This window comes from Micromonospora sp. NPDC005194, assembly GCF_040608335.1.
Classification (GTDB): Bacteria; Actinomycetota; Actinomycetes; order Mycobacteriales; family Micromonosporaceae; genus Micromonospora.
This window is the reverse complement of sequence record NZ_JBEXIA010000010.1, coordinates 1-115,343: the sequence shown is the minus strand read 5'-3', so window position 1 is coordinate 115,343 and position 115,343 is coordinate 1. Positions and strand designations below refer to the sequence as shown.

The window sequence follows — 115,343 nt, the reverse complement described above, 5'->3', positions numbered from 1 at the left end:
TCCGCCGCCAGATCAGCTCGTAGAGCTTGAACTCCTCGGCGGACAGCTCCTTGGCCACCTCGCCCGGGGTGCGGAAATTGTCCCCCGCCGGGCGGATCGCCTCGTGCGCCTCCTGCGCGTTCTTCACCTTGCCGGTGTAGCGGCGCGGCTCCGGCGGAACGCTGCGCTCGCCGTACAGCTCGACGATCTGCCGGCGGGCCGCCGAGATGGCGGTCTCCGACAGGTTCACCGAGTCGGTACGCATATAGGTGATGTAGCCGTTCTCGTAGAGCCGCTGCGCGGTACGCATCGTCTGCTGCGAGGACAGGCGCAGCTTGCGGGCCGCCTCCTGCTGGAGCGTGGAGGTGATGAACGGCGCGTACGGGCGGCGGCGGTAGGGCTTCTCCTCGACGCGGGTGACGGTGAACGGCCGGCCCTCCAGGCGGGCCGCGAGCCCTCGGGCACCGCCCTCGTCCAGGTGGACGACGCCAGCGCCGGCCCGGACCCGACCCGTGGTCGGCTCGAAGTCCTTGCCGGTGGCGATCCGGTCGCCGTTCAACGCGATCAGGGTGGCGTTGAAGGCGCGCGGCCCCTCACCGGCGTTCGCCACGGCGAGGGTGGCCAGGATGTCCCAGTACTCGGCGGTGCGGAAGGCCATCCGCTGCCGCTCCCGCTCGACCACGATGCGGGTCGCCACGGACTGCACCCGGCCGGCCGAGAGCTTCGGCATGACCTTCTTCCACAGCACCGGGGAGACCTCGTAGCCGTAGAGCCGGTCGAGGATCCGCCGGGCCTCCTGGGCATCGACCAGGTCGCGGTCGATCTCCCGGGGGTTGGCCACCGCCGCCTGGATCGCCGGCTTGGTGATCTCGTGGAAGACCATCCGCTTGACCGGAACCTTGGGCTTGAGCGTCTCCACCAGGTGCCAGGCGATCGCCTCGCCCTCGCGGTCCTCATCCGTGGCCAGGAAGATCTCGTCGACCTCCTTGGCGAGCTTCACCAGCTTGCTGATCTGCTGCCGGCGGTCGGCGGAGACGACGTAGAGGGCGTGGAAGCCGTTGTCCACGTCCACCCCGAGGCGGGCCCAGGCCTCGCCCTTGTACTTCGCCGGCACGTCGGCGGCGTTGCGCGGCAGGTCGCGGACGTGACCGAAGCTGGCCTCCACGACGTACCCCGGGCCGAGGTAGCCCGAGATCGTCTTAGCCTTCGCCGGTGACTCGACGATGACCAGACGGGTGGTTCCAGCTTTGCTCGGCACGTCTCTGTCGACCTCACTCCTGCTCGTGGCCTGCCGGCGCCTACGACAGCGACCGCTCTCGACCCCGCCGCGGCACCGGCGGTCCGGATGTCCAACGTAACGCGCCGTCCGCGTTTCGGGTTTCGCGGGCGGCAATCCGCTGCGGCGCGGCGGTCAACTCCCGCCCCGCCGTGCTCGGCACTGCCGGACGGCGCCACCGTACACCGTGAGTAGGGCTCGAAGCGGGTCACTGTGACGATGGCGGACCCCAACCGGCCCATTCAAGCCCAGCTGTCCAACACCAGACACCTCACCCGCCCTCACCCCGCGCCACCCCCGCTCACATCGATCATGGGGTTGTGGTGGGCGTTTAGGCCCCGAAAGAGAAGTACGTCCACCACCACAACTCCAAGATCGACGCCGACGAGCGGCGGAACCACGGTCAGGGCCAGGCGTCCGTTGGCGCCGCCGGTGGCGGTGGGCCGACCAGCTCGGCGAGCCGCGCCAACCGGCGCCGGCCGGTGATCCGGTACGCCGGGCCGCCCTCGCCGGGGCCGAGCAACGTGCCGGCCAGGCCTGCGGCGGCGAGGGCGGCGCCGATCGCGTCCCACGACTCCTGGTCGCCCTCGCCGAGCCGCAGCAGGAAGCCGCTGGGCGGTTCCGGCGTCCCGGCGGCGGCGAGCCAGAGCCGCAGCCGCCGGCCGGTCAGGTGGAAGACGGCCGGCGGGCGCTTCGCCGGGCCGTGCAGCCAGGCGACCGCGAGCGGCTTCAACAGCCGGGTGTACGACGTCCGGACGGTGTGTCGCTCGTCCTCGGTCGGCTCCCAGCTCGCGGCCAGTCCGCGCTGCGCCAGTTCGGCGACGAGCACGTGCACCCGCCAGGCGGCGTCCACCCGCACCGCGAGCCGGACGGTGCCGCCCATCCGGACCACCTCGCCCGGACCGGCCAGCAGCCCGGCCAGATCGGCGACCGCCGGTTCGGCGGCATCCGCGCCGAAGAAGACCAGTTGCCGCCCCGCGTCGTCGGCGTGCGGCGGCCCGGGACGACTCGACTCCGATCGGGCCGGGCCGCCGCGTCGCCGGCTGGCACCCGACGTCGCCGGGCCGGTGTCCGGCGGATCGGGCTCGGGTGCGGGGAACAGCGCCGGCAGCGGCTGCGCCGCCGGAGAGTCACCGAGCCCGTTCAGCGACACTCCGGCACCTCGTCGAAGGCCTGTTTCAACTCCTCGGAGTTGAGCTGGCTGGTGTCCAGAGCGCTGGCGTCGTACTCCTTGTTCAGCGTCTCGACGGCGGCCCGCACGCCGTCGTAGAAGGCGTCCGGCTCGCCGGTGCCCAACCCCTCGATGGTGTCCCGGGCCCGGCCGTAGGCGTCCCGCATCTTGCTCAGCGAGCTGCGGAACCCGGCGGAGACGGCCTCGCCGTTGTCGGTCTCCGGGACGCCGGCCTGCTCGACCTTGCGGCGCGCGGTCTCACTGGCCTGCTCCGCGCCACCGAAGAGCCGCACCAGGTTCTCCTTGGCCTGCGCCGGAGTGGTCTGCGCCGTCATCTGCTGATCGGTGCTGCTGGTCAACTTGCTGATCTCGGAGCGCCACGGCGTGAGCGCGCCGCAGACCGACGCCGCCCAGGCCCGCGGGCTGGGCCCACCACCGCAGCCGGAGAGGACGACGACGAGCGTGGCCAGGACCACCGTGAGCTTTCCGGCGGCAGACGCCCGGCACGTACGCATGCGTTGCAGCGTACGGCCTCCGGCCAGGCGTGGCACCGGTCCGGATGGCCGGGGTCCCCGCCCGACAGGTACGTCGAGCGGGGACTCCGGTGCCGGTGTCGCTCAGGCGTTGACCGTCTCCGGCCGGTGGTCGGCGCTGCCCGCGCCGGTGTTGCCACCGGCGTCGGAGTCGTCCATCGCGATGCCCTTGCGCTTGCTGAAGACCACCGACGCCACGATGATCAGCGTCGCGACCAGCGCGATGCCCACCCGCAGTGCGACGTTGCGGTCGTCACCGACGCTGTACGCCACCACGGCGGGCGCGATCAGCAGCGAGACCAGGTTCATCACCTTGATCAGCGGGTTGATCGCCGGGCCGGCGGTGTCCTTGAACGGGTCCCCGACGGTGTCGCCGATGACCGTGGCGGCGTGCGCCTCGGAACCCTTGCCGCCGTACGCGCCGTCCTCGACCAGCTTCTTGGCGTTGTCCCACGCGCCACCGGAGTTGGCCAGGAAGACCGCCATCAGGGTGCCGGCCCCGATCGCGCCGGCGAGGTACGCCGCCAGCGCGCCGGGCCCGAGGCCGAAGCCGACCGCGATCGGCGCCAGGATGGCGAGCAGACCGGGGGTCATCAGCTCGCGCTGCGCGTCCCGGGTGCAGATGTCGACGACCTTGCCGTACTCCGGGCGCTGGGTGCGGTCCATGATGCCGGGCAGCTCACGGAACTGCCGGCGCACCTCCATCACCACGGCGCCGGCCGAGCGGGACACCGCGTTGATGGCCAGCCCGGAGAAGAGGAAGACGACCGCCGCACCGATGATCAGGCCGACCAGGTTGCGCGGGTTGGCCAGGTTAAGCGCGTTGAGGATCTCTGCCTCGACGTTGCTCACCTTCGCGTCCCCGTACGCGGCTTTCAGGGTGTCCGTGTACGAGCCGAACAGCGCGGTCGCCGCCAGCACCGCCGTGGCGATCGCGATGCCCTTGGTGATCGCCTTGGTGGTGTTGCCGACCGCGTCCAGCTCGGTGAGCGTCCGCGCGCCGTGCTCGTCGATGTCGCCGGACATCTCGGCGATGCCCTGGGCGTTGTCGGAGATCGGCCCGAAGGTGTCCATGGCGACGATGACGCCGACCGTGGTGAGCAGGCCGGTGCCGGCCAGCGCCACCGCGAACAGCGACAGCGTGATGGAGCTGCCGCCGAGCAGGAACGCCCCGAAGACGCCGGCGCCGATCAGCAGCGCCGAGTAGACCGCCGACTCCAGCCCGATGCTGATGCCGGCGAGGATCACCGTGGCGGCGCCGGTCTGCGAGCTCTTGCCGATGTCCTGCACCGGCCGGCGGTTGGTCTCGGTGAAGTACCCGGTCAGCGCCTGGATCGCCGCGGCCAGCACGATGCCGATCACGACCGCGCCGATGGCCACCAGTCGCGGGTTGCGGTCGACGTCGGTGAGGCCACCCTCCAGCTCGGCGAAGGTCGCCGGCAGGTACGCGTACGCGGCGATCGCCACCAGCACCGCGGAGATCACGGCGGAGATGTAGAAGGCCCGGTTGATCGCGGTGAGGCCGCTGCGGTCGGAGGCGCGCAGCCGGGTGATGAAGACGCCGACGATGGCGACCAGCACGCCGATGGTGGAGATGATCAGCGGGAAGACCAGACCGTCCTCGCCGAAGGCGGCGCGGCCGAGGATCAGCGCGGCGACCAGCGTCACCGCGTACGACTCGAAGAGGTCGGCGGCCATGCCGGCGCAGTCACCGACGTTGTCGCCCACGTTGTCGGCGATGGTGGCGGCGTTGCGCGGATCGTCCTCGGGGATGCCCTGCTCGACCTTGCCGACCAGGTCGGCGCCGACGTCGGCGGCCTTGGTGAAGATGCCGCCGCCGACCCGCATGAACATCGCCAGCAGCGCGGCGCCGAAGCCGAAGCCCTCCAGCACCGTGGGCGCGTCACCCCGGTAGACCAGGACGACGAGCGCGGCGCCGAAGAGGCCGAGGCCGACGGTGAGGAAGCCGACCACGCCGCCGGTCCGGAAGGCGATCTTCATGGCCGCCTCGCGGCCACCCTGTCGCTCCCGGGCGGCGGCGGCCACGCGCAGGTTGGCGCGGGTCGCCAGCCACATGCCGGCACCGCCGATGGACGCGCTGAACACGGCGCCCACGACGAAGAAGAGCGAGCGGCCGAGCTTCACGGCCATCTCGCTGCCGTCGGTGTCGTGCACCGGCAGCAGGAAGAGCAGCACCACGGCGACGACGACGAAGATCGCCAAGGTGCGGAACTGGCGGAGCAGGTAGGCCGAGGCGCCCTCCTGGACCGCCCCCGAGATCTCCTGCATATTCGTGGTGCCCTTGCCGGCTGCCAGCACCGTCTTCGTCAGCGCGGCGGCGAAGACGAGCGCCACCAGCGCGATGACCGCGGCGATGACGACGTATGTGACATTGCTTCCGGTAAGGGAAAGCCCGCCGCCATCGGCGGCCAAGGTCTCGGACATCTGTGTCCTCCTGTTACCGAACACTCGCGTCGACGGGTGGAGACGCACCGGTCGACGCCTGGATGCGGACTCGCAAGCGCGCGCCAACCCACCCCAGCGGACCAGCGATGACCACCCATACCCGCTGGCTGCGGGTTGGATCACTTGCTGACAACCCGGGTACTGTAGCCCTCCACAGTGTTCGAGGTCACACCGAGGTGGCACCGTGTCTCGATGATCTTCGTCGCTGTGTTATGAAACGAAATCTGATATAGGACCCGATCCATGACGAGAAGGCCGCACCCCCGCCGGGGATGCGGCCTTCTTCAGCAGTTCTCGGCCTTCTTCAGCAGTTCTGGGCCTTCTTCAGCAGTTCTGGGCCTTCTTCAGCAGTGCTCGGCCTTCTTCCGCGCTTCCTCGGGTCAGCGGCCGACCGGCCACACCATCCGCACCTCGGTGCCGATGCCCTCGTCGACCGGGCGCACCTGCAGGTCCTCGACGAAGCCCGCGAGCAGGGCGAACCCGACGCCCGTGGTCAACGCCTCGTCGGTCAGTGACTCGTTGGCCAACTCGTCCGGCGGCAACGCCGCCAGCCCGATGCCGGCCTCGATCGGCGCACGGTCCACCACCCGCACCGCGTACGTGCCGCCGTCGGACATCTCCACCAGCACCGGATCGGCCAGGCCGTACTGCCGGTGCAGGGCGACCGCCCGGGTGCACGCCTCACCGATGGCCAGGCGCACCTCGTCCAGCAGATCCTCGCGGACACCGGCACGCCGGGCGACGGCGACGCCGACCAGTCGGGCGGTACGCACGTGCACCGGCGCCGGGGAGAAGGAGAGCCGGACCGTCGCCATCACGCGTTGGCGCCGGTCGGGCCCGCACCGACCGCTGCCTCGACCGTGGGGTGCAACGGGAACACCTGGTCCAGCGCCGTGATCCGGAAGATCTTGAGCAGCGGCTCCTTGTCACAGACCAGGGCGAACGAGCCGCCGGCCGCCCGCAGCCGCTTGTGCGCGCCCACCAGCACGCCCAGCCCGGTGGAGTCGAGGAAGTCCACCCGCCCGAGATCCACGACCACGTGCCGGGCGCCACCGTCGATCAGCTCGAGGAGTCGTTCGCGGAGCCGGGGCGCGGTGTAGACGTCCACCTCACCGCCGACCTCGAGCACCGTGTGCTCGCCCACGGTGCGCGTCGCCAACGACAGCTCCATCGGTCCTCCTCGCCAGAGCCGTAAACTCTCCTGGGCATCTAACCACTACCGCCGGGGCACCCTGCGGTCACCGGCGGAGGCTTCCCCTTACCCCCGGCCCCGGCTTTTCATCTCCGAACACCAGTGCGAGAGTGCAGGACGTGACCTCCAACGACTTCATCTCGGCGCGTCCTACGCCGCGCCGTGACCTGGAGTCGTCCGCCGCGCCCACCGTATCCGCAGGTCACGACCCCGGACCAGCGCCGGTCGACCTGCTGCGCCGGCTGCGCGCCCGGGGTGCCGGCGACCCGGTCACCCACGTCGAGCGGGTGCCGGCCCGGGTCGGGGTGCCCGCCCCCTGGCCGGCGTGGGCGCCGCCGGAGCTGCGGGCGGCGTTCGCCCGCCGCGGCGTGGTCGCGCCCTGGCAGCACCAGGCCGAGGCGGCCACCCTGGCGTACGACGGCGGCCACGTGATCGTCGCCACCGGCACCGCGTCCGGCAAGTCGCTGGCGTACCAGCTCCCGGCGCTGGCCACGCTGCTCGCCGACCCTCGGGCCACCGTGCTCTACCTGGCGCCGACCAAGGCCCTCGCCGCCGACCAGCTGCGGGCCGTCGCCGGCCTGGAACTGGAGGGGGTACGCCCCGCCTGCTACGACGGGGACACGCCGCGTGCCGAACGGGAGTGGATCCGCCGGCACTCCCGCTTCGTGCTGACCAACCCCGACATGCTGCACCACGGCATCCTGCCCGGCCACGCCCAGTGGTCCGGTTTCCTGCGCCGGCTGGCGTACGTGGTGATCGACGAGTGCCACACCTACCGGGGTGTGTTCGGCTCGCACGTCGCGCACGTACTGCGCCGACTACGCCGGCAGTGCGCCCGCTTCGGTGCCACCCCGGTGTTCGTGCTCGCCTCGGCGACCTCCGGCGACCCCGCGACCGCCGCCGGCCGACTGACCGGCCTGCCGGTGACGGCGGTCACCGAGGACGCCTCACCGCGCGGCGGGGTGACCTTCGCGCTCTGGGAGCCGCCGCTGCTCCCACCCGACTCGACCGCCCCTGCGGTGCCCGCGCAGGCGGCCGGCGACCACGACGCCACCACGGACCTCGTCCAGGTCCGCCGCTCGGCGCTGCGGGAGACCGCGGACCTGCTCGCCGACACGGTCGCCGAGGGGGTACGCACGCTCGCGTTCGTCCGGTCCCGCAAGGGCGCCGAGGTGGTGGCGGCCAACGCGCGCCGGGCACTGGACGACGCGGTCCCGGGGCTCGGTGGCCGGGTCGCCGCCTACCGGGGCGGCTACCTGCGCGAGGAGCGGCGCGAGCTGGAACGTGCCCTGCTGCACGGTGACCTGCTCGGTCTGGCCTCCACCAACGCGCTGGAGTTGGGCGTGGACCTGGTCGGTCTGGACGCGGTGCTGATCTGCGGCTATCCGGGCACCCGGGCGTCACTGTGGCAGCAGGCGGGCCGCGCCGGGCGGTCCGGGCAGGAGGCCCTCGCCGTGCTGGTGGCGCGGGACGATCCGCTGGACACCTACCTGGTGCACCACCCGGAGGCGATCTTCGGTGCGCCGGTCGAGGCGACGGTGCTCGACCCGGCCAACCCGTACGTGCTGGCGCCGCAGTTGGCCTGCGCGGCCGTCGAGGCGCCACTCACCCCGGCCGATCTGGCGCTCTTCGGCGACGGGGCGAAGGAGGCCATCGACCAGTTGGTCGAGGCGGGCGCGCTGCGGCAGCGGCCCACCGGCTGGTACTGGCGGCACCGCGAGCGCCCCGAGGTGGACCTGCGCGGCGAGGGCGGCGCCCCGGTCTGCGTGGTGGAGTCGGCCACCGGTCGGCTGCTCGGCACCGTCGACGGCGGCTCGTCGCACTTCCTGCTCCACCCCGGCGCGGTCTACCTGCACCAGGGCATTTCGTACGTGGTCGACGACCTCGACCTGGCCGACGGCTGCGCGCTGGTGCACGTCGAGGAGCCGGACTGGTCCACCCACGCCCGGGACGTCACGGACCTGTCCGTGGTGTCGGTGCGCTCCTACGTGGACGCCGGGCCGGTCGGGATGTTCCTCGGCGAGGTGGACGTGACCAGCCAGGTCGTGTCGTACCAGCGGCGCCGGATCGCCACCGGCGAGGTGATCGACACCCGGCCGCTCGACCTGCCCACCCGGGAGCTGCGCACGGTGGCGGTCTGGTTCACGCTGTCACCGCGGTCGCTGGCCTCCGCAGGGGTCCAGCAGGCCGACGTGCCGGGTGCGCTGCACGCCGCCGAACACGCCGCGATCGGCCTGCTTCCGCTGATGGCGACGTGCGACCGGTGGGACATCGGCGGGCTCTCCACCGCCCTGCACCCGGACACCGAGGCGCCGACGGTCTTCGTCTACGACGGGCACCCGGGCGGCGCCGGCTTCGCCGAGCGGGCCTACGGGACGGCGTCAGCGTGGCTGCGCGCCACGCGGGACGCCATCGCGGAGTGCGGCTGCGAGACCGGCTGCCCGTCCTGCGTGCAGTCGCCGAAATGCGGCAACGGCAACAATCCGCTATCCAAGCCGGACGCGATCCGGGTGCTCGACGTGGTGCTGGAGAATCTGCCCGCCTGAGGCACCTTGCATGAATCCCGATGGCACTGGGCACAATGACATGGGAGCGCTTCCATCGATGCTTGTGTTCCAGTTAGCCCCCGCGCCCGAGGAGAAGCCGTGGCCGACACGATCGCTGAGACCGTCGACCTGCTCTACACCATCGACCAGGACCACCTCACCCTCGACCAGCAGATCGCACTCGGGGCGGCGCTGGCCGCCCTGGCTCAGGCGGAACGACTGGAGCAGATCAACGAACGGCTGCGCAGCATCCACCAGGTGCTCAACACCTGGTCGTTGCGCGCGACCGTGGACGGCCGCTGACCTTCGCGGGGCCGGTCCCGCGGGGCGGACCGGTCGGGGTGGGACCACCACGGCCACGGGCCGGCGGTGGTTGCCCGGCTGTGCGAGACTCCGGCGCACCATCCCCCTGAGGAGAACACATGCAGCTCGACAACTTGCAGACCCTGCAGCAGTTCCACATCCGCCAGCGGCTGCGGATGATGGTCAACCAGTACGAGGTCCGGGCGGTCGCGCCGGACGGCACCGAGGGCGAGCTGCTGGCGTTCGCGCAGCAGAAGCGGCTCGCCTTCAAGGAGCAGGTGACGATCTACACCGACGACTCCAAGCAGCAGCCCCTGCTCGGCTTCAAGGCCCGCCAGCGCATCGACCTCGGCGCGACGTACGACGTCACCGACGCGGCCGGCAACGCGATCGGCCTGTTCCGCAAGGACTTCGCCCAGTCGCTGCTCCGCTCCACCTGGCACGTCGAGCAGGCCGGCCTGCCGCAGGTGACGGGTCAGGAGCGCAGCCTGCCGGTGGCACTGCTGCGCCGGTTCGTCGACTCGCTGTCCTGGCTGCCGTACCACTTCGACTTCACCGCCGGTGGTCAGCCGATCTTCTCCGTGGTGAAGAAGTGGGGCCTGCGCGACAAGTACATCGTCGAGGTGCAGAACCCGCAGATCGACCGTCGTCTCGTCATCGCGATGGCCGTCGCCCTCGACGCGCTCCAGTCCCGCTGACGCACCCCGGCTCGCACCCAGCGACCCACCCCCTCGGCCGCTGGCCGGGACAGGGCCCGCAACCCTGTCCCGGCCAGCCGGCCGCGGTCGAATAGCCCGGCGGTCGGATAGCCCGGCGGTCGGATCAGCCGGGCGCAACCCGTCGGCGCAACCCGCGGCCCGAAGACACCGGCCAGCCCGGTGGTATCCAGCAGGGCCTTGTTCAGCCGCGCACCGGGCCGGCGCGGGCCGTCGACGCGGCGACCCGGGTCAGGCCCGGAAGGGGTGTGAACGCCACTTCGACGGTCACCAGCACGTCCAGCCCGTCGAGGAGACAGTCGATCAGGCGGCCAGCGTTGCGGTGGGCGATGTCCGCGGCGGACGCGCACGCCACCGCGTCGCCGTCGAGCGCCCGGGCAGCGCCGGCCAGCGCACCGAGATCAGCGGCCACCGCCGCCCGCTGAGCCGCCATCCCCGCTGCGGCGACGGCCGCGCCGAACGTCCCGACCAGCACGAAGACCAGTCCCAACGCGAGCAGTAGCAGGGTGGCGCCACCTCGCTCCGCGTCCGGTCGACCGCCATCGTGTCGCTCGGCCTTCGGGCCGTGCCCACGGGCCCGAGCGTCGGGGTGCCGCATCACCAACTCCCCTCGCTGGCGCCTGGTTCCACGGCTGCGACCGCTGTCGCGACAACGGTGATCCGTGGTAGCCGGCCGCCCAGCGCGCGGACGGGCGCGCGGACCGTCGCCTGCACCCGGTCGCCGTTGATCGACACCGACACCTCTGCTCCCGGTGGCGCCGCGCGCTCCCCATCTGCGCTGTCGGCCCCCCGGGCGGCGGCCAACGCCACCTCCCGGGCCGTGTGCAGGCAACTCGCCTGGGTGCTGACGGCGTTGACCGCGGTCAGGCCGGCGAGCAGCAGCAGGAGGAGCGCCGGCAGGCCGGCCGCCAGCTCGGCGGTGAAGGAGCCCCGGTCGCCGCCGGCGAGGTGGGCCCACCGGCTACCGTCGCACGCCCGCCCGGGGGTACCCGGTTCCCGACCATGGCCGACCTGCCGGCGCCCGATCACTTGAGCGCCCGGTCGATGACCGCGGTCAACGCCGACTGGACATTGCCGGAGGTCAGCACCTTCAACAGAATCCCGGCGAAGGCCACCGCGGCGAGCGTGCCCACGGCGTACTCGGCGGTGTTCATCCCGTCGTCGCCGCGGAGTCGGGCGATGAGTTTGCGCATGCGTCTTTCCTTTCTCGAAGGGTCAGAGCACGTCGCCGAGGACGGCGACGATCACCGGCACCAGGCCGGCGAGAATGAACGCGGGCAGGAAGCACAGCCCCAGCGGCAGCACGATGAGTACGCCAGCCCGGCGGGCCGACGCCTCGGCGGCGGTGGCCCGGTCGGCCCGCAGGTCGTCAGCGAGACGGGTCAGCGCACCGGCCAGCGCGGCGCCGCTGTTGGCCGAGCGGAATGCCGCCGCTGCCATCCGCTCGGCTCCCGGCACCCCGTCCAACGCCGACCACGCCTCGACCGGGCCACCGCCGAGGAGCAGGGTGCGGCCGACCCGGGCCAGTCGGCTGGCGAGCGGGCCGTCCAGCGCCTCGGCCACGGCCAGCACCGAGCGGTCCACCGGCACACCCGCCCGCATCGCCGCCGCCAGCAGGTCAGCGGCGAGCGGCAGGTCGGCGGCCTCCCGGAGTCGCCGGTCGCGCGCCGCCGGGGACTCGATCCGCCGCAGTAGCACGTCCAGCAGGACTGCCGTCGGAACCGCACCGAGCAGCCCGAACCAGCCCCCGACTACCACCGCCACGGCGAGCCCGGCCATCCCTGCCGCGAGCCGGATCGCGTCCGGTCGCCGCCGCCTCTCCACACCGCCCCTACCCGAGCCGCCCTGAGCCAGCGAGCCGCCCTGAGCCAGCGAGCCGCGCCGACCCGCCGAGCCGGCTGGGCGCTCCGAACCGCCCGGGGCGGCCTGGCGCTCCAGGCCGTCGGGGCGCACGGAACCGTTCCGACCCGGCCATCCGTCCCGCCCCGGCCAGCCGCCCTGGGTCACCCGCCGGGGTGGGCGAGCCGGGCCGCGCTGGCGCAGCCGCAGCGGCACCACGAGAAGGGCTGCGACCACCAGGCCGGCGACCACGAGCAGCACCGGGGACATCAGGCGGCCCGCCCCGACGCCGCGCCCAACCGCTCGGCCCAGAACAGGCCGACAATCTGTAGGGCGACCGCGATGACCGCGCAGACCCCACCGACCGTGCTGTGCAGGAGCACTGCCAAGGGATCGACCCCGATCCCGTAGCCGAGCGCGATCCCGCCGAGCGGCAGGGCCGCCAGCAACCAGGCCGTGGCACGGGCACCCGCCGCCTGTGCCGCCGCCGCGGCCAGGCCCCGGTCGGTCGCCCGGGCGTCCGCCTCGATCCGCTCGACCAGTTCGGCCAGTGGTGCGCCGGTCCGGTCCGCCAACCGCACGGCGGCCGAGGTCAGCTCGCTAAGCCGGTCGACTCGGCCCGACCCCTGGACGGCGGCGATCTCCAGAGTTGGCGGGACGGGCAGGCCCGCCCGGAGGTCGGCGGCCAGACCGCAGAGCAGGTCCAGGCCGCGCCGCCGATCCAGCTCGGCGTGCCGGCTCGCCCTCCAGCGGAGCAGGGCGCGCACGGCCAGCGTGCCGTAGCCGGCCACCGCGACCGCGGCCACCGGCCCGGCGGATACTGCACCGACACCCGCCCCCACCAGGCCAACCAGCAGCAGCACACGCCTCGGCGACCGACGCACGCGTACCGGATGGGCCGCGTACGAACCGCCGGCCTTTTCGTCCGCCGGGTCAATGAGGCGGTGGTCCGCCGGGTCGACCCGGCTGTGGCCCGGATGCTCGACGGCCACCAGGGTCTCGGTCTCCGGCCGGGCAGTGGCAGCCGGGCGGCGAGGATCCCGACGGATCGGCGGACGTGCCGGGCCTGCCGGTCGCGTGGATCCCCCCGGGCCGCCGGTCGCCCTCGGGCGGCTCGGGCTGTCGTCAAGGTCCCGAGTGAGCCACGCGACAACCGTCCGCCCGCTGCTGGACGCCGACGCTCCCGGTGGGTACGAGAGGGCACCCGGGTGGACCGAGGCGGGCAGGCCGCCGAACTCATCGGTCGGCTCGCCCCGCCCGCGAGCGAGGCCCCTGATCCATTCCACCAGGGCGTCGTCCGGGTCAGCGCCGGTGGCGCCACGGCCCGGTGCCAGCACTCGGCGGCGGCGTGCCCGGACGCTCTGCACAGGCCAGGCCACCAGGGCCGCGGCGGCCAGCAGCAGCGCCACCACCAGCGCCGTCCCGCCGGTCATGCCGGGCCCGCCGATCCAGGCCACGGCTCGCTGAGGATCGGGGGCACCGCCACGCCCCGGTCTCGCAGCAGCGTGCCGAAGGTACGCGCGGCCAGCCCCAACCCACGTCCACGTACCCAGGCGGGCACCACGGTGGCCAGTCGCTCGGGCCCCTCGGGAAGCAGCAGACAGATCGACTCGAGGACACGCCCCTGGTCTCCTCGGCGTACCTGGAGCAGCACCTGGAGCGCGGCGACCACCTGGGCATGCAGCGCGGCGCGGGGCAGCCCGCCCAGCATGCCGAGCGCCTCCAGCCGGGCCGGCACGTCAGAGGGGGTGTTCGCGTGCAGCGTGCCGGCGCCGCCGTCGTGCCCGGTGTTCAGGGCGGCCAGCAGGTCGACCACCTCCGCGCCCCGGCACTCCCCGACCACCAACCGGTCGGGGCGCATCCGCAGCGCCTGCCGGACCAGGTCGCCGAGGCTGACGACGCCCGTCCCCTCGACGTTGGCGGTACGGGCCTGGAGCCCGACCACATGCGGGTGCCCCGGTTGCAGCTCGGAGGCGTCCTCCACGAGGACGATCCGCTCGGTGGCCGGCACCAACCCGAGCAGCGTGTTGAGCAGTGTCGTCTTACCCGAGCCCGTGCCACCGGTGACCAGGTACGCCAGTCGGGCCGCGACGACGGCGGCGAGCAGTGGCGCCACCGGCCGCGGCACGGTCCCCTGGCGCACCAGCTCGTCGAGCGTGAACGGGCGGTGCCGGAATGTCCGCAGGGAAAGGTAGGGCCCCTCGGTCGCCACCGGCGGCAGCACGGCGTGCAGTCGGGTGCCGTCGGGAAGCCGGGCGTCCGCGTACGGGGAGCCGTCGTCGCAACAGACACGCCAATGTCTGTTCGCCGACCTCGACAAACCTTAAGCAGGAACAACCCAAATGAAGCATGCCAACCAGAGGAGTGAGAACACAGCCGAAGCTTTCCCAGCCCAACTCTCTGACCTGTTCGGCGAGTTGGCCCGCGCGACCGCCGGTCAGCTCCGCCCGAGATACGTGCTCGTACCCCGCCGCGTCGGGGAGCTAGCTTGCGGTGAACTGGTCATTGAACCCGCTCTCGGCCCGGCCAGGGTCGCGGCGACACGACCGAGCCCAAAGACGCTGAAGGTTTTGAGGCAGATCGACTGGCAGGACGACCAAGGATCAAGCCATGCATCTGGCACCTACCACGCGGATCTACGTTTCCCGACAAGGCAGCCAGCAATGATCGACTGTCAACTGATCCAACGCAGCATCGACCAAGCTGCCCGCCGCAACCGCGACATCAGCGCCGATGCTGCTCGCCTCATCGCCGCACACTTGCACAGAGGACGCCAGAGTGCGTTGCATGAGTTCGCCGTGACAGGGGCCATAAGAGACGAAGTATTTAACGAACTCGATGCCACCTGGCGCAGTCCTTCGGCCTACGTCCGCGGCTGGTCAGAAGCACTGGCGAGCTACTGCGTCGGCCAAGACGACCTCGGTCCGCGGCCTCGATGGGCCGAGGCCGCGCTTAAGACGAACTCGGAACAGCACCGAGCAGAGGTCGAGCCCACTTTGCCTAGTTCAACGCCCCTCGATGAAGCAACCCTTAAACTACTTGACGCTGCGTTCTCCCTTGGCTTTGCCTTACGAACAGGGCATCCCGATCCACTTGCATCGGGACACCTAGTGAGGCTGCTTCGACGGAGCATAGCGTGCAGCGAATATTTAAGTCCGTCGGAACGCAAGCACGTACTCGCGATCAATCGAAGCATTATTTCGGCGGGCGTATGACATGTAGCGGTTCTTGACCGGGTAACTCAGGATTTCGTCCAACTCGAAGTCGTCGGCTAATTCCTGGAAAAGTGTCGCAGTAGGAATTTCTTGACCGTTCCAGCTCGAGTGACCGACTACGAAAAGCGCTTTTACGCCGGGGCGCGTCACCTGAGCGAGTTGACTGAAGCACTGATGCATTGCCTGCGTGTAGTGACGGAAGTCCCTTGCCCGCCGAGGGGCGGAAGCGCGCATCCGTTCCTCCCACTGGCCTGCCAAAGCAGGAGGGTTCCACGGGAGCTGAAGGAGTGGGTCCTTCATCGCTACATTGGGCCGCCCGATATAGGATGGAATGAGCTTCTCACGGACTTCCTGCGAAGGCGCTAACCCCAACCAGAAGAGTTCAAGCTGATGCCGGCGGTAGTAGTCGACGGCATTGTGATAAGGGGGCGAGGTTAATACTAGATCGACGGATCCTTCAAATCGCCGCGCGAAATCCGTAGCGCTTCCCTGGTAGACAGATGGCTCGGCGACCAGGTCACTCCAGTGTTCAGCGAGGTCAGCAACCGAAACGAGGGCCTTCTGGAGAGCAACGCGAAACAGGGCGAATGGGTTAATCAGCCGCCCATCCTTGTCTCGCCGTTTCATATGTGAGGTGTATTCGAGACCTGAGACTGGTACAGGATCAGCGTTCGAGGCGTTTCGAATAATCGATGCGAAGACCACTCTCAGAAGCAAGCGGGTCCTCGCGTCGCAACGCGTCATCGTTATTGCTTGGTGAATGCGAGCGAGATCAACAACTACATAGCGCCTAAACCAATGCCCCAAGCGCGGGATCGCCGGAACCCACAGCGCCTCCAGGGCTAGCGTCTCTTCGAGTTCAACCTCACTAATGTCTGCAAACATCAGCCGGCCATACTCGGCCTCTTCACGCTCACGCACTTTAAGTCGACGACTAAGACGTTCGGCCGCGCTCTCAAGCCGAGCGAGATCGTACCGTCGAGTCTTCGCTCTTGAGACCTCGACAGCTACCGGGTCGATATCCATGCCGAGAGAACGACGGCCGCTCATTATCGCCTCGACCAAAGCAGTCCCGGATCCAACGAAAGGATCGAACACCAGGTCGCCTGGCTTGCTGTAGCGCTCGATAAGAGCCGAGATGACCGGCGGATGGAACTTCGCCGGGTAGCGGAACAGGTAATGCGTCAGCTTCGGAGGCCGCGACGACTGCCCGACGTCAAGAGGCTCAATGTCAGCGGCCGGGTTGCCAGACACAACAGCAGACGGTTCCCCCACACCCTCGGTTTCGCCAGCTCGTCCGGTCGCGGCCGGCGGGCCTACCAGGCTCATGCCTACGTCACCAGCTGCCATCTTTCCGCCTTCAGCCCGACGTCGCGAGCGCCGCCGTCCGAACCGGACAGCGGCGCACCTAAGTAGTAATCAGCGCAAGGCTACCAAAGATCACCGCGACCGTCACCAAGCGAAATTAGCGGTCCTCCCGCGGGCCTACGCTGACCTACTCACCACCCGGCACCAGCGGTTGCGCCCTAAAGGTGCTGGCTCGGCGAGCACTCGCAGGATTCCCGAGCCAGGGCGCGACCCGTCGCTCAAGCTCCTCGACTGATGTGTTCAGCTGGACTCGGTCGCCGCTCATCGCCGTGAGCGCGCCCTGACTCGCCGCCACGAGGACGCGCAGGGCGTCGCGCACATCCTGGTCCTTAACTTCGAGACCGGCACCGGCCACGACGACGTGAAGCATGTCCACACTTCGCAATTTATCTGTAAGCCCCATTCCGTCAAGTTTCCTCAGAGCTTGAAGGAGCGCAAGGGCAAGTTCCCGAGGCGCGATCTGCGGCTCACTCAGTAGCCGATTGACCGCAACTGTGACCTCCTCAGGAGTGAAAGCGCTCAAAACAATGTCAAGGACCTGCCTGGTCGTAATGTCACGATTATCGATAGACTCAACGACACGAGCAAGCTGATGCACGGTCCAGCAGCTGATCTTCAAAGTCTGAGCAGTGCGAGCCGCCGCAGATTGATCCGCGCGACTAGAGCCCGGATAGTCGGGAGCAATAAGCAGCACTCCCTGCGCTTCATGGTCTTCGGCATGTCTCGCCAAGCCGGCGAAGTCGATAGCTGCCAAGGACGGGACTTTACCCGACGACTTTGCTTCGAGCGTGATCTTACGTTCGCCCAAGGGATAGTCACGAAGACGTGCTAGCCCATCAGGCTGGTCGGGTCCGCTTACATGTGTGGCCACGAAGCCAAGCGCGCGCGCCGCGACCACAAGGGCAATCTCCAGGTCGTGGGAGGAAGCTATCGAGCCCCGTAGGTTCGCTGCAATCGCCGCGAACGAGTTTAGTTGTTCCTGAGCTAAGCTTTTGAGCAGAACATCGCGTCGTTCTAACACCTCGCCGATTGCATGCGGAGCAAGACCCACCTCGCGTAGGTAAACCTCCAGCAACGCCTCGGCTGTCGCGACGTCAAGTAGCAGGTCATGCGCGTGGGTGTCCCCCTTGTAGTTCAGCACTAATGGATGATCATCGTTCAAGATGAACTTTCGCTCAATGGGAAGGAACCTAACCAACCGCTCGTCACGGCCGAGACCCTCAAAGGTGTACGTGTATGGCTCGCGCTGGGTTTCATAGAGACTGGCCGCAACACTTGCGGTGTCGGCGTCTTCTGGAATATTAAGGAAGAACCAACTTTCGTCAGCCTCATGCCCGGCTTCGTTGCCACCTCCATCCGAAGACGCAAGGATCGCATCCGCAACGGGGCGTTCCACATCTCGCTTATTGACGTAATTTCGATCTTTTTCGTTCCGCTTCTCGTCCGGTTTCTGCTGTTGGCGTTGCCACTCCTCGTAGCGCGAACGCGCCTCGTTGAACAGTTCCGTGAGGACGTGCGAGAGGGCCACCCGCGACTCGCCGACGCCAACCCCTTCCCGAGGCGCAGTTAGTTGACCATCGAGGTCATCGGCATCGACTTCAGCCCGGAATCTATTAAAGGTTTCGTAAGATCGGGGATCGGCACCAGAGAGAGGGTCCTCCTCATCAATAAGGCGCCCCCGAACCCTCACAAAAAACCCATGCGACCTCGTGAGATCCGCACTCTTACCGGAGTAGAGGGTTTTTTTGGTGACAATAACAGTACCGAATATCCCTTCGGGAAAAAGGTCGCTAACCAGGGCAGGGACTTTCGGCAGTTGGGACAGCAGACGCCAGGGCGACGGTCGCTCCTCCAAGGCCCATCTGACGCCTGTCTTCTTCGTCATGTTGGAGAGCCGCTCAGGAGGCAGATCCGAAACATCGAATCGCACAACGATCTCATAGTCCTCCTTCGACGAAATTACTTGCTCGCCATTGAGAAAGAGTTCAAAATCTGACGCGAGCGGCATCGCCGTACGCAACACCCAACGCAAGCGATTCGGCGAAACTTTTTGAACTTTCTCTTTCAGCTCTTCAAGAAGGACTAGCGTCCAACTCTCAGCCGGATTTAAAGCGTTCGCCGCATCGAGCCCAGCAGCACGCAGAGTCTCGCTTAACCAAGGCAGCATTAAGAGGTTTTCAGCCTTTACGGCGTACACATCCATCAAGACAGGTCTATCGTCCTGCCCCGTCGGGTCCGACTTGAAGTCCGTGAATTGGAGAGACAGGGCCAAAATCTCTCCGGCACCGACAGAGCTGACGTATGTGATGCGGTTGGCCAGGGCGTACGTTGCAAGTTTGCCGATACCGAACTTGCCGATCTGCCGTCGACCGCGGACGCGCTCAATGGTTTCGGTACGCTTACTAGATCTGCCAATCAACCACAAATCGGCCAAGCCGTCGTAGTCCATTCCAACACCGTCGTCGTATACAGCGATAACTGGGATGCGGCCCAGCTCGGTTCCCGGCGCAACGGCAGGCACGACGACACGACATGAAGGCGCATCCGCATCGAAGGAGTTAACCACCAATTCCTCTATTGCCTTCAACGGGGATTGGTATAGCTGGTCCGATAGTAGGGTGATGATTTCGCGCGATAGCTTAACTGCCAGAGGGTCCAAGGGCTTGCCGGCCGTCGATAGTTGACCTCCAACTGTTGGCTCGTGCGTAGTCATAGCGCCCTCTCGGTTGTTCTGATGACACACCAACCATCATGCTAGGCAGTCAGATAGGTCTGCGTCATCACGAGCTCGGACAGAAGAGCATGTCGAACGGTCCCACCGGAAGGGACTGACGAAACTTGTCGGGACGTAGACATCAGCCGGGGTATTCGTGCCGAGTTGCCACTGCAGGCACCCACGTAGATCGTCTCGTGCAGCGGACCCCGAACAGCCAAACCCGCGCAGGCATCGCCGAGATGACAAGGCGCCCCCGAGTGGGCAAGTCAGTAGGGGCGGCGCTTCGGCTCGAGTAACTCGCGCTGGACTACCGCCGCCTACCACCGCCACTTGGCTTCCGCCGGCTGAGCCGCTGGCCCTGATCGCCTCCCCCCGCCCTGGGGCGGGGCGGAGACTGAGCGGCTGGGGCTGGCAGCGCTGGCGCGTCCAACAGGGTGCCAGCATAGGTCTTGTCAAGAACCGTCCGATCAAGCTCAGTAGTCTGCTTGCTGATCTCCTGCAGAATCTTGTCGGGGCTAGAATCCAGGCTGATGTGCTCGCCGGCAAGGCTGAGAAAACCCGGAACCAAACGTGCTACGCCCTTCAAATGCTCCTCAAGGTCGTCCCTCTTCAGACGTATGCCGTAACTTGATTTCAAGTAAAAGCTAACGGTTGCAAGGGTTGGCGTATCTTCAGCTTCCCGCGCAACATGTTCCACTGATAGAAGGATTTCGCGTAACGGCGCCTGCTCGACTGGTGCCTCCAGTTGCGCGCGTATCCACTCGCGGGCTTCGTCGGGTGTACGGCACTCCTCGATGAACTCACGAAGCTTACTGAAGCCGATCTGCCGTCTTGCGGCAACCGCAACAAGTACCGCGAAGTCCTTGACGCGGACCGGTGTGATAAATCCCTCCTGGACCTCAGCGAAGTGGCGGATGTCCCGCAACAAGCTCGAATTCGGGTCGGAAGCACCCTCAAAGTCCGGGGCTACCACTACGATGAGTTTCGTGTTGTACTGCCTCGCGTGTCTTAGAAGCGTTTGCACCCCTACGTGACTAGCGCTTACCGCGTTGCTCCCGGTGCTCTTCGCGTCATAGCTGATGGTGTAATCAGCTCGCTGACCATCTCGCACCCCGAGCAATGCTGCCGCAAGACCGTCGGGCTCGCCCTTACCACCTATTGGTGAGACCGCGTAGCCAAGCGATGTGAAGGCCTCAGCCAAGGCACGTTCGAGCTCTTTTTCGTTGTCGCCGCGATCAATCAAGTTCTGAGCGATGGCTGCAGGACCTCGCCGACTTGATGCAACCAATTCTCGGAGGAATGAGTCTCTCCGCCGAATTAACGACCTTGCAGCCTCCGGTTCCAAACCCTCTTCCAACATATACGCTTCAGTAAGAATCTCCGTCACGGCTATAACATTGAACGGCTCAGGGGAGCCGGTCCCATCGACAAAGTTGGCATAGAACGGGTGGAGTGTATTAACCTCCACCCGTTGCATGACAGGGTCATACCGCGAGATCAGGTATTCAGCCCCAAGAGGCACGGGCTCTACCGAGTCGATGAGTCCTCGCTCGGATTCGAGCGAGTCCCGCAGCTTTTCGAGGAGGTCCGCCATAGCCGACGGAGTGAGACCAGATGGCACCGCGACCATGACCAAATGATCGACATCTCCATGGAGAGCCTTTTCGATAGCCGCAAACAGCGGCCTCCTTGTAAGGCTCCGCGCAGATCGCCCGATTCGGTCTGCTAACTGTGCCGACTTCTCCCTGTCTTGAACATGAGCGTCAAGGATTCGTCGCGCAAGGTTGAACTGGCTGCGGAGGAATTGCTGGATTAGCTTGACCTCTTCACCTTGCTGGACGGACTCGCGCGCCGACGTCAAGAGCGGGTCCAGACCGTCTGCGTGGATCTCGATCCTGAACCTGTTGAAGTATTTGTGGGATAGCGCCGGCATGCCGAAAAGCGGGTCATCCAAATTGATTAACCGTTGACGAACCATCACAAAAAATCCGTGACTACGGCCCCACTCGGCAGCTTTGTTTTCGGTAAGCTCGTCGGCGTAGATCGCAGCCTGACCACGAATAGGGAGCGGTAGACCGTAGATCTCAACAAAAGGGCCGTCCGCATCTGCGCCTGCTGCAACACCCTCGACTGGCGTCGCTGACAACCCACTCGGCAACGGCGCGCCTGTGAATCCCTCGGGCCGAGCCGGTTCCTCCCCTATGCGCCAAACCGCGATAGGCTCACGCTCTTCAACCTTGGAAGCTACGCGATTGCCATTCATGTATACCTGAAATTGGGGATTATTCGGCAGCGCGGTAGACAACAGCCAAAGGAGCCGTCCGTGCTTAATCTGCGATGCAAGCGGCTTCGCGTCATCCATGACAGCCGCGGTCCATGACTCGCCCGCTGCACGACTCTTGAGCAGCCTCGCCGCCACCTCGTCACCGCCCAGGTTCCGACGGAGAGAACTCATGAGGTCGGAGAGCGCCTCATCGCCCAGCTTCACTACGTCAAGCGTCACACTCTGGGACGTTGCCGACTGGTCAGGATTGATCTTACCGAAATCCATCTCGACGCATAGGACCTCGCCGGACCGACACGCGACATACGTTAGCTTCCGAGCGAGTACGTAGGTTGCAAGTTTTCCGATTCCGAATTTTCCGATAGGCAGACGTCCGCCGCGCTGTTCACGACGGTTGGCCTTCGGAGATCGGGCGATCTGCCACAGATCCCTTAAGCCACCAAAGTCCATGCTCTCGCCATCGTCAACCACCCAAATACTGGCACCGAGCGTGGCCGCATTGGCGGGCAGCGAAACATCGACCCTCGACGCCAAGGCATCAAAGGAGTTGCTTACCAGCTCCTCGATAGCCTTGTTGGGGCTGGAGTAGAGTCCGGCCGAGAATAGCTCGATGATTCGGTAGGTGATTTCGACAGGAATCTGACCGGCGAGGGAACCAACGCCAGTGTCCGTCGGTGCCTGTAGAGGCTTGGCGGGGTCTTCGGGCATGCGAAGCAGCATATCGAGACCAATGCTCTTCCGGAGCCCTGCACAAGGTTGGTTCAGGCGGCCCTGGCCCATCGGTCAGGATCGAGCCTTTGGTGTGTCATCTATCCGACCAAAGCTTGTCCTTCTATCTGAAGGTGATCCTTCGCGCAGGCGCCTACTGGCTCAGCCGAAGTTCACGAAGACTGGGCGGGTTACCGCCCCGCTCCTCGATCTGCGGTCAGTGGGTGTTCCCGGAGTGGTGGTATAGGCATCGACCCCCGCACCGGCGAGCGCCTTCGGCGCTCCTAACCAACCTGCGTGTGCCGCTGCTCGCAGGCCATGGAGCCGACTCCTCGGGCTCCAGCTGCATGCTGCCAAAACCGGTGGGCATGCGCCTTTGCATTGAGGGAAGCGGTTGTGCTCTCTACGCTGTGTGGCGTTGCCGGCCGACGATCGACGGGGGATCATGAGCGGCTTTTATGCGGATCTTGCGGGTCTTAGCGGTTTGCACGGCTTGTTCCATCGGGCATCGGACGACGCCGCAGACACGCTGCACTATACGAAGCGCCATTGCGATCTGACCTTCGATCAGGAGGGCTTGCTGTTCATGCTGGCCGGGCCGCATCACGCGGCATACGGACGCATGACAGAAGGGGTGGAGCGGCTCAAGATGCTGACCGCGGTCGCTGCTACCCAGATCAACCGTGCACAGCACACGTACGCGAGAACGGATGCCGCTGCAGCCGCTCGCCTCGATGCCAGCTACCCCGGCGCTCGCGATACGTCAGACCTGCGCAGCACCCTCTCTAGCGGTCGACCCGATCTGTGGCCAACTGCTGTGCGTGCACCGTTCGCCGACGTCGACGAGCCCGTCGGCAAGCTGGTGCCGCCGAACTACGCCAGCAGCATCGAGATGTTCGAGATCAACCCGCTAGCCGATCTGGTCAGCCCAGCAGCCTGGTTACGTCAGGTGAGTGTGTGGCTGTTCGGTGAGGATCCGTTCGAGGGGTGGGGCAAGGCCTTCAGTGGTGACTGGGAGTCCTACGTCCACTGCGCCAACGCGTGGCGAATCATCGGCGATGCCCTGGATGCCCTCGGCAGCAACTTGATCGCGAACGCCGCTGACGTCCCGACGGTCTGGCAGGGAAACGCTGCCGAAGCAGAGCAGGAGTACCAGCTGACGCTTGGCAGGGCGGCTTGCGCTCTCCGCCCGATCTGCGACCAGTATGGGCGCCTGTACACCGAAGCGGCCGAGGCGGCGAAGCAGCTCTACTCAGTCGTCACTGGGCTGATCACCAAGCTGATCGACGTGCTCATCGTCATCAACGCTGCGGCAGCGGTCGGCACCGCCACCCTTGAAACTGGCATCGGTCCGATCGCCGGCTACGGCGTTGCTGCCTACTACGCTTGGCAGGCCTACGACCTGTACAACGAGATATCGGCGTTCTTCAGTAACGCCGAGGCCACCTTCAAGGGCATCGCTGGCTCGATCACCATGATCAAAGCTGGCCTCGCCGTGGCGTCACTGCCCGACCTCCAGCCCTATCACCACCCCGGCCTGTAGGACACGCGATGACTGATGACGTAGGTCGCGACCCCCTCGCCCGCGCAGTGTTCGCCGAGTTGGCACGTAGCCGCGGCCCCAACGACCCGCTCGGGTCACTCGCCCGCACCGTGCTTGATGGAGCGGCCGACCTTCAGACCGCCGCCGCCGTGTCCTGGCACGGTGCGGCCCTCGATGCGGCCTTCGCGGAGGCACTCACCCACCGCGACGGCCTGTCCGTCGACCAACTGGCAGAGTTTGAACAGCAAGCTCTGCAACTGCGCAATGCCGCCGACCAGGGGGCGCTGCACGTCGAGGTTGAGACCAACGACTGCCATGGCACCGAGGGGGACCAGCAGAGATGAGCGCTTGGACGCGCTGGAAGATCGCCGTGCCGCTGACAGGTTTGAGCCTGCTGCTGTTGGTCCCCTCAGTGTTCGGAGCGCTGGCCTGGTGGTCGGAGAACGGCTTTGCGTATCAGGTGCTCACCATCGTCATTTGCCTGGTGGTGACAGCCTGCGTAGCCCTGTCGCTGTCCATCGGGATCAAGCCGGCCAGGGATATCCCCTGGCTACGCATTGGGCTCGTCGCCCTAGGAATCCTGGCGACCTGTGGTCTAGCCGTGGCTCGCAACTCCGTGTGAGAGGCCCGTTGGCCACTCCACAAGTTGATCTACGCCATGGCTCCACGCTCGCGCGAGAGCTGAAACACCTGCTCACCGGCGAGATCGGGACCGAGGAACAGCACGAATTTCGATCTTGAACAAGAATCGATCCTAGGCTCCGGATCGTCCCCCGGGCAGGCCGCGGCCAGCCAGGGCAGAAGAAGTCGCTTTGAACCCGCCCCGCTGACAACGTCCACGGCCCTCGGGGTGATTGGCTGTGAAGTTCATCGCGGCCAGGACGACTGAAGGAGTTGAGGCATGGCGCTACATGGCCAAGATGGAGCGGATCCGTTTGAAGCCGATGGCAAGCAGCACGTCCTCAATCTTCTGGACTGGGCAATCGCCCTCGAAGGGCCACGGGTCCGCAACAACCTCGCCCGGGCCCGGCACCGAAACCCCAAGGCAACGCCGGAACAGGTGATCCGCAGCCTGGAACGGATGTACATCAGCACCTTGGCTGGAACCGGTCTCGTCACCGGTGCCGCTGCAGCCGCGCCACGAGTCGGCACGGGACTCGCGATGATGTTGTCGGGTGGTCAGCTCCTCGCCAGATTTGAGCGCAGCGCTGTGTTTACGCTGTCGCTCGCCGAAGTCCACGGAGTCCCGATCAAGGAGGTGGAACGTCGGCAGACGATCGTGATGGGCATCCTGCTCGGCGAAGGCGGTGCCGCAACCATCGCTAGGGTGGCCGGACGTACAGGCAAGCACTGGGCACGTCAGGTGGTCGGCAACACATCCGTCGAGACATTGCAGAAGATCAATCGGATCTTGGGCGACGACTTCGTCACGAAGTACGGGAACACGAACGGCATCTTCGCCCTCAACGATCTAGTTCCGGCGGTGTTCGGTGCGGTGATCGGGGGTGGCATCAGCTTTGCCACCGCCACTGGGGCTGTGGTCGCCAGTCGTCACGCATTCGGTGCACCCCCAACGTCTTGGCCGCGACAACGTGCACCACACAGCCGGTGTCCGTGATCTCGCGTGAGAGCGGGTCGAGCAACGGGCGAAACCTTACGAGTCGGCCTCCTAGGCCGGGCCGTTCGTCTCAGGGGCCTGGTTGCAGCACGAGCCTCAGCAACTGAGCCCCGGTTCTGCTCACTACAGTGGCCACGAGGCGGCGCCAAGAGTTCTGGAGAGTCACGATGGGGACGGTCTTTGTACTAGGGGCAGGATTTTCTCGGGCAATCTCATCCGAGATGCCGCTCACCGACGAGCTGGGTGAGCTGGTACGCGCCCGGCTGCCGGAAGTCCAGGCGCGCTCTCCGCGGGGCTTCACGGGTGGGTACTTCGAGGCCTGGTTATCACGCCTCGCTGAACCTCAGCCAGATCTGACTGCTGCCGCCAACGCGACGAACCATGGTCTGTTCTTGCTGGTCGCTCAGGAGCTGCACCGAGTCATGCTGGAGCGAGAATCGAGCGTCCTTCAAGGGCAACCGGCCCAGTGGCTTAGGCGTCTCATTGGCCTGATGCACGCCACCCGCGCAACGGTGATTACCTTCAACTACGACACCCTCATCGAGCGCACGGTCGAGCACCTCGTGCTCAGTGACTGGGTGCCCGACTCAACCATCGTCAAGAGCTTCAACCTGGTACGAAACATCCCTCCAGGGCCGAGCCGAGGTGGTTTCCTACACGACCCAGGTGCCCGCTCGTTCCGCCTTCTCAAACTGCATGGCTCGCTTGACAACTACTGGGTGCCGGGCGACATCTCCGGTGCCACCGTGCAGCGGCTGCCGCTCGCAGGGTCATGGGGCAATCCCTCACCGTTCGACGAGCAGGAACGCCGGGAGCAGCTTCCTGGCCGCGAGCCGTTCATCGTTCCACCGGCGGCAGCGAAGTCCTCCTTCTACAACAACCCCATCTCGCGGGAGCTCTGGCTGTCTGCTGCCGAGGCACTGGCCAACGCCGACCGCGTAGCGCTCATCGGCTACTCGCTGCCGCCCACGGATCTTGTCGCCTCCGGGATGCTCTCCGACACCCTCGCCCGAGACGGGGTCACGGTGGACATCGTTAACCCGTACCCGGCTGACATCGCAGACCGAGTAAAGGCCCTGGGGGCCCCTAAGACCAGCATTCGCTGCATCGGGGGCTCAGATGCGGTCACCAGCTACACCGACCAGATGGAGCGTAGGGCAGGGCAGGAGGTGCCTGACCTACTTGCCAAGGAGGACGGTTCGCGGAGCCTTCTGGTCGGAACGTCACCCAGCCGGGTCGCACGGGTAGTGGGCATCTCACGGTCGGGGGGTCAGACCCGGCTCGTCACCGAGGAAGTGACGCATGCGTCCGAAGCAACGCGGGTTTATCACGGCCAGACGCAGCGGGTCTTTACCGTAGCGGACCTGCGTGAGATGACCGAGTCACGAGATGCGATAGCAGTGAACTATCCGGACGGCACCTCATCAACCATTCTTGCCCTTGCAGAGTGGAACAGTGACATCGGGCTAGGTGATGGCCGGTGGACGGTACTGGTACCTGCGGCCATCACCCGATCCGGATACTAATTTAACAAAGAGTAGACGCGAACATTTACCCATCATTCGAGCTAACGATGCGAGTGGCAGTATTTCTTAATCGCTCGAACTGTAGGCTGTTGGCTGACCACGGAAGCCTTCGCCTTTCGCTGCGCGATCCACCACCCGCTCCACGATCCGATTGATTACTCGGCCTGAGTCACGCCATTTCATGGCCAACCGATCGGAGTCCATGCCATGCTCAGCAACAATGTTGCGCAGCTGTTCCAGCTCTAGGCTTGCCAGCCGTTCCCGCAAACCCTGTTCGCCTTGCTCGGCATAGACGGTAAAAGGATCCCACGGGCCAGGTTCACGCCGCGCTCGCCGGTCAGAAGCACCTTTGGCTGCAGGCTTTCGATTCGCCGCCCCAAACAGTGCCCCTGTCAGCTTCTTCGCGAACCGTGGATTTCTCGTTGCTTCTGCGGCTACAACCACTAGGACATCGGCGAGAACGGCAGCCAGGTCAGGTTGACTCGTTGCGAGCATCTCGAGCGCACGCTGAGTCTGCGCGAGATCTCCGACGTAGGCTTGCTCTTCTTCTGAAATCTGGCTCACAGCTGCGCCTGTGCACGCTCGTCAAACTCGATGGCGAGCGCCTTGAGCTGATCGAAATGACCTTGATATCCCCAGCGCTGCCGCAACGTCGAGGCTGCGGCAAACTCCGCCGCTCCGGCAACCGCGTCACCCTGCGGGATCTTGGAAGCAAACAGAGGCGGCACCTTCCCAGACTTGACATCCGAGCGCAGGGCACGAAGGGTCGTGTCATGCACTGTAGTGTTCGTTCGATACATATTAATCACCGTACCCAGGGGAACGATTTCCTCATCGGCCAGACCTTCCGCGAATCCCTTCACTCTGGTCATGATTTGGGGAATGCCATAGGTGCTTAGAACGTCAGGCTTGGTTGGAATCACATAACCCTGCGACATCCTCAGCCCGTTCAGGGTGATGATTCCGAGGTTTGGCGGGCAATCGATCAGCACGTAATCGTAGTCGGGAACGATCTTTCGGGTAGCCTTATGCAGCAGATCGACAGGGCGATCGGTGTAGTAGTTGCCGGCGGGAACAGCAGCCAACCGATCTTGAACATCGATCAAATCCAAGCTACTGGGAAGCAGGTCCAGCTTCTTCACTGCCTTAACCGGGGAAACTCCTTGGTGGAGCGTACTCTTTAGATTGAACTTTGGCGGATCGCCATCGGGTCGTAGCGAGTCCTTGAACAGGGTGGCCAAGGTGAAGCCCTGGGCGTTAGCCGTCGCCCACGCCTTCTCGCCAAGAAGCATAGTCGTAGCGTTCGTCTGCGGATCCAGATCGATAACTAGGACACGTTTTCCGAGATCACCAGCGAGGATCTCTGCCAGTGCGACAGTGGTGGTTGTCTTTCCAACCCCACCCTTGAGGTTGATCATGCTGATTACATAGGTCAACGAACTCCTCCTTCTTGCCAGATAGCGCATGATCTGTTCCGACCTGAAGACAGGGCCGGATGCCAAGTCCACAGTGGGACGCGGAAACCTTGGGTCACGCGTCCTCCAGTTGGACACCACGTTCCGAGCGACCCCCGCGAGCTGAGCAACCTCGGTTAGACCCAGCAGTTCGTCAGCTGGCATGGCCACTCCCTGTGTACAACGTTCACGAATTCAATGTGTACACGATTCACGCGATCTGCGCAAGGCACACAGCCACAGCGTCGATCGACCGCGGACAAACTCCAACAACAGGCTCAAGGCACCACAGGGAGGCTTCCTTCGACGCCGAGCGACGGGTTACCGACGCCCGCTACCTAAGCCTGCCCAACGCCTCGCTCACCATGTCGTGTGCCTGCTTCCCGTGCAGAGCAGCATCCGCGAGGCCCTGGAACGCCTTGGCGTACAAGGCAATCTCGCGAGGCTGGGTCACGGCCAGCTCGGCGGTGATGGCCTCGACGTGCACCAGGCGGTCATCGAACAGGATGAACTGGTTGCTGGGCACCCGATACTGGTGCGTGGCGGGCAAGATGCCGAGCCGCACCCGAGGCAGGGACAGCACTGTTAGCAGCCGATCGAGCTGCCCGATCATCACGCTGGTGTCGCCAACCATCGTCCGTAGCGCCTGCTCAGCCAGGACGAAGTGGAAACGATGAATGCCGTGATACAGGATCTGTTGCCGCTGCATCCGCACCGCGACGCCTGCCTCCAGGTCGTCGGGGATCTGGTAGAACTCGATCACCCGAGCCATCACCGCGGCGGCGTACTCAGCCGTATGCAGGATGCCAGGCACCAACACCGGCTCGTACCACCGGAAGAGCCGGGTTTCGCTTTCGATGGTGCGCGAGGTTTCCTGTCGCCGCTTGGTGCCGGTGCGGAGCATCCGGCGCCACTCCACGTACATCGCCTCGATGTTCCGCACGGTGGCGATGAGGTCGGGTACCTGGTCGGGGACACGGCAATGTTGGCCCCATGCGCGGAGATCGTCCTCGGTCGGCGTCTGCTTGCCGTATTCAATCTTGGAAACCTTGGAGCTGGGCCAACCGGCGAGCAGTGCGAGCTGTCTGCCGCTTAGCCCAGCGTCCTGCCGCAAGTCACGGAGCCGATGTCCGAGTGACTCACGGGCTTGGTGAACCGATGCTGACAAAGGGAGCTGCTCAGGTGGCGACGTAGGCCGCGTGTGGCACCGCCCGCTGCCAAACCTGTTGGTGGACGCTGCGGCAGCGCTCGACTATGTGCCGGTCAGTCGTCTCCGCTCCCCCAACGAACTGTCCGCTGGGCTCGAAGACCGTAAACACCACCCGCTCATCGTCGAACAGCCAGAAGTCATCTGGCGGCAGGTCGATGCCCTCGGCGTGGTGGCGCGGCAGCCAGCGGATGTCTTCGCCGGCGGCGATGTTCAGCTCTGCGACCGTCAAGCCCCAGCGCGTGTAGTCAACGTGGGGAACAGTCACCACCCGGGCGCGGGTAACACTGCGGCCAACGCTGGTGGCCTCCTCTACCAGTTGCAGCCACGACTGGTGCCAGCCGAAGTCATCCGGCTTGCCCTCTAGAAACAGCTTGAGGGGTTCGCTCTCCTCAGGCGTCTCGTAGGTGTCCTGGACTTCCAGGTGGAAGGCAGTCCGAGAGAACGTCCGGAACAGATCATCGAAGGCGTCACCCGTGAACAGCCTCATGTGCGTCCCCTTCCGGTGACCTGCCGACCTCTACGCACGTCTCGTGACCAGGGATGTCCATCTGGGCCAGCGCTTCGGCGTCGACCACGACAGCCCCGGACAGTATGTAGCTGCCCCGGCCGGTGTCACGAAGGGGCACGGCCAGTCGTGTCTCCGGCTCCAGGTACTGGAGCAGCCGCTGTGGAATCTCCACGCTGGCCTCCTCGTCCGGAACCCTCCAGCCCTGCACCACGTAGGTGTCGCGGTCTGTTGCGAACAGGGTCGGTGAACCACCGCCCTGTGTCTCCTTGCCAAGAAATCGTAGTTCCATCCGTCCTCCTCCTGTTGGTTGTTTGCTTAGGTTTGCCCGGCCGGCGATCACAAGCCCTACTAGGGACTCTGGCCATATCGAGCGAGCGCGATAGGCGCTGTTCTAAGCAAACCCGAGCAACTTCGTAGAGTCAACCGCCCGATTACACCTAGCTTCGGAAGAAGCACCCGGGGCGGGAGTCCCCGCCGGACGCAGACTCAGGCCCACCAGCCGGGATGCGCCCACTTCACCCGCCGCGGTGCCCTCCTGGAGCCGCTTTCGGGAGGGCTGGTGGGAGGCGGTGCACCCGGCAAGGCATCGCCTCCTACCAGTTCAGGCGCAGATCTTCGCTCGGAGGCAGCACGCCATGAATCGGACGCCACAGGACCCGAAGCCCGGCGATGTCCTTGTCATCGACGGGCAGGCGAGCGTCCAGTTCTCCATCAATGAGCTGGTCTTCCGGGTGATCCGGGTTGACCCGCGGCCGACCTACGACGGCTGGCTCTGGCTGCACGGCTACTCGCTCAAGCCGACTGGCGAGGCGATCGAGAAACGGGAGATTTTTGTCCAGCGGGCAGGGCTGCGGACTGCTGCGCTACGACCAGGGAGAAGGTAAACGATGTCTGCCTATGTGGCGCTGCCCGGCCTGCTCGCGATCGCCTTCGTCGGATGGCTGGCAGGGATGCTTACGTTCAAGCGGTCGCTGATGTGGTGCCGGGAGTGCGGGCAGCGCTTGACCTGCCCCGACGCCAGCTCCCATCGGATTTCCACCAGCGGGGCGGCAAAGCCCCGTGTCTGATCCGTCTGTTGACGAGCCCCAGGAGCTGTCACTTGAGCTGGTGACGTACTACTGGAAGATGCTGGAACAGCACACCAACAGCCCCATCAGCGGAATCTGCCTTATCTGCAAGGTGTCGCGGTGCGCGGATTACCGTCACGCTTGGGTGCAGCTGGTACGGGCGGGGGCGTTGGGCATGTGATAACCCGGGCCAGCTGGCGTGCAGGTCTGAGGTCAGTCCGGCAATCCCGAGGCTTCCGCCCAAAAGTCGGCGACTGATTCGTAACGTTTCACGACCGAGGCATATCGCAAATAGGCCAGAGCATCCCACTGCAGCAAGGCCTTTAAGGATTCAGCCGCTATCTGACCGGTCGAGACAAGAACTTGCCCGCGAAGGCTATCTCGAACGCTCGAAGCAATCTGCTCGGCAATGTGCCGCACTTGCTCGTCGGTGCCGCGCCCCTTTGAGGCAATCCCAATACTTCTGGCAAGTTTCTCCGGCTGGAATGCTTCGCGTTTGCCATCACGCTTCAGAACCACCGATGCGCTGCCGGTTACTGAGACTTGCTGGTCACCATACTCTTCCGCGAGCCATGCAAGGAATTCCTTAGTAGATCGAATGGCACCACTAGCACCAGCTCGGCCCCGCAAGACCATGGCGTAGCGGACACGCAAAACTTCCGTATGTGCATCCTTCTGCAGGTACTGCAGTACAAGATCCCCAATGTCACTGCTTAGTACCGGCACGTTAGGAGCATCGGGCTTGAGAACCTGAACAACCCGATCGACGTAGGTCTTGAGGTCGGCCGGCGAAACCTTGCGACCTCCCGCAGCCTTCATGATTCCTCGCGACAACTTCGCGCGGGAAAAGGCCTCCACGCTGCCATCGCGCTTCCTCACCTGCATGTACTCGGCAGTGATCCGCTCGGCCGTCGTGAAGCGGTGACCGCAGGCCTGACAGGCTCGCCTCCGGACGATCTCTCCCTGACACCGCCGGCTGTCCAGCACCTTGCTGTCGTCCCTAGCGCAACGAGGACACGTCATGTGACGGAGGCTACACGTTCCGTTCTCGTGCGTTGAATCGACCATCCGGCTTGCCATACATGAGGATTTGAACCCGGGCGCCTGCCCGATCGGCCACATCTAGCCGCCTGGCGAGGCCGCCGGGCCAGCTTTCAAAGTGGGCCATATAAAGGTCATAGCTACGTGAGAACTTCGGGAATCATGGCAGCAAGACGAACGAGGCTTTCTCACCGGGTGCGAAGGTTTCGACGGGCTCCGAACCGGTGCGACCCGTTCGCGATAGTGCGGGTTGGGTCGCCGTAACGGACAGTGGGGCGACGCGGGCCGCGCCCCTGCACGCGCCACTTCTTACCGTCACGGGCTCGGAAGACCTCGGCGATACAACGACGGTCGGTCGGCTCCCCTGCTGTCTCCTCCCACGACGATGACTCACGGCGAGTCCATCAGGGACCGTCAACGAACCGCTCCCACTAGATGTAGGCCTGGTCAGAAGTCACCGACTTCAGAGTCCCATAGATGCGGGCCAGTAGGTAGTTCACCAAGCCGTCTCGAGAAAGTGCCCCATATGCAGGCTTCGGAAGTTGTGGGATTCCGGCAGGATGAACCGAGCAAGACCAAATGACGATCGCCTAATACCTGAAGGAGGTGAAGAGATGAACGACCAGCAGCTGCCTCTGGCAGAGGGAGACAACAGCACTGCGGGTGGCGAGACCAGGCGGATCAGCGTTTTGGAGGCCCTCGCCGACGCTGCTCGCGGGGTTGGGCCTTCCCGCTCCAACCAGTCGACCGTTTCTGCGGGCGACGCCGACGACCAGTGACCTCAGGCACGCCTATGTGCTGCAGCCATGTGCAGCACATAGGCGTGCTCTCGTTTGCCCACCACCCTATTTACAATACCTATGACTTTGCCTACAATTAAATACGCATAACCCAACAGAATATGACAACTGAATATAGGCACCCTCACCATAGAAAAGAACTGCTCGAACTGCTGAAGGAAGATCAGCGCGAGGTTAGGGCTTGCTCGAGAGCGTACCGCCATTCGCGGAACGATACTGACGCGCAGCATATCCGGCAGCAGTTCGTTCGACACAGTCACGACCGCGTCGAAAGGGGCCTAGCCATACTGAATGAGATCGGAGTGCCAACAGTAGCGAATATCGGCGCGGATGGGGCTCAAGCCCTATCGGTTCTCGCTCTTCACGCCAAGATGGATGCCATGCGGAGGATCTTACAGGCATTTGAGGAGTGCTACAGAGCCGACCCGAAGAGTGTTTACAACGAAGCAATTCCATCTCTGACCGATAGGTTTCGGATACTTGACGGAAAGAGGCAGATCTTCGGCACACAGTGGATGCTTGGCGAGGACGGCAAGTTCTTCTTGCCGCCCGTTGAGGACTTCAAGCGCATGAACGACCACCGAGCGGTATATGGGCTTGGCAGGTCACAGCATCCAATTGACCTCACGGACGGCGTACCAGACAGGCCCCCATTGCGGCCCTATACCGAAGAGAGTGATCAACGGTATCCCACGGAGCAGGAATACCGTGAATTTGCCCACGGATCACTCGAATAGCCTGCCCCCATTGAGAGGATTCCCGGCGCAATGAAAAAGCCCATCTTGATAGCTTCTGCCAGCTTCGACGAGCACGCTTACAGCCCTGTGAGCAAGTTGCTCGAGCGCCAAGGTTATCCGGTAGTGGTATACAAGACCGATCGCCTGCTTTCGGGCGAGGACAAGCTACAGGTCGACCTGAGTGGAGAGACGCCTTCGATTACTTACAATGGCGTCTCAATCGCATCAGAAGATGTGAGCGCCGCGTGGTACAGGAAGGTCGGCAGCTTCAGCCTTGCCGACGCGGACTCTCAGCTAGCCAAACAACTTTACATGAACAACGAGGTCAGAGCCCTACATGACACCATCTGGCCTTCCTTGTACCCGGGAGATATTTGGCTTAGCGCACCAGGGAATATAGCCCATGCAGACAGGAAGCTACAGCAATTGCTCGTAGCACGTCAGGTCGGTTTCTCAGTTCCCCAAACGATGGTAGGTAGCGACTGGGAGTCGCTGATATCCACTCTGCTCCCCAGTCAGCAGTCCCTGATGATTGTAAAGATGATGCGGGGCGTAATCAGCGATGAAAATCAAATCAAGGCAATGCCGACGACTATCCTTAATCAGCAAAAGGCGACCGAGCTGTCGGCGTACACTTCGCCATTTCCTGGCCTATACCAGCCATACATCCCGAAGGCCCGCGAATGGAGAGTCACGGTAGTGGGCCAGCAGGTCTTTCCCGCTGCGATCTATACGGAAAGCTCTGCGAAAGACGACTGGAGAATCCACCAGGAATCTCTCGCTGTCCAGTTCAAGGCAGAAGAGCTTCCCGAGGGAGTCGGAGAGCTATGCATCCAATACCTGCAAGAGATGGGCATAGGCTTTGGGGCCTTCGATCTGATTGAGCAGCCCGGCGGCGAAGTTGTATTCCTGGAATGCAACCCGAACGGGCAGTATGGCTGGCTAGAGGAAGATCTGGCGCTTCCCATATCAGAGGCCATCGCCGGGGAGCTCGCAAAAATTGCTGAGGCAGCCTAGCTATCCATTAGCTCCGCCGACTGATGAGCACTAATACACCCTAGTAGAATGCCTCGCCCGCCTGAGGGCGGGGCATCATTTGTTGTACTGAGGGTAAGGTTACGGACTTTCAGCCGCACCAACGCCATGCGACTCCGGATGCTAGGCCACCGTAACACTGGAAGAACTCAGCCGACACTTTGCCGTCCTCGACAGGTATCAGAATCCCGCCGTCCGGCTCCCCGGGCCGAGCAATCCGGCTCAGCTTGTCGTATCCCCAGACAATCTCCGGCTGCTCGCCGATGAACTGTACCCCGACCCGGTATGCAAGCGTCGGGCTCTCGAACGTCTGCCCGCTGAAGTCGATGCCAGGGGCCGTCTGGTGATCCTCCTCCCCCTCGGGCACTCGCTCCCGGAAGCTGAACTGGTGCAGCTCACCGATAGCCGCCGGGTCCTGAAGCTTCAAGCGGTGGATCGTGCCGCCCGGCAGCCGGCGTGAAAACTCTAGTTCGGCGCCGACGACATCGGAAAGTTCGGTCGAACTGTACGTTCCGTAGTCGAAGGTGGCCTCTCCCTCGACCAACGATATGACGGCTCGCCGCTGGCGCGACTCCACAAACCGGCGATCCTTGATGATGCAGACAACCTCAAGGTCACGTATCAGGAAGCCGCCGTGCGGCACGGGGAAGTCGGCTGGGGTGGGCGCTCCCGCGTAGAACCGCGAGGTGAGTCGCAGCGCCAAGACATCGATCGCCCGGCTCTCCCAATCCCGCACGGCGTCCAACTTCCGGCCGATCGACTTGCCGTAGACCACGCGCCGGTCGCCCAGGTCGCCGCTGGCCTCGCCAGTCAGGTTGTAGGCCGCCCAGAGCGCCGGTCCCTGCGGGATGTCCTTCAGCGAGTACACGGCCGAGCGGAAGCGCTCGAAGGCCGTCTCTAAGGGCAACCCCCGACCGCCGACCACGTCTATGACGGCGCCTGCGTTTGCGAATCGCTCCCGGGTGCATCCCGCGTCCTTGCGCAGGTACATCAGATCGGCGACGAGGTCCGGCTGACGGTCGTTCATGCGACTCCCATGATCGACTTTCCCAATCCGTTCCCAAACCACGCTACAGGGGTGGACCGATGGTCGTCTCTACGTAGCCCGCTGTCAGCAAGGCAGCGGTGAAGACAGGGAGCGTGAGACAACATGTCCGGTCACGAACTCGTTCGGCGTGCCAGCAGTCAGGCCGTCAGCTGGCGCGACGTGCGGGCGCTGCGGCAGGTCACTTCTGAGACCCGGCTGGAGCAGGCCACGATGCGAGCCATCTCTGCCGTCTCCGAATACGCCATCTCGGAGGTCGAGTACCTCAAGCGTCTGCAGAACCAGGTCGAACACAGCAACCCTGATGCCGCCGATGCCGTCGCCGCCATCGTCAACATGACGGTCGTCGGCCTCGCTCGCCGTGTCGGCCGCTTCACTAGCGAGATCGGCTGATGGACGTCCTCATCCCGCTGTTCACGCTGTGCTGCGGCTTCGTCCTCGGTCGGCTGTACCAGTGGCTGAAGGACGAACTCCGAGCCGACCTGCTGCCCAGCCATGACTGCGCCGAACAGCTGCACGCCGCCAGCGCCGACATCCGCGGCCAGGTCCGGCAGGCGGAGTGGCAAATCAGGCGGGCTACCAGTAGCGGCTCAGCGCGGTGAGCCACTCACCCTCGCCTGGATCGTGGGGCCAGAAGCTCCTTCAAGCGCTGGTACTCGTGCTGGTGGTCGCCTTGGCCTCACGAGTCGCCGCCGAGTTGCTTGAGCCACTGGTGCCGACGCTCGTTGTCCTGGTCCTGCTCGCTGCCATCTTTTGGTTCGTCTTCCGACGGCGCTCGTAACGCTCCTGATCACCTGAACGCAGCCCGGAGCGCCTCCCTCGGAACATTCGCGGCCCCGAATCGCCGCACCAATCACGCAAGGAGATGTGGATACCCCATGCCCAGAAAGGGACGTCGCCGCCTGGTCGGCAAGTGGGCCGCAGTCGCCCAGCGTCTCCGCGAAGCAGCGCTTGAGGCCTTGCGCCGCGAGCTGCACGCCGAGCAACGCCGCCGGAAGCGCACCGGCAACTGATCCGTGCCGGTGCGCCTGGGGAGGCTTCGCACCGATCGCCATACCTGACTGAGGAGTCAAGATGTCTTGTACGAAGCTCAGCAAAAGCCCAGCATCGTCTGCGGCGCCTACTGCGTCCACCAGCCGGATGGCATTCCGAGCCCGTCGTTGCGTCCGGCAGCTGTCGCCCACGCTGGCGCCAACCTCTACATGGCCAGCTACGGCTTCCTGCCTACGCCGACGGTGGACTACCACCGGATCGTGGCCTGTCCAGAGCGAGGCCAACGTATCGCTGCGCTGTGGGCTGCCGCGCCTCGCGCTGACGACTCGGCGTTGGCGGCCTACCGCGCGTTCCGTCAGGAGACCGCCGAGCAGTTCGCCTTCTTAACGCGCCCGGTGGCTGACGGCGGGGCGGGTATCCGCGTCGAGCGCTCCAGCAGCGACCCCTATGCAGACGCTCCCGCCATGATCGAGGACCTAGAGACCCACCGCCGCCTGCGCATCCTTGCCACCGCTGGCAGCGGGGTGAGTCACCCCTTCCTGAGTGACGAGGAGAACGACCAGTTCCGCGCGGTGCACGACTTCTTCGGGCACGCCAGCATCGGGCGGGGCTTTGACCGTCACGGCGAGGAAGCGGCCTGGGTGAAACACAGCCGCATGTACACGCCGCTAGCCCGCCTGGCACTGACCAGCGAGACCCGCGGGCAGAACGCGGCCTTCATCTGGCTGCACGGCGGACAGCGCTTCCCCGATCAGAAGGCCGTGCTGCTGCCCTTGGCGTTCACCGATCCGTGGCGCTTCAGCCTACGCCCGCATCGAGCCGACGAGCGCTGACGCCGCGAGCGTCGGACCTTTGAGCCCGCCTGGACCCGGGGCGGACAGAAGCAGTGATCCCCACCGCCGTTAGCGCTGCCGTTGTTTTTTCTACGGCTTGACGACGCCGCTCAACCTCGGCATAAGGACAAATAGGGGCCTATGTGACGGGAGTCGGCCTGGCGAGGCGATCGGAGTCTCGCCAGGCCACCCCTTGGCCGATGCAACCTAACGAAGGAAAGGGAGGTCTATGAACCTTCACCACCAACACCTGATTCCAGGCCAACCTGCGCAACGCGCCGGTGCCGCCGTATGACGCTTCTGCTGCTAACACTCGCCGGACTGGCCATACCGGGGATCATCGTGGCTGCCCGGTACACGGATGGACGCGGCTGGCGTCGGTCGCTCGTCGCCACGGAACTGCATCTTCCCGTCGGCCTCCAGGTCGATGACATTGCAGCCTGGCTCGACTCAGTCGCAGCTGCCACGCACCGCCCGCGACTGTCGCTCGTACCGTTGCCGCCGATCGCGCTTGAAGTGATAGGTAGTCCCCGAGGCATCGCGCACTTCCTGCTACTGCCGAAGCGCACAAAGGACAAGTTTCTCGGTGGCCTCCAAGCTGCCCTGCCAGGTGTGCGGATGACACCGCGGTCCGACTACTTCGACCGCCGGCCGCACTGCAGGGTTGCAGCCGAGGCCATGCTCACAACCCATCGCCGGCCACTGGCCCACGAGCGCGCTGCGGCAGCCACCCGTGCGCTGCTCGCGGCACTGCAGCCAGTTGGGGTCGGACAGGCCATCATCATCCAGTGGATCTTCACCAGCGCTGGCACGTTGGCGCCTATCGCGTCCGCTACGGGGCGCAACCGGAGTGATCTGCCAGCTTGGCTCGCACCCGACGACCTAACCGACGGGGAAGCGATCCGGGCTGCCCGTCTGAAGCAGACAGACGGCCTGTTGCTCCACGCCACCCTGCGGGTGGGTGTCGAAGCATCATCGAAGGCGGCGGCCTTTCCCCTGTTCAGCCGGGCCTGGGGTCCCCACCACACGCTCAACGCCAGCGGCGTCCAACTCACCCGGAGATGGTGGCTATGGTCGGCCTGGGCCGGGGCTCGCCTTCGCCAGCTGACCGTCCCGGCATTGAACTGGCCCTTACTGATCAACAGCCGCGAAGCCGCAGCGCTTCTACCGCTGCCGGTCGGCGACGTCGCACTGCCCGGTCTGTCGCTTGGTGTTGCTCGTCAACTGCCACCACCACCCGGCATGCCCAAGCATGGAGTGCAGATCGGGCATACCAACTACCCGAGCATGCACCAACCGCTACGCCTCGCACCGATCGATCGATTGCAGCACCTTCATGCCGTGGGCCCGACCGGGGTCGGTAAGTCGACCTTGCTCGCCAACATGGTGGTCCAGGACATCGCCGCCGGCCACGGGGTGATCGTGCTGGATCCCAAGGGCGATCTATGCACTGACATCCTGGACCGGGTGCCCGAGCATCGGGCTCAGGACGTGATCGTGCTCGATCCGGCTGCCGAACCGTCAGTCGGGCTTAACGTCCTGCAAGCTGCTCACGACGAACACAGCCGCGAACTCGTCGTTGACCACGTCATCCACATCTGGCACGAGCTGTACAAGGATTTTTGGGGCCCCCGGACGGAGGACATCCTTCGCGGCGCGCTTCTCACGCTGATCAACACTCGCGCTGCTAACGGGTCAGCCTTCACACTCGTCGAGACGATCAACCTGTTGACCGATAACGCCCTACGGCGGTCTGTCATCGCGCAGCCCGGGGTGCCGGCCGGGCTCGAATCCTTCTGGCAGTGGTACCAGGCGATGAAGCCGGCCGATCGCCTGAAGACCATCGGCCCGATCCTCAACAAGCTCCGAGCGGCGGTACTGCGCACGCCAATCCGCCTGATGCTCGGCCAAAGTAACGGCCTGGACCTCTCGCAGGTGCTGGCCGACCGAAAGGTGCTACTCGTGCCACTCAGCAAAGGCACACTCGGCGCCGAGACCTCTGGCCTACTCGGCACGTTGCTGCTTGCGACGGTCTGGCAGGCGGCGCTGGCTCGCGTCCGGCTGCCCGCCGCCGCGCGACACCCCGTCTTCGTCTACATCGATGAGGCGCAGGACGTACTCAAGCTGCCCGTCGACCTGGCCGACATGCTGGCCCAGGCCCGCGGCCTTGGAGTCGGCTTCACGCTCGCACATCAGCACCTGGGGCAGATCGATAACAAGCAGGTCAAAGCTGCGCTGCTTGGCACCGTGCGCAGCCAGATCGTCTTTCAGTGCCTGCGAGACGATGCGGCCACGCTCGCCAAATCCTTCGAGCCTCGACTTCATGCCGACGATCTCATGAATCTGCCGGCCTTCGAGATGGCGGTTCGGCCATGCGTCAACGGCGAGCGGCTTGCTCCCTTGACCGGACGCACCGTGCCCTTGCCGCCAGCGACACGGGACGGTCAGAGCCTTGCTCGAACCAGTCGGCACCGTTACGGCTCCGCTCGGGCCGCCGTCGAGGATGCCCTACGATCTCGCGCCCGCCCGCCAGCTACGAGCGATACCTCAAGTCGAGCCGTCGAGCGTGGCACCACCACGCCCTTCGGCCGTACTCGACGGGACTCGGCAGCGCCAGGAGAGGGCTCATGACCGCCCGATCGGTCGTCCGCTCGCTCGACCGATCGCGTCGAGCAGCAATGACCTCCACCGCAGGCCAAGAGGCTCCTTCGGGTGCGCAGTGCCATCGAAATATGACCGCAGACGGAGGAGGCGGTCATGCGTGAGCACCGAATGACCTGGGCGGCGGTGGAGCGGCTGGCCGAGAGCCTGAGCGAGCGGGACAGGGCCATCCTGCGAGACGTGGCACGGGTACGAGTTCTGACTGGGGCACAGCTCACGCGCCTGCACTTCACCAACCTTGACCCCACACACCGCGACCGCAGCCGACGTCGCGTGCTTGCCCGACTGGTCAACCTACAGGTGCTGACGACCCTCGAACGACGAATTGGGGGTGTGCGCGCAGGTTCTGCCGGATTGATCTTCGCGCTGACGGCGGCCGGACAGCGACTGGGCTACCTCTTCGCCGAAGATCGAGTCCACGCCCCACGAGTCCGGCAACCGCAGACACCGACCGAGCGCTTCCTCAGTCACAGTCTGGCGATCAGCGAATTGTTCGTCGCGCTGACCGAGCTGACGGAGGCAGGGCGTCTTGCCCTCGCCGACTACCGCGCCGAACCGGCGTCCTGGTGGTCGGATGGCCTGGGTGGGTGGATCAAGCCGGACGCGTACGTAGTCGTTCGGTTCGGCGACGTGCAAGACGCCTACGCGGTGGAGGTCGACCGAGCAACGGAGAGCCTGCCGACGCTACGCCGGAAGCTCGCGACCTACCTTGACCTGGTGGACCGCGGTGGCCGGGGTCCTGACGACTCTGACGTGCCGCGCGTCCTGCTGACCGTGCCGGATGACCGACGGCGGGCTGACGTCGCCGCACTGTTGCGCGCTCTCCCACCGCCGGCCAATCAGCTGTTCATGGTCGTACGCCATGAGCGGGCGCCCGAGGAACTCGCGCTGATCCTTCAGGAGTGAAAGTCGAACGTTGCAGATTCCACTACACCCAATCGATCACCATTCTACTTCTTTTCCTTAGAATATAACTATGGAGGTAACAACTCGGTCCGCCGTGAACGCAGGGCGCAAGTTCGCAACCCCAGAGGTCGTCACGGTGCACGCTCTCGCGGGGAAAGGGCATATGCAAAGAAGTTAAAAGGAGACACGAAGTATGACAACACGACTCACCGTTCCCAGCAAGCTTTTATTGCAACTGCGTGCCTGCATGCCCAAAGGGCCATTGACCTATGGGCAAGCTCTGACCGTCGCCGAGCAGCAGGCCATCCGCCTGCGCGAATTGCTCGGCGTACGGACTGCCAAGATGCCCTTTGACTGGGTGGAGCACGTACCCAACTTGACGCTCCAGGTACTACCTGCACACGAGATCGAGCGGCTCGCAGGGCGCCCGGCCAGCGGCCTCACCCGCTGGAACCAGCAGTTGACCTACCTGGTAGCCGTGAACAAGAACACCAGCTTCACGCACCGCCGCTACACGCTGGCCCACGAGATCAAGCACGTCATCGATTGCCCCGCAGTCGATACCGCGTACGCCCAAATAGGTTATGGAAACGACGAGTTGCGTAGCCGTCGCATCGAAGGCATCTGCGATCACTTCTCGGCCCACTTGCTGATGCCCAACCGGCTCGTCAGCAAAGCCTGGCACCTCGGTATCCAGGGACTCAGCGAGCTTGCCAGCCAGTTCGGCGTCTCCGAAGACGCCATGCAGATACGACTGTCCAGCCTCGGCCTGGTCGACCCTGACAAGGACAAACCCACGAGCTACTTCTTCCGAGAGGCAGGCGCGTCACGATTTACCCGTGTTTAAGAGAGGAGGAAAGTATGCAATACCAAATCGAAATCCCAGCACCCCGGCCGTCCCGACGCCCGCGGGGAGGTCGTCCCCAGACCTGGGACGCAAAGCGACGCCCCCAGACAGGCCGCTGCGGCAGCGTCCTGTACTTCCGCTCGCTCGGATTCGTTGGAAGTGATCCGGCCAGCGGCAGAGACCACCTCCACGCCGCCAGTCCGGCCCAGCAACTCCTGCTGACGGTCCCCGAAGCCTGTGCTGCACTCCGTGTCAGCAGATGGGCGCTCTACCAGCTGATCCGGACCCAGCAGCTCGCGACCATCCGCATCGGTCGCAGCCGGCGCGTGCCAGTCGACGCCGTGACAGGCCTCATCGAGAAGCTCCGCGTGCAGGGGGGCGCCTAACGTGGGCCGCAACGCCAACGGCGAAGGCTCGATCTACCGCCGGAAGGACGGCCGGTACGAGGCAGCGGCCTACTTCGTGACCACCAAGGGCCTCCGGAAGCGTGCACGGATCTACGGCCGGACTCGAGAAGAAGTCCACGCCAAACTCAATGAAGCGAAGCTCCGCGCCCACCAGGGCATCCCGATGCCGGATCGGAACTGGCAGCTCGGCGACTGGCTGGACTACTGGCTGGCTGAGGTAGTTCAGAGCAGCCGGCGGCCGACTACCTACGAGCGCTACGAGCTGGTCGTCCGGCTGTACCTCAAGCCCGGACTCGGTACGCAGCCGCTGAGCCGCCTCTCGGTACCGATGGTGCAGACCTTCCTCAACCAACAACTGGCGGCCGGTCGCTCACTTCGGAACGTGCAGATCATCCGCGAGGTGCTCAGCGCTGCCCTAACTCGCGCTTGCCGTGAGGAGCTACTCGTCCGCAACGTCGCGCGACTGGTTGAGCTGGCGAAGTGGGAGCGTCCGGATATTCGGCCGTGGACCAACGATGAGGCACGGCGCTTCATGGAAGCCGCTCGGGACGATCCTTTGTGCCTGGCCTTCAACCTGCTGCTGCTGTACGGCTTGCGGCGCGGCGAGGTGCTTGGTTTGCGCTGGTGCGACGTCGACCAGGCCGACAAGGTGTTACGCATCCGCCAGCAGCTACAACGCGTCGCTGGCGAGCTGCGTCGTGGGCCGCTGAAGACCAAGGCAGGGCGACGGGATTTGCCCCTGCTGGATATGACCCACAGCTTGCTGGTTGCCCAGCGGCTGCATCAACAGGCCTGCAAAGATGCGGCCGGGGACGGTTGGTTGGGTGGTGACCCGGAGCAGCAGTTGGTCAGCAGCACGCGAAGCGGCCTGCCGATCGAGCCCAGGAACCTACGGCGGTCCTTCCGGAGGATTTGCGAACAGCACGGTATCCGGGTAATTCGGTTACATGATCTGCGACATACTACGGCGACACTCCTGAAGGATTTAGGAGTACCAGCGCGGGATGCGCAACTCATTCTTGGTCATTCCAGCATCGCAGTGACACAGGAAATCTACCAACATGACAGCCTGGAAAGTAGGCGTGAGGCATTGGAGGGAGTCGAGCGAATCTTCTTACGCGAACCCAAATCTGCCGTTGCCGTCAATTACTGCCGTCAAACCTACTTTCCGATACCTTTATTTTTCATTGCTTCTCTGGCAGGAGAGACAGGACTCGAACCTGCGACACCCGGTTTTGGAGCTCCAAAGTTGCCCTTCGAGGCTGGGCGTTTGACTTCTGTTAGGAGCTACGTTGAAGGTCGCTTGAAGCAGTGGCTGCTAGGCCTCGTTGCCGTCAGCGTTGCCGTCAAAATCGAGCCGCCAGTAGGGGAGAATCGATGAGTTGGCCAAAGAGCCTTTCCAATCAGCCTCCGCCTGGGGCAAGCACCAAGCCGCAAACGCGCCACTATGGAGTGAAGCTCTCTGGCTTCAGGTATGCGCTATTCTGCGGACGAGGACCACCACAAGGGGCGACGAGCCGGGCACTCACGACAGTGATCAAAGGATCACCGAACCGTCAGCAAGGCCTGAGCCTCACCCCGATAGCGATGCAACGTAAAATTTTAGGCACGCTATGACTGTTCGTCGCGCTTTAAAATCCATTCAGTGGAGATACCGTTTAGCAAGTGGGCTGCCTCGTCGAGCGCCTGCTCCGAAGACTGCGGGAACGCCTCCCGAAGCACATCGTCCGCATCGTAAGGCCCATCGCCTTGATACTGATAGCCACCCTCTGCCCCGTCGTACGGTAGTTGGTTCACCGGATCTTCGTATCGATCAAGGAACCAATCAACCATGTCATCCACGGAGACGTACTGCCCAGCCAACATTCGTCGCGCGACATCAAGCACAAACAAGATGTCTTCGGCCGAAGGGCTAACTGGACTACCCCGATGAGCAATGTCGTTCCGTACACGCCTTAGCTCGCTAAGTCTCTTGAAGTCGGTCTCATCAAAATGGCCGAGGCTGTACAAGTTGGTCAAAGCATGCCATGGCGATGCACCAGTCTGTAGTTCTTGCAGCTTCAGACCTGATGAAAGGTGCGAGACTGCTGCCTCAAAACCGGCCCAAGCCATTAATAGACTCGCCGACGCAGAAATAGCCAAGACGCGCTGCGCCTCAACAATTATCCTCTCGACATTGGCAGGCGGAGGCAGATCTTCTATAGCGTCACCGAGCCAGTAGACCTGCAGTCGAGCATTCGGAATGCTTTCAGCAAGTCGTGCCAACTGTTCAAGCGAATCACGTTCTGCGGTGTCACGTGATGCAAGTTCACCGATAAGTGTCTCGTCGCCGCGCCGCGCAACGAAATCGGCAGTCAATGCGCCTAGCAAGCCTCGACCATCTATCGTCACGACCCAGCCGTCTGCCTGCAACTCGGCGACAATTCGCTGCAGATGACTGTGGAAGAGGTTCATTCTGCGCTCAGGATTCATGGCAGCCTCCCTGGGACGGGGGGCGATTCGATCCTAATGTGCACGAAGGGGCCGTTGGAGACAAACCCGTGCGCCTGCGCGGGTGTCATACCCCTCACTCCGTACTGAGCATTGACGTCGCGGAGATGCCCATGGCAGTCCACAAGTTGCCCGTCGTCGACGTACACGATGCCGATGAGGGCGTCCTGGATCGGCTTGAGCATGTTGTCCACGTCTAGCGGCGGGGCGCTGTCGTGGTAGCACGTCACGTGGATCTGGAGCTTGCCTTGAAGAGGCTGGCCCCCGGCTGGCCAGGATGCAAGGGCTGCGGCGCTCACATCCGCCTTCCACCGGGCACGACTCCTTGGCCTGGCCTGGCCTGTACCGATACCGGTACGCCAAGCACCACGAAGTCCCACGGCAGGGGGGGCACGAGACGATCCTATGTGGGCAGGGCGAGGGCTCCAGCACTGCGCCACGCCCTATTCCGCACGCCAAACCGGCTGCAGACGGTTCGGGTTCCACCTTCCGCGGACCCCACCGCCCGCAGGGAGCACAACGACGCAGGTCAGGACCCGCTTGATGTACGACCGTTGCTCGGCCAAGGTCAAATTTGCCCAGTCAGACCGGAGCGACAGTGGTTGGCCAACGTCCGGGTACTGCCGGGCCAGCCAGTCCTCCCGCTCGCGACTCAGCGTCTGCTCCTCGGTTTCGAGCTCCGGGAGCAGCGCGAAGTACCGAGCGGCAGAGATCTTGCGGCCACGCCACGCCGCAGTCAACTCTTGAATGTCCTGCCGCAATTGGCCGAACTCCTGCTCCCGCGGCCAGGGAACGGGTGCCGATACCGCCTCACGTCGCTGGGCCTCCAGCTCGTACTTGGCGATGACTGCCGCAACGACGTGCTCGTCCGTCTGCTGGCCGAGGATGGCCGTGCCACCGCAACCACCAACCGCCTTAGCCGGGCAGGTGTAGCTGAAGTGGCCGGGCGGCGCCGTCCGGCGCCTGGTCGTCTTGGTGGCACGCATCCAGGAACCGCAGGTAGGACGACCACAACGCAGGATGCCGCTGAGCAGGTACTTCCGGCTGTTGAGGTCAAGACCGTGGCGCTCGCTCTTTCCGATGACTGCAGTGACCGCCTCCCACTCAGCAACTGTCAGGATCGACTCCCACTGTCCAATGACCGGCTCACCAGCCGCATTGCGGACGATCTCGACGTTGAAATAGGTCTTACCGAACTCTTCGTTGTAGCCATGCACCTTCCGGGAGCGGTAGCCACAGAGGCGAGGGTTACGGAAGACAACCTTCAAGGTGCTGCGGATCCAGGGTCGGCCACTGGCTGTCCGGACCCCCGCCGCGTTCCACTCGGCCACCACCGCATTGATCGGTGCTCCCTCAAGCAACCGGCGGGCTCCGGCCCGGATGACGTCCGCCTCGTCAGGTACCAGGGTCCGCTTGTCGTCCTGCCAGCCAAACGGACGTCGGCCACCCACCGGGATGCCTGCCTGCTGAAGCGCGTGGTGCTTGCGCTTCACACGCCGCGCAGTGTCCGCCGACTGCTTGTTATACGTGGCCACCACGATCCGGGCAACGGTTCGGCCGTTGTCGGTCAGCAAGTCGAGTGTGCCCGTGATGTCGATGATCGGGCGCCCAAAGTGCTGGACGACCTCGATGCAGTCCTCCAGATGCCTGTTATCCCTGGTCAGCCGGTCAATGTCGTAGACGATGAGCCCATCCAGTCGCTGGCCATCCGGGGATAGACCCCGCTTGAGATCTTCGAGCGCCCCCTCGAACACCGGTCGGACCACCCGGTACACCGTGCGCCCATCCGGAAGCGTCATCCGCTTGCGCTTGTAGGCACTGGTATCTGGCTCCTCGTAGGTATAGACGTACAGGCCGCTGCGCTGTTCCACGTACGACCGGCAGTCCTTCATCTGCTCGCCGCGTCCCCTGATGTCACGCCCCGTCATGAAGCCGTTCGTGGAGCCCTGCCCTTGGTCAAGCCGAGGGCTGACCTCAAACGACAGCCGGACCAGGCCGGCGAAGTGCATGCCCGCCAGGTCACCCCAGTGAGCTCGCTCGATCAGCTGCACGTCCATGCATCGAACATACATCCATGCATCTTGTGATCGAGCCGCCGCCCGGCGCTGGCGATCAGTCGCTGCGCCAGGCGGCGGACGTCCTCGACCGAGCCCACCGGGACCGCCACCTGGTGCAGCCCCGCGCCCCGGTCGACCCAGACGCGAACACCGTTCACCAGGACGTCGGTCACCTCCGGATCGGCCAGCAGCGGGGCCAATGGCCCGGCGCCGACGAGGTCGTCGTGCACCCGGTCGGCGATCCGCAGTACGGCGGTGTCGCCCAACACCGCCGCGGTGGGCTCGGCGCGTACGGCAGACACGATCGTCGCCGGAGTGACCGGGTCGGTGGCGGCGGCGATCCGCTGCCGCACCCTGGCCGCGAAGGTGGCGTCCTCCGGCCGGCCGCTCATGCCGCACCCGTCGCGGGGACGCCGGTGAGGTCCGCGACGATCCGCCGGCAGAGAGTGGCGAGCGGGCCCTTGCCGGCCGCCGCCGGCGCCTCGCCGCGTTCGAGACCCCGGCAGAGCCCGGGTTCGGGGCGCAGCGTGCCCGCGAGCGGAAGCCCGAGTGCCCGTGCCACCTCGGTGGCGCGCAGGCGGCCCGGGGCGGGCCCGCGCACCACCACCGAGAGCGCGGCGCAGTGTGGGGCGGCCGCGGCCACCACCCGGGCGGCTGCCGCGGTGGCACGCAGCTCCGCCGGCACGACGACGAACGCCTGGTCGGCTGCCTGCAACGCGACCACGGCGGCGTCGTCCAACTGTCGGGGCAGGTCGATCACCACGAAGTCCCGGCCACGGTGCGCGGCGTCGACGGTCGCCGCCATCGCGGCGGCGGGCAGTGCCAGCATCTCGCCGCGATCCCAGGAGAGCACCACCAGGTCGCCCCGGCTGGGCAGCGCGTGGACCAGCGCGGGCGCGTCCACCCGCCCGTCCGCGTCCGTGAGCGACGGCCAGCGCAGCCCTTCCAGCTGCTCCCAGCCCAGCACGAGGTCGAGGCCACCACCGAGCGGGTCGGCGTCGATGAGCAGGGTGCGCAGCCGGGCCCGCGCCGCGGTCACGGCGAGCCCGCCCGCGAGCACGCTCGCCCCGGCACCGCCCCGGCCGCCGAACAACGCGACGACCCGGGCACCCGGGCCGTCCGGCTGGTCGGGGCCCTGCTCGGCCAGGCGATCCACCAGCCAGGGCTCGGCGGCGGGCAGTGCGGCGACGTGCTCGGCGCCGATCAGCTCGGCGATCTGCCAGCCGGGGTCGAGTTGGCTGGCCCAGCCGACCAGCACCAGCCGCGGCCGCTTCGGCAGTCGGGCGCGCAGGCACGCCTGCGCCTGGTCGGCGCCGAGCAGCACCAGCGGCGCGGGACCCCAGCGGGTGCGGGCCGCGGCCGGGTCGGCGGCGAGCTCCACCTCGGTGCCGCCGGCGGCGGCGAGCCGGAGCAGGTCGTCGAGCAGGTCGCCGTCGCCTGTGACGACCAGCGGGAGCCGTCGGATCGGCGGAACGGAGGTACGGGGTGCCATCGCGGCCTCCAGCGCTCGGGATCAGATGCACCGCTGACCCTGCTCGCGATCGGCCCCGGGCACCGGCCCGAGCACGCCACCTGTGGACAACTTTGGGTGCTGTGGACAACGCCCGGGGAGAGAGTTGATCTGCTAGGCGCGCGGGCCGAGGTCACTGTTGCGCCAGCAGGATCGGCCCATCGCGCGCGCGAACTGACGCGCACCGGTAAACCAGCGGACGTGTCGCGGTGTCCTGCTTGATGACGAGACCGGAGGTCAGATGCGAGATTCGCGGGGCGCGGAGTTCGACGAGTTCGTCCGTACACGCTCGGGTGCGCTGTTGCGTGTCGCCTACCTGCTGACGGGCGATCGGCATGCCGCAGAGGATCTGCTGCAGGAGGTTCTGGAGCAGATGTACGTGCGCTGGCGTCGCGTGCAGGCCAGTCCGGAGGCCTACGCACGACGTGCACTGATCAACCGATCGATCAACCGGTGGCGAAGACGTAGGCGGCGACCCGAGCAGACCTTGGACGACCACGACGTTGTCACGCGGGACCACGCGGACGACATCGCGCTTCGCCGGGCGGTCGTCGCGGCACTGCGCGACCTACCGGCTCGGCAACGCGCGGCCGTCGTGCTCCGATACCTGGAAGATCTCCCAACCGCCGACGTTGCCGCAGCTCTGGGCTGTTCCGAGGGAACAGTGAAGAGCCATACCTCGCGCGGATTGGCTCGCCTGCGGACGGCGCTTGCCGGGCCAGGTCTCGTCATGTCCACCATCGAAAGGGAGAGTTCGCGGTGAACATGAGTGACAACGACGTGCGGGAGGTCCTGCACCGGGCAACCAGCCACCTCAGTGGTCGACCCGACCTGTTGGAAAATGTGCGCCGTGGCGGCCGGCGGCGAGTCCGGCGCTTCCGGGTCGCGCTGACTGCCGTCTGCGCCGCCGTCGTGGCTGTCCCCCTGGGGGGTGCGCTCACGGTCCCGGTCTGGCGCGACACGCCCGAGGTGACCTCGCCGATGTTCAACGAACCGACCAAGGGCGACCTGGCTGGTGACGACGCGTACCTGCGTCAGGTCCGTGCGGCATGGCGGCGGCAACTGGAACGCTCGGGCGATACGCAGATGCCGGGTGACCCACACGTCGTGTGGGCGGGAAGGACGCCGGCCGGCCCTGCTGCCTACGTCGCTTACGCCAGCACGACCGATCGGAACGAGGGCGCGGGGGACAACCACATCGGATGGGCGGCGTTCGTCGAGCCAACCGGGGGTGGTCCACAGGTCAGGGCGATCGAAGCCCTCACCGACGACCCACGGCAGCGTAGTACGCAGGCCGCATTGCTCGGGGCGGAGCGCGACGTGCTCCTCGTCCTCGACAGCGGGCAGCCGATGGAGTTCTCGCCCGAACTGCGGTACACGCCGGACGGCAGGATCAGCCGCACCTACCAGCCGGTGAAATTCGAGGACGGCGCGGCGATCCTGCGGATACCCCCGCAGAAGACGAAAGTCACCGTCGCTCTCTCCTTCACGCCCGTGAGCGAACGGAACACCGTGCAGATCCTCGGTGCCGCAGACGTCCTCTTTTCCAATGAAAGCGGTCGCCGGGACGTACAGCGAATCAAACGAACCCTGCCGGGTGCCGAACAGGTGTGGGGCGGCGACCCCAGTGATCCCCGATACGAAGGCGACCGGTCCGTTTACGAGGTCAGCGCCGGGCCCGAAGCTCTCGCCGCATGGGACGATGTTGCCGGCCTCCATGCCCCGGGAGACGCCCCTGAGCTGTACGTCTACGGGGCGACGGCCGACGGTCGACGGTTACTCCTGCAGAGCATCCAGTACGACAGCGACCCCGCTCGCGTCATTGCGCTGCTCGCACGCGGTGATGCTCCTCTCGAAGCCGTGGCCAGCGCGTTCGCCGACTGGACGGCGCCGTTGCCGGTCCGGCTGCGCCTGCCGGACGACCAGGGCATCCTCGTTGCCGCCGAGGGCTCAGCGCTGAGTTATCGGAGCGACGCCGGCCAGTGGCACGACGCCGGCCGTGACGCGGCGCTGCTGCCGCCCACCGCCACCGAGGTACGCGTAACCGCCACCGGCGGCACCGTAAGCACGGTGTCTCTCACGTCCTGACTTGCGAGATGCGGACACACGTCGGGGCCGCTCCCTCGGGAGCGGCCCCGACGTCGGTGGTCAGCCGATCCGGTCGGTCCAGGTCGTGTCCAGGATCAGCTGGTACGCGCTGATCCGCACCGGGGCCAGCGTCAGCAGCTCGTGGGCGAGCAACTCACCCGTCCTTGGGTCGAAGATCAGCAGAGACTGCTGGTCGTGTTCGCGGTCGTCGAAGGTGACCGCCACGCCAGCCCGGCCCGCGCGATCGGTCACCCGCCCCCGCCAGCGGAAACCGGGCACGTCGGCGAGTACCCGCAGCACTTCCGCCCGGGTCGCACGCGGCACGACGTACCGCGCGTAGAGCGTACTGACCTCCTTGCTCGCCGCACCCGGGCCGTACTCGACCTGGAGCAGTTCGCGCAACTGCGACGGGTCGGCCGGCGGTGGTGTGAGCTCCATGGGCGGCAGGGGGATCATCGCCCCCGGATTGCCGCCGACTGCTGGACCCGCTCCGAGTTTGCGCTGCCAGTAGGCACGAGACTCCTGGTCCGGGTACTGCGGCTCCAGCTGCGTGTTGATCTGGCTGCCGGTCCCGTCGGCGGCCTGCCAGACCTTCGACTCACCGGCGAACGCGACGTGGTGACGGCCATCGGCTGAGGTCATCACCGGATCGCCCCACTCCTTCGTGTGGTGGTACATGTAGCGACCGCCGTGCAGGTCGTACTCCGCGTCCTTGATCTTGCTGGCCAGCGCGCGCAGCTGCGGGCCGGCCGCCGGTGGGTCGGCGTCGAACTGGTACGCGACCGGCACGAGCACCGTTCCCACCGCGCCACCGGGCCCTCCCGGACTGTCCGGCTTGTGCTCATCGAACGGCTGGAGGACGGCCACCGCGCCGGCCGCCACCGCCAGCGTCCCGGCCGTCAGGACCAGCCGGCGAGTCGGGCGTACGCGACGACGCCCGTCGTCCGGCTCGGTGGCGTCGGCCCGGTCGATCAGATCGCGCGCCGAGGCCGGCGGCGGTGCGACGGCGACGCTGCGCGCGGGGTCGGCCGGACCGAGGAGGGTACGGGTTCGCTCTGCTCCGAACATCACAGATCCTCTCGGGTGGTCGCCAGCACCGGACGCCGGGATGGAACCGGCCGGTCGGACATCGCTTCGCTGAGACGGCGGCGGGCGCGATGCAGGCGGACCGCCGCGGTCGCGCGGGTGCAGCCGAGAACCTGGGCCGCTTCGGACACCGTCAACTCCTCCCAGCCGATCAGCCGGAGGATCTCCTGATCGAGATCGCCGAGGGTGGCCAGCGCGGCCCGAACGTCGGCGATCCCCACGCTCGTGTCGGCGCCGGACGAGTCGGCCACCCTCGTCAGCTCGGCGGCGGTGATCGGCACGACGTCGGGGGCGGTACGCCGGGAGCGCCACTGGTTCGCCAGCAGGCGGCGGGCCACCCCGTACAGCCAGGGCAGGCTGCGGTCCGGAACCTCGCCGCGACGACGCCACGCGACGACGAAGACCTCCTGAGCGAGCTCGGCCGACGCCTCGGAGTCGGCGAGCCGACGCAGGCCGTACCTGACGATGTGCGCGTAATCGGCGGCGTAGAGGCTGGTGAACCAGCCCTCGTCGCGTTTCTCCGGTGGACCCACCCGAACCCCCATTGCCTCGGCGACCCTCACCCTGGCTTGTGTCGCGGGAGGCCCGACGATTACCGCCCGGATCGCTTTCGTGGTCCCAGCGCCCTCTCCTGTCAGACCCATCGTGGACACTCCTGGCCGTGCATGTAGGCGAGTTCTGGAGTGTCGTGGAGCGGGCACGAGCCGCGGCAGGCACAGCGGCGGACCAACCCCAACGCGACGGTCAGCCGAGCGCGGTCGCCGAGGCCCTGGTGGCGGAGCTGATGCGGCTCCCGCTGCCGCACATCGTCGCGTTCGACCAGGTGCTCGACGAGGTGGTGGACCAGGCCGACACCTGGGATGTCTGCGCGGCATGCTGGATCATCGAGTACGGGTTCCTTTCCGACGACGGGTTCTCCGACTTCCAGGCCGGGCTTGTCGGTCTGGGCAGAAGAGCGTTCGAGTCGGTTGTGCGCGACCCCGACTCGCTCGCCGACCATCCCGCCGTGCGGCAGATAAGCGCTTCGGAAGGCCGCGACCTGTGGATCGGCGACGAGGCTCTCCAGTTCGCCGCGGAGACGGCGTACGAGCAGCTGACGGGTAACTCCGAGGCCTTCTGGGACGCCGTCGAGGCAACGCGATCTGCGACCCCGCCAGAGCCCAGCCCGGAGCCTGACGACGATCGCTGGGACCTTCGCGACGAGGACGAGTGGCGAAGGCGGCTGCCTCGGCTCCTCGAGCTGTTCCGCGCCCGCCGACTCGCGATGGAGTAGCCGGTCAGCTGCTGTGGCGCGCTCCCATGGAAAGAGACGACCCCCGTCGGGGGGAGACGGGGGTCGTCGACGGTTCGGCTCCGGGGGGGTCGAGCCGAACCACTCAGCGGTCACGGGGGGTGCAACCGCCGAGGGTCTGTCTGTTTCGGGGATGTGAGAACTCGTCGTGCGAACAAGTCTGCCTGAGCGGACCCGTCACGTCGAGTGGTGTTCACTCCACTCAGCGCGAAAATCTCCTCGCGGAGTGTGAGCGCGGTCACGCCGACCGGAGTTGGAGGCGCCCGCCCGCAGGTCCGAGGGGTGGCCTGACCCCGGGCACCCGCCGACGATAGACCATCCGGCTAGACTTTCGCGCCGTGGGCCGAAGTGCCGCTTTCTTCGATCTGGACAAGACCGTCATCGCCAAGTCGAGCGCCCTGGCGTTTGGTCGGCCGTTCTACCGGGACGGGCTGATCACCCGGCGTGACGTGGTCAAGTCGGCGTACGCGCAGCTGATGTTCCGGCTGGGCGGCACCGACGAGCAGACCATGGCCCGAACACGGGACTACCTGGCCGCGCTCTGCAAAGGCTGGCAGGTGGAACAGGTCCGCCAGATCGTCGCGGAGACGCTCCACGAGCTGATCAACCCCTATGTGTACGCCGAGGCTGCCGCTCTGATCGAGGAGCACCAGGCGGCCGGGCGGGACGTGGTGCTGGTCTCCGCGTCCGGCGAGGAGATGGTCCGGCCGATCGGCGAGCTGCTCGGGGTGACCGACGTGATCGCCACCCGGATGGCGGTGCGGGACGGCCGGTACAGCGGCGAGGTCGAGTTCTACGCGGCCGGTCCGAGCAAGGTCGAGGCGGTCGGTGAGCTGGCCACCGCGCGCGGCTACGACCTGGCCGACTCGTACGCCTACTCCGACTCGTACAGCGATCGTCCGCTTCTGGAGTGCGTGGGTCACCCGAGCGTGGTCAACCCGGACCGGCAGCTGCGCAAGCTGGCCTCGGAGAACGCCTGGCCGGTGCTGGAGTTCCGGCATCCGATCCCGCTGGGTCGCCGGCTGCGGGAGCGGCCGGGGGTTCCGGTGGCCGCGGCAGCTCTGGGGGTCGGCGTGGGCGTCGCCATCGGCATCGCCTGGTACGGGCGGCACCGTCGCACCCGCTCCACCGCCACCGCCTAACACCCCGCCGCACCCCGCTCTCCGGCCGATCATGGACTTGTGGTGGGCGCCTTCGACGCTTTCGCGACTCTTGCAAGGCACCACAACTCCATGATCGACGCCCTGAGGGCGGGCGGTGCTCAAGCGGCGGCGAGGATCTCGTCGCCGATGGTGGTGAGCTGGTCGGCACCGACCTCGACGGCCGCCATGTAGTGCCGTAGCCAGGAGCGCAGCCCGTCCGGGGTGCCGGTGGCGAACGCGCCGGCCGAGCCGACGTACTCGGGCTCCCGCTCCCGGTGACCGACGTCGACGCCGAGCAGGCCGCGCGGGTCGAGGCCGCTGGCGAGCAGCACCAGTCGGGCGGCACCGCGCGCCACGACGCCGGACGGCCCGGCGAACGGACGCAGGTTCAACAACTCTCCGTGTACGACGGCGGCGAGCACCAGCGGGGAGACCTTCGTGCCGCCGGCCACCAGAGCGGCGAGCCCGTCGAGGCGGGCGGCGACCACCGGGTCGGGCACCGGTCGGCCCAGCTCGGCCTCCCCCACGATGTCGCGGGCGGCGAGGACGTGCAGCCGGGCGAGTGCCTGCCGGGGTGCCTTCGGCCAGAGTTCGCTCAGGCCGGGCAGCGCCCCGGCGACCCGCAGCGCCCCCTGGAGCACCGGGTCGGTGACGGTGCCGGCCCGGACCTCCTCACGCTCGTGGACGGCGCCTTCGAGCGCGGCGCTGGCCACCGCCGACCGAAGGCTGACCTCGGCCGCGACCTGGCCACCGTTGCGGCGCAGCGCGCGGTGCCCGAGCGCCTGGTCGAAGCGCTCACGGGCCCGGTCGACGGCAGCGGCGACGTCGGCGAGCGCGAGCAGCGGGGCGAGCGGGTCGGTGGTCATCTCGCCACGCTAGCGACCCGACCCGGCCCGGCGGGCCGCACCCACCCGCAACGCGACCCGGGCCACCCGGCCGGCCCCGCCCCGGCCCGCCGGGGGGATGGTCAACACGAGATCGGCGATATCGGGGTGTCCCACCGGTCCGGACACCCCGATATCGCCGAACCCGTGTCGATCAACGCCGGACGGGCCGGGCACAGCGCGGACGGGCAAGGCCCGCCGGCCCGCCCGGGCGGGGGTCGGGCGCGGCGGGACGGGCAGGGCCGGCCGTCGGGCGCGCGACGGGGGCCGCTCGGCGCGACGGGGTGGGCAGCGGTCGCCGGCCGGGGACCCCGCGACTACCCTCGTGCCCAGCGAGACGCAGGTCACCCCGAGGACGAGGAGTCACGGCATGAGCGAGGCATTGGCCAATCTGCTGAACGAGACGCGCCAGTTCCCCCCGCCGGCCGAACTCGCCGCGCACGCCAACGTCACCGTCGACGCGTACGCCGAGGCGCAGGCCGACCGGCTCGCCTTCTGGGCGAAGCAGGCCGACCGGCTGGCCTGGTCGAAGAAGTGGGACGAGGTGCTCGACTGGTCGAACCCGCCGTTCGCGAAGTGGTTCGTCGGTGGGCAGCTCAATGTGGCGTACAACTGTCTGGACCGGCACGTGGAGGCGGGCCGGGGTGACAAGGTGGCGATCCACTGGGAGGGCGAGCCGGGCGACACCCGCACTCTCACGTACGCCGACCTGCACGAGCTGACCTGCCGGGCGGCGAACGCGCTCACCGACCTGGGGGTCACGGCGGGCGACCGGGTGGCGATCTACCTGCCGATGATCCCGGAGGCGGCGGTCGCGATGCTGGCCTGCGCCCGGATCGGCGCGGCGCACAGCGTGGTCTTCGGCGGGTTCTCCGCCGACTCGTTGAGCAACCGCATCCAGGACGCCAGCGCCAAGGTGGTGATCACCGCGGACGGTGGTTACCGGCGGGGCAAGCCGTCGGCGTTGAAGCCGACCGTGGACGAGGCGGTGGCGAGCTGCCCGTCGGTGGAGCACGTGCTGGTGGTCCGCCGCACCGGTGAGGACGTGGCCTGGTCGGAGAAGGACCACTGGTGGCACGAGAAGGTCCAGACGGCGTCGGCCGAGCACACGGCGCAGCCGTTCGATGCCGAGCACCCGCTGTTTATTCTCTACACGAGCGGCACCACGGCCCGACCGAAGGGCATCCTGCACACCACCGGCGGCTACCTGACGCAGGCGTCGTACACCACGCACGCGGTCTTCGACCTGAAGCCGGAGACGGACGTCTACTGGTGCACCGCCGACATCGGCTGGGTCACCGGGCACTCCTACATCGTGTACGGCCCGCTCTCCAACGGCGCCACGCAGGTCATGTACGAGGGCACCCCGGACACCCCGCACAAGGGCCGGTTCTGGGAGATCGTCGACCGGTACAAGGTCAGCATCCTCTACACCGCGCCCACCCTGATCCGGACGATGATGAAGTGGGGCGAGGACATCCCCGCCGGCTTCGACCTGTCGTCGCTGCGGCTCCTGGGCAGCGTCGGCGAGCCGATCAACCCCGAGGCGTGGATGTGGTACAGGCAGCACGTCGGCGGGGGTGAGCTGCCCATCGTGGACACCTGGTGGCAGACCGAGACGGGCGCCATCATGATCTCCCCGCTGCCGGGGGTGACGGCGGCGAAGCCGGGTTCGGCGATGACTCCGTTGCCGGGCATCGTCGCCGACGTGGTGGACGACCAGGGCCAGTCGGTGCCGAACGGCGGGGGCGGCTACCTGGTGCTGCGCGAGCCGTGGCCGTCGATGCTGCGCACCATCTGGGGTGACGACAACCGGTTCATCGAGACGTACTGGTCGCGGTTCGAGGGCATGTACTTCGCCGGCGACGGGGCGAAGAAGGACGACGACGGGCACATCTGGCTGCTCGGTCGGGTCGACGACGTGATGCTGGTGTCCGGGCACAACATCTCGACGACCGAGGTCGAGTCGGCGCTGGTGTCGCACCCGTCGGTGGCCGAGGCGGCGGTGGTGGGCGCGACCGACCCGACCACCGGCCAGGCGATCGTGGCGTTCGCCATCCCGCGGGGCAGCACGGACATCGTCGGCGAGGCGGGTGAGCAGCTCATCGCGGACCTGCGCAACCACGTGGCAAAGACGCTCGGCCCGATCGCCAAGCCGCGGCAGATCATGCTGGTGCCGGAGCTGCCGAAGACCCGTTCGGGCAAGATCATGCGTCGGTTGCTGCGGGACGTGGCCGAGAACCGGTCGCTCGGCGACGTGACCACGCTGCAGGACTCCTCGGTGATGGAGCTGATCTCCTCCGGGATGAGCGGCGCGAAGTCCGACGAGGACTGACGACAGGCGTACCCCATCGGTGGGTGACGGTCCGCACGGACCGTCACCCACCGTCATCTTTTGTGGAGGTACGACCACCGCGCGCCGCCGGCTGCGGTGGTTGGACGAATAACGCCTCCATCACGTTCCCGCCGTTCGGCGTGTTTCTCATTTAGTTTCACGGAGGTCGGCGGGCCTCGATGCGTCCCTGCGCGTCCGGAGTCGGCCGGCTTCCTCCGCCCATGCCCGAGAAACGGAGCGGCATGAACAGAAACTCCCATCCGGGGTCGCGTCGACGACTACTCGTCGCGCTGCCCGTCATCGCCCTCGCGGCCACCTCACTGACCGTGAGTGGAAGTGCGGCGGCGCAGCCGTCCACCACCCCCCGGGCGGTGATCGGGGCTGACGAGTACTACATCAACTACGCCGAGCCCGAGGTGCAGACGGACACCACCGGCCGTGAGGTCAAGGGCAAGGGTGGCGTCTACACCCCGGCCGTCGACGCCGCGCGTGCGTTCGACCAGAAGCACGCACGGGGCAACCCGGTGACCGCGCGCCAGCTCGCGCAGATCGAAGCCAAGTCGATCAAGACGGGTAAGAGCCCGCGGCAGATCAAGCAGTCGCCGACCACGCAGACGGCGAAGCTGCTGACGCTGCTTGTCGAGTTCAACGACAAGGCGAACGACGACTTCACGAACGTGATGGTCCCGAAGACGGTGTTCGAGGATCGGACCTGTGTCCCCGGCACCGTGCAGAACGGGCCGAAGCACAACACCATCCCGAACCCGGCGACGCTGCCGCACGAGGACAACAACTCGATGTGGGTGCCGGACTTCTCGCCGTCGCACTACGACAAGATGCTGTACAGCAAGAACGGCATCACCGAGCGGGTCCGCAAGGACCTGAAGGGCCCGGACGGCAAGAAGGGCATCGACCTCACCGGTCGCACGATGCACAACATGTACCTGGAGATGTCCAAGAACGCGTACACGGTCGCCGGGCAGGCCAGCCCGTGGATCACCGTGCCGCACTCCGAGGGCTGGTACGCGGCCAACCGCTGCACCCAGGACGAGAACGGCAACTGGGTCCCCGGCCGGGAGCAGTCGATGAACGGCCACCCGGACAACCCGGCTGGCGCGGGCAGGCTGGCGACCGACGCGATCGACGCGCTCGCCGCCAAGGACCCCAGCTTCCCGTGGGCCGAGTACGACAAGGAAGACCAGGCCGACCGCGACGGTGACGGCAACCTCTTCGAGCCCGACGGCGTGATCGACCACCTCGTGCTGGTGCACGCCGGCCAGGGCAAGTCGCGCGGCGGCGGCGACCAGGGCGTGTACGCCGTCTGGGCGCACTCCTCCTCGGTCCCGGGTGGCTACACCATCCCGGGCACCAGCCTGAAGGTGTCGAACTACATCGTGCAGCCGGAGGACGCCGGCGTGGGTGTCTTCGCCCACGAGTTCGGCCACGACCTCGGTCTGCCGGACCTCTACGACACCTCCGGCAACGCCGACTCCGACGTGGACTTCTGGGATCTGATGGCCTCGGGTTCGCACTCGGGTGAGATCTTCCAGGCGCTGCCCACGCACATGGGCATCTGGGACAAGTGGGTGCTCGGCTGGGCCGACCCGCTGACCATCCGCCCCGGCTCCAACCCGCGTGAGGTGAAGCTCGGGCAGACCTCGCGTACGCCGATCGACTCCGAGGACGGCATCAAGGTCGACCTGCCGGACAAGGTGACGGTCCTGGCCACGCCGCACAGCGGCACGAAGATGTGGCACAGCAACAACGACCAGAGCTGGGCCGACGTCAAGCTGAGCCGCTCGGTCGACGTGCCCAACGCCGCGGACGCCAAGTTCTGGATGTGGAACAACTACATCATCGAGGAGGACTGGGACTTCGGCTTCGTCGAGCTGTCGACCGACGGCGGTACGACCTGGTCCGAGCAGAAGGTGTACGCCGAGGGTGGCACGGTGGTCACCACGCCGGACAACTACGGCGACCCGAACGGCCGGATGAACGACTTCGGCGGCAAGAAGTACGGCCTGACCGGCAGCACCGACGGCTGGCGGCACGACTACGTCGACCTGTCGGCGTACGCGGGCAAGACCGTCCAGGTGCGACTACGTCTCGCCACCGATGAGGCGTTCGAGGAGCGCAACTGGTTCGTCGACGACTTCTCGGTCACCGGCGGCGGCGCCACCACCTGGAGCGACGACGTCGAGGGCGGCGCCAACGGCTGGACGGCCACCGGCGGCACGTTCGTGGACACCACCGGCGCGGGCTGGAAGGTCTCCGGCGGCACGGAGGTGCACGCGCAGTACTACCTGGCCGAGTGGCGCAACTTCGACGGCTTCGACAAGGGCCTGAAGTACGCCTACGACACCATCTACTCCCACGAGGCGTGGAAGGTCGACCGGATCTCCTACAACGCGCCGGGCATGCTGGTGTGGTACCGGGACAGCGCGCTCGGCGACGTCAACCACGTCACCGGGCAGATGACCGCGCTGCCCAGCTACGGCGCGAAGGGCGGGCTGCTCATCGTGGACTCGCACTTCGACCCGTACCGGCGCACCGGTACGGCGGCCGAGAAGGACCCGTCGGTGACGGACAACCTGCCCAGCCGGCCGCAGTCGTCCAACGCGGCCTTCACGCTCCAGAAGACGTACCCCTTCACGGAGTGCCTGGAGGCGGCGGGCGAGCCGTACAGCGCGTACTGCACGAAGTTCAAGGCCCAGCCGCCGGTGAAGAGCTTCACCGACGCCAAGGGCTGGTACCCGGGCATCGAGATGCGCAACGGGGCTCCGTACGCGCGGGACAACGACGCCTCCGTGGTGGTGCCGTCGCGCGGTGGAGCGCCGTACACCACCCGGGTGACCAACCCGGACGGCAGCCCGGCGCCGGAGTTCTACGGCGTGACGCTGGGCGGCGGCGTGATCGTGCTCGGCACCGGTAACCCGGGCGACGCGGGCGTGCAGAACGGCGTCTCGTTGACCATCCGTAAGACCGCGCGGGACAACTCGTCCGCGACCATCTTCGTCACCCCGGCGAAGAAGTAACGGTTTCGCGCAGCAACAACTGATGGTGGGGCCGGTGGCGGGAACGCTGCCGGCCCCACTGTCGTAACGGCTGATCTTATTGATCGAAATGCATCGCTGCGGACGTTGCCGACCAGTCCACCCTGATTCGCGTGCTGATGAACCGCAGGGGTGTGACGGTGAAAAGCGTTCCCAACAAAATCTTGCAACAAATCGACGCGCACATCTTCCCACCCGTCCCGGCAGTGTCTATGTTCACCATTGGTCCCACTAGTGGGATCGATCTATCACCGGCCCGTACCCCCGTTGGGCCGGTTCCCTCACACCGGAGGTACCACGTGCGCAAAGTCGCAGTGGGTCTGCTCGGGCTCTCACTGACGGCGACGGGGCTGGCGTTCGGACCGTCCGCCAGTGCCGCGCCGCAGCCGAAGTTGCCGACGGCCGCTCCGTCGGTCGCCGAGCCCGCCCTTGCCGACCACGACCTGCCGAACCCGCTGGAGGACAAGCGGCGAGCGCTGCGCCAGGAGGGCCTCAGCGAGGTCCTGTCCGGCAAGGCCAAGGCAGAGAAGATCAACGGCAGCACCGTCGTCAAGGTCGGTAAGACCCAGGCCGACGGGGCCGCCGCCCGCACCACCGGGGCGGGCACGGCCCAGACGGAAGACCAGTACGTCGAGCTCTCCCGTCAGCGGACCGACAAGATCTTCGTGATCCTCGCCGAGTTCGGCAACGAGCGGCACCCGGACTTCCCGGACAAGAACATCGACCCCAACACCGCGGGGCCGACCAAGTTCACCGGTCCGCTGCACAACGAGATCCCGGCGCCCAACCGGGCGGTGGACAACTCCACCGTCTGGCAGCCGGACTACAACGCCGACCACTACCGGCAGCTCTACTTCGGCACCAACCCCGGTGACGAGTCGCTGAAGCAGTACTACGAGGCCCAGTCCTCGGGTCGCTACAGCGTCGAGGGCGAGGTCACCGACTGGGTCAAGGTCAAGTACAACGAGGCCCGCTACGGTCGTTCCGACGACCCGAAGGCCGACGACGACCCGACCGGTGACCCGAACGTCTGCGACAGCAACGTCTGCAGCAACACCTGGGACCTGGTCCGCGACGCCGCCAACCAGTGGGTCATCGACCAGAAGGCCGCCGGTCGCACCGACGCGCAGATCGCCGCCGATGTCAAGTCGATGGACCAGTACGACCGGTACGACTTCGACGGTGACGGCAACTTCAACGAGTCGGACGGCTACATCGACCACTTCCAGATCGTCCACTCCGGCGGCGACCAGGCCGACGGTGACCCGATCCAGGGTGAGGACGCCATCTGGAGCCACCGCTGGTACGCGTACGCCTCGGACCAGGGCAACACCGGCCCGGCGAACTTCCCGGCCGGCGGCACCCAGATCGGCAACACCGGCGTCTGGATCGGCGACTACACCATCCAGCCGGAGAACGGTGGCCGGAGCGTCTTCTACCACGAGTACGGCCACGACCTCGGTCTGCCGGACGACTACAACGTGGTCAGTGGTGGCGACAACAACAACGAGCACTGGACCCTGATGGCCCAGAGCCGGCTCGGCGCCAAGAACGACGGCGGCATCGGCGAGCGCGGTGGCGACCTCGGCGCGTGGAACAAGCTCCAGCTCGGCTGGCTCGACCACGACACGCTCGGGCCGAACGAGAAGCGCACCGTAAAGCTCGGCCCGCAGGAGTACAACTCGCCGGAGGCGCAGGCCGCGGTGGTCAACCTGCCGCCGCGTGAGTACACCTTCTCGAACGGCGCACCGTTCGAGGGCAGCAAGCAGTTCTTCACGGGCAACGAGGACGACCTGAACAGCACGATGACCCGGACGCTGGACCTCACCGGGAAGTCGACGGCCGCCCTGGCCATGAAGGGCCGCTACAACATCGAGAGCGGGTTCGACTACCTGTTCTTCGAGGCCTCGGTCGACGGTGGCAAGACCTGGGCGACCCTGCCCGGCACCGTCAACGGCAACCCGCTGAAGGAGATCTCCCCCGGGCGCTTCGCCCTGGACGGCTCCAGCAACGGCAAGTGGGTTGACGTCAACATCCCGATGAACTCCGTAGCGGGCAAGGTCGTGCAGTTCCGGCTGCGCTACCAGACCGACGGCGGGCTGTCAAAGGGCGGCTTCTACGGTGACGCGATCACCGTGACCGCTGACGGTCAGACCGTGTTCACCGACGGCGCCGAGAACGGTGCCAACGGCTGGACGTTCGCGGGGAAGTTCGAGATCGCCGCGGCCACCTACACCAAGAAGTTCGCGAACTACTACATCGCCGGTACCCGGTCGTACACCTCGTACGACAAGTACCTCAAGACCGGCCCGTACTACTTCGGCTACGCGAACACCCGCCCGGACTACGTGGACCACTACGCGTACCAGGAGGGTCTGCTGATCTCCTACTGGAACCTGCGCTGGGCGGACAACGACACGTTCGCTCACCCGGGTGAGGGTCGGAACATGATCATCGACGCGCACCCGCGGCCGCTCTACAACCTGACCGGTGCCCCCTGGCGGGCCCGCGTCCAGGTCTACGACGCGCCGTTCAGCCTGAAGAAGGCCGACTCGTTCACGCTGCACATCGACAGCCAGCCCCAGTACGTCCGGGGCCAGGCCGCGCAGCCTCTGTTCGACGACACCCAGCAGTACTGGTACCCGGAGCTGCCGAACCACGGCGTCAAGCTCCCGGCGACCGGCCGGAAGATCAAGGTTCTGTCGCAGGACGGCATCTACACCAACGTCCGCTTCTTCTGATCCTCGGATCAGGCGACACCCGCACCACGGCGATGCCCGGGCAGGTCACCTGCCCGGGCATCGCCCGTTCCGGGAACCCCGGTCGCGCCCCGCGCGTCCGATCACCCGTGCACCCGCGAACCCGCACCACCCTGACCGGCGCCGGTCTGACTGTCCTGCTGGCGCTCACCGGCTGCGCCGGGACGCGGAACGAAGGAGCCGGCGTGTCCTCCGAGCAGACCCCGTCCGACGCCCCCTCGACCGGCGCCCCCTCGTCCGCCGCCGCGCCGACCGGGCCCACCGATCCGACGCCGTCGTCCCCCTCCGGTCGCCCGCCGCGTTCGCGCGTCCCACTGCCCACCCTGCGCCCGCCGACCGGCCCACCGCGCACGCCGACCGACGCCCGCAAGGCCAACGTGCTGGCCGGACGGATCAACCGGGGCGGCAACGGCCCCTGCTATGGCCTGGTCACCGACGACGGCCGGCAGTATGCGCTGCACGGCGCTGGCAAGGGCACCTTCACCGTCGGCACGACCGTCCGGGTGACCATCGGCCCGGCCGACCCGGCCGCCGACTGCGGCCCGGGCACCCCGGCCAGCATCGTCGACATCAGCCCCGTCGGCTGACCGTCGCCCGACGCTCCCGGGCAGGCAGAACGGCTGCCTGCCGGCGGGGTCCTAGGCTGTCAACCATGACCGACCAGCGCGGCGGAGCCGTCGACGAGTCCTGCGTCCTCACCGAGGGGCCGTGGACGCACCGTTTCGTCGGTGCCAACGGCACCCGGTTCCACGTGGTCGAGGCCGGCACCGGGCCGATGGTGCTCTTCCTGCACGGCTTCCCCGAGCACTGGTGGGCCTGGCACCAGATACTCCCGGCGGTCGCCGACGCCGGCTTCCGCGCGGTCGCCGTGGACCTGCGCGGTTACGGCGCCAGCGACAAACCACCCCGGGGATACGACGGCTACACCCTCGCCGCCGACATCGCCGGCCTGATCCGTGCCCTCGGTGAACGGTCGGCGACGCTTGTCGGCAGCGGCGTCGGCGGCATGGTGGCCTGGACGGTGGCGTCGTTCCACCCGTCGCTGGTCCGGCGGTTGGTGGTCCTGGGTGCACCCCACCCGCTGCGGTTGCGCGCCGCCATCTTCGCCGACCCACGCGGGCAGTTCGCCGCCTCCACCCCGGCGTTGAAGTTCCAGCTCCCCCGCTACGAGCACGTGCTCACCAAGGACGGCGGGGCGGCCGTCGGGGAGATCCTGCGCCGCTGGGCCGGGCCGCGCTGGGCCGCCAGCGGCGACTTCGAGGCGTACGCCGAGCGGTGCCGGGAGGCGATGCGCATCCCGCAGGCCGCCTTCTGCGCGCTGGAAGGCTACCGCTGGGCCTTCCGTTCGGTGCTGCGGCTGCACGGCTACCGGTTCGTCCGCCTCATGCAGAAGCCGCTGGTCACCCCGACCCTTCAACTGCACGGCGCACGGGACGTCGCCGCCCTGCCACGAACCGCCCTGGGGTCCGGCCGGTACGTCGTGGCGCCGTACGAGTGGCGCCTGCTCGACGGGGTGGGGCACTTCCCCCACCTGGAAGCTCCCGAGCTGGTGCTCGGCGAGATCCTGCGGTGGGCCAAGTCCTGATCGGTCAGACCCGCTGCTCGCGCAGGTCGGTGACCTCGGCGGCCGGCGCCCAGCCCTGGTAGACGCCGAAGTCGAAGACCTCCAGCCGCATCGCCTCGGCCACCGGCCAGCGACCGCCGGTGTACTCCACCCGCAGCCAGGCGTCGTGTTTCCCGAGCACGATGAACGGCTGCCCCTGCCACGTGCAGGTGGTCCGCACGTACGCCAGATCCTCGACCTCGCTCGCCGGCAGCACCCGCACGTACCGGCCCGGACGGACCTCCTCGAAGCCCTCACCCGGCTCCGGCTGGTAGAGCCGGATGTCGTCGCCGTCCGGGCTCGCCTGGTACTCCCGGCCCCGCCAGCGGGCCACGTAGCCGTCTCGCATCACGCCTCCGGAACCCGTCGCCAGACCACCGCGTCCGTGTCGAGCACTGCGATCACCCGCTCGGTGCCGTCCCCGCCGATGCGCCAGAGCTGCGCGCCGTGCGGAAGGCGGGCGCTGTCCACCTTGAACTCCGCCACCACGTCGCTGCTCTCACCCGGGGCGAAGCCGTTGCCCCGGAACGGCGGGCGCTCGATGACCCAGCCCTCCATGGCCCGCATCGCCGGCTCGTTCTGGCCGCCGTACGGGATCCGGTAGAGGCTGGGCCGGTGCGCCGGCCAGCGCAGCACGTAGATCTCCTCGGCGTCCCGTACGAACGGTGACCCCGGGTAGCTCAGGCCCAGCGCGTCATGCAGCTCGGCCGGCGTGGTCAGGTGGGCCAACTCGCCGGCCCGGTGCACAAAGCCGGAGACCCGGTCGTACCCCCGCTCCAGGTAGTACGCGAGCTGACTGGGCGCGATCGCCTTCTGCATCACGGTCGGGCGGGCCGGGTCGACCGCCGCGGGAGCGTACCGGGGACGGGCGGCGGGCTCCGCCACGGCCGGCGCCTCCTCGGCGTCGACCTCCAGGTCGTCACCGAGCCCGACCTCGGCGGCCCAGTTGGCGAGGGCGACGATCTGCTCGCCGGGCAGCTTCGCGCCGACCGGCGTGCCCGGGTTGACGGCGAACGACCAGTCCTCGTCGGGCCAGCGCCGGATCAGTTGGGCGAACTTCACCCGGACCGTGTCGACGTCACCCTCGACGTGGTCGGCGAGGCGCTCCGGGGACGTGTAGACCACCACGTACGTCTCGCCGTCGAGCTGCGCGGTACGCCAGACGAAGCCCGGGTCGCCGGGACGGCTGCCGCGCACCGAGTCCGCCGCCGCCGGGAGCAGGACCCGGGCCAACAGCAGGGTGGACAGGAACGTGTCCGTACTGCCGGCACCCGCCGCGCCGAGCAGGTCCTCCTCGACCGTGTTGGCCGGCTCGAATTGCACCGACGCCGGCTCGTCGACAATCGCACGCTGGTCGTCCACGACCGGGCGTTCGTCGTCGGTGTCGGGGCGTACCGCCTCCGGCTCGTAGCCCACCGGGGACCGGGGCGAGGACCAACCGGCGGCCACGCCAGCCGAGCCGCCAGCGCCGCCCAGGCCGCCACCGCCCAGGCCGCCGCCGCTCAGGTCTGCGCTGCTCAGGTCGGAGCCGGCAGAATCGAGCGGGCCCGCGCCGGTGCGGTCCGTGCCGAACAGGCCTTCGGCGGTCCCGGTGGAATCGGGCCGGCCCGTGCCGGTGTCGGCGGGTTCGAACGAGACCGGGCCGGACGACGCGGGCTCGAACGACGAGGGAACGCCGAACGGATCCGGGGCCGCGGCGGAGGGCCCGGGAACGAAGGGGCCGGGCATCGAGGCGCCGGGAACGGCGGGGTCGGGCACAGACGGGCCGGACGCGGCCGGGCCGAACGTCGGCGGGGCGGCGGTGGTCGGGCCGGGTCGCCGGGCCGCGTCGAACGCAGGAGCGCCCTCGGTCGGGTCGAGGAGATCCCGGGACTCGATGATGGTGCCCTCGATGACGATCGGCGTGAAGCCGCGACGCGGGGCGGGTGGGCCGGAGACCGGCTCCGCGACCGACGGCGGCAGTTCCTCCACCGGCTCGAAGCGCTGCCGGTCCCCGGATCGGCCACGCGGGATCGCCTGGGTCTCGTCCGCCGTGGGAACGGGCCCTCCGACGCGGGTCGGTGACGGCTCACCCGCGGCTGGACCGGGCACCCGGAACGCACGGGTGGGTTCCTCGGCCAACGGGTTGGGCCGTCGCGGTGGCAGAGGCTGGGTGGTCTCGTCGTCGGTCGCGGGCGCTCGTACCACCCGGGACGCGCCCAGGTCGCCGGCCGGTGGCCGCAGCGGTCGGGTGGCGTCCGGTGTCGGCATCGGGAAGGCCGGGGCCGCGTTGTCGCCGCCCGGCGTGTCTGCGGGACGGCGGCGCGGGAAGGGCTGGCTGCCCCGCCCGAACCGGGACGGCGGCACCGCGCGGTCGCCCGACCGACCATCGCCGGAGACAGGGCCGGACGCTCGACCGGACGTCGGCTCGAAGAAGGAACGCCGACCACCCTGGCTGTTGCCGTCACCGGCGGCCGGGCCGTCGCCGTCGGTGGCCGGAGGGCTCGCGGACGGTCGGCCGGCGCGCGGACCCGGCTGGTCGGCCGGGGCGCGGTCGGTGGAGGCCAGCGGCACGTACCGGGATGCGCCGGTACGGCCAACGCCCGGCACGGGGCCGACGCCGGGGCGGGCCGGTCGGGGCGGGACGGTCGGCTGCCGCTGACCGGCGGCGGGCAGGTCCTCCGAGCCGGACCGGCGCGACAGCTCACCCGGACCGGGCGCCCGGGTCGGGGTGCCCGACGCCGGGGGTGTGCCCACCGGCGGCACCGCGTTCCTCGGCGCGGGTCGTCCGGACGGCGTCGGGTCCGACGCGGGCGGCACGAACCCGGTGGAGGGCGAGGCGTCCCGGCCGGTCGTACCGGCTCTCGACCGGGCCAGCGTCTCGGCCCGCTCCAGCCGCGCGCGGGCGCCCATGGCGCGGCCCGGCAGCCGGACGTCACCACGGGAGAGCTGGGACACGAACCAGGCGGGCAGGTAGCCCTCGACCGGCAACCCGGGGTTGACCGCGAGCCACCACTCGTGGTTGGGCCAACCGAGGGCGAGGTCGGTGAACGGCACGCGCCGGTTGGTGCCGCCGTGCTCACCGAGGCAGGCCCGCAGCGCCGCGGCGGAGGTGAAGGCCAGCACGTGGGTCCGGCCACCGGTGGTCCAGGTGCCCCAGCCGGCGGACGCCTGACCGGACGGCGCCGGCGTGGAGACCGGCAACAGCAGATCGGTGCGGGACAGGAGGCGGAAGTAGAGCTCCTGGTCGTTGGCGCGCAGCGCGTCCCACATCGCCACCTCGGCCTCCGTGGCCGGCTCCCATTCGGTCACGGCCACCTCTCCTTCCGAGAACAGGCCACAGGTATCGCGTACAACCTACAAGGTGGTATCAAGATCACAATGGCTGGCCGGCGGCGGTCCGCCGGGGCGGCGTCGAGGCGATAACATCCCGTTCCGGAGCCGACACGATACGGAGGCTGTCGATGTCCCGGTCGATCGCGCACCCCGTCCTGGCAGGTCTGGCCGCTGCTCTGCTGACCGCCGCGACCGGTCCGGCCGTCGCCGCCAGCGCCGGGCTCCGGTTGGCCCCGGCCTGCGCGACCCCACTGGCGCCCGTCCGGCCGGTCGAGGCCACACCCTGGCCCCAGCAGCGGTACGACCCCGCGCGGCTCGCGCCGCTGACCACCGGCGCCGGGGTGACGGTCGCGGTCGTCGACTCCGGAGTCGACCGGGCGCACCCCCAGTTGACCGGACGGGTGCTGGCCGGCACCGACCTGCTCGACCCGGGTGGGGACGGCAGCCGGGACTGCGCCGGGCACGGCACCGGCGTGGCGAGCATCATCGCGGCGGCGCCCCGGCCCGGTGTCGCCTTCCACGGCCTGGCCCCGGCCGCCCGGATCCTGCCGGTACGGGTGAGTGAGCAGCAGGTGGTGCAGGGCCGGGAGTCGGGGCGCACGGTCAGCGCCGACGAGTTCGCCCGCGCCATCCGCTGGGCCGTCGACCACGACGCCGACGTGGTGAACCTCTCCGTCGTGCTGTACGCCGACGACCCGGAGGTCCGCTCCGCCGTGCGGTACGCCGTCGAGCGGGACGTGGTGCTGGTGGCCGCAGTGGGCAACCTGCACGACAGCGGCGACCCGCGCCCGTTCCCTGCCGCGTACGACGGGGTGCTCGGGGTGGGCGCGATCGGGGCGGACGGGGCACGGGCGACCTTCTCCCAGACCGGCTCGTACGTCGATCTGGTCGCCCCGGGTAGCGCGGTGCTGGTCGCCGCGCCCGCGCAGGGCCACCAGCAGGTCGAGGGCACCAGTTACGCGGTGCCGTTCGTGGCCGCCACGGCGGCGCTGCTGCGCGCGTACCGTCCCGAGTTGACCGCCGCCGAGGTGGTGCGGCGGATCGTCGCCACGGTCGATCCGGCGCCCGGCCCGGGACACGGCGGCGGGTACGGCGCCGGCGTGCTGAACCCCTACCGCGCGGTCACCGAGACCGGCGGCGGCCGTACGACCGCTCCTCGGCCGGTTGCCGCACTCGCCGACGACCGGCCCGACCCGGCGGTGCTCGCCCGCCAGGCCCGCCGCGCGACCGCCCGGGACCGGGCTCTGGTGGCCGGCGCGGCGATCGGCCTGACGGCGGTCGCCGTGGTGTTGCTCGCCCTCGTGCTGCCCCGCGGCGCGCGCCGGCGCTGGCGACCTGCCGAGCCAACCTGACCCGGCCCGGTTCTGGTCCGCCTCGGCGGGCTTCGACCCCGGTGCCCCGCGTGCGGGATGTCGCCTCGATCGGCCAGCACGCGGGCGCCCCTCGTCGGAGGGTGGCCGGGGCGCCGACGCGGGCACGGTCAGCGCTCCCGGCCCACCGGCGTCACTGGAACAGCCCGGTGTTCTTCTTCTCCGTGTCCAGATAGTCGGCCGCGGAATCGTCCACCGCCACCTTGATGGCGCGCAGCATCGCCTGCAGGTCCTGCGAGGCGGACCGCCACCGCGCCTGGCGCTGCTCGTACGCCTGTCGGGCGTCACCCGCCCAGGCCGACACCAGCGGCGCGGCGTCGCGTTCGAGCTGGCCGAGCTGCGAGTCGAGCGTGTTCAGCGCCCGTTGAATGTCCGCGCCGGCCTGTTGCAGCGCGGCGAAGTTGACGACCAGCACACCGTGGTCCATCGGAACTCCCCTTCCGGCAGGTCAGAGCGGCAGCTGGATGCCGCCGCGGTTGGTGCCGGCCACCCGGCTGGCCGCCTCGTCGTCCGAGACGTCGTACTGTCGGCCGGCGGTGCGGATGGCCCCGGCGGTCTCCCGCAGGGCCCGGTGCAACGCGGCCTGATCCTCTGACCACTGCCGCTTGACCTGCTCGAACGACCGCCCACCGGCACCGCGCCAGGCCTGCTGCAACACCTCCAGCTCGGCCAGCAGGCCGGTCAGCATGGACTGCAACGACTGGTCCACCTGCTCGAACTTCGCGGCGGTCTGTCGCATCACCGCCGCTTCTGCCTGGGTCTGGGACACCCGAACATCACCTCGTCTCCTCGGTCGTGCCTGGCCGGCTGTGCGCCCACCGTGGGAGCGCACCGATCGCGTGGCCCGGTCGACGAGCATGGGTGGACGCGGGTCAGCGATGAACTTCGTGGCTGACGGTAGCGGCCCGGTAGCCGTTCTGCTACCCCACGCACCTCCCCTGTGGACAACCACGGCAGCCATCGGTCGCTTACGATGTGCGGCAGCCACGTCGCGGCGCGTGACGGGCAATCCCGGGGCGGTCGGCCGCCCGGCACGTCCCAACTGGTCGAGGAGGCGCGGTGTCGCCGATCACCACCGGAGGCTCGCAGCCGGCGAGCCGGCCCGGTTGGGGCCCGGTCCCGGCCGCCAGCGCCCCGACAGCCGGGTCGGCCCCCACCGCCGTCGGAACAACCACGTCTGTCGGCACCGCGCCGGGTGTCGACACCGGAGCAACCGCGACCGTAGCCATCAGTACCGCGCCGGCCGCCCTCGGCGTCCCCGGGTCGGGGGCAGCCAGGGATCGCGTACTCGATCGACGATCTCGCGGCCGGTGGGCCGCGTTCAGCCGACGCGGCGCGGGGATCCGCGCGGGTCAACTGGTCACCGGGCAGGTCGCCGTCGCGGTCGTCCTCGCCGCGCTGGGCCGGGGCACGCCGGTCACCGTCGCCGCGCTGCTGGTGGCGGCGCTCCTCGTGGCGGTCGCCGGCGTCCGGGTCCGCGGCCGGTGGCTCTTCGAGTGGCTGGGCACCGCCGCCGGGCATGTGACCCGGCGCCGTGTGCTGGGCCAGCAGCCCGGCCCGGCCGAGTTGCTCGCCCTGGTCGCACCCGGTGCCGTGGTCCACTCGACGGAGCTGTCCGGCGGGCCGGCGGCGGTGCTGGAGGACACCGGCGGCATGGTGGCGCTTCTGGAGCTCGGCGATCCCGGCGACCTGCTGGGCGACGCGTCCCGAGCGATCCCCGCGCCGGCCGCGCTGCTGCCGACGCCCGGTCCGGACGTCCCGCCGCTGCGGATCCAGCTGCTCCTCAGCGGGACGCCGGCACCCGTCCCGACGGCGGGTGGCACCGTCGGCACGTCGTACCGGCAGCTCACCGACGGACGGCTCGCCGGGCGGGAGCGGGCGGTGCTGGCGGTCCGGGTGCTGCGGGCGGACGGGTGGACGCAGGAGGCCCTGCGTCGGGCGCTCGCCGGCACGGTACGCCGGATCGTCCGCCGACTCGGGCCGCTTACCGCCCGGCCGCTCGGCGTACCGGCGGCGCTGCGCGTGCTGGGCGAACTGGCCCACCACGACGGCCAGCCGGTGCGGGAGTCGTGGCCGCTGCTCCGCTCGGGCGCTCTCGTCCAGGCCACGTTCCGGCTGGTCGACTGGCCGCAGACCGGCGCCCCGGCCGCGCGGCGGCTGGTGCCCCGGCTGCTCGCGCTGCCGGCGACCGCGACGACTGTGTCGCTCTGCGTGGGGCCACCGCCGGCCGCCGGCACCGGGACGGCGCCTACCGAGATGGCCGTACGCCTGGCCGCGGCGTCGACCGCCGAGCTGACCGTGGCCGTCGACGCGCTGGGCCGACTGGTCAGCGGCGTCGGCGGGACGCTGCGCAGACTCGACGGCGCGCACCTGACCGGGCTGGCTGGCACGCTGCCGGTGGCGCTCACCAGCGCCGGGGGGCAATCGGCGGTGGCGCTGGACGACTGGGAGCTGACCCTGGGCGAGGCGGGGATGATGGTCGGCACCAACCGGCACGGCGGTGCGGTCACCGTGCGGTTGTTCCGGCCGGAGAGCACCCGGGTGATGCTGGTGGGCGGGGTGCGCGCCGCGCAGTTGGTGGCGCTGCGGGCGATGGCCCTGGGCGCGCTGGTGGTGGTGCAGACGGCGCGACCCCGTGTCTGGGAGCCGTTCGTGCGAGGTGTGGGCGCTCCGGGGGGAACGATCCCGCTGATCCCGCCGGGCCGACCGGTCGCTGACTCGGTGGGCACCGCGCTCCAGCCGTTGCTGCTGGTGGTCGACGCCGGGCCGGCGCCGGCCGAGACCGAGCCGGGTCCGGCGTGGCGGGCCACTCTCGTGGTGCGCGACGAGCTGACCCCGGCCGATGTGGACGCGTTGAGCCGCGCCGACCTGGCGGTGCTGCAGCCGCTGCACGCGGCCGAGGCCGCGCTGGCCGGCGCGGCGCTGGGGCTGGGTGGGTCGGCCGACTGGCTCACCCGGATCCGGGACGACATGGTGGCGGTGGTGAATCGCCGAGCCCTGCGGTGGGCGCTGCTCTCCCCCACCCCGATCGAGGCCCAGCTGATCGGCCGGCCGGCGCGCGGCTGAGCCGACGGGGGCGCCGAGCCCAGCTGCGGCCGGGCCCGCCCTGGGCCGCGTCGTCCTGGATGGTCAACTGGTGGGTTACGCCGGTGAGTGGTCCGTGGCACGATCCCGGCCATGGGTTTTCTGAAAGGGTTGCTGATTCGGCTGGCCACCACGGCGCTGGCCTTCTGGTTGGCCACACTGCTCATTCCGGGCATCGACCTGGAGTCGACCTCGGCGGTGGAGACGGTCACCACGCTGATCCTGGTGGCGGTGATCTTCGGTGTCGTCAACGCGGTGCTCCAGCCGGTCATCAAGACCGTCGGCTGCGGCTTCTACCTGCTCACCCTGGGTCTCATCGCGCTTGTGGTGAACGGGCTGCTGTTCCTGCTCACCAGCTGGATCGCCGACCAGGCCGGGCTGCCGTTCTCGGTGGACGGCTTCTGGCCGGCCGCCGTGCTCGGCGCCCTGTTCGTGAGCATCGTGACCTGGATCCTCGGCGCCGTTCTCGACCGGGACTGACCGGCGACCGACCACCACCGACCCGCACCGCCCGGCTCCCGATGGGCCGGGCGGTGCGGCGACCAGAGTTCGGGAATTGGCGGGTCTGCGAGCCGGTCGGGTTGGCTAGCCTCGCAGGCGTGTTCTCGCTAACCCGCGCCGACGGCCACCTGATCAGCACCGATCCCGCCCGGCTCGACCTGGACCGGATACACCACTGGCTGTCCACCGACGCGTACTGGGCGCTGGGGCGTGACCGGGAGACGGTCGTGCGGGCGTTCGCTGGGTCACTGCCGTTCGGCGTCTACCGGCCCGGGGACGGCCGCCAGGTGGCGGTGGCCCGGGTGGTCACCGACGGCGCCACCTTCGCCTGGCTCTGCGATTTGTACGTCGACCGGGCCTTTCGGGGCCTCGGGCTGGGTGGTTGGCTGGCCGGCGCGGTCCGCGACCACCTGGCCGAGCTGGGCGTACGCCGGATCCTGCTGGCCACCAACGACGCGCACGAGGTGTACGCGCGGGTCGGCTTCACCCCGTTGGACGTTCCGGAGCGGTGGATGCAGCTCGACCGGCGGCCACCGGTGACTCCGATCACCGGAAAGGAACAAAGCGGAGGTTCACCCCTTACGGTGGAGGCGTGACGCCACTCCGCCTGGGATACCTCTACGGCATCGGTGCGTACCTGCTCTGGGGTTTCTTTCCGCTCTACTTCAAGCTGCTGCGGCCCACCGGCCCGCTGGAGATCCTGGCCCACCGGATCGTCTGGTCGGTGCTCTTCGTGGCCCTGCTGCTCGGCGCGCTGCGCAACATCGGCTTCCTGCGGGCGCTGCTACGCCGCCGCCGGACGGTCGCCGGGATCGTCGCCGCGTCCGCGCTGATCGCCATCAACTGGGGCATCTACATCTACGGAGTCAGCTCCAACCGGGTGGTGGAGACCGCGCTCGGCTACTTCATCAACCCCCTCGTGGTGGTGCTGCTCGGGGTGACGGTGCTGCGGGAACGACTCCGCCCGGCGCAGTGGGTGGCGCTGGGCATCGGCGCGTCGGCCGTCGCGGTGCTCGCCGTCGACTACGGCCGGCTGCCCTGGCTGGCCCTGAGCCTGGCGTTCAGCTTCGCCGGCTACGGCCTGATCAAGAAGCAGCTCGGGTTGCCCGCCGCCGAGGGGCTCTTCGTCGAGTCGGCGGTGCTGGCGCTGCCCGCGCTGGGCTATCTCGCCTGGCTGAACCGGCATGGCGGGTTGACCTTCGGGCACGTCTCGGCCGGGCACACCGCGCTGCTGGTGCTGGCCGGCGCGGCCACCGCGATCCCGCTGCTGCTCTTCGCCGGGGCCGCCAACCGGCTGCCACTGACCGGCCTCGGCATGATCCAGTACCTGGCGCCGATCCTCCAGCTCGCCTGCGGCGTGCTGATCTTCCACGAGCCGATGCCGCCGGCCCGCCTCGCCGGCTTCGCACTGGTCTGGCTCGCCCTGGTGGTCTTCACCGCCGACGCTATTCGCCAGGCCCGTCAGGCCCGCCAGTCCCGCAGCACCCCTCGTCTCCCGAGCCCCGTCCCAACCCCCTGACCCACCCCGCCCTGGCCGTGCCCCCGCGATGGGGCGCGCGGGTTAGGGGACCGCGTACGTCAGCAGGGGGGTGCCGTCGGATCGTTGAAGTTCCACGCTGACCAGCTCGGCGTCGGTGAAGCGGGTGACGCCGGTGAAGCTGAGGTCGTCGCCGGGGGCCGCCAGCCAGGAGCCGATCTGCTCGCTGCTGCCGTTCGGGCCGTGCGCCACCAGCCGGAACGGGTACGCCTTGCCGTAGCTCGTCCGCGCGTCGTACCCGCAGTGCATGGTCACCTCGGTGCCCCACTTGCTGCCGGCCAACCCGATCTCGGCGTGCACCGGCCCGGCGGTGGCCACCGGCCGCATGGCGACCATCGACACCTGCGGGGCGGGGCGGGTGCCCTGTGCCCCCGGGGTGACCGGCGGGGCGACCGGTCGGGGCAGCACCGCGGCCGTGCCGACACCCACCACGAGGGCGAGCGCGGCGGCGGCCAGCGTGGTGAGGGCGTACCGCCGACGGGTCGCGGCGCGCTCGCGGCGCCGGCGGCTCCGGGCCTCCTCGAGCAGCGCGGGCACCCGGGGCGGGGACGGCGGCGGCAGGAACTGCTCCAGGCCCGCCGGGTCGAGGCGACCGAGCAGTCCGGGCAGGACGGCGATCTCGGCGACCGCGTCCCGGCAGGAGGCGCAGCCGGCGAGGTGCCGCTCGTAGGCCGCCCGCTCGGCGGGGGCCAGGGCACCCAGCACGTACGCGCCGTCGTCGTGCGCGAACTCGCACCGAGTCATCCCGTCACCCCCATCTCGGCCAGGACCAACCGTAGTGAGCGCAGGGCGTAGTGGGTGCGCGACTTCACCGTGCCCGGCGGCACGCCCAGCCTCGACGCCGCCTCGGCCACCGACCGCCCCTGGTAGAAGCATTCGACAAGCACTTCGCGGTGGGTGGGGCTGAGCCGGTTCAACGCCTCGGCGACGGTCCACGCCTCCACCGCACGCTCTGCCTCGTCGACCACCTCGGGCGGCTCGGGCAGCTCGTCGGTGAACACCTCACCGACCCGGGTGGACCGTCGCCGCCAGGCGTCGATGGCCAGGTTACGGGCGGTGGTGAACAGCCAGGCGCGTACGGAGCCGCGTCGCGGGTCGAGGGACTCGGGGTGCCGCCAGGCCCGCAGCAGCGTCTCCTGCACCAGGTCCTCGGCCCGCTGCCGATCGCCGTTGACCAGCCGCAGGGCGTGTGCGTACAGCGCCTCCGCGTGCTCGTCGTGCAGCGCCCGCAGCAGTTGGGCGTCATGGTCGCTGATGGCGGTCTCCTCACTTCCGGGCGCGCGTCCGGCGGTGTGTCCGCTCGGGAATACGTGCGGTCACGCCGAACGGTTCAGCCCGAGGTCAGACCGCTGGTCCCCACGCAGGTGTTCACGCCCGGTTCACATTGCGGCCGACGACCGCTCACCACGTCCTCCTAGCGTCCGGCTGGTACGCCGCCTGTCGTGCCACCGACTTTCCTGGAGGCCACTGAAATGAGCGACCGTCCCCGGCTGCTCCCCCTGTTGACCGGTAACCGTCATGGCACCCGTGACGCCATGACCTGTCTGTACCGCTGCGGCAACGCCTGTGACCACCCCGTCCCGAACACGTCGGACAACGCGTACTTCGGCGACGTGGTGAACGCGGAGGTCTCCCGGCGCGGCGTCGTCCGGGCCGGCGCGGTCGGCGCCCTGGTCCTCGGCTTCGGTGGCGCGGCGGCCGGCGCGCTGATCGGCGCGGCCCCCGCCGCCGCGGCCCCCGCCACCCCGGACGTGCCGGAGGGCTTCGGCTTCGGCCGCCCCGCCACGGGCGTCGGCAGCGGCGGGCTGACCTTCAAGCCGATCCCGCCGAACAAGCTGGACACCCTGGTCGTGCCGAACGGCTACGACAACGCCGTGGTGATCAAGTGGGGCGACCCGGTGCTGCCGGGCGCGCCGGCGTTCGATCTGCACCACCAGACCGCCGCCGCCCAGTCGAAGCAGTTCGGCTACAACAACGACTTCGTCGGGGTGCTGCCGCTGGACAAGCAGGGCAGGCGGGCGCTGCTCGTGGTCAACCACGAGTACACCAACGAGGACCTGATGTTCCCCGGCTTCCCCGGCCTGGACGGGCTCTCCGTGGAGCAGCTGCGCACGGCGATGGCCGCGCACGGTATGTCCGTGGTGGAGTTGGAGCGGGTCGCCGGCACCGGGCAGTGGAAGCCCGTGGACAACGGCCGCCGGCCGTACAACCGGCGGGTCACCGCGCTCAGCACCAAGTTCGACCTGACCGGCCCGGCCGCCGGCTCGGCCTGGCTGAAGACCGCGGCCGACCCCAAGGGCCGTACGGTCGTCGGCACGCTCAACAACTGCTCCGGTGGCGTGACGCCGTGGGGGACGGTGCTCTCCGGCGAGGAGAACTTCAACCAGTACTTCGTCGGCGCGGACGCCGCTCCGGCCGACCTCAAGCCGAAGCTGGACCGCTACGGCATCACCACCGCGTCCCGCTACCCCAGCGGCAGCCGTAAGTGGGAGCGCGCCGACGAGCGCTTCGACCTGGCCAAGCACCCCAACGAGGCGCACCGGTTCGGCTGGGTCGTCGAGATCGACCCGTTCGACCCGGAGAGCCGCCCGCGCAAGCACACCGCCATGGGCCGCTTCAAGCACGAGGGCGCGAACGTCATCGTCGCCAAGGACGGGCACGTGGTCGCGTACATGGGCGACGACGAGCGGTTCGACTACCTCTACAAGTTCGTCTCGGAGAAGAAGTTCCTGAAGGGCAACTCCTGGGCGGCCCGCAAGCACAACCTCACGCTGCTGGAGTCCGGCACGCTCTACGTCGCGCAGCTCGACCAGACCAGCGCGGGCGAGATCGACGGTTCGGGCAACCTCCCCGCCGACGGCGCGTTCAACGGCCGGGGTCGCTGGATCAAGCTGGTCAGCGGCAACCGCTCGTTCGTCGACGGGATGACCGCCGCGGACGTGCTGACCTTCACCCGGCTCGCCGGCGACAAGGTCGGCGCGACCAAGATGGACCGCCCCGAGGACGTCGAGCCGAGCCTGCTCACCGGCAAGGTCTACGTGGCGCTGACCAACAACACCGACCGGGGCAAGGCCGGCAAGGCGGCGGCCGACGAGGCCAACCCGCGCAACGCCAACAAGCACGGGCAGATCCTGGAGCTGGTCGAGGACCGCAACGACAACACCTCGGAGACCTTCGCCTGGTCGCTGCCGATCGTCTGCGGCGACCCGACCGACCCGTCGACCTTCTTTGCCGGGTACGACAAGACCAAGGTCTCCCCGATCTCGTGCCCGGACAACGTCGCCTTCGACGCCACCGGCAACCTGTGGATCTCCACCGACGGCAACGCGCTGGGCAGCAACGACGGCCTCTTCGCCACCGCCGTCGAGGGTCCCGAGAAGGGTCACCTCAAGCAGTTCCTCACCGTGCCGCTCGGCGCGGAGACCTGCGGCCCGTTCATCACCGGCGACAACCGCTCGGTCTTCGTCGCCGTGCAGCACCCGGGTGAGATCACCGGCGCGTCGGTGGAGAACCCGGCCTCTAACTGGCCGGACGGCGACTACGCCAAGCCGGGCGTGGTGGTCACCTGGCGCCTCGACGGCGGCCCGGTGGGCAGCTGACGGTGCTCCCGCGGCCGGCAGGCCGCTGACGTTGCTCCGGCGGTTCGGCGCTGGACCGCCCCGAGAGGCCCTCTCCCAGCCCGGGAGAGGGCCTCTCGGCATCCGGCGGGTCAGTGGTCGGCGGCGATGCCGTCGGCGACCGTGCGGGCGACGGTGAGCAGCTTGGCCCGGACGACCCGAGCGGAGGTCATCATCTCGCTCGCCGGCAGGGCGCAGGCCAGCACGACCCGACGTTCCATGTCCTTGTCCGGCGTGACGAGCACCGCCGCGCAGGCCACACCCTGGCGGAACTGCCCCAGCTCCAGCTGCATCCCGCGCCGGTCGCCGGCGGCCAGGTCGGCCTCGAACGCCTCGGTGGTGGTCAGCGTCGCGGTGGTGAACGAGCGCATGCCGTACTCGCGCAGGTAACGGAAACGCTGCTCGGTGGTGAGGGTGGCGAGCAGGGACTTGCCGAGGGCGGTCGCGTGCGCCCCCTCGTCGAAGCCGGGGACCAGGTCTTCCAGGTAGGGCGAGCGGTGCCCCTCGGCCACCGCCGTGATGGCGACCTGACCGCCGACGAAGCGGCCCAGGTAGTGGCTGTAGCCGGTGTCCACGGCGGCCCGGCGCAACGTCTCACCGACCACCGGCGGGCCCCGGAACGCGGTCACCAGCTCGCGGTAACGGTCGGCCACCTCCAGCCCCACGATGTACGTGCCGTCCTCCCGACGGATCACGTAGCCCTCGTACGCGAGCGTGCGGACCAGGTGGTAGGTGGTGGCCACGGTCAGCTCGCACCGTCGGGCGATCTGCTTGACGGTCAGGCCCTTCGGAGCGCGACCGACCGACTCGAGCACCCGCAGTGCTCGGGACACGCTGCGGATCAGGTCCGAGGGTTCTGCCAAGGGGTCGCGCACAACCACCTCCGCCGCCGGGGACTTACACCATATGAAAAACAGGCCGGGTGCGAAATGCCTGTTCGGGTCGAGGATGCCAGATCACCATCCACTCCTCGTAGGCCACTGGTCACCGGGAGTGGTCCGAGTCTGACTCGCGTAGGTTTGCCGGACGATGACCAACACCGCCCTCACCCCCGCTGAAGACCGCGCCCGGACCCGCCCGATCCGGGCCAGTGCCGGTGCCGTCGCCACCACTGTGGCCTGCGTACTGCCCGTCTTCCTCCTCGGCGGCCTCGCCGTGCAGATGGGAGCGGACCTCGGGTTCTCCCCGGCCGGGCTGGGCCTGGCCGTGTCCGTCTACTTCGGCGTGAGCGCGCTGGCCTCGGTGCCCTCCGGCCGGCTCGTCGAGCGGTACGGGCCGGCCGTGGTGGCCCGCTGCGGCATCGTGCTGGCCTCCGGGTCGATGCTGGCCGTGGCGGCGGTCGCCCGCTCGTACGAGGTGCTGCTCGCCCTGCTGGCGCTCAGCGCCGCCGCCAACGCCCTCGGTCAACTGGCCAGCAACGCCGCACTGGCCCAGCACGTGCCCCCGAACCGGCAGGGGCTGTCGTTCGGTGTCAAGCAGGCGGCCATTCCGGTCTCCACCCTGCTGGCCGGCGCGGCGGTGCCCACCATCGCGCTCACCGCCGGGTGGCGCTGGGCGTTCGTGGCCGCGGCCGTCGCGGCGCTGACGACGCTGCCGGCCGTACCCCGGCAGCTGCCCGGCCGGGACCGACGGGCCGACGCGACGCGCGCGGGCCGGGCCACGACGGCGCTGGTGGTGCTCGGCGCGGCGGCGACGTTGGCGGCGGGCGCGGCCAACGCGCTGGGCACCTTCCTGGTGGACTCGGCCGCCGCCCGGGGTCTCTCGCCGGGCCTCGCCGGCCTCACCCTGACCCTGGGCAGCGCGGTCTGCGTGGCCGCCCGGGTGGGCGCCGGCGGACTGGCCGACCGCCGGGCCAGCGGTCACGTCGCGCTCATCGCCGCGATGCTGGTGGTCGGGGCGACCGGGCTCGGTCTGCTCGCGGTGGCCGGCCCGGTGCCGTTGGTGGCCGGCGTGGTGCTCGGCTTCGGCCTGGGCTGGGCGTGGCCCGGCCTCATGAACTTCGCGGTGGTCCGGCTGCACCCGCAGGCCCCGGCCGCCGCCACTTCGATCACGCAGACCGGGGTGTACGCGGGCGGCTGCCTCGGCCCGTTGAGCCTCGGCCCGCTCGCCGCCCACTTCGGCTACCCGGCCATGTGGGCCACGGCGGCGGTGGCGATGCTGCTCGCCGCCGCCCTCATGCTGGCGGGCAGCCGCCTCCTGACCGCAGCCCGCCCCAACCCCGCGTGATCATGAAGTTATTGCCCGATCAGACGGCGTGTCGGGGCAATAACTTCATGATCAACCGAGTGACGGCCGGGGGTGGGGGTGGGGGTGGGGGGTTAGCTGGTGCGGTCGGCGATGTAGTCGCAGAGCGATTCCAGCGCCTGGCGTGACGCGCTCGCGGGGAGCGGGGCCAGGCGCGCGCGGGCGTCCTCGGCGTAGCTGCGTACGGTCTCCCGGGCGCGCTTGAGCGCCGGGCTCTCCCGGAGCAGCCCCAGGGCCTCGGCGTGCAGCGCGTCGTCGGTCAACGGGCCGGTCGCCAGGATCTCCCGTAGCCGCACCGACGCGGCGTCGGAGTCGTCGGCCGCACGGGCGTAGAGCACCGGCAGCGTCGGGACACCCTCGCGCAGGTCCGTACCGGGCGTCTTGCCCGACTGCACCGACTCGGAAGCGATGTCCAGCAGGTCGTCGGTGAGCTGGAACGCGACGCCGATCGTCTCGCCGTAGCCGGCGAGGGCCTCGACCTGCTCGGCCGGGGCGCCGCCGAACATGCCGCCGAACCGGACCGACGTGGCGATCAGCGATCCGGTCTTCTCGGCGATCACGCTCAGGTAGTGCGCGACCGGGTCCTCCCCGGCGCGCGGACCCACCGTCTCTGCGATCTGACCGTGCACCAGGCGGGCGAAGGTACGCGCCTGCAACCTGACGGCCTCGGGGCCCAGATCGGCCGCGATGTCCGCGGCGCGGGCGAAGAGGTAGTCGCCGACCAGGATGGCGACCGAGTTGGTCCAACGCGAGTTGGCGCTCGGTGCGCCCCGCCGCACGGCGGCCTCGTCCATCACGTCGTCGTGGTAGAGGGTGGCCAGGTGGGTGAGCTCCATCACCACGGCCGCCGGGACCACCTGCGCGCCCGACGGATCGCCGAACTGAGCGCCGAGCGCCACCAGCAGCGGCCGGAACCGCTTTCCGCCGGCCTCCAGGAGGTGCCGGGCCGCCTCGGTGACGAACGGGTCGGCGCTGGCCACACTGGCCCGCAGCTCGACCTCGACCGCGTCCAGCAGCCCCAGCACGGACGCCTCGACGCGGGGATCGGCAAGATGGAGGCCGAGCGCGCCGAACTGACTCGTGCTCGCCCGACCCCGGCGACCGCCGGAACCGGTGGCACCTGAACGCTCGCCAGCCGGAATCACCACACCATCAACCATGCCACACCCGTTCGACCTGCTCCGGGTCGGGGATACGCAGCGGGGGCCGGCACGCTGTCGCGCGCCGGCCCCCGGTGTCCGAGGTACGTCTCACCGCACGAATTCTGCGGCTCCGGTAGCCAGGTCGAGCAGTGGACCAGGGGCGACACCCAGCGCGAGGGTGGCCAGCACGCCGACCATGAGCGCGGCGGACGTGAGGCCGCCCGGCACGGTGACCGTCGGCGTGGACTCGCCCGGCTCGGACAGCCACATCATCACCACGACCCGCAGGTACGGGAACGCCAGCACCATGCTGGTCAGCACGCCGGCCACCACCAGCCACACGTGCCCGCTCTCCCACGCCGGCCCGAAGACCGCGAACTTGCTGGTGAAGCCGCTGGTCAGCGGGATACCGGCGAACGCCAGCAGGATGAACGTGAACAGCCCGGCGTAGAACGGCGAGCGCTGCCCCAGCCCGGCCCAGCGGGACAGGTGGGTGGCCTCCCCGTCGGCGTCACGCACCAGGGTCACCACCGCGAACGCGGCCAGCACCGAGAAGCCGTACGCGACCAGGTAGAACATCGTGCCGGTGAGACCGACCTTGGAGGGCGCCAGCACACCGACCAGCAGGTAGCCGGCGTTGGCGATCGAGGAGTACGCGAGCAGCCGCTTGATGTCGGTCTGGGTGACCGCGAGCACCGCGCCGACCAGCATGGTCAGCACCGCCACCGCACCGAGCACCGGCGTGAAGTCCCAACCCCCGCCCTCGAACGCGACGTGGAAGACGCGCAGCAGCGCGCCGAACGCCGCGACCTTGGTGCAGGCGGCCATGAAGCCGGTGACCGGGGTCGGCGCACCCTGGTAGACGTCCGGCGTCCACACGTGGAACGGGGCCGCCGCGGCCTTGAAGAGCAGACCGATGGCGAGCAGCGCCATGCCGGCGAAGAGCAGCACCGGGCTGGCCGGCGACTCGCTCACCGCCGCGTTGACGGTGGCGAAGTCGACCCCGGCCGACCGGCCGGGAACACCGGCGGTGAAGCCGTAGATCAGGGCCACCCCGAACAGGAAGAACGCCGAGGCGTACGCGCCGAGCAGGAAGTACTTCATCGCCGCCTCCTGGCTCAGCAGACGCCGGCGGCGGGCCAGCGCGCAGAGCAGGTAGAGCGGCAGGGAGAAGACCTCCAGCGCGATGAACATGGTCAGCAGGTCGTTCGCCGCCACGAAGATCAGCATGCCGCCGATCGCGAACGTGACGAGCGGGTACACCTCGGTGAGCCCGTTGCGCCCCTCGGCCTGCTTGCGGTCGTCGGCGGACTCGGCGGTCACCGCGGCCTGGGCGACGAACGCGCCGCCCCGCTCGACGGAACGGTCACCGATCAGCAGCAGCGCCATCGCGGCCAGCACCAGGATGGCGCCCTGGAGGAAGAGCGTCGGCCCGTCCACCGCGATGGACTGACCGGCCGTGACGAGCCGGTCGTCGGCGTTGAGGACCACCATGGTCAGCGCGGCGAGGACGGCCAGCAGCGCCAACGTCAGCTGCACCACGTGCCGCGAGCGGCGCGGCACGAACGCCTCGACCAGCACACCGAGCAACGCGGTGCCCAGCATGATCATGATCGGGGCGAGTGCCGCGTAGTCGAGCGACGGCAATTTCAACTCGGTCACAGTGCCGGCCTTTCGTTCGCGACTGCGGGGCTCGCAAGCTCACTCCTCGCGCTCACCGGCCTGCCTCCTGGACGGTGCCGCCCACGGTCGGGGCCGGGTCGGTTCTGCCGATGTCGTCCATGGTCGCCTGGACGGCCGGGTTGATCACATCGGTGACCGGCTTGGGATAGAAGCCGAGCAGGACGATCAGCGCGACCAGCGGGGCGACCACGACCTTCTCGCGCAGGTTGAGGTCCCGGCGCATCCCGTCGACCTCGGTCAGCGCCGGATTGAGCGTGCCCTGCGTGGTGCGCTGCACCATCCACAGCACGTACGCCGCCGCCAGGATGATGCCGACCGTGGCGATGACCGCCACCGGCTTGTTCACCGTGAACGTGCCGATCAGCACCAGGAACTCGGAGATGAACGGCGCGGTGCCGGGCAGCGCGAGCGAGGCGAGACCGGCGAAGAACAGCACACCGGCGAGCACCGGGACCAGGTTGCCGGCGCCGCCGAAGTCACTGATCAACGACGAGCCACGCCGGGAGATCAGCATGCCGACCACCAGGAACAGCAGGCCGGTGGCCAGACCGTGGTTGAGCATGTAGAGCACCGCGCCCGTACCGGCCTGCGTGGTGAAGGCGAAGATACCCACCCCGATGAACCCGAAGTGCGCGATCGACGTGTACGACACGAGCCGCTTGAGGTCGTTCTGGCCGACCGCCAGCAGCGCCGCGTAGATGATGCCGATGACGCCCAGCGCCAGCGCCCACGGCGCGAACCACTTCGACGCCTCCGGGAACAGCGGCAGGCAGTAGCGCAGGATCCCGAACGTGCCGACCTTGTCCAGCACACCGACCAGCAACGCGGCGGCGCCCGCCGGGGCGGCGCCACCGGCGTCCGGCAGCCAGGTGTGGAACGGGAAGAACGGGGCCTTGATGGCGAACGCGAGGAAGAAGCCGAGGAACAGCCACCGCTCGGTGCCGGTGCTGATGTCCACCTGCGACAGCGCCTGCCAGTCGAAGGTCTTCCCGCCGACCACCCAGAGGCCGATCACCGCGGCCAGCATGAACAGACCGCCGACCAGCGAGTAGAGGAAGAACTTCACCGCCGCGTACTGCCGCTGGTGGCCGCCGTAGCTGCCGATCAGGAAGTACATCGGCACCAGCATGACCTCGAAGAACACGTAGAACAGGAAGACGTCGGCGGCGGCGAAGACGCCGATCATCGTGCTCTCGAGGATCAGCAGCAGCGCGAAGTAGACCGGGATGGACCGCTTGGAGGACTCCGCGTCGTGCCAGGAGGCCAGGATCACCAGCGGCACCAGCACCGCGATCAGCATGAGCATCACCAGCGCGATGCCGTCGGCGGCGAAGGTGAAGCGGACGCCCCAGTTCGGGATCCAGGAGTACGACTCCCGGAACTGGAAGCGGTCACCGCCCGCGTTGAAGCTGACCCACATCACCACCGAGAGCACCAGCACCAGCAGCGACCAGACGAACGCCACCTGCTTGGCCAGCTCCGGCCGGTGGCGCGGCAGGAAGGCCACCACCAGGGCGCCCACCAGCGGCGCCACGGTGAGCACCGAGAGGAACGGGAAGTTGGACATTATGCGGCCTTACCTCCGTCGTGGATGCGTGGTCCGCCGGCGGGGGCGGGCGTATTCAGGTCGATCACGCCAACCACCCCGCCTGCACCGCCAGGAACGCGGCCATCACCAGCAGCGCACCGGCCAGGATCGAGGTGGCGTACGAGCGGACGAAACCGGTCTGCAGCCGCCGGAGCCGGCCCGAACCGCCGCCGACGCCGGCGGCGAGACCGTTGACCAACCCGTCGATGCCCCGGTTGTCGAGGAAGACCAGCGCCCGGGTGAGGAAGATGCCCGGCTTCTCGAAGACCGCCTCGTTGACCGCGTCGGTGTAGAGGTTGCGCCGGGCGGCGGTGACCAGCACCCCGGCCGGCTGCGGCGCGGTGGCCGTACCGGCCCGGAACAGGAACCAGGCCAGCCCGGCGCCGAGCACCGTCACCACCAGCGAGAGCGCGGTGATCACGCCGTGCGCGAGGACCGCCTCGTGCTCCGCGTGCTCGCCGCCCAGCCCGGCGGTCGCCGTCAGCCAGTCCGGAACGGACGTGGAGAGCAGGAAACCGGCGCCGACCGAGCCGACCGCCAGCAGGATCAGCGGGATGGTCATCAGCCTCGGCGACTCGTGCGGGTGCTCGATGTCCTCGGTCCACCGCTTCGGGCCGTGGAAGGTGAGCACGAACAGCCGGGTCATGTAGAACGCGGTCAGTCCGGCGCCGAGCAGCGCCGCCCCGCCGAAGAGCCAGGCGGTCCAGTCCTCCCGCTCGAAGGCGGCCACGATGATCGGCTCCTTCGAGAAGAAGCCGGAGAACGGGAACATGCCGATGATGGCGAGCCAGCCCATCATGAACGTCAACCAGGTGACCTTCATGTACGTCGACAGCCCACCGAAGCGGCGGATGTCCACCTGGTCCTTCATCCCGTGCATGACCGAGCCGGCGCCCAGGAACATGTTGGCCTTGAAGAAGCCGTGCGCCAGCAGGTGCACGATGGCCAGCGCGTACGCGCCACCGCCCAGGCCGACGCCGAGGAACATGTAGCCGATCTGGCTGACCGTCGACCAGGCCAGCACCCGCTTGATGTCGTCCTTCGCCGCGCCGATGACGCAGCCCATCAGCAGGGTGAGCGCGCCGACGCTGACCACCACGAGCTGGAGCGTCGAGTTGGCGGAGAAGATCGGGTTGGACCGGGCGATCAGGTAGACGCCCGCCGTGACCATGGTGGCGGCGTGGATGAGCGCCGACACCGGGGTGGGGCCCTCCATCGCGTCCGGCAGCCACGCCTGGAGCGGGAACTGGCCGGACTTGCCGGCCGCACCGAGCAGCAGCAGCAGGCCGAGCACCAGCACTGTGGTGCCGGTCAACGCGCCGACACCGTTGAACACCTCGTCGTACTGGGTGGTGCCCAGGGTCGCGAACATGATGAAGATGCCGATGGCGAGGCCGGTGTCGCCGACCCGGTTCATCAGGAACGCCTTCTTGCCGGCCGTGGCGGCGCTCGGCCGCCCGTACCAGAAGGAGATCAGCAGGTACGACGCCAGACCGACGCCCTCCCAGCCGAAGTACAGCATCACGTAGTTGTTGCCGAGCACCAGCAGCAGCATGGCCGCGACGAACAGGTTGAAGTACGCGAAGAACCGGCGGCGACCCGCGTCGTGCGCCATGTACTCGACGGCGTACAGGTGGATCAGGAACCCGACGCCGGTGATCAGCAGGACGAAGACCGCGGCCAGCGGGTCGAACAGCAGGCCGAAGTCGACCCGCAGATCACCGACCGCGATGAAGTCCCAGAGGCTCAGCTCGGCCGACTTGTTCTCCAGGCCGCGCAGCTGGAAGAAGGACGCCAGCCCGAGCACGAACGCGGCGCCGATGGCCGCGACGCCCAACCAGTGCCCCCAGCGGTCGGCCCGCCGGCCGAGCAGCAGCAGGATGGCCGCGCTGACCAGCGGGATCGCCACCAGCAGCCAGACGCTGCCGAGCAAGCCCGTGGCCTCTGCGTACTGCACAGTCTCTTCCACTCGCTTGCCCCTTAGTACTTGAGCAGGTTGGCGTCGTCGACACTCGCCGAGCGCCGGGTCCGGAAGATGGACATGATGATCGCGAGGCCGACGACGACCTCGGCCGCGGCCACCACCATCACGAAGAACGCCATGATCTGGCCGTTGAGGTCACCGTTGATCCGGCTGAAGGTGACCAGCGTCAGGTTGGCCGCGTTGAGCATCAGCTCGACACACATGAACAGCACGATCGCGTTGCGCCGGATGAGCACCCCGGACGCGCCGATGGTGAACAGCACCGCCGCCAGCACGAGGTAATGATTGGGCGTCACTGGTCGGTCCCCTTCAGCGTGGTCTCCTGCGCGGTCAGCTCGCGGACCGGCAGGATGGCCGGCGTGCTCCGCTCGGTGAGCCGCCCGTCCGGCAGCCGCGCCGGGGTGGCCACCGAGGAGGAGGTGGCGAAGACGCCGGGGCCCGGCTTGGGGCCGGGGTAGTTGCCCGGCGCGAAGCGCGCCCGCATCGTCGACGGCTGGTCGACCTTGTCCTGCTTACGCCGCTCGACGTGCGCGAGCACCATCGCGCCGACCGCCGCGGTGATCAGCAGCGCCGAGGTCAGCTCGAACGCGAAGACGTACTTGGTGAACAGCAGCCGGGCGATGCCCTGCACGTTGCCTTCGGCGTTGGCCTGGTCCAGGCCGACCGCCGTGGTCTTGTCCATGGCGTTGTAGACGGCGGTGCCGACCAGGCCGGCGAAGCCGAGCCCCAGCAGGATCGCGGCGACGCGCTGACCGCGCAGCGTCTCGATCAACGAGTCGGAGGCGTCCCGGCCGACCAGCATCAGCACGAACAGGAAGAGCATCATGATCGCGCCGGTGTAGACGATGATCTGCACCATGCCGATGAACGGCCCGGCCTGGAGTACGTAGAACACGCCCAGGCAGAGCATCGTGAGCACCAGCCAGAGCGCCGAGTGCACCGCGTTGCGGGCCGCCACCATCCCGATCGCGCCGATGAGCGCGAGCGGCGCGAGGATCCAGAAGGTGACCTCCTCGCCGCCGGACACCCCGCCCGCCGCGGCCAGCACCGTAGACGTGGTCATGCTCCCTCTCCCTTGCCGGCCGCCGCGCGCTGGGCGGCCTGCTCGGCGCCCGGGAACGTCACGCCGGGGTGCTCCTCGACCTGGTAGCGGCCGGGGCTCATGGGGGACGTCTCGGCACCGGCGGACGTGCCCGGGTTGTCCAGCGCGCCGACGTAGTAGTCCTTCTCGCTGTCACCCAGGCGCATCGGGTGCGGCGGCTGCTCCATGCCCTCGAGCAGCGGAGCGAGCAGCTGCTCCTTCGTGAAGATCAGGTCCTGCCGGTTGTCCCGGGCCAGCTCGTACTCGTTGCTCATGGTGAGCGAACGGGTCGGGCAGGCCTCGATGCAGAGCCCGCAGAAGATGCACCGCGCGTAGTTGATCTGGTAGGTGCTGGCGTACCGCTCACCGGGCGAGAAGCGCTGCTCGTCGGTGTTGTCGCCGCCCTCGACGTAGATCGCGTCCGCCGGGCAGGCCCAGGCGCACAGCTCGCAGCCGATGCACTTCTCCAGGCCATCCGGATGCCGGTTGAGGATGTGCCGCCCGTGGTAGCGCGGCGCCGACACCGGCGGCTTGAACGGATAGTCGGTCGTGACGACCTTCCTGAACATGTGCGAGAAGGTGACACCGAATCCCTTGAACGTTCCGGTGATCGCGCCCACGTCACACCTCCCTGGAGTCCGAGCCGGCGACGATGTTGGCCGGCTCCCGCTCGGCGACCACGCGCGTGATACGCGGGCTCGGTGGTACCTGTAGATCCATCGGTGGCAGCGGGAAGCTCCCGTACGGCCGGCTGTCCACCTGCTCCTGCGCGGTCGGCTTGGGCTGCGGGCGACGACTCGGCCAGAACAGGGTGGCGAGCAACAGCACGCCGGCCGGGATGCCGACCGCGATCAGCTTGCCGCGCGAGTCCCAGTCCTCGATGGAGCGCAGGCCCGACAGGACCAGGATCCAGACCAGGTTGATCGGCAGCAGCACCTTCCAGCCGAAGCGCATGAACTGGTCGTAGCGCAGCCGGGGCAGCGTGCCACGCAGCCACACGAAGACGAAGACCAGCGCGATCACCTTGCCGAAGAACCAGAGCATCGGCCACCAACCGGAGTTGGCGCCCTCCCAGAGCGTGATCGGCCACGGCGCCCGCCAGCCGCCGAGGAACAGCGTGGTGGTGACCGCGGACATGGTCACCATCGCGACGTACTCGCTGAGCATGAAGAGCGCGAACTTCAGCGAGCTGTACTCCGTCATGAAGCCGGCGACCAGCTCGGACTCGGCCTCGGGCAGGTCGAACGGCGCCCGGTTGGTCTCGCCGACGGTGGCGATGAAGAAGATGACGAAGCTGGGCAGCAGCAGGATCGCGTACCAGCCCGGGGCCGGGATCTCGGTGCCGAAGAGGGTCAGCCGGGTGGCGTCGCCCTGCGCGGCGACGATCCCGCTGGTGCTCATCGTGCCGGCGGTCATGAAGACGGCCACGATGGAGAGCCCCATGGCGACCTCGTAGGAGATCATCTGGGCGCTCGACCGCAGGCCGCCGAGCAGCGGGTACGTCGAGCCGGAGGCCCACCCGCCCAGCACGATGCCGTAGACGCCCATCGAGGAGCAGGCCAGCAGCAGCAGCACCGCCACCGGCACGTCGGTGACCTGCAACGGCGTGTGGTGCCCGGCGATGCTCACCATCGGGCCGAACGGCACCACCGACAGCGCGGTGACCGCGCAGATCACCGAGATCGTCGGGGCGAAGAAGTAGACGACCTTGTCGGCCGCCTTCGGCAGGATGTCCTCCTTGAAGGCCATCTTGAGGCCGTCGGCGAGGGTCTGCAGCAGGCCGAACGGGCCGACCTGGTTGGGGCCGGGCCGCACCTGCATGTAGCCCACCACGCGCCGCTCGAACCAGACACCGAGCAGGGTGGCCAGCAGGCCGAAGGCGAACGCGAAGACGATCTTGCCAAGGACCAGCCACCACGGATCCCGACCGAAGTCGGCCAGCGTCGGGTCCTGGGCCAGGAGTGACGGAGTCACTGTGCCCACCTTTCGTTCGCGACTGCGGGGCTCACTCGCTGCGCTCGTTCACTCCTCGCACTCACGGGTTACCACCAGTGTTGAGGAGCGGACCCGGAAGACCGGCCTCGTCCGCCGCGACCCGCCCGGCCGGAACGGTCGCGCTCGGTGCGGGAACGGAGATCCGGACGACCGCGCCGGACGTCGCCCCGAGGCTGCGCCGCACGGTCGAACCGGGTGAGTTGGTCGGCAGCCAGACGACGCCGTCCGGCATCTCGGTCAGCTCCGCCGGCAGGGTCAGCGCCCCGCGGTCGGTGCCCACCGTGACCGCGTCCCCGTCGGCCACACCGAGTGCCTCGGCGGTGCCCTTGCCCAGCCGGACGACCGGCGGGCGGGCGGTGCCGGCGAGGTGCTCGTCGCCGTCGGTCAGGGTGCCGAGGTCGACCAGCTGGTGCCAGGTCGCCAGCACGGCCTCCCCGGCACGCGGGTGCGGCACCGTCCCCGGCGACACCGACGGCGCGGACGGCCGGGACGTGCGCGTGGCCGGCAGCGAGCCCAGCTCCCGACGCACACTCGGCACGTCGGCGGTGCCGAGCCGCACGTCGAGCAGCGCGGCCAGCGCGTCGAGCACCCGGCCGTCGGTCATCGCGGCGGTGTTCAGCACCGCCTCGAACGGACGCAGGCGACCCTCCCAGTCCAGGAAGCTGCCGGCCTTCTCGACCACCGGGGCCACCGGCAGCACCACGTCGGCCCGCCGGGTCACCGCGCTCGCGCGCAGTTCCAGGCTGACCAGGAACGGCACCGCGTCCAGAGCGGTCTCCGCCAGCCGCGGGTCGGCCAGGTCGGCCGGGTCGACACCGCCGACCACCAGCGCACCGAGCTGCCCGTTGGCGGCCGCCGCCAGGATGCCGTCGGTGTCCCGACCGGCCTGGCTCGGGATCACCCCAGCCGGGATGTCCCACGCCTCGCCCAGCTCGGCCCGCGCGGCCGGCTCGGTGACCAGCCGGCCACCGGGGAGCAGGTTGGGCAGGCAGCCGGCGTCGACCGCGCCGCGGTCACCCGCACGCCGCGGCACCCAGGCCAGCTTCGCGCCGGTACGGCGAGCCACGTCCGCCGCGGCGGAGAGCCCACCCGGCACGCTGGCCAGCCGCTCACCGACGATGAGGATCGCGCCCGGGGCGCTGAGCGCCTCGGTGACCGTGGCGTGCTCGGCGAGCACGCTGGCCTCCTCGCCCGGCACGACCCGGGCCAGCTTGGCACCGAGCTTCTCCAGGCCGCGGGTGGCGAACGGCGCCAGCGCGTACACCGTCAGGGTCTTCTTGAGGTACGCCTTGCGCAGCCGCAGGAAGAGGATCGGGCACTCCTCCTCCGGCTCCAGGCCGACCAGCACCACCGCCGGCGCGTTCTCCACGTCGGTGTAGGTGACGTCGGTGACCCCGGCGACCGAGCTGGCCAGGAAGTCGGCCTCCTCGCGGGAGACCGGGCGGGCCCGGAAGTCGATGTCGTTGGTGTTCAGCGCGACCCGGGCGAACTTGGCGTACGCGTAGGCGTCCTCGACGGTCAGCCGACCGCCGGTGAGCACCGCCGTGCCCTGGCCGCTCTCGCGGGCCGCGTGCAGCCCCTCGGCGGCCCTGGTCAGCGCCTCACTCCAGGACGCCTCCCGCAGCTCACCGGTGTGCTCGTCGCGGACCAGCGGGTTGGTCAGGCGGTCGGCGGCCCGGGTGTACTGGAAACCCCAGCGGCCCTTGTCGCAGTTCCACTCCTCGTTCACCGCCGGCTCGTCACCGGCGAGCCGGCGCAGCACCTTGCCGCGCCGCCAGTCGGTGCGCTGCCCACAGCCGGCCGAGCAGTGCTCGCAGACGCTCGGGCTGGACACCAGGTCGAACGGGCGGGCCCGGAACCGGTACTGGGCGCCGGTCAGGGCACCCACCGGGCAGATCTGCACGGTGTTGCCGGAGAAGTAGGAGTTGAACGGCACGTCTCCGGCGTCGCCCTGCTCGCCGTACGCGTCGTCCCGGTAGATGTTGATCTCCTCGGCGGACGACCGGCCCATCAGGTCGATGAACTTGTCGCCGGCGATCTCCTCGGAGAACCGGGTGCACCGCTGGCAGAGCACGCAACGTTCGCGGTCCAGCAGCACCTGGCTGCTGATCGCCATCGGCTTCTCGTACTCCCGCTTGTGCTCGTGGAAGCGCGAGTCGGTGCGGCCGGTGGACATCGCCTGGTTCTGCAGGGGGCACTCGCCGCCCTTGTCACACATGGGGCAGTCCAGAGGGTGGTTGAGCAGCAGCAGCTCCATCACCCCCTCCTGCGCCTTCTGAGCGACAGGCGAGGTGAGCTGGGTGCGGACCACCATGCCGTCGGCGACGGTCTGGGTGCAGGAGGCGACCGGCTTGCGCTGCCCTTCCACCTCGACCAGGCACTGGCGGCACGCGCCGGCCGGGGCCAGCAGCGGGTGGTCGCAGAACCGGGGGATCTCGGTGCCCATCTGCTCGGCGACCCGGATCAGCAGCGTCCCCTTCGGGGCGGTGACCTCGACGCCGTCGATGGTGAGGGTGACGGTTTCGGTCTGCTTGGCTACGTCGGTCATCAGTGCGCCCCTACCAGGGTCTTCTCCGACAGCTTGGGTGCGGTACGTCCCTCGATGTAGTCGAGGTAGTCCTGCTTGAAGTACTTCAGCGACGAGGTCACCGAGCTGGTCGCGCCGTCACCGAGGCCGCAGAACGAGCGGCCGAGGATGTTGTCGCAGGTGTCCAGCAGGGTGTCCAGGTCCTCGTGGGTGCCCTGACCCGAGAGGATCCGCCGGTAGACCCGGACCATCCAGTAGTTGCCCTCGCGGCACGGGGTGCACTTGCCGCACGACTCGTGGTGGTAGAACTCCAGCCACCGGTACGTCGCGTAGACCGGGCAGTCCTGGTCGGAGAAGATCTGGGTGGCCGTGGTGCCGAGGATCGAGCCGGCCGCCGCCACCCCCTCGAAGTCCAGTGGCACGTCCAGGTGCTCGGCGGCGAGCAGCGGGGTGGACGATCCGCCCGGGGTCCAGAACTTCAGGTTGTGGCCCGGCTGCATGCCACCGGCCAGCTCCAGCAGTTCGCGCAGCGTGACGCCCATCGAGCACTCGTACTGGCCCGGGTTGTTGATGCGGCCGGAGAGCGAGTAGATCATCGGCCCGGAGGACTTCTCGGTGCCCATGGTCTTCCACCAGTCGGCCCCACCGAGCACGATCGGCGGCACGCTGGCGATGGTGCCGACGTTGTTCACCACCGTCGGGCTCGCGTACAGGCCGTGGGTGGCCGGGAACGGCGGGCGCAGCCGGGGCTGACCCCGGAACCCCTCCAGCGAGTCCAGCAGCGCCGTCTCCTCGCCGCAGATGTACGCCCCCGCGCCGGAGTGCACCACCAGCTCCAGGTCGTAGCCGCTGCGCAGGATGTTGCGGCCGAGGTAGCCCTTGTCGTACGCCTCCTGGACCGCGTTGCGCAGCCGGCGCGCGGCGTGTACCGCCTCGCCCCGGATGTAGATGTACGCGCGGCTGGCCCGGATCGCGTACGACGCGATGATCACGCCCTCGACCAGCGCGTGCGGGTCGTGGGTCATCAGCGGCAGGTCCTTGCAGGTGCCCGGCTCGCCCTCGTCGGCGTTGACCACCAGGTAGTGCGGCTTGCCGTCGCCCTGGGGGATGAAGCCCCACTTGAGGCCGGTGGGGAAGCCGGCGCCACCCCGACCGCGCAGCCCGGAGTCCTTGATCAGCTGGATCAGGTCGTCCGGGTGGGCCTTGAGCGCCTTGCGCAGCGCGGCGTAGCCGTCGAGCTGCTCGTACGTGCCGATCCGCCAGGCGTCCGGCGACAGCCAGCGCTTGGTCAGCACCGGCGTCAGCTTGGCCAGCGTCTCCGGGCGGGGAGTGGTCACTTCTGGGCCCCCGTTTCGCTCGCGTCGGCCGATTCGGCGCCGTCGGCGTCCGTTCCGGCCTTCGCTTCGGTGAGGTTGCGCTCCTGCGCCCCGGCGTCGTCGCCGGCGGGCTTGCCGTCGCCGGCCGGCGGGTTGGCCGCCGTGCCGGCGGCCTGGGCCGCCTGCGCGTCGCGCGGGGCCGGCGGCGACGTCTCCGCCGGCGCCTTCGTGCCGGGCGCGTCCGGCACCGCGGTCTGCGCGTCGGGCTGCCGGGTCTCGGCGGTACGCACCTGCGGCGACTTGTCGTCGGGCGCCTTCACGTCCGGCGCGGTGCTGCCGGTGGCCGCCTCCGGCCTGGCGGTTTCGGTCGCCGCCTCCGGCCTGGTGGTCTCGGTGGGCGTCGGCTCGGCGGCACCGGCCGCTCCCGTCGGCGCGGACGCCCCGTCGCCACCCTTGACCGGGGCCGTGGTGGCCTCGACGGGCGCCGGCTTGGCGGCCTCGGCGTCGGCCTTCGCCTTGTCCGCGTCGGCCTTGGCCTTGGCCGCTGCCTTGTCGGCCTCGGCCTTGCTGCGGATCGGGGTGTTCGGGTCGAAGCCCGGCACCGAGACGTTGTGCTCCTGCGCCAGCCGCAGACCGCGCAGGGTCGGCTCGCCCGGCCCGCCGTCGGCGACCGCGCCGTCGCGCTCGTCGGCGAAACCGGCGAGCTGCACCGCCATCTCCTTGAGCGTGCAGAGCCGCGCGCCGCGCGTCGGCATCGGTCGGCCACCGGCGCGCAGCTCGTCGACCACGCCGACCGCCGTGGACGGATCCACCCGGTCGAAGAAGTCGTAGTTGACGGTCATCACCGGGCCGTAGTCGCAGGCCGCCAGGCACTCGGCGTGCTCCAGCGTGATCGTGCCGTCCGCGGTCGTCTCGTCATGCCCGACACCCAGATGCTCGACGAGGGTGTCGTAGACCTCCTGGCCGCCCAGCACGTTGCACATCGTGTTGGTGCAGACGCTGACCAGGAAGTCACCGGTGGGCCTGCGCTTGTACATCGTGTAGAAGGTGGCCACCGCGCCGACCTGGGCCTTGTTCAGCCCGAGCACCTCGGCGCAGAACGTGACCCCGGCCGGGGAGACGTACCCCTCCTCCGCCTGGACCAGGTGCAGCAGCGGCAGCAGCGCCGAGCGGGACCGGTCCGCCGGGTAACGGGCGATGATCTCGCGTGCCCGCTCGCGGGTCTGCTCAGTAAAAACAACGCTCATCGGTCACAACCACCCATCACGGGGTCCAGCGAGGCGCCGCCGGCGATCACGTCGGCGATGAGGCCACCCTCGGCCATCGCCGGGAGGGCCTGGAGGTTGACGAAGCTCGGCTCCCGGTAGTGCACCCGGTACGGCCGGGTGCCGCCGTCGGAGACCGCGTGTACGCCCAACTCGCCGCGCGGCGACTCGATGCCGACGTACACCTGGCCGGGCGGGACCCGGAAGCCCTCGGTCACCAGCTTGAAGTGGTGGATCAGCGACTCCATCGACTGACCCATGATCTTCGCGACGTGCTCCAGCGAGTTGCCCATGCCGTCGACGCCGATGGCGAGCTGCGCGGGCCACGCGATCTTGCGGTCGGCGACCATCACCGGGCCCGGCCGCAGCCGGTCCAACGCCTGCTCGACCAGCTTCATCGACTCGCGGATCTCGGCGAGCCGCACCTGGTAGCGGCCCCACACGTCGCCGTCGGGGTGGGTCGGCACGTCGAACTCGTACGTCTCGTAGCCGCAGTACGGCATGGTCTTGCGCAGGTCCCAGGCGAGCCCGGCCGAGCGCAGCACCGGACCGGTGATGCCGAGCGCCACGCAGCCGGTCACGTCCAGCACCGCGACGTTCTTCGTCCGTTCGAGCCAGATCGGCTGACCGGAGAGCAGATCCTCGTACTCCTTGAGCTTCTTCGGCATCATCTTCAGGAACTCGCGGATCTTGACGATCGCCTCGTCCGGCACGTCCTGCGCGACACCACCCGGCCGGACGTACGCGTGGTTCATCCGCAGGCCGGTGATGGTCTCGAAGATGTCGAGGATGTACTCCCGCTCGCGGAAGCCGTACAGCATGATCGAGATCGCGCCCAGCTCCATGCCGGTGGTGGCCAGCCAGACCAGGTGCGACGAGATCCGGTTGAGCTCCATCATCAGCACGCGGATGGTGGTGGCGCGCTCGGTGACATCGTCGGTGATGCCGAGCAGCTTCTCGACCGCGAGGGCGTACGCCGTCTCGTTGAAGATCGGGGAGAGGTAGTCCATCCGGGTCACGAACGTCGAACCCTGGACCCAGTTGCGGTACTCGAGGTTCTTCTCGATGCCGGTGTGCAGGTAGCCGACGACCGAGCGGGCCTCGCGGACCGTCTCGCCCTCCAGCTCCAGGATCAGTCGCAGCACCCCGTGCGTGGACGGGTGCTGCGGACCCATGTTGACCACGATCCGCTCGTCGTTGATCGGGTCGGTGCCCGAGACGACCGTGTCCCAGTCCCCACCGGTGACGGTGAAGACCCTGCCCTCGGTGGTCTCGCGTTCGGTCGCGTAGTTCGACGTGGTCACTGGTACGACCTCCTGCGGTCCGGCGGCGGGATCTCGGCGCCCTTGTACTCGACCGGCACGCCACCGAGCGGGTAGTCCTTGCGCTGCGGGTGGCCCTCCCAGTCGTCCGGCATGAGGATCCGGGTCAGGTTGGGGTGGCCGTCGAAGACGATGCCGAACATGTCGTACGCCTCCCGCTCCTGCCAGTCCGCCGTCGGGTAGATGGCGGTGACGCTGGGCAGGTGCGGCGACTCGACGGAGACCGCGGCCTCCAGCCGGATCCGACGCCGGTAGGTCATCGAGGTGAGCAGGTAGACCACGTGCAGCCGGCGCTCGTCGGCGCCGAGGTAGTCCACCCCGGACACCGAGGAGCACAGCTCGAAGCGCAGCGCCAGGTCGTCGCGCAGCACCTGGCAGACCTCGGCGATCCGCTCCGGGCGGACGTGCAGGGTCAACTCACCCCGGTCGACGACCACCTTCTCGATCGCGTCGCCGAAGGCCGGGTACGCCTCTTCGAGGGCGTCGCGAACCTCGTCGAAGTAGCCCCCGTACGGCCGGGGCGCCTCCTCGATGGGCTGGCGCTGGCGGACCAGGCCGCCGTAGCCGGACACGTCGCCGGTGCCCTGGTTGCCGAACATGCCGCGCCCCGCCGGGCTGGACGGCGGGTACTCGGCCGGGGCGGTGCCGCTGGCGCCGGCCGGGGTGACCGGCACCGGCACACCCCCGTCGTTGTTCCTGTCGTTCGGTGCGGTCACTTCGGGCCCCTGTGCGCGTGGAGGTGGTTCTGGGCGTTCATCCAGTTCTCGATCCGCAACTGCTCCTCGCGCCCCTCGCGGACCGCCTGGGTCCACTCGGCACGCCGGGCCTTGTCGTTGCGGTACGAGGACGGCATGGAGCCGTACGGCACGACCGGAACGTCGCCGCGCTCCTGGCGGGCCGCCAGCATCTTGCGACCGTTCGGGCCCAGCGGCTCATACATGATCTTCTCGCGGAGCTTGAGGATCGCGTCGATGAGCATCTCCGGCCGGGGCGGGCAGCCGGGCAGGTACATGTCGACCGGCACGACGTGGTCGACGCCCTGCACGATCGCGTAGTTGTTGAACATGCCGCCGCTGCTGGCGCAGACGCCCATGGAGAGCACCCAGCGGGGCTCGGCCATCTGGTCGTAGATCTGGCGCAGCACCGGTGCCATCTTCTGGCTCACCCGGCCGGCCACGATCATCAGGTCGGCCTGCCGGGGCGAGGCCCGGAAGACCTCCATGCCCCAGCGGCCCATGTCGTAGTGCGGACCACCGGCGGCCATCATCTCGATCGCGCAGCAGGCCAGGCCGAAGGTGGCGCCCCACACGGACGACTTCCGGGACCAGTTGACCAGCTTCTCCACCGAGGTGAGCAGGACGCCGGCGGGGAGCTTCTCCTCGATGCCCATCTGACGTTCCTTCCTCAGTCCCAGTCCAGGCCGCCGCGCCGCCACACGTAGGCGTACGCGACGAAGACCGCGACGATGAACAGGACCATCTCCACGAAGCCGAAGATCGGCAGAGCGTCGAACGAGACCGCCCAGGGGTAGAGGAAGATGATCTCGATGTCGAAGACGATGAAGAGCATCGCCGTCAGGTAGAACTTGATCGGGAACCGCCCGCCGCCGACCGGCTGAGGGCTGGGCTCGATGCCGCACTCGTAAGCCTCGAGTTTGGCCTTGTTGTATCGACGGGGACCAGCGAAGCGGGCGGCGCCGACAGAGAACAGCGAGAACGCCGCGGCGAGGGCGAACAGCCCGATGATCGGTGCGTAAGGCGAGAGCGACATCGTTTTCTCCTGCTCGTCCTTCCCTGCCCTCGGTGCTTGACGAAAATCACACTATTCACGTCCCTCGCGGTGGCTGCCGGCGGGGGTCGATCTTTGTCGGCGTCGGGGCTGTGACCAGCACCGATGCCGTCGCTCTAGACGGCTGGCGCGACTTTCGTCATTGCGTTGATGACCCGGTCCATCGCGTCCCCGCCTCGGGGATCGGTCAGATTGGCCAACAACTTGAGAACGAAACGCATCAGCGTCGGGTGGGGCATGCCGTGCTTGGTGGCGATCCGCATGATCTCCGGACGGCCGATCAGCTTCACGAAGATGCCGCCCAGCCGGTAGTAGCCACCGAGCCGGGCCTTCAGCTCGTTCGGGTACGCCATCAGGGCCCGCTCGCGCTCCGGCCCGGCGGGACGCGCGAGGGCCTGCACCGCCACCTCCGCGGCCAGCTCGCCGGACTCCATGGCGTACGCGATGCCCTCGCCGTTGAACGGGTTGACCATCCCGCCGGAGTCGCCGACGAGCAGAACCCCGCGGGTGTAGTGCGGCACCCGGTTGAAGCCCATCGGCAGCGCGGCGCCGAGGATCGGACCGTCGGCGTTGGCCTCGTCGGTCATGCCCCAGTCGGCGGGCGTGTTGGCCAGCCAGTCGGTGAGCAGCCGGCGGTAGTTGGTCTTGCCGAACGCGGACGACGAGTTGAGCACGCCGAGGCCGACGTTGACCCGCCCGTCACCGAGCCCGAAGATCCAGCCGTACCCGGGCAGCAGGTTGTCGCCGCTGTCCTTGCTGCGCAGCTCCAGCCACGACTCCAGGTAGTCGTCGTCGTGCTTGACCGGGGAGTGGTAGTAGCGGCGGACGGCCACGCCGATCGGCCGGTCCTCCCGCTTGGCCAGCCCGAGCGCGAGCGGGAACCGACCGGAGACCCCGTCGGCCGCCACGACCAGCGGGGCATGGAAGGTGGCGGGCTCCTTGCCGGGCCCCACCTCCGCCTCGACGCCGGTCACCCGGCCGTCGCCGTCGAGCACCGGGCCCAGCACGTTGACGTTGGTCCGCAGTTTGGCGCCGGCCGCGACCGCCCGCTGGGCGAGCAGATCGTCGAAGTCCAGTCGGGTGCGGACCAGGCCGTAGTTGGGGAAGCTGGCCAGCTCGGGCCAGTCCAGTTCCAGGCGTACGCCGCCGCCGATCACCCGCAGGCCGCGGTTGTGCAGCCAGCCGGCCTCGGGCGAAGTGTCCACGCCCATCCGGATGAGCTGGCGCACCGCGCGCGGGGTCAGCCCGTCGCCGCAGACCTTCTCCCGAGGGAACTCGGTCTTCTCCAACACCAACACCCGTACGCCGTGCCGGGCCAGGTGGTACGCAGTAGCCGATCCACCGGGACCGGCGCCAACGACGATGACGTCGGCGTCGTGTTCCACCGCGGTCATTCGCGCCTCCTCCCGCACGCTCGTGAAATGCTTCACAAGCCAGACGGGACGAGTGTATGACCGGCGTCATACCTGCGCAGGATCAGGGGTACCTAACTCGCCGATGTGACAGCCGGCGACCGTCCACAGCAGGCGAGTGTCAGGCCGATCGGGAGGCGTCCAGGCCCGCGTCGACCCGGATCGCCTCCGGCAGATGCTCCCGCAGCGCGCCACCGGCCGCCCGGTCCAGCGCGGCCAGCACCTCGGCGACCACCTGCCGGACGTCCGCCGGATCCGCGCCGGCCAACGCGCGCAGCTGCGCGATGAGTTCGGCCGCGTCGTCGTCGGTGGCGGCCACCGGGTCCGCCCGGTCTGCTCCGGTCATGCGGACGAGCGTACGGGGCAAAGTGGACTAAAGTCGGATATTCCTGAAACGTGCGAGCGTCTCGCGTGCTACTGGCGGATCCCCCGGTGCAGCGCGACCACGCCGCCGGTCAGGTTGCGCCACGCCACTCGACCCCACCCGGCCGCGGCGACCCGCCCGGCCAGCGCGGCCTGGTCCGGCCAGGCCCGGACCGACTCCGCCAGGTAGACGTACGCCTCGGGGTTGCTGGACACCGCGCGGGCGACCACCGGCAGCGACCGCATCAGGTACGACAGGTAGACCGTCCGGAAGGCCGGGTTGACCGGGGTGCTGAACTCGCACACCACCAGCCGTCCACCCGGCCGGGTGACCCGGGCCAGCTCGCGCAGGGCCGCGTCGGTGTCGTTGACGTTGCGCAGCGCGAAGGAGATGGTCACCGCGTCGAAGCTCGCGTCGGCGAACGGCAGTCGCAGCGCGTCCCCGGCCAGCAGCGGCACCTCGGGACGGACCCGCTTGCCCGCGTACAGCATGCCCAGCGACAGGTCGACCCCGACCGCGTACGCCCCGGACTGGGCCAGCTCGCGCGTCGACACGCCGGTGCCCGCGCCCACATCCAGCACCCGCTCGCCCGGCCGCAGCCCGAGCGCCGCCCGGGTGGCCCGCCGCCAGGAGCGGTCCTGACCGAAGGAGAGCACCGTGTTGGTCAGGTCGTAGCGCTCGGCCACGCCGTCGAACATCGCGGCGACCTCGTGCGGTTGCTTGTCCAGGCTGGCGCGCTGGCCCTGCGGTGTACGGCTCACCCGCTCCACTCTGCCAGCCACGCTCAAGCCCTCGACCGCTGGGTCCGCGTACCCCATGGCAACCGGGAGCGTCGACGCGGCCGGCGGTGGCGGACGGCCGCGCGGCCCGGCATGCGGAAGGGCGGGGTGGTCGCCCACCCCGCCCTCGCGTCGTGCCTACGTCAGATCGTGCCTATCTCTCAGATCGTGCCGACGTCAGTCGGTCGAGGTCTCGTCGCCCGGGGCGACCAGGACGACCTTGCGCCGGCGGGAGAGCACCAGCAGCGCCCCACCCGCGAGCAGGATCAGACCGCCGATGCCGCCGATCAGGCCGGCCTGCACACCGGTCACCGGCAGCCCACCGCCACCGGAACCACCGCCACCGGTGGTCGGCGACGTGGTCGTGCCCGGCGTCGTCGTGCCGCCCGGCGTCGGAGTCGCCGTCGGGGTGGCCGTCGGCGTCGGGGTCGGCTGCGCGCTCAGGTCGACGAAGACGTCGAACTGCGCGGTGTTGTCCACCTCGTCGGTCTCGGTGAACGCCCGCCGCTGCGCGCTGGAGGCCACCTGCGGCTGCTCCTCGGGGCTGCCCTCAGCGGCCTCCAGGCCGGCGGCCCAGACGAAACCGGGTCGGAGCACCGGCTCGGTCACGTCCGCGCCGACCTTCACCCGCACGTCGGCGGTGTAGAACTGCCCCGGCTTCAGCACCACGCCGGTGTCCTCGCAGTACGCGTTCGCGAACCCACCCAGCGGCTGCTCGACGCAGCTCTCCGGCAGCTCGGCGAAGGTGACGCCGGCCGGGAGGGTGATCCCGTACGCCACGCCGGTCGCCTTGCGGCTGCCGTCGTTGTAGATCGCCCAGTCCAGCGGCGCGGTCTCGCCCCGCTTGACCGGCTTGAGGCCGGACTCGCCCGCCTCGTCGCCGTCCACCGCCACGTCGGCGTAGACATCCTGCACCCAGGAGGTCAGGTCGTAACCGGGCTTGGCGACGGTGATGTCGTGCCGCACCGTGTTGTCCCGCGGGTTGGGGTCGGCGGTGGCCGAGCTGATGGTGACCACCAGCGTGCCGGCGTCGCCGCGACCGCCGGTCGAAAAGAGCGGAATGCCGAAGTCCTCGGTGGTGCCGGCCGCCAGATCGCCGAGCAGGCAGGTGAAGGTCGTGCCGGTGACGTCGCACCCGTCCGGGGTGAGCACGCCGACCTTGCGGTTCTTCAGGCCCTTCGTCTCCACGGTGACCCGGACGTCCTTGGCGTCGACCGAGCTGCGGGTGTTGTCGACCTGAAACTTGAACGGCTTCGCCTTGGCCGCCTTGACGCCCTGCGCCAGCTCGTAGCTGAGGGGCACCAGGGCCAGGTCAGCCTGGTCGGCGGCCTGCGCCGGGGCGGCAACGGTGGCCAGGCCACCGGCAGCGAGCAGTGCCACGACGCCGACACGAGCCAGCGTCGAGCGGTGGAAGGCTGTCATCAGTCCCCCGGGGGTGTAGGGAAGAAGAGAATGAATGGTTGTGGGACCGAGCGGACGTTATCGGAGGTCGATCTCCCCCGCCAGCGTGGCGGACGAATTTCAACCGTCCGGACTGGACCCGGCACACGGTACGGGCGGAATGGTCACCCATCCCGCCCGTACCGCCGTGCGTTATATGAACGACCCTCATGGGCCGATGGAGGACACTCCCTGACCAGCCCATCAGATCACCGTCACCCGGGCGGTCGGGCCGATTCCAGCGATCCGTGCCACCCGCGGTGACGACGGATACGAGGCGGGACGGTAGCGGCCGCCGATCATCTCCACCACCCCCGTGGCGGGCAGCCTGACGGTGCGACGGCGGGGACCACCCGTACCGCCGCCGTTGCCGGGCGGGAGCATGATCCCCGGTCAGCCGAACGGTCGGGGCGGGATCGACCTCAGTTGACCTCGACCAGCGGCAGCGAGCGCCCCGCGCCGCCGCCGGGCAGCGCGATCGAGGAGAAGTGCGAGACCACCCGCTCGTCGGTCGGGTCGTCGGCCGGCGTGTGGTGCACCGCCAAACGGTTGTAGAGGGTGTCCCGCTGGGCCGGGATCCGGTCGGCGGAGCGGATCATGCCGATCAGCTCGTGCAGGTTGGAGCGGTGCCGGGCGCCGGCCGAGGAGATGACGTTCTCCTCCAACATGATCGAGCCGAGGTCGTCCACGCCCATGTGCAGCGACAACTGCCCGACGTCCTTGCCGGTGGTCAGCCAGGACGCCTGCAGGTGCGGCACGGTCTCGAAGAAGAGCCGGGCCACCGCGACCAGGCGCAGGTACTCCAGCGTGGTCGCCTGGGTGCGACCCTTGAGGTGGTTGTTCTCCGGCTGGTACGTCCACGGGATGAACGACCGGAACCCACGGGTGCGGTCCTGCACATCGCGGATCATCCGCAGGTGCTCGATCCGCTCGGCGTGCGTCTCACCGGTGCCCATCATCATGGTCGCGGTCGACTCGACGCCCTGCCGGTGGGCCAGCTCCATGACCTCCAGCCAGCGCTCACCCGACTCCTTGAGCGGGGCGATGGCCCTGCGCGGGCGCTCGGGCAGCATCTCCGCACCGGCGCCGGCGATCGAGTCCAGGCCGGCGGCCTTGATCCGGGCGATGGCCTCGTCCAGGCTCACGCCGGAGACCTTGGCCATGTGCAGGATCTCGCTCGGCCCGATCGAGTGGATGGCCAGCTGCGGGTACGCCTGCTTGACCGAGGAGAACAGCTCCTCGTAGTACTCGACGCCGTAGTCCGGGTGGTGGCCGCCCTGGAGCATCACCTGGGTCGCGCCCAGCTCGACCGCCTCGCCGCAGCGACGCAGGATCTCCTCCGTCGGGTGGGTCCACCCCTCGGAGTGCTTCGGCGCCCGGTAGAACGCGCAGAACTTGCACGCCGTCACACAGACGTTCGTGTAGTTGATGTTGCGATCGATCAGGTAGGTGACGATGTTGTCCGGGTAGCGCCGCCGGCGCACCGCGTCCGCCGCCTCGCCCAGGGCGTGGAAGGGCGCCTCGGTGTAGAGCAGCAGAGCCTCCTCGGGCGTGATCCGCCCGCCGTCCGCGCCACGCTGCAGGATGTCGTCGATCTCCCGGCTCACCGTCACGCCTCCGAGCCTACGCCCGCCCCGCGCCCTCTCCCGGACGGGTGCTGACGGCTGTGATGCGCTGCGCACCCCCCGGGCCGGGGGCCAGCCCACCGTGCGGCCGTCCTGACTGCCCCATCTTTGGGGCAGCTCGACAGGCTCGGTATCGACCGTGGACCGTCCGGCACGCCACAACGGTGCGCGAGTCGGCCGTCAGGCGTCGTAGTCGACCGTGAGCCTGTCGGTGGTCGGGCTGGACTGGCAGGTCAGCACGTAGCCGGCGGCCAGCTCGTCGGGCTCCAGGGCGTAGTTGCGGGCCATCGTGACCGCCCCGTCGACGACCTTCGCCTTGCAGGTCGAGCAGACGCCGCCCTTGCAGGCGTACGGCAGCTCGCCGCGCACCTTGAGCGCGGCGTCCAGCACCCGCTCCTCGCGGCCCATCGTGAAGCTCGACGACCGACCGTCCAGCACGATGGTGACGTCCGAACCGGTGCCCGGCTGGTCGACGGGGCGGGCCACCGGCTCCGGTGGCGCGTCGACGTGGAACAGCTCGGTGTGCACCGCCGACTCCGGCAGCCCGCGCGCGGTCAGCACGTCCCGGGCGTCGACCACCATGCCGTACGGGCCGCAGAGGAACCACTCCTCGATGACGTCGCCCGGCACGATGGTGCCCAGCAGGCGTTCCAGCCGTTCGGCGTCGATCCGCCCGGAGAGCAGCGGCGACTCACCCTGCTCCCGGGACAGCACGTGCACCAGGTGCAGCCGGGTCGGGTAGCGGTCCTTCAGGTCGGCCAACTCCTCGGCGAACATGACCCGGTTGGCCGTGCGGTTGCCGTACACCAGGGTGAAGGTGCTGGCCGGCTCGACGGCCAGGGCCGTCCCGACGAGCGCGAGCACCGGGGTGATGCCGGAGCCGGCGACGACCGCGCCGTAGTGGCGCACCCGGTCCGCCGCGAACGCCGTGGTGAAGGTGCCCAACGGCGTCATCACCTCGACGGTGTCGCCGCGGCGCAGCGCGCCGCAGGCGAACGCCGAGAACGCGCCGCCGGGGATCTCCCGCACCCCGATCCGCAGCCGGCCGTGCCGGGCCAGATCGTCAGGGGTGGAGCAGATGGAGTACGACCGGCGCACGTCGTCGCCGTCGTCGGTCACCCGCCGCACGGTGAGGTGCTGACCGGCGCGGAACGCGAACGCCTCCCGCAAGTCCTCGGGTACGGCGAAGGTGACCGCGACCGAGTCGTCGGTGAGCCGGTCGACGGCGGCGACCGGCAGCGGGTGGAAGGCCGGCCGGCGGCGGACCGGCCGGGAGATGGTGACTGTCACAGCGCCTTCAGGTGGTCGAAGGGTTCGGAGCAGGAACGGCAGCGCCACAACGCCTTGCACGCGGTCGAGCCGAACCGGCTGACCTGCTCGGTCTCCGGCGAGCCGCAGAGCGGGCAGCGGACCGCGAGGGTCAGCGCCACCACGCCGGGGGCGGGCGCCGGCGACGGCGGGGCGATCCCGGCGGCGGCCAGCTTGGCCCGCCCGACATCGGAGATCCAGTCGGTGCTCCACGCTGGGCTGTAGACCGTCCGCACCTCGGCGTCCGGATAACCGGCCGCAGCCAGCGCGCGCCGGACGTCGGCCCGGATCACGTCCATGGCGGGGCAGCCCGTGTAGGTCGGGGTGATGGTGACGGTGACCCGGCCACTGGCCCGGTCCTCCTCGACCGCGCGCAGGATCCCCAGCTCGTCGATGGTGATCACCCGGATCTCCGGGTCCACCACGCTCGCCGCCGCCGTTCGCGCGTCGGTCACCACTGCGCCCCGGGGTGGGCGCGGTGCAGCACCTGCATCTCGGCCAGCAGGTAGGACAGGTGCTCGGTGTGCACGCCGGCCCGCCCGCCCGTCGGAGCCCAGCCGCGCTCCGGGCGGGTGAGCGTCGCCTCGGCCAGCACCGGGCCGACGGTCTCGTCGAACGCCGCCCGCAGGCCCGCCGGGTCGACCGGCGCCGCCGGGTCCGCGGCGAACAGCTCGTGGGTGTACGGCCAGACGTGGTCGACGGCCTCCTGCATCCGGCGGTGCGACTCCTCGGTGCCGTCGCCGAGCCGCTTGACCCACAGCGCGCCGTGGTCCAGGTGGTACGCCGACTCCTTGCGCGCCTTCGCGCCGATGGCGGCCAGCCGCTCGTCCGGGCAGGACGCGAGCGCGGTGTAGAGCGGCAACTGGTACGCCGCCAGGAAGAACAGCTTCGCCATGGTCACCGCGAAGTCGCCGTTGGGCAGCTCGACCAGCAGCACGTTGCGGAACTCGCGGTCGTCACGCAGGTACGCCAGCGCGTCCTCGTCCCGACCGGCCGCCTCCAGCTCACCCGCGTACGACAGCAGCAGCCGGGCCGCGCCGAGCTGGTCGAGGGCGATGTTGGCGAGCGCGATGTCCTCTTCCATCTCCGGCGCGCGGGTCGTCCACTCGGCCAGCCGCTGCGCGGCGATCAGCGCGTCGTCGCCGAGGGCGAGGGCGAAGCCGAACGGCCCGCTCACAGGTGTGCCACCCCGTCCGGCACCTCGTAGAAGGTGGGATGGCGGTAGACCTTGTCGGCGGCCGGGTCGAAGAAGGCGTCCTTCTCGTCCGGGCTGGACGCGGTGATCGCGCCCGCCGGCACCACCCAGATCGACACGCCCTCCTGTCGGCGGGTGTAGAGGTCGCGGGCGTTGCGCAGGGCCAGCTCGGCGTCCGGGGCGTGCAGGCTGCCGACGTGGGTGTGCGACAGCCCGCGCCGCGCCCGCACGAAGACCTCCCACAGAGGCGAGTGCTCGTTGCTCACGCGGCCACCTTCTCCCTCTTGTCCGCTCGCTTGGCGGCGTACGCCGCGGCGGCCTCGCGTACCCATGCGCCGTCGGCGTGGGCGGCCCGGCGGTGCGCCATCCGCTCCCGGTTGCACGGCCCGTTGCCCTTGATGACCTGCATCAGCTCGTCGTAGTCGGGCTGGCTGTAGTCGTACGCCTGCCGTTCCTCGTTCCAGCGCAGGTCGTCATCGGGAATGCGCAGCCCGAGGATCTCCGCCTGCTGGACGCACATGTCGACGAAGCGTTGGCGCAGGTCGTCGTTGGAGAAGCGCTTGATCTTCCAGGCCATCGACTGGGCGGAGTGGGTGGAGTCGCCGTCCGGCGGGCCGAACATGGCCAGCGACGGGTACCACCAGCGGTCCACCGCGTCCTGGGCCATGGCCTTCTGTGCCGGGGTGCCGTGCGCCAGGGTGTGCAGGATCTCGTAGCCCTGGCGCTGGTGGAACGACTCCTCCTTGCAGACCCGGATCATCGCCCGCGCGTACGGGCCGTAGGAGCACCGGCACAGCGGCACCTGGTTGACGATCGCCGCGCCGTCCACCAGCCAGCCGATCGCGCCCACGTCCGCCCAGGTCAACGTGGGGTAGTTGAAGATCGAGCTGTACTTCTGCTTACCGTCGAGCAGCAGCTGGACCAGTTCGTCGCGACTGATGCCGAGGGTCTCGGCGGCCGCGTAGAGGTAGAGACCGTGGCCCGCCTCGTCCTGGACCTTGGCCAGCAGGATCGCCTTGCGCTTGAGCGAGGGCGCCCGACTGATCCAGTTGCCCTCCGGCTGCATGCCGATGATCTCGGAGTGGGCGTGCTGGGCGATCTGCCGGATCAACGTCCGGCGGTACGCCTCGGGCATCCAGTCGCGCGGCTCGATCTTCTGCTCCGCGTCGACCACCTCGGTGAAGTACGCGGCCAGGTCCTCGTCCGGTGCGGGACCGCCGCGGCGCTCGCGCGCGGCGGCGGCACGCAGCTCCGCCTCGGCGGCCTCGACCTCGCCGAGCAGGCCCGCGCCGGGCGCGTCGTCCGGTGCGTCGCCAGGGGCGGAGAAGTCGTTGCCATACATGTGGACAAGTGTTACAGCTTGCGCCTTGATGCACCAGGGGGTGTAACAGGAAACCCGAATGACGTTCCGTCACCGATGGGCAGTTCCTGGCTACGGATCGTGACTCAGCCTCCTATGACTTGGGTCACGGGAAGAAGATGAAACCCCCCAGAAGCCGCAGACCAGCGTGATTTTCCACCGATGTCGCACGTTGCCTGGTGTCGGACCCTGGTGCCCGGCCCGTCCGGACGTAGACTTCTGCCGGTCACACGATCGGCTGCCCCCACGCCGTCTCCACAGAGGCCACCGCCCCCGGCCTTGGCGCACGCACCGGTCGCCCCGGACAACGAAGCCGGTCCCCCCGGCCCTGACATCTGGAGCTCACCCAACTCATGCGATCTCGCGTGACCATGGTGTTCGCCATCGTGGCGGTTCTTCTCGGTGGCGTCCTGCTGGTCCCCACCGCGTACGCCCGACTCTCCACCGACGACAGCGGTGGTGGAGGCGGCGGTGGCGGCGCCAGTGTCGCCGCGCCCGCGCCCACTCCGCCGCCACCGCCCACGCTGGCCGCCGGCCGGGTGTCGGTGAGCTTCAAGGGCGAGTTTTTCTCGTGGGCGTTGATGGACCGGCAGACCGGCAAGATCTCCGGCTCGTCGAACATGGCCTCGACCAGCTCCACCGAATCGATGCTCAAGGCGTGGATCGTCTCGGACTATCTGCGGCAGCTCAAGGACCGGGAACCGCCGGCGAACCTGAAGAAGGCGGCCAGCCTCGCCATCCGCAACAGCGACGACGACGCGGCCAACGCGGTCTACAAGGCCGCCGGCGGCTCGTACGCCGTGCCGCCCGGCGGGCAACCCGGGCCGGTCGTCAAGCGCGCGATCAGCATCTGCGGTCTGACCGACACCAAGCGCGGCAACGTCCCGAAGTACGAGGGTTGGTGGAGCTTCACCCGCATGTCCCCGCGGGACGCCGTCCGGCTCGGTGACTGCATCGCCGACGGCAAGGCCGCCGGCCCCAAGTGGACGAAGTGGGTGCTCAGCGAGATGAGCCAAGTCAAGGGCACCACCGCAGCCAAGGACCAGAAGCTCAAGTCCGGCGGTGGCCGCTGGGGGATCATCAACGGTCTGCCCAAGTCGATCACCGCGCAGGGGCCGGTCAGCATCAAGAACGGGTGGACCGCGATCAACTACGACGGCAACTGGCACGTCAACTGCCTCGCCGTCAACGGGAAGTGGAGTCTCGCGGTGATGCTGCGTTACCCGATCAAGAACGGTCTGGACTACGGCGCGCAGGTCTGCGCCAGCGTGGCCACCCAACTGGTCACCCCGCAGCCGGGCGCCGCGCTCAAGGTGCCGCAGCAGCCGGTCGGAAAGCTCTGATGGCCGGCAACCGGCGGGCCGACCGGCGCGGTGCGGGCGAGACCTCGCCGCTGCGCCTGATCGCTGTCGCGGTCATCCTCATCGGGCTGGTGCTGGTGTCGCTACGGCTCCTGCCCGGGTCGCCGTTCGAGTCGTCCGCGGCCGCCAAGTGGGGTGACTCCGAGGCGACGACCAGCGACCGGTCCACCGGAGCGGCCACCGACCGCAGTGCCCGTCAGCCGTCCCCACCGTCGCCGAGCCCGAGCCCCTCGTTGGCGCCGCTGCCGTTCCAGGCCAAGGACCTCAACCTCGACATTCAGGGCTGGTACTCCTGGAGCGTGCTCGACCGCCGGACCGGAAAGATCATCGGTTCGAAGAACATGGGCGAGACCAGCACCACCGCCTCGATGATCAAATCCTGGATCGTCGCCGACTACCTGCGTCGCGCCGCCGACGCCGGCCAGACGCCGAGCGACGCGAAGCTCGCCGACGCCACCCGGATCATCCGGGACAGCGACAACACGCGGGCCGAGCAGTTCTACAACTCGGTCGGCCGGGACGCCTCGATCAAACGACTGATTTCCATGTGCAAGCTGACCGACAGCAGCGTCGCCCCCGACAAGGGGTGGTCCCGCACGGCCCTCTCCCCCCGCGACACCGCCCGCTTGGGCAACTGCATCGCCACCGGCACCGCCGCCGGGCCAAAGTGGACCAAGTGGCTGCTCAACGAGATGAAGCTCGTCCGCGGCGCCGGTGACTTCGGCATCCGCAAGGCGTTCCCGGCCGCCGAGCAGAAGCAGATCGCCATCAAGAACGGGTGGATCGACCGGACCGCGGAGCAGGAGATGCACATCAACTGCCTGGCCATCGGGGACACCTGGACGATGGGCGTGATGGTCAAGTACCCGATCGGCATGGGCTACGACTACGGCATGAAGAACTGCGAGAAGATCACCGAGGCACTGCTGCGCCCCGGCACCTGATCACGCGCCGACCGCCGGCGATCGCCTCGTCCCATCGTTGCGCTCGGCGCGGCGATCGCCTCGCCCCGTCGGCTCGGCCCGGCGGGTCGGCTCGGCGCGGCGGTCGGCTCGGCTCGGCTGCTCAGCCGGCGAAGAACTCCGGGCCGCCGTCGGGCAGCGCCGGGACCTCGCCGAGCGCGGCTACCCGCCGGGCGAACTCGCGCAGCCCGGCTACCTGCCGCTCGCCGAGCGAGAAGTCCAGGATCCGGAAGTACGTGGCCAGCGTCGCGGCGTCGAACGCCTCCCAGCGCGCTGCCGCCTCGGCGACCTGATCCAGCTCCGAGAGGCAGAGGTCGCGCGAGCGAAGGAACGCCTCGTGCACCTCCTTGACCAGGCCCGGGTGTGCGGCGGCGAAGTCGCGGCGGACCGCCCAGACGGCGAAGACCATCGGCAGCCCGCTCCATTCCCGCCAGGCCTGTCCGAGGTCGGTCACGGTGAGGCCCCGCAACGGCGCCTCGTGGTAGGCCCGAAGCGCCACATCCCCGATCAGCACCCCGGCGTCGGCTTCCAGCAGCATCTGGGTCAGGTCCGGAGGGCAGCGGAAGTAGTCGGGCCGCACGCCGTACCGCTCGGCGAGCAACAACTGCGCGAGCATGACCCCGGTCCGCGAGGTCGAGCCGAGCGCCACCCGGGCGCCGTCCAGCTCGGCGAGGGGACGGGTGGAGACCATGTTGACCGAGAGCACCGGCCCGTCGCTGCCCACCGCGAGGTCCGGCAGGAGAAGCAGCTCGTCGGTGTGCTTCAGGTACTCCATCAGCGTGATGGGGCCGATGTCGAGGTCGCCGGCGACCAGCGCCGCGCTCAGCCGGTCCGGCGAGTCCTTGTGCAGGTCCACGTCGAGCAGGGTGCCCGAGCGCATCAGCCCCCAGTAGATGGGCAGGCAGTTCAGGAACTGGATGTGCCCGACCCGCGGGCGTGCGACGCGCTCAGCCATGACCCGACCGTATCCCTGGCCTCCGGTCAGGGCCCGGCGGGCCGGCCCGGAGTGGCCAACCCCGCATCCGTCCCACCCGGTCGCAGAGCCTCCGATCCGGTCGTTTCCTCGCGCTCGGGGCCGGTGGACTGCGGGCGTACCGGTCCGGCAGTCGTGTCACGCCCCGGTCCGGCCGACTGCTCGCGTACCGGCCTGCGTACCGCCCGGGCGACGACCGGCACGAACACCAGCACCACCAGGAGCCCGGCCGCTCCGGCCCCCGCGATCAGTGGCCGGGGCGCGACACCGGTGAGCAGCGCGCCGCCGATCAGGTAACCGCCCATCGAGCCGCCCTGCACGGCCGCGCCGTAACTGGCGTACGCCCGGGCGCGCATCCCCGGCGGCACGCGGCGAGCGGTGAGAAGGTTCGCGAAGACGTTCTCCGCGCCGTTGGCCGCGCCGGCCACCAGCCAGAGTGGCACCAGCAGAACCGCCGCTGGCACCGTCGCGGCCAGCAGCACCATCGAACTGCACCCGGCCAGCGTGATCAGCACTCCGTGGACCAGCGCAGCGTCGTCGTCGAGCCGGCGCGCGAGCCGCGCCGCCAGCCAGCCGCCGGGCAACATCCCGGCCATCCAGGCGGCGCCAACGAGGCCGTACGTGGTGGCAGACCCCTTCAGCGTCTCCCGAATGAAGAAGACCTCGATCACGTTGATGCCGCCGATCGCCGCGATCACCACGGCGGTGCTGACCACCATGACGAGCATCAGCGGATCCCGTCGAAGCCGCCAGCCCTGGCCCGTACCACCCGGATTGACCCGGCTGCCCTGGCCTCCCACCCGGACCTGCTCCGCCGGGCCGGCCTGGTCCGCACGGCCGGCCTGGTCCGCACGGCCGGCCTGGTCCGCGGTGGGCCGTCGGCCGCCGCGACGGGTCCGCAGCAGCAGGCCCGCGACCACGAGCGCGAGGTAGGTCGCGGCGTCGACCAGCAGCGGTACGCGGGTGCCGAACTGCCCCACCAGCAGGCCGGCCAGCACCGGGCCGCCGAGCGCACCGAGGGAGACGGCGGTCTGGCTGATCGCGCTCGCGCGTGGCAGGTCGGCCGGGCGGACCATCGCCGGGAGCAGCGCCGCCAGGCAGGGCTGGGTGACCGCGAGCCCGCAGGCGAGCAGCGCGACGAGGACCACGACCACGATCGGGTCGTCGGCGACGGCGAGTAGCACGCAGATCGCGGCCTGCGCCGACCCGATGGTCACCAGCAGGGTACGACTGTCCACCCGATCGGCGAGCCGTCCGGCGAGCGGGGCCAGCACCACCAGGGGCAGAGTGGCCGCGAGCAGTAGTCCCGACACGGCCAGTCCGCCGGCACCCGCGCCCTGCAGGGCCAGCGCGAGCGCGGTGGCGGCGAGAAAGTCGCCACCGACCGTGGTGCCGCGGGCCGCGCTGGCGCACCACACGTCCGACCAGCGCGATGCCTCAGTTGTGAAGGACATGCTTCGAAAATAATCCTTCACAGCTGATCGACACAACCCCCGGCTACGCCAGCGGCACCGCCCGGTACTGAACAGCGACGGAACGAGCACCAGGCGGCGCGGCGGCGCGCCGTCGAGGGTGGTACGGCCTGAGCAGCGTCATGACCGCCTCGTTCAGATCGGCCAACTCGTCTGCCGTGAGCAGCAGCAGCGTGTCGTTGAACAGCGCCACGTCGTACCACTCGGCGGGCTCATCACCGGCGCGCCGCAACCAGTCCCGGGTCCGCTCCATCGCACGAGCGGCGTGCGCCTCCACCAGCGCCTGCTCGGCGGCACGCGCGTCCGGACCAGCCTCGCGGCCCGCGTCGACCAGCCAGCCGACACCCGGCGTACGCCACACCCGCTCGCGCGCGTCGCCCCGGCTGGGCGCCTGCTCGACCAGGCCGAACTTCGCCAGGGCCCGCAGGTGATAGCTGGTGGCGCTCGGCGACAGCCCGGCGACTTCCGCGCACTCGGTGGCGGTTCCGCCACCCTCGCGGCTACTTAGGTACTCGATGATCGCGATCCGGGCCGGATGGGCCAACGCCCGCATCACCTGCGGATCGCTGATCGTCTTCCGACGCGGCTCGGGACGGGCCTCGGTCATGCCCCCATGATCCTGGCCGTCCGGCCGACCCGCCATCAGCCCGGCGTTCCGCGCCGCCGCGACCGTGGACCGCATCCGGCCCGGCTGCACCACGAAGCAGATGCGTCGACCACCGCCGCCCTGGCGGATGACGGCCGCATGGTCGGTCTGCTCGACGGCGAAAGTGTCGTACAGGTGTTCTATTGTCGTTCCATGTTGAGGGCGTTGACGCAGGCGGCGGGTGCTGTCGACGACTGCGCCGAAGCCGCGCTGTGGGCTCTCTCCGACGATGAGCTGCTCGCGTCCCTCGATGCGGCGCACGTGGTGACGCAGCGTCTGGCGACCGTCCAGCTCGCTCTGGTGCGCGAGCTGGACGCTCGTGGTCTCGCCGTCGCCCAGGGAGCATCGTCCACCGCCGTCTGGCTGCGGGAGCGGCTGCGGCTCTCCGGCCGGTCGGCCCGGCAGATGGTCCAGCTCGCCGCCACCATCGACGCCGCCCCGCCAACGGTGCGCGACGCTCTGCTCGACGGCAGCCTCACCGTGGAGCAGGGCCGGGTGGTCGCGGAGACGGTCGCGGCCCTGCCGGTCGCGGCCGGGCCCGAGGTAACAGACAAGGCCACCGAGCTGTTGATTTCCTGGGCCGACCGCTTCGATCCGACCATCCTGAGTCGCCTCGGGGAGCGCGTCCTCACGCACGTCGCGCCGGATCTGGCCGACCAGGCCGAGCTGGCGGCCCTCGACCGGGCCACCCAACGGGCGGAGACTCGCCGGCACGTCACCCTCTCCGAGCCAAAGGACGGGCAGGTCCGCCTCACCGGAAACCTCGACACCGAGACCGCGAGCCTGCTGCGCGAGGCCATCGATCCGCTCTGCGCCCCAGCCGGTGAGCACGACGACCGCGGTCCCGGCCAACGCCGGGCGGACGCACTCGGCGAGATCTGCCGGCTGGCACTGCGCACCGGCCACCTACCCGACAACGGCGGAGATCGGCCGCAACTGGTGGTCACCATGTCGCTCGACGCGCTGGTCAACGACGTGGGCGCGGGCACCCTGGAGACCGGTGCGCGCCTTACGCCGGGCGCGGTCCGGCGCCTGGCCTGCGACTCGGCCGTGCTGCCGGTCGTGTTGGGTGGCAACAGCCAGATCCTGGACGTCGGGCGTCAGCGCCGGCTCTTCACCGGTCCCCTGCGGCGCGCGTTGGTGCTGCGCGGCGGTGGGTGCGCCTTCCCCGGCTGCGACCGGCCGCCGCGATGGTGCGATGGTCACCACGTCCGCCACTGGGCCGACGGCGGCACGACGACGCTGAGCAACGCGGTTCTGCTGTGCGGCCACCATCACCGGCTCCTTCACCAGGGTGACTGGACCGTCCGCATCGCAGCGGACGGCAGGCCCGAATTCCTCCCGCCCGACTGGATGGACCCACTCCGCACCCCCCGTCGCAACCTCTACCAGCGGCGCTGCTGAGTCCCGCGAGCCTCACCCATCGCGAACCGACCAAGCCCAGCGATCAAGCCCGGCGGCCGGATCGCCCCGCCCGCGACGTACCGGGCCCCGCAACACCAGGGACGCGGGCGATGATCTCGGGTCGCGGTGCGCGTCCGCCGCTACGTCGTCATGCGCCACGCCAGCCTGAACGGGTGGTCCGGTCGGTAATTCGGTGGAAGGGGTCTTCGGAAGGGCGTAGGGTTGCAGCCCGCTTGACGGCCGAGGTGAGCTGCACCGGAACGGACGTCACCGCGCCGGGCAGGCGGCCATCCGCCACCGGACACGCGAGCGCGCAGCAGATGTGAACGATGGGACGTCAGCATGCCCGCACCTGACCTGGACACCCACCCCGACACGGATCTGGTCGCCGAACGCGCCCATCTGGCCACCTCGCGCGCGGCGCTCCGCCGGATGCGGGAGCGGGCCGAAGCCCTCTTCTCGACCGGTGACCAGGTGGCCGGCGACCCGTACGCGGCGGAGATGCTCGGCCGTACGCTGGCCCGCCGCGTGGCCGAACTGGCCGACGACCCCACCACACCGCTGTTCTTCGGCCGCCTCGACTTCGGTGGAACCCCGAGCGGCGAGAAGACGGCCACCGGACTCACGACCAGCGCCACCACGACCAACGCCGGCAGCACCAGCAGCGCAGCCACCACCAGCGGCACGACCATCACCAGCGCCGGCGTAGGAGGCGGAGGCACCGGAGGCGGCAGCGGCAGCAGAGGCGGTGCCGGCAGCAGCGGCAGCGGCGGCACCGGTGCCGGCAGCGGCAGCGGCGGCGGCAGCGGCAGCGGCAGCGGCGGCGGCGGCGGCGGCGGCGG

The 115,343-nt window shown here is 68.8% G+C and carries 104 protein-coding genes and 4 pseudogenes (1 of these 108 running past the window's edge); 42 read left to right on the top strand and 66 right to left on the bottom strand.

Annotation, left to right across the window (positions count from 1 at the left end):
* The 6 genes from topA to ABZU53_RS11295 all read right to left on the bottom strand — a co-directional run.
* A protein-coding gene (topA, locus tag ABZU53_RS11320; protein WP_355065455.1) for a type I DNA topoisomerase crosses the window boundary here: on the bottom strand, nt 1-1,237 show its 5' portion. It extends 1,604 nt beyond the left edge of the window; 1,237 of the gene's 2,841 nt are visible here — the first part of the coding sequence; it begins with the start codon at nt 1,235-1,237; the stop codon falls past the left edge of the window.
* A gap of 421 nt (nt 1,238-1,658) precedes the next feature.
* Nucleotides 1,659-2,408, bottom strand: coding sequence for a hypothetical protein (locus ABZU53_RS11315; protein WP_355065453.1), 750 nt, complete (start codon nt 2,406-2,408; stop codon nt 1,659-1,661).
* Nucleotides 2,399-2,941 (bottom strand): hypothetical protein, encoded by a 543-nt coding sequence (locus tag ABZU53_RS11310; protein WP_354860622.1) that lies wholly within the window; start codon nt 2,939-2,941, stop codon nt 2,399-2,401. Before ABZU53_RS11310 ends, ABZU53_RS11315 begins: the two co-directional genes overlap by 10 nt.
* A gap of 102 nt (nt 2,942-3,043) precedes the next feature.
* Nucleotides 3,044-5,404 (bottom strand): sodium-translocating pyrophosphatase, encoded by a 2,361-nt coding sequence (locus ABZU53_RS11305; protein ID WP_354860623.1) that lies wholly within the window; start codon nt 5,402-5,404, stop codon nt 3,044-3,046.
* Between the two features lie 401 nt (nt 5,405-5,805).
* Complete coding sequence (locus tag ABZU53_RS11300) at nt 5,806-6,240, bottom strand: ATP-binding protein (RefSeq protein ID WP_234584146.1); 435 nt, start codon at nt 6,238-6,240, stop codon at nt 5,806-5,808.
* Nucleotides 6,240-6,596 (bottom strand): STAS domain-containing protein, encoded by a 357-nt coding sequence (locus ABZU53_RS11295; RefSeq protein WP_355065451.1) that lies wholly within the window; start codon nt 6,594-6,596, stop codon nt 6,240-6,242. The genes ABZU53_RS11300 and ABZU53_RS11295 overlap by 1 nt, the downstream gene beginning before the upstream one ends.
* A 188-nt stretch (nt 6,597-6,784) precedes the next feature.
* Between ABZU53_RS11295 and ABZU53_RS11290 the strand changes: the two genes are divergently transcribed.
* The 3 genes from ABZU53_RS11290 (at nt 6,785) to ABZU53_RS11280 (ending at nt 10,164) form a co-directional block, all read left to right on the top strand.
* A complete protein-coding gene (locus ABZU53_RS11290) occupies nt 6,785-9,163 on the top strand; it encodes a DEAD/DEAH box helicase (RefSeq protein ID WP_355065561.1) in 2,379 nt (792 codons plus the stop codon).
* Nucleotides 9,164-9,262: 99 nt separating this feature from the next.
* On the top strand, nt 9,263-9,466 hold the full coding sequence (locus ABZU53_RS11285; protein WP_354860625.1) for a hypothetical protein: 204 nt from the start codon (nt 9,263-9,265) through the stop codon (nt 9,464-9,466).
* 119 nt (nt 9,467-9,585) lie between these two features.
* Nucleotides 9,586-10,164, top strand: coding sequence for a hypothetical protein (locus tag ABZU53_RS11280; protein WP_355065448.1), 579 nt, complete (start codon nt 9,586-9,588; stop codon nt 10,162-10,164).
* A 202-nt stretch (nt 10,165-10,366) separates the two neighbouring features.
* On the opposite strand, the gene ABZU53_RS11275 is transcribed toward ABZU53_RS11280, so the two are convergent.
* The 9 genes and pseudogenes from ABZU53_RS11275 to ABZU53_RS11235 all read right to left on the bottom strand — a co-directional run bounded on the left by ABZU53_RS11275 (nt 10,367) and on the right by ABZU53_RS11235 (nt 22,312).
* Nucleotides 10,367-10,780, bottom strand: coding sequence for an Rv3654c family TadE-like protein (locus ABZU53_RS11275; RefSeq protein ID WP_355065446.1), 414 nt, complete (start codon nt 10,778-10,780; stop codon nt 10,367-10,369).
* On the bottom strand, nt 10,780-11,094 hold the full coding sequence (locus tag ABZU53_RS11270) for a TadE family type IV pilus minor pilin (RefSeq protein WP_355065559.1): 315 nt from the start codon (nt 11,092-11,094) through the stop codon (nt 10,780-10,782). Before ABZU53_RS11270 ends, ABZU53_RS11275 begins: the two co-directional genes overlap by 1 nt.
* A 113-nt stretch (nt 11,095-11,207) precedes the next feature.
* Nucleotides 11,208-11,375, bottom strand: coding sequence for a DUF4244 domain-containing protein (locus ABZU53_RS11265; RefSeq protein WP_234584142.1), 168 nt, complete (start codon nt 11,373-11,375; stop codon nt 11,208-11,210).
* A 22-nt stretch (nt 11,376-11,397) separates the two neighbouring features.
* Nucleotides 11,398-11,961: a type II secretion system F family protein gene (locus ABZU53_RS11260; protein WP_355065557.1), complete on the bottom strand. Its 564-nt coding sequence runs from the start codon at nt 11,959-11,961 to the stop codon at nt 11,398-11,400.
* Between the two features lie 329 nt (nt 11,962-12,290).
* Entirely contained in the window at nt 12,291-13,454 is a 1,164-nt protein-coding gene (locus ABZU53_RS11255; protein WP_355065555.1) for a hypothetical protein, read from the bottom strand.
* Nucleotides 13,451-14,302, bottom strand: a pseudogene (locus ABZU53_RS11250) (TadA family conjugal transfer-associated ATPase); the annotation flags it as partial. The gene ABZU53_RS11255 and the pseudogene ABZU53_RS11250, both read right to left, overlap by 4 nt.
* Before the next feature lie 868 nt (nt 14,303-15,170).
* Complete coding sequence (locus tag ABZU53_RS11245; protein ID WP_355065444.1) at nt 15,171-16,586, bottom strand: DNA methyltransferase; 1,416 nt, start codon at nt 16,584-16,586, stop codon at nt 15,171-15,173.
* Between the two features lie 145 nt (nt 16,587-16,731).
* Nucleotides 16,732-19,317, bottom strand: coding sequence for an ATP-binding protein (locus ABZU53_RS11240; protein WP_355065442.1), 2,586 nt, complete (start codon nt 19,315-19,317; stop codon nt 16,732-16,734).
* Between the two features lie 310 nt (nt 19,318-19,627).
* On the bottom strand, nt 19,628-22,312 hold the full coding sequence (locus tag ABZU53_RS11235) for an ATP-binding protein (protein ID WP_355065440.1): 2,685 nt from the start codon (nt 22,310-22,312) through the stop codon (nt 19,628-19,630).
* A 418-nt stretch (nt 22,313-22,730) separates the two neighbouring features.
* Between ABZU53_RS11235 and ABZU53_RS11230 the strand changes: the two genes are divergently transcribed.
* The 5 genes from ABZU53_RS11230 (at nt 22,731) to ABZU53_RS11210 (ending at nt 26,999) form a co-directional block, all read left to right on the top strand.
* Nucleotides 22,731-23,855: a hypothetical protein gene (locus ABZU53_RS11230; protein ID WP_355065439.1), complete on the top strand. Its 1,125-nt coding sequence runs from the start codon at nt 22,731-22,733 to the stop codon at nt 23,853-23,855.
* Between the two features lie 8 nt (nt 23,856-23,863).
* Nucleotides 23,864-24,199, top strand: coding sequence for a hypothetical protein (locus tag ABZU53_RS11225; protein WP_355065438.1), 336 nt, complete (start codon nt 23,864-23,866; stop codon nt 24,197-24,199).
* A complete protein-coding gene (locus ABZU53_RS11220) occupies nt 24,196-24,477 on the top strand; it encodes a hypothetical protein (RefSeq protein WP_355065436.1) in 282 nt (93 codons plus the stop codon). The genes ABZU53_RS11225 and ABZU53_RS11220 overlap by 4 nt, the downstream gene beginning before the upstream one ends.
* 279 nt (nt 24,478-24,756) lie before the next feature.
* Nucleotides 24,757-25,473, top strand: coding sequence for a hypothetical protein (locus tag ABZU53_RS11215; protein ID WP_355065434.1), 717 nt, complete (start codon nt 24,757-24,759; stop codon nt 25,471-25,473).
* 221 nt (nt 25,474-25,694) lie between these two features.
* Nucleotides 25,695-26,999 carry a hypothetical protein gene (locus ABZU53_RS11210; RefSeq protein WP_355065432.1) on the top strand — a complete coding sequence of 435 codons (1,305 nt, stop codon included), beginning with the start codon at nt 25,695-25,697 and terminating at the stop codon, nt 26,997-26,999.
* A gap of 66 nt (nt 27,000-27,065) precedes the next feature.
* On the opposite strand, the gene ABZU53_RS11205 is transcribed toward ABZU53_RS11210, so the two are convergent.
* The 5 genes from ABZU53_RS11205 to ABZU53_RS11185 all read right to left on the bottom strand — a co-directional run bounded on the left by ABZU53_RS11205 (nt 27,066) and on the right by ABZU53_RS11185 (nt 30,460).
* A complete protein-coding gene (locus ABZU53_RS11205; protein WP_355065431.1) occupies nt 27,066-27,563 on the bottom strand; it encodes a hypothetical protein in 498 nt (165 codons plus the stop codon).
* On the bottom strand, nt 27,560-28,435 hold the full coding sequence (locus tag ABZU53_RS11200) for a ParA family protein (RefSeq protein WP_355065429.1): 876 nt from the start codon (nt 28,433-28,435) through the stop codon (nt 27,560-27,562). The genes ABZU53_RS11205 and ABZU53_RS11200 overlap by 4 nt, the downstream gene beginning before the upstream one ends.
* 352 nt (nt 28,436-28,787) lie before the next feature.
* Nucleotides 28,788-29,621 carry a helix-turn-helix transcriptional regulator gene (locus ABZU53_RS11195; RefSeq protein WP_355065428.1) on the bottom strand — a complete coding sequence of 278 codons (834 nt, stop codon included), beginning with the start codon at nt 29,619-29,621 and terminating at the stop codon, nt 28,788-28,790.
* 10 nt (nt 29,622-29,631) lie between these two features.
* Nucleotides 29,632-30,150 (bottom strand): DUF6879 family protein, encoded by a 519-nt coding sequence (locus ABZU53_RS11190; protein WP_355065426.1) that lies wholly within the window; start codon nt 30,148-30,150, stop codon nt 29,632-29,634.
* The gene (locus ABZU53_RS11185; RefSeq protein WP_355065424.1) at nt 30,131-30,460 is read right to left on the bottom strand and encodes a hypothetical protein; all 330 of its coding nucleotides are present in this window, start codon (nt 30,458-30,460) and stop codon (nt 30,131-30,133) included. Before ABZU53_RS11185 ends, ABZU53_RS11190 begins: the two co-directional genes overlap by 20 nt.
* Nucleotides 30,461-30,806: 346 nt before the next feature.
* On the opposite strand from ABZU53_RS11185, the gene ABZU53_RS11180 reads away from it, so the two are divergent.
* The gene (locus tag ABZU53_RS11180) at nt 30,807-31,055 is read left to right on the top strand and encodes a hypothetical protein (RefSeq protein ID WP_355065422.1); all 249 of its coding nucleotides are present in this window, start codon (nt 30,807-30,809) and stop codon (nt 31,053-31,055) included.
* 3 nt (nt 31,056-31,058) lie between these two features.
* Nucleotides 31,059-31,238, top strand: a complete 180-nt coding sequence (locus tag ABZU53_RS11175; RefSeq protein ID WP_355065420.1) for a hypothetical protein — start codon at nt 31,059-31,061, stop codon at nt 31,236-31,238.
* A 213-nt stretch (nt 31,239-31,451) separates the two neighbouring features.
* On the opposite strand, the gene ABZU53_RS11170 is transcribed toward ABZU53_RS11175, so the two are convergent.
* Complete coding sequence (locus ABZU53_RS11170) at nt 31,452-32,225, bottom strand: ATP cone domain-containing protein (RefSeq protein WP_355065418.1); 774 nt, start codon at nt 32,223-32,225, stop codon at nt 31,452-31,454.
* A 668-nt stretch (nt 32,226-32,893) separates the two neighbouring features.
* Here ABZU53_RS11170 and ABZU53_RS11165 point away from each other — a divergent pair.
* Nucleotides 32,894-33,058 carry a hypothetical protein gene (locus tag ABZU53_RS11165; protein WP_355065416.1) on the top strand — a complete coding sequence of 55 codons (165 nt, stop codon included), beginning with the start codon at nt 32,894-32,896 and terminating at the stop codon, nt 33,056-33,058.
* A gap of 2 nt (nt 33,059-33,060) precedes the next feature.
* Here the strand turns inward: ABZU53_RS11165 and ABZU53_RS11160 are convergent, their stop codons facing one another.
* Nucleotides 33,061-33,333, bottom strand: a complete 273-nt coding sequence (locus ABZU53_RS11160; protein WP_355065415.1) for a hypothetical protein — start codon at nt 33,331-33,333, stop codon at nt 33,061-33,063.
* A 48-nt stretch (nt 33,334-33,381) separates the two neighbouring features.
* Between ABZU53_RS11160 and ABZU53_RS11155 the strand changes: the two genes are divergently transcribed.
* Both ABZU53_RS11155 and ABZU53_RS11150 read left to right on the top strand, forming a co-directional pair.
* Nucleotides 33,382-33,816 carry a hypothetical protein gene (locus tag ABZU53_RS11155; RefSeq protein WP_355065413.1) on the top strand — a complete coding sequence of 145 codons (435 nt, stop codon included), beginning with the start codon at nt 33,382-33,384 and terminating at the stop codon, nt 33,814-33,816.
* Between the two features lie 30 nt (nt 33,817-33,846).
* Entirely contained in the window at nt 33,847-34,833 is a 987-nt protein-coding gene (locus ABZU53_RS11150) for a hypothetical protein (RefSeq protein ID WP_355065411.1), read from the top strand.
* 109 nt (nt 34,834-34,942) lie between these two features.
* Here ABZU53_RS11150 and ABZU53_RS11145 read toward each other — a convergent pair whose 3' ends face one another.
* Entirely contained in the window at nt 34,943-35,878 is a 936-nt protein-coding gene (locus ABZU53_RS11145; protein ID WP_355065409.1) for a hypothetical protein, read from the bottom strand.
* A 123-nt stretch (nt 35,879-36,001) separates the two neighbouring features.
* Between ABZU53_RS11145 and ABZU53_RS11140 the strand changes: the two genes are divergently transcribed.
* From ABZU53_RS11140 to ABZU53_RS11100, 9 genes are all read left to right on the top strand, one after another.
* Nucleotides 36,002-36,289, top strand: a complete 288-nt coding sequence (locus ABZU53_RS11140) for a hypothetical protein (RefSeq protein WP_355065407.1) — start codon at nt 36,002-36,004, stop codon at nt 36,287-36,289.
* Nucleotides 36,289-36,498 carry a hypothetical protein gene (locus ABZU53_RS11135; protein ID WP_355065406.1) on the top strand — a complete coding sequence of 70 codons (210 nt, stop codon included), beginning with the start codon at nt 36,289-36,291 and terminating at the stop codon, nt 36,496-36,498. The genes ABZU53_RS11140 and ABZU53_RS11135 overlap by 1 nt, the downstream gene beginning before the upstream one ends.
* 276 nt (nt 36,499-36,774) lie before the next feature.
* A complete protein-coding gene (locus ABZU53_RS11130) occupies nt 36,775-36,909 on the top strand; it encodes a hypothetical protein (protein ID WP_355065404.1) in 135 nt (44 codons plus the stop codon).
* A gap of 66 nt (nt 36,910-36,975) precedes the next feature.
* Complete coding sequence (locus tag ABZU53_RS11125) at nt 36,976-37,722, top strand: hypothetical protein (RefSeq protein ID WP_355065402.1); 747 nt, start codon at nt 36,976-36,978, stop codon at nt 37,720-37,722.
* 291 nt (nt 37,723-38,013) lie between these two features.
* The gene (locus ABZU53_RS11120; RefSeq protein WP_355065400.1) at nt 38,014-40,353 is read left to right on the top strand and encodes a type IV secretion system DNA-binding domain-containing protein; all 2,340 of its coding nucleotides are present in this window, start codon (nt 38,014-38,016) and stop codon (nt 40,351-40,353) included.
* 126 nt (nt 40,354-40,479) lie between these two features.
* Complete coding sequence (locus ABZU53_RS11115; protein ID WP_355065398.1) at nt 40,480-41,289, top strand: replication-relaxation family protein; 810 nt, start codon at nt 40,480-40,482, stop codon at nt 41,287-41,289.
* Nucleotides 41,290-41,482: 193 nt separating this feature from the next.
* Nucleotides 41,483-42,136: an ImmA/IrrE family metallo-endopeptidase gene (locus ABZU53_RS11110; protein WP_355065396.1), complete on the top strand. Its 654-nt coding sequence runs from the start codon at nt 41,483-41,485 to the stop codon at nt 42,134-42,136.
* Nucleotides 42,137-42,150: 14 nt separating this feature from the next.
* Nucleotides 42,151-42,522, top strand: a complete 372-nt coding sequence (locus ABZU53_RS11105; RefSeq protein ID WP_355065394.1) for a helix-turn-helix domain-containing protein — start codon at nt 42,151-42,153, stop codon at nt 42,520-42,522.
* Nucleotide 42,523: 1 nt separating this feature from the next.
* Complete coding sequence (locus ABZU53_RS11100; protein WP_355065392.1) at nt 42,524-43,924, top strand: site-specific integrase; 1,401 nt, start codon at nt 42,524-42,526, stop codon at nt 43,922-43,924.
* Nucleotides 43,925-44,154: 230 nt separating this feature from the next.
* Here ABZU53_RS11100 and ABZU53_RS11095 read toward each other — a convergent pair whose 3' ends face one another.
* The 5 genes and pseudogenes from ABZU53_RS11095 to ssd all read right to left on the bottom strand — a co-directional run bounded on the left by ABZU53_RS11095 (nt 44,155) and on the right by ssd (nt 48,582).
* On the bottom strand, nt 44,155-45,015 hold the full coding sequence (locus ABZU53_RS11095; protein WP_355065390.1) for a hypothetical protein: 861 nt from the start codon (nt 45,013-45,015) through the stop codon (nt 44,155-44,157).
* Nucleotides 45,012-45,413: a RusA family crossover junction endodeoxyribonuclease gene (locus ABZU53_RS11090; protein WP_355065388.1), complete on the bottom strand. Its 402-nt coding sequence runs from the start codon at nt 45,411-45,413 to the stop codon at nt 45,012-45,014. The genes ABZU53_RS11095 and ABZU53_RS11090 overlap by 4 nt, the downstream gene beginning before the upstream one ends.
* 63 nt (nt 45,414-45,476) lie before the next feature.
* Nucleotides 45,477-47,090: a recombinase family protein gene (locus ABZU53_RS11085; RefSeq protein WP_355065386.1), complete on the bottom strand. Its 1,614-nt coding sequence runs from the start codon at nt 47,088-47,090 to the stop codon at nt 45,477-45,479.
* 29 nt (nt 47,091-47,119) lie between these two features.
* Nucleotides 47,120-47,482 (bottom strand): annotated as a pseudogene (locus ABZU53_RS11080) (pilus assembly protein CpaF); the annotation flags it as partial.
* Complete coding sequence (gene ssd / locus ABZU53_RS11075; RefSeq protein ID WP_355065384.1) at nt 47,479-48,582, bottom strand: septum site-determining protein Ssd; 1,104 nt, start codon at nt 48,580-48,582, stop codon at nt 47,479-47,481. The pseudogene ABZU53_RS11080 and the gene ssd, both read right to left, overlap by 4 nt.
* A 259-nt stretch (nt 48,583-48,841) precedes the next feature.
* Between ssd and ABZU53_RS11070 the strand changes: the two genes are divergently transcribed.
* Together ABZU53_RS11070 and ABZU53_RS11065 are read left to right on the top strand one after the other, a co-directional pair.
* Nucleotides 48,842-49,363 (top strand): SigE family RNA polymerase sigma factor, encoded by a 522-nt coding sequence (locus ABZU53_RS11070; protein WP_354860633.1) that lies wholly within the window; start codon nt 48,842-48,844, stop codon nt 49,361-49,363.
* Nucleotides 49,364-49,365: 2 nt separating this feature from the next.
* Nucleotides 49,366-50,688: a hypothetical protein gene (locus ABZU53_RS11065; RefSeq protein WP_354860634.1), complete on the top strand. Its 1,323-nt coding sequence runs from the start codon at nt 49,366-49,368 to the stop codon at nt 50,686-50,688.
* A 60-nt stretch (nt 50,689-50,748) separates the two neighbouring features.
* Here the strand turns inward: ABZU53_RS11065 and ABZU53_RS11060 are convergent, their stop codons facing one another.
* Both ABZU53_RS11060 and ABZU53_RS11055 read right to left on the bottom strand, forming a co-directional pair.
* Nucleotides 50,749-51,756 (bottom strand): CU044_5270 family protein, encoded by a 1,008-nt coding sequence (locus ABZU53_RS11060; RefSeq protein ID WP_355065382.1) that lies wholly within the window; start codon nt 51,754-51,756, stop codon nt 50,749-50,751.
* Entirely contained in the window at nt 51,756-52,307 is a 552-nt protein-coding gene (locus ABZU53_RS11055; protein WP_355065381.1) for a sigma-70 family RNA polymerase sigma factor, read from the bottom strand. Before ABZU53_RS11055 ends, ABZU53_RS11060 begins: the two co-directional genes overlap by 1 nt.
* Here ABZU53_RS11055 and ABZU53_RS11050 point away from each other — a divergent pair.
* Together ABZU53_RS11050 and ABZU53_RS11045 are read left to right on the top strand one after the other, a co-directional pair.
* Nucleotides 52,298-53,047, top strand: a complete 750-nt coding sequence (locus ABZU53_RS11050) for a DUF4240 domain-containing protein (protein ID WP_355065379.1) — start codon at nt 52,298-52,300, stop codon at nt 53,045-53,047. The two genes, ABZU53_RS11055 and ABZU53_RS11050, sit on opposite strands and share 10 nt — an antisense overlap.
* Nucleotides 53,048-53,403: 356 nt before the next feature.
* Nucleotides 53,404-54,207, top strand: coding sequence for an HAD-IB family hydrolase (locus ABZU53_RS11045; protein ID WP_355065377.1), 804 nt, complete (start codon nt 53,404-53,406; stop codon nt 54,205-54,207).
* 119 nt (nt 54,208-54,326) lie between these two features.
* Here the strand turns inward: ABZU53_RS11045 and ABZU53_RS11040 are convergent, their stop codons facing one another.
* Entirely contained in the window at nt 54,327-55,073 is a 747-nt protein-coding gene (locus ABZU53_RS11040) for an oxidoreductase (RefSeq protein ID WP_355065375.1), read from the bottom strand.
* Between the two features lie 388 nt (nt 55,074-55,461).
* Here ABZU53_RS11040 and acs point away from each other — a divergent pair, with 388 nt between their 5' ends.
* From acs to ABZU53_RS11015, 5 genes are all read left to right on the top strand, one after another.
* Complete coding sequence (acs, locus tag ABZU53_RS11035; protein ID WP_355065373.1) at nt 55,462-57,426, top strand: acetate--CoA ligase; 1,965 nt, start codon at nt 55,462-55,464, stop codon at nt 57,424-57,426.
* A gap of 242 nt (nt 57,427-57,668) precedes the next feature.
* Nucleotides 57,669-60,461, top strand: coding sequence for an immune inhibitor A domain-containing protein (locus ABZU53_RS11030; RefSeq protein ID WP_355065371.1), 2,793 nt, complete (start codon nt 57,669-57,671; stop codon nt 60,459-60,461).
* Between the two features lie 332 nt (nt 60,462-60,793).
* Nucleotides 60,794-63,220, top strand: coding sequence for an immune inhibitor A domain-containing protein (locus ABZU53_RS11025; protein ID WP_355065553.1), 2,427 nt, complete (start codon nt 60,794-60,796; stop codon nt 63,218-63,220).
* 203 nt (nt 63,221-63,423) lie between these two features.
* Nucleotides 63,424-63,825 (top strand): hypothetical protein, encoded by a 402-nt coding sequence (locus ABZU53_RS11020; RefSeq protein ID WP_354860418.1) that lies wholly within the window; start codon nt 63,424-63,426, stop codon nt 63,823-63,825.
* 65 nt (nt 63,826-63,890) lie between these two features.
* Nucleotides 63,891-64,823 carry an alpha/beta hydrolase gene (locus tag ABZU53_RS11015; protein WP_354860420.1) on the top strand — a complete coding sequence of 311 codons (933 nt, stop codon included), beginning with the start codon at nt 63,891-63,893 and terminating at the stop codon, nt 64,821-64,823.
* A 4-nt stretch (nt 64,824-64,827) separates the two neighbouring features.
* On the opposite strand, the gene ABZU53_RS11010 is transcribed toward ABZU53_RS11015, so the two are convergent.
* Nucleotides 64,828-65,193, bottom strand: a complete 366-nt coding sequence (locus tag ABZU53_RS11010; RefSeq protein WP_355065369.1) for a hypothetical protein — start codon at nt 65,191-65,193, stop codon at nt 64,828-64,830.
* Nucleotides 65,190-68,132 carry an SseB family protein gene (locus ABZU53_RS11005; RefSeq protein ID WP_355065367.1) on the bottom strand — a complete coding sequence of 981 codons (2,943 nt, stop codon included), beginning with the start codon at nt 68,130-68,132 and terminating at the stop codon, nt 65,190-65,192. Before ABZU53_RS11005 ends, ABZU53_RS11010 begins: the two co-directional genes overlap by 4 nt.
* Nucleotides 68,133-68,284: 152 nt before the next feature.
* Between ABZU53_RS11005 and mycP the strand changes: the two genes are divergently transcribed.
* Complete coding sequence (gene mycP / locus ABZU53_RS11000; RefSeq protein ID WP_355065365.1) at nt 68,285-69,508, top strand: type VII secretion-associated serine protease mycosin; 1,224 nt, start codon at nt 68,285-68,287, stop codon at nt 69,506-69,508.
* 151 nt (nt 69,509-69,659) lie between these two features.
* Here the strand turns inward: mycP and ABZU53_RS10995 are convergent, their stop codons facing one another.
* The gene (locus tag ABZU53_RS10995) at nt 69,660-69,953 is read right to left on the bottom strand and encodes a WXG100 family type VII secretion target (RefSeq protein WP_354860426.1); all 294 of its coding nucleotides are present in this window, start codon (nt 69,951-69,953) and stop codon (nt 69,660-69,662) included.
* Between the two features lie 21 nt (nt 69,954-69,974).
* The gene (locus tag ABZU53_RS10990) at nt 69,975-70,295 is read right to left on the bottom strand and encodes a WXG100 family type VII secretion target (RefSeq protein WP_354860428.1); all 321 of its coding nucleotides are present in this window, start codon (nt 70,293-70,295) and stop codon (nt 69,975-69,977) included.
* A gap of 290 nt (nt 70,296-70,585) precedes the next feature.
* On the opposite strand from ABZU53_RS10990, the gene eccE reads away from it, so the two are divergent.
* The 4 genes from eccE (at nt 70,586) to rarD (ending at nt 74,630) form a co-directional block, all read left to right on the top strand.
* Nucleotides 70,586-72,592: a type VII secretion protein EccE gene (eccE, locus tag ABZU53_RS10985; RefSeq protein WP_355065363.1), complete on the top strand. Its 2,007-nt coding sequence runs from the start codon at nt 70,586-70,588 to the stop codon at nt 72,590-72,592.
* Between the two features lie 111 nt (nt 72,593-72,703).
* Nucleotides 72,704-73,090, top strand: coding sequence for a phage holin family protein (locus ABZU53_RS10980; RefSeq protein ID WP_234584566.1), 387 nt, complete (start codon nt 72,704-72,706; stop codon nt 73,088-73,090).
* A gap of 119 nt (nt 73,091-73,209) precedes the next feature.
* Entirely contained in the window at nt 73,210-73,707 is a 498-nt protein-coding gene (locus ABZU53_RS10975; RefSeq protein WP_355065361.1) for a GNAT family N-acetyltransferase, read from the top strand.
* Nucleotides 73,704-74,630, top strand: coding sequence for an EamA family transporter RarD (gene rarD, locus ABZU53_RS10970; RefSeq protein ID WP_355065359.1), 927 nt, complete (start codon nt 73,704-73,706; stop codon nt 74,628-74,630). The genes ABZU53_RS10975 and rarD overlap by 4 nt, the downstream gene beginning before the upstream one ends.
* 42 nt (nt 74,631-74,672) lie before the next feature.
* Here the strand turns inward: rarD and ABZU53_RS10965 are convergent, their stop codons facing one another.
* Together ABZU53_RS10965 and ABZU53_RS10960 are read right to left on the bottom strand one after the other, a co-directional pair.
* Nucleotides 74,673-75,392: a zf-HC2 domain-containing protein gene (locus tag ABZU53_RS10965; RefSeq protein WP_354860435.1), complete on the bottom strand. Its 720-nt coding sequence runs from the start codon at nt 75,390-75,392 to the stop codon at nt 74,673-74,675.
* Nucleotides 75,389-75,883: a sigma-70 family RNA polymerase sigma factor gene (locus ABZU53_RS10960; protein WP_234584867.1), complete on the bottom strand. Its 495-nt coding sequence runs from the start codon at nt 75,881-75,883 to the stop codon at nt 75,389-75,391. The genes ABZU53_RS10965 and ABZU53_RS10960 overlap by 4 nt, the downstream gene beginning before the upstream one ends.
* A 237-nt stretch (nt 75,884-76,120) precedes the next feature.
* Between ABZU53_RS10960 and ABZU53_RS10955 the strand changes: the two genes are divergently transcribed.
* On the top strand, nt 76,121-78,247 hold the full coding sequence (locus ABZU53_RS10955; protein WP_355065357.1) for a PhoX family phosphatase: 2,127 nt from the start codon (nt 76,121-76,123) through the stop codon (nt 78,245-78,247).
* 110 nt (nt 78,248-78,357) lie between these two features.
* Here ABZU53_RS10955 and ABZU53_RS10950 read toward each other — a convergent pair whose 3' ends face one another.
* A complete protein-coding gene (locus ABZU53_RS10950; RefSeq protein WP_354860437.1) occupies nt 78,358-79,140 on the bottom strand; it encodes an IclR family transcriptional regulator C-terminal domain-containing protein in 783 nt (260 codons plus the stop codon).
* 154 nt (nt 79,141-79,294) lie between these two features.
* Here ABZU53_RS10950 and ABZU53_RS10945 point away from each other — a divergent pair, with 154 nt between their 5' ends.
* Nucleotides 79,295-80,491 carry an MFS transporter gene (locus tag ABZU53_RS10945; RefSeq protein WP_355065355.1) on the top strand — a complete coding sequence of 399 codons (1,197 nt, stop codon included), beginning with the start codon at nt 79,295-79,297 and terminating at the stop codon, nt 80,489-80,491.
* 92 nt (nt 80,492-80,583) lie between these two features.
* On the opposite strand, the gene ABZU53_RS10940 is transcribed toward ABZU53_RS10945, so the two are convergent.
* From ABZU53_RS10940 to paaA, 25 genes and pseudogenes are all read right to left on the bottom strand, one after another.
* Complete coding sequence (locus ABZU53_RS10940; RefSeq protein WP_354862043.1) at nt 80,584-81,669, bottom strand: polyprenyl synthetase family protein; 1,086 nt, start codon at nt 81,667-81,669, stop codon at nt 80,584-80,586.
* Nucleotides 81,670-81,759: 90 nt separating this feature from the next.
* The gene (nuoN, locus tag ABZU53_RS10935; protein ID WP_355065353.1) at nt 81,760-83,313 is read right to left on the bottom strand and encodes an NADH-quinone oxidoreductase subunit NuoN; all 1,554 of its coding nucleotides are present in this window, start codon (nt 83,311-83,313) and stop codon (nt 81,760-81,762) included.
* A 52-nt stretch (nt 83,314-83,365) separates the two neighbouring features.
* Entirely contained in the window at nt 83,366-84,901 is a 1,536-nt protein-coding gene (locus tag ABZU53_RS10930) for an NADH-quinone oxidoreductase subunit M (RefSeq protein WP_355065352.1), read from the bottom strand.
* A 64-nt stretch (nt 84,902-84,965) separates the two neighbouring features.
* On the bottom strand, nt 84,966-86,891 hold the full coding sequence (gene nuoL / locus ABZU53_RS10925) for an NADH-quinone oxidoreductase subunit L (RefSeq protein WP_355065351.1): 1,926 nt from the start codon (nt 86,889-86,891) through the stop codon (nt 84,966-84,968).
* Nucleotides 86,892-86,902: 11 nt separating this feature from the next.
* Complete coding sequence (nuoK, locus tag ABZU53_RS10920; protein ID WP_007454601.1) at nt 86,903-87,202, bottom strand: NADH-quinone oxidoreductase subunit NuoK; 300 nt, start codon at nt 87,200-87,202, stop codon at nt 86,903-86,905.
* Nucleotides 87,199-87,969: an NADH-quinone oxidoreductase subunit J gene (locus ABZU53_RS10915; protein ID WP_355065349.1), complete on the bottom strand. Its 771-nt coding sequence runs from the start codon at nt 87,967-87,969 to the stop codon at nt 87,199-87,201. Before ABZU53_RS10915 ends, nuoK begins: the two co-directional genes overlap by 4 nt.
* Nucleotides 87,966-88,607 carry an NADH-quinone oxidoreductase subunit NuoI gene (gene nuoI / locus ABZU53_RS10910; protein ID WP_354862052.1) on the bottom strand — a complete coding sequence of 214 codons (642 nt, stop codon included), beginning with the start codon at nt 88,605-88,607 and terminating at the stop codon, nt 87,966-87,968. Before nuoI ends, ABZU53_RS10915 begins: the two co-directional genes overlap by 4 nt.
* A gap of 1 nt (nt 88,608) precedes the next feature.
* The gene (gene nuoH, locus ABZU53_RS10905; RefSeq protein ID WP_355065347.1) at nt 88,609-89,961 is read right to left on the bottom strand and encodes an NADH-quinone oxidoreductase subunit NuoH; all 1,353 of its coding nucleotides are present in this window, start codon (nt 89,959-89,961) and stop codon (nt 88,609-88,611) included.
* Between the two features lie 61 nt (nt 89,962-90,022).
* A complete protein-coding gene (locus ABZU53_RS10900) occupies nt 90,023-92,530 on the bottom strand; it encodes an NADH-quinone oxidoreductase subunit G (RefSeq protein WP_354862056.1) in 2,508 nt (835 codons plus the stop codon).
* The gene (nuoF, locus tag ABZU53_RS10895; RefSeq protein ID WP_344360932.1) at nt 92,530-93,846 is read right to left on the bottom strand and encodes an NADH-quinone oxidoreductase subunit NuoF; all 1,317 of its coding nucleotides are present in this window, start codon (nt 93,844-93,846) and stop codon (nt 92,530-92,532) included. The genes ABZU53_RS10900 and nuoF overlap by 1 nt, the downstream gene beginning before the upstream one ends.
* 380 nt (nt 93,847-94,226) lie before the next feature.
* Nucleotides 94,227-95,072: pseudogene (gene nuoE / locus ABZU53_RS10890) on the bottom strand (NADH-quinone oxidoreductase subunit NuoE); the annotation flags it as partial.
* Nucleotides 95,069-96,394 carry an NADH-quinone oxidoreductase subunit D gene (locus ABZU53_RS10885; RefSeq protein WP_355065345.1) on the bottom strand — a complete coding sequence of 442 codons (1,326 nt, stop codon included), beginning with the start codon at nt 96,392-96,394 and terminating at the stop codon, nt 95,069-95,071. The gene ABZU53_RS10885 and the pseudogene nuoE, both read right to left, overlap by 4 nt.
* Complete coding sequence (locus ABZU53_RS10880) at nt 96,391-97,128, bottom strand: NADH-quinone oxidoreductase subunit C (RefSeq protein WP_355065343.1); 738 nt, start codon at nt 97,126-97,128, stop codon at nt 96,391-96,393. The genes ABZU53_RS10885 and ABZU53_RS10880 overlap by 4 nt, the downstream gene beginning before the upstream one ends.
* Nucleotides 97,125-97,802 (bottom strand): NADH-quinone oxidoreductase subunit B family protein, encoded by a 678-nt coding sequence (locus ABZU53_RS10875; protein ID WP_354853890.1) that lies wholly within the window; start codon nt 97,800-97,802, stop codon nt 97,125-97,127. The genes ABZU53_RS10880 and ABZU53_RS10875 overlap by 4 nt, the downstream gene beginning before the upstream one ends.
* Nucleotides 97,803-97,816: 14 nt before the next feature.
* On the bottom strand, nt 97,817-98,182 hold the full coding sequence (locus tag ABZU53_RS10870) for an NADH-quinone oxidoreductase subunit A (RefSeq protein ID WP_007454588.1): 366 nt from the start codon (nt 98,180-98,182) through the stop codon (nt 97,817-97,819).
* A 134-nt stretch (nt 98,183-98,316) separates the two neighbouring features.
* Nucleotides 98,317-99,594 carry a geranylgeranyl reductase family protein gene (locus ABZU53_RS10865; protein ID WP_355065341.1) on the bottom strand — a complete coding sequence of 426 codons (1,278 nt, stop codon included), beginning with the start codon at nt 99,592-99,594 and terminating at the stop codon, nt 98,317-98,319.
* 139 nt (nt 99,595-99,733) lie between these two features.
* Nucleotides 99,734-99,958, bottom strand: a complete 225-nt coding sequence (locus ABZU53_RS10860) for a hypothetical protein (protein WP_354853885.1) — start codon at nt 99,956-99,958, stop codon at nt 99,734-99,736.
* Between the two features lie 68 nt (nt 99,959-100,026).
* Complete coding sequence (locus ABZU53_RS10855; protein ID WP_355065339.1) at nt 100,027-100,737, bottom strand: demethylmenaquinone methyltransferase; 711 nt, start codon at nt 100,735-100,737, stop codon at nt 100,027-100,029.
* Between the two features lie 195 nt (nt 100,738-100,932).
* Nucleotides 100,933-102,177, bottom strand: a complete 1,245-nt coding sequence (locus ABZU53_RS10850) for an LPXTG cell wall anchor domain-containing protein (RefSeq protein ID WP_355065337.1) — start codon at nt 102,175-102,177, stop codon at nt 100,933-100,935.
* 440 nt (nt 102,178-102,617) lie between these two features.
* The gene (gene mqnC, locus ABZU53_RS10845; RefSeq protein WP_354853876.1) at nt 102,618-103,808 is read right to left on the bottom strand and encodes a cyclic dehypoxanthinyl futalosine synthase; all 1,191 of its coding nucleotides are present in this window, start codon (nt 103,806-103,808) and stop codon (nt 102,618-102,620) included.
* 192 nt (nt 103,809-104,000) lie between these two features.
* Nucleotides 104,001-105,110 carry a 1,2-phenylacetyl-CoA epoxidase subunit PaaE gene (paaE, locus tag ABZU53_RS10840; protein ID WP_355065335.1) on the bottom strand — a complete coding sequence of 370 codons (1,110 nt, stop codon included), beginning with the start codon at nt 105,108-105,110 and terminating at the stop codon, nt 104,001-104,003.
* The gene (paaD, locus tag ABZU53_RS10835) at nt 105,107-105,583 is read right to left on the bottom strand and encodes a 1,2-phenylacetyl-CoA epoxidase subunit PaaD (protein ID WP_355065333.1); all 477 of its coding nucleotides are present in this window, start codon (nt 105,581-105,583) and stop codon (nt 105,107-105,109) included. The genes paaE and paaD overlap by 4 nt, the downstream gene beginning before the upstream one ends.
* A complete protein-coding gene (gene paaC, locus ABZU53_RS10830; RefSeq protein WP_354853868.1) occupies nt 105,580-106,305 on the bottom strand; it encodes a 1,2-phenylacetyl-CoA epoxidase subunit PaaC in 726 nt (241 codons plus the stop codon). Before paaC ends, paaD begins: the two co-directional genes overlap by 4 nt.
* Nucleotides 106,302-106,589 carry a 1,2-phenylacetyl-CoA epoxidase subunit PaaB gene (gene paaB / locus ABZU53_RS10825; RefSeq protein WP_266248073.1) on the bottom strand — a complete coding sequence of 96 codons (288 nt, stop codon included), beginning with the start codon at nt 106,587-106,589 and terminating at the stop codon, nt 106,302-106,304. Before paaB ends, paaC begins: the two co-directional genes overlap by 4 nt.
* On the bottom strand, nt 106,586-107,665 hold the full coding sequence (gene paaA, locus ABZU53_RS10820) for a 1,2-phenylacetyl-CoA epoxidase subunit PaaA (RefSeq protein WP_355065331.1): 1,080 nt from the start codon (nt 107,663-107,665) through the stop codon (nt 106,586-106,588). The genes paaB and paaA overlap by 4 nt, the downstream gene beginning before the upstream one ends.
* Nucleotides 107,666-108,036: 371 nt before the next feature.
* On the opposite strand from paaA, the gene ABZU53_RS10815 reads away from it, so the two are divergent.
* Nucleotides 108,037-109,026 (top strand): hypothetical protein, encoded by a 990-nt coding sequence (locus ABZU53_RS10815; protein ID WP_354853861.1) that lies wholly within the window; start codon nt 108,037-108,039, stop codon nt 109,024-109,026.
* Nucleotides 109,026-109,988, top strand: a complete 963-nt coding sequence (locus tag ABZU53_RS10810; protein ID WP_354853858.1) for a hypothetical protein — start codon at nt 109,026-109,028, stop codon at nt 109,986-109,988. Before ABZU53_RS10815 ends, ABZU53_RS10810 begins: the two co-directional genes overlap by 1 nt.
* A 121-nt stretch (nt 109,989-110,109) precedes the next feature.
* On the opposite strand, the gene ABZU53_RS10805 is transcribed toward ABZU53_RS10810, so the two are convergent.
* Genes ABZU53_RS10805 through ABZU53_RS10795 form a run of 3 tightly spaced genes read right to left on the bottom strand, consistent with a single transcriptional unit; the run spans nt 110,110 to nt 113,058 of the window.
* A complete protein-coding gene (locus ABZU53_RS10805) occupies nt 110,110-110,961 on the bottom strand; it encodes a menaquinone biosynthesis protein (protein WP_354853855.1) in 852 nt (283 codons plus the stop codon).
* 26 nt (nt 110,962-110,987) lie between these two features.
* Nucleotides 110,988-112,433 carry an MFS transporter gene (locus tag ABZU53_RS10800; RefSeq protein ID WP_355065329.1) on the bottom strand — a complete coding sequence of 482 codons (1,446 nt, stop codon included), beginning with the start codon at nt 112,431-112,433 and terminating at the stop codon, nt 110,988-110,990.
* A 43-nt stretch (nt 112,434-112,476) separates the two neighbouring features.
* A complete protein-coding gene (locus ABZU53_RS10795) occupies nt 112,477-113,058 on the bottom strand; it encodes a winged helix-turn-helix domain-containing protein (RefSeq protein ID WP_355065327.1) in 582 nt (193 codons plus the stop codon).
* 192 nt (nt 113,059-113,250) lie between these two features.
* Here ABZU53_RS10795 and ABZU53_RS10790 point away from each other — a divergent pair, with 192 nt between their 5' ends.
* Both ABZU53_RS10790 and ABZU53_RS10785 read left to right on the top strand, forming a co-directional pair.
* Complete coding sequence (locus tag ABZU53_RS10790; protein WP_355065325.1) at nt 113,251-114,501, top strand: DUF222 domain-containing protein; 1,251 nt, start codon at nt 113,251-113,253, stop codon at nt 114,499-114,501.
* Between the two features lie 342 nt (nt 114,502-114,843).
* Nucleotides 114,844-115,343 (top strand): annotated as a pseudogene (locus ABZU53_RS10785) (AAA family ATPase); the annotation flags it as partial.

Bases quoted from the DNA above. Each gene is read 5' to 3' on its own strand.
- ABZU53_RS11310 (WP_354860622.1), bottom strand. From the start codon at position 2,941: ATGCGTACGTGCCGGGCGTCTGCCGCCGGAAAGCTCACGGTGGTCCTG.
- ABZU53_RS11305 (WP_354860623.1), bottom strand. From the start codon at position 5,404: ATGTCCGAGACCTTGGCCGCCGATGGCGGCGGGCTTTCCCTTACCGGA.
- ABZU53_RS11300 (WP_234584146.1), bottom strand. From the start codon at position 6,240: ATGGCGACGGTCCGGCTCTCCTTCTCCCCGGCGCCGGTGCACGTGCGT.
- ABZU53_RS11295 (WP_355065451.1), bottom strand. From the start codon at position 6,596: ATGGAGCTGTCGTTGGCGACGCGCACCGTGGGCGAGCACACGGTGCTC.
- ABZU53_RS11280 (WP_355065448.1), top strand. From the start codon at position 9,586: ATGCAGCTCGACAACTTGCAGACCCTGCAGCAGTTCCACATCCGCCAG.
- ABZU53_RS11275 (WP_355065446.1), bottom strand. From the start codon at position 10,780: ATGCGGCACCCCGACGCTCGGGCCCGTGGGCACGGCCCGAAGGCCGAG.
- ABZU53_RS11265 (WP_234584142.1), bottom strand. From the start codon at position 11,375: ATGCGCAAACTCATCGCCCGACTCCGCGGCGACGACGGGATGAACACC.
- ABZU53_RS11260 (WP_355065557.1), bottom strand. From the start codon at position 11,961: ATGGCCGGGCTCGCCGTGGCGGTGGTAGTCGGGGGCTGGTTCGGGCTG.
- ABZU53_RS11255 (WP_355065555.1), bottom strand. From the start codon at position 13,454: ATGACCGGCGGGACGGCGCTGGTGGTGGCGCTGCTGCTGGCCGCCGCG.
- ABZU53_RS11245 (WP_355065444.1), bottom strand. From the start codon at position 16,586: ATGGCAGCTGGTGACGTAGGCATGAGCCTGGTAGGCCCGCCGGCCGCG.
- ABZU53_RS11240 (WP_355065442.1), bottom strand. From the start codon at position 19,317: ATGACTACGCACGAGCCAACAGTTGGAGGTCAACTATCGACGGCCGGC.
- ABZU53_RS11235 (WP_355065440.1), bottom strand. From the start codon at position 22,312: ATGCCCGAAGACCCCGCCAAGCCTCTACAGGCACCGACGGACACTGGC.
- ABZU53_RS11225 (WP_355065438.1), top strand. From the start codon at position 23,864: ATGACTGATGACGTAGGTCGCGACCCCCTCGCCCGCGCAGTGTTCGCC.
- ABZU53_RS11220 (WP_355065436.1), top strand. From the start codon at position 24,196: ATGAGCGCTTGGACGCGCTGGAAGATCGCCGTGCCGCTGACAGGTTTG.
- ABZU53_RS11215 (WP_355065434.1), top strand. From the start codon at position 24,757: ATGGCGCTACATGGCCAAGATGGAGCGGATCCGTTTGAAGCCGATGGC.
- ABZU53_RS11210 (WP_355065432.1), top strand. From the start codon at position 25,695: ATGCCGCTCACCGACGAGCTGGGTGAGCTGGTACGCGCCCGGCTGCCG.
- ABZU53_RS11190 (WP_355065426.1), bottom strand. From the start codon at position 30,150: ATGAGGCTGTTCACGGGTGACGCCTTCGATGATCTGTTCCGGACGTTC.
- ABZU53_RS11185 (WP_355065424.1), bottom strand. From the start codon at position 30,460: ATGGAACTACGATTTCTTGGCAAGGAGACACAGGGCGGTGGTTCACCG.
- ABZU53_RS11180 (WP_355065422.1), top strand. From the start codon at position 30,807: ATGAATCGGACGCCACAGGACCCGAAGCCCGGCGATGTCCTTGTCATC.
- ABZU53_RS11175 (WP_355065420.1), top strand. From the start codon at position 31,059: ATGTCTGCCTATGTGGCGCTGCCCGGCCTGCTCGCGATCGCCTTCGTC.
- ABZU53_RS11165 (WP_355065416.1), top strand. From the start codon at position 32,894: ATGAACGACCAGCAGCTGCCTCTGGCAGAGGGAGACAACAGCACTGCG.
- ABZU53_RS11150 (WP_355065411.1), top strand. From the start codon at position 33,847: ATGAAAAAGCCCATCTTGATAGCTTCTGCCAGCTTCGACGAGCACGCT.
- ABZU53_RS11145 (WP_355065409.1), bottom strand. From the start codon at position 35,878: ATGAACGACCGTCAGCCGGACCTCGTCGCCGATCTGATGTACCTGCGC.
- ABZU53_RS11140 (WP_355065407.1), top strand. From the start codon at position 36,002: ATGTCCGGTCACGAACTCGTTCGGCGTGCCAGCAGTCAGGCCGTCAGC.
- ABZU53_RS11135 (WP_355065406.1), top strand. From the start codon at position 36,289: ATGGACGTCCTCATCCCGCTGTTCACGCTGTGCTGCGGCTTCGTCCTC.
- ABZU53_RS11130 (WP_355065404.1), top strand. From the start codon at position 36,775: ATGCCCAGAAAGGGACGTCGCCGCCTGGTCGGCAAGTGGGCCGCAGTC.
- ABZU53_RS11120 (WP_355065400.1), top strand. From the start codon at position 38,014: ATGACGCTTCTGCTGCTAACACTCGCCGGACTGGCCATACCGGGGATC.
- ABZU53_RS11115 (WP_355065398.1), top strand. From the start codon at position 40,480: ATGCGTGAGCACCGAATGACCTGGGCGGCGGTGGAGCGGCTGGCCGAG.
- ABZU53_RS11110 (WP_355065396.1), top strand. From the start codon at position 41,483: ATGACAACACGACTCACCGTTCCCAGCAAGCTTTTATTGCAACTGCGT.
- ABZU53_RS11105 (WP_355065394.1), top strand. From the start codon at position 42,151: ATGCAATACCAAATCGAAATCCCAGCACCCCGGCCGTCCCGACGCCCG.
- ABZU53_RS11095 (WP_355065390.1), bottom strand. From the start codon at position 45,015: ATGAATCCTGAGCGCAGAATGAACCTCTTCCACAGTCATCTGCAGCGA.
- ABZU53_RS11085 (WP_355065386.1), bottom strand. From the start codon at position 47,090: ATGGACGTGCAGCTGATCGAGCGAGCTCACTGGGGTGACCTGGCGGGC.
- ssd (WP_355065384.1), bottom strand. From the start codon at position 48,582: ATGGCACCCCGTACCTCCGTTCCGCCGATCCGACGGCTCCCGCTGGTC.
- ABZU53_RS11070 (WP_354860633.1), top strand. From the start codon at position 48,842: ATGCGAGATTCGCGGGGCGCGGAGTTCGACGAGTTCGTCCGTACACGC.
- ABZU53_RS11065 (WP_354860634.1), top strand. From the start codon at position 49,366: ATGAGTGACAACGACGTGCGGGAGGTCCTGCACCGGGCAACCAGCCAC.
- ABZU53_RS11060 (WP_355065382.1), bottom strand. From the start codon at position 51,756: ATGTTCGGAGCAGAGCGAACCCGTACCCTCCTCGGTCCGGCCGACCCC.
- ABZU53_RS11040 (WP_355065375.1), bottom strand. From the start codon at position 55,073: ATGACCACCGACCCGCTCGCCCCGCTGCTCGCGCTCGCCGACGTCGCC.
- acs (WP_355065373.1), top strand. From the start codon at position 55,462: ATGAGCGAGGCATTGGCCAATCTGCTGAACGAGACGCGCCAGTTCCCC.
- ABZU53_RS11030 (WP_355065371.1), top strand. From the start codon at position 57,669: ATGAACAGAAACTCCCATCCGGGGTCGCGTCGACGACTACTCGTCGCG.
- ABZU53_RS11015 (WP_354860420.1), top strand. From the start codon at position 63,891: ATGACCGACCAGCGCGGCGGAGCCGTCGACGAGTCCTGCGTCCTCACC.
- mycP (WP_355065365.1), top strand. From the start codon at position 68,285: ATGTCCCGGTCGATCGCGCACCCCGTCCTGGCAGGTCTGGCCGCTGCT.
- ABZU53_RS10995 (WP_354860426.1), bottom strand. From the start codon at position 69,953: ATGGACCACGGTGTGCTGGTCGTCAACTTCGCCGCGCTGCAACAGGCC.
- ABZU53_RS10980 (WP_234584566.1), top strand. From the start codon at position 72,704: ATGGGTTTTCTGAAAGGGTTGCTGATTCGGCTGGCCACCACGGCGCTG.
- ABZU53_RS10965 (WP_354860435.1), bottom strand. From the start codon at position 75,392: ATGACTCGGTGCGAGTTCGCGCACGACGACGGCGCGTACGTGCTGGGT.
- ABZU53_RS10955 (WP_355065357.1), top strand. From the start codon at position 76,121: ATGAGCGACCGTCCCCGGCTGCTCCCCCTGTTGACCGGTAACCGTCAT.
- ABZU53_RS10945 (WP_355065355.1), top strand. From the start codon at position 79,295: ATGACCAACACCGCCCTCACCCCCGCTGAAGACCGCGCCCGGACCCGC.
- ABZU53_RS10940 (WP_354862043.1), bottom strand. From the start codon at position 81,669: ATGGTTGATGGTGTGGTGATTCCGGCTGGCGAGCGTTCAGGTGCCACC.
- ABZU53_RS10930 (WP_355065352.1), bottom strand. From the start codon at position 84,901: ATGTCCAACTTCCCGTTCCTCTCGGTGCTCACCGTGGCGCCGCTGGTG.
- ABZU53_RS10915 (WP_355065349.1), bottom strand. From the start codon at position 87,969: ATGACCACGTCTACGGTGCTGGCCGCGGCGGGCGGGGTGTCCGGCGGC.
- ABZU53_RS10900 (WP_354862056.1), bottom strand. From the start codon at position 92,530: ATGACCGACGTAGCCAAGCAGACCGAAACCGTCACCCTCACCATCGAC.
- ABZU53_RS10875 (WP_354853890.1), bottom strand. From the start codon at position 97,802: ATGGGCATCGAGGAGAAGCTCCCCGCCGGCGTCCTGCTCACCTCGGTG.
- ABZU53_RS10870 (WP_007454588.1), bottom strand. From the start codon at position 98,182: ATGTCGCTCTCGCCTTACGCACCGATCATCGGGCTGTTCGCCCTCGCC.
- ABZU53_RS10865 (WP_355065341.1), bottom strand. From the start codon at position 99,594: ATGACCGCGGTGGAACACGACGCCGACGTCATCGTCGTTGGCGCCGGT.
- ABZU53_RS10860 (WP_354853885.1), bottom strand. From the start codon at position 99,958: ATGACCGGAGCAGACCGGGCGGACCCGGTGGCCGCCACCGACGACGAC.
- ABZU53_RS10850 (WP_355065337.1), bottom strand. From the start codon at position 102,177: ATGACAGCCTTCCACCGCTCGACGCTGGCTCGTGTCGGCGTCGTGGCA.
- paaA (WP_355065331.1), bottom strand. From the start codon at position 107,665: ATGTATGGCAACGACTTCTCCGCCCCTGGCGACGCACCGGACGACGCG.
- ABZU53_RS10815 (WP_354853861.1), top strand. From the start codon at position 108,037: ATGCGATCTCGCGTGACCATGGTGTTCGCCATCGTGGCGGTTCTTCTC.
- ABZU53_RS10810 (WP_354853858.1), top strand. From the start codon at position 109,026: ATGGCCGGCAACCGGCGGGCCGACCGGCGCGGTGCGGGCGAGACCTCG.
- ABZU53_RS10805 (WP_354853855.1), bottom strand. From the start codon at position 110,961: ATGGCTGAGCGCGTCGCACGCCCGCGGGTCGGGCACATCCAGTTCCTG.
- ABZU53_RS10800 (WP_355065329.1), bottom strand. From the start codon at position 112,433: ATGTCCTTCACAACTGAGGCATCGCGCTGGTCGGACGTGTGGTGCGCC.
- ABZU53_RS10795 (WP_355065327.1), bottom strand. From the start codon at position 113,058: ATGACCGAGGCCCGTCCCGAGCCGCGTCGGAAGACGATCAGCGATCCG.
- ABZU53_RS10790 (WP_355065325.1), top strand. From the start codon at position 113,251: ATGTTGAGGGCGTTGACGCAGGCGGCGGGTGCTGTCGACGACTGCGCC.